Origin of the sequence: Paenibacillus sp. 4624 (assembly GCF_050435065.1) — a bacterium.
Classification (GTDB): domain Bacteria; phylum Bacillota; class Bacilli; order Paenibacillales; family Paenibacillaceae; genus Paenibacillus; species Paenibacillus amylolyticus_D.
The window spans coordinates 57672-173014 of record NZ_JBNDJR010000013.1 but is presented as its reverse complement, the minus strand read 5'-3'; the positions used below and the strand labels follow the sequence as shown (position 1 = coordinate 173014).

Genomic DNA, 115343 nt, shown 5'->3' with positions numbered 1-115343 from the left:
TCGTCCCGTGGTAACGATCATCAGCAAGTCGGTTGGGTAAGCGAAGGTCATGTATCATGAGGGTGAAAACAGGAGCGGATGTGCTGGCTGAGGGAACTGCACATCCCTGGTTAACTGGTGGTGCACGAATTGGTTTGGTGACGAATCCGACGGGCATCACAGCAGACTTTGTCTCCACGGTGGATGTATGTGCAAGCTTAGTGGATGCCCAGCTGACGGCTTTGTTTGCATGTGAGCATGGGTTGTCTGGAGAGCTGCAGGCGGGTATTCCTTTTTCAGACTCGGAACACCCCCGTTATGGCATTCCGGTATACAGCTTGTACGGTATACATAAGAAGCCGCAGCCTTACATGCTTGCTGATGTGGATACGGTTCTTTTTGATATTCAGGATGTGGGTGTGAGGTATTATACGTATGCTTCAACTTTATTTCAGATGATGGAGGCGTGTGGCGAAGCGGGAAAACGTCTACTGGTGCTGGATCGCCCCAATCCGCTTGGCGGTGTGGAGGTGGAAGGCGGTTTACTTAAGGACGGGTTTGAATCCTTTGTAGGAGCCTGGGCTACATCCATTCGAAACGGTATGACGATTGGGGAACTGGCTTTGCTTGTCAACGCCGAGCATCATGTGCCCTGTGAGTTAGAGGTCATAGCGATGGAGGGCTGGCGGCGAAGCATGACTTTTACTGAGACGGGGCTGCCCTGGATGATGCCTTCGCCTAATATGCCAACGGTAGATACCGTACGTGCTTATGCGGGAACGTGTCTGTTGGAAGGGACTAATGTATCGGAAGGTCGAGGCACGACGAGGCCATTTGAATGGCTGGGTGCCCCGTGGATCGATGGGCAACAGCTAGCAGATGCGATGCAGTCTCATAAATTGGGCGGGGTACATTTCCACCCGGTGTATATGACACCGGCCTTTTCCAAACATGCCAGAGAACGATGTGGGGGTGTAAGGCTGTTTGTCACAGAAGAAAGGCACTTCCGTTCTGTTGAAACAGGTTTGTTGCTTTTGCATGAGATAGCCATTCGATACCCCGAACAATTTGAGTGGCTTGAACCTCCACGTAAGGGCTCCCGATATTTTATTGATTTACTTACTGGAGGGGGAGAGGTTCGCGAGACCATTGGAGACGGTCGTGGTTTATTTCGTTTAATGGCAGCTTGGCGTGAGCAGGAGAAGATGTGGCAGGAACGCCGCAGACCCTATTTGCTATACGATGAATGACGCGCTTAATGGGCAGGTAGGAATGAAGAGTAGCATGGCAGACAGGGATGCTGCTCTTTGGCACGAGGGTTTAAGGTTCATGGGAGGAGGACACGTAATGCTAATGCGTAGCTTGAAGGACAGGGTGAAGCAAAGAATCGGGCAGATGAGCTTAAGAGATAAGGTCGGGCAGATGTTGTTATGCGGATTTCATGGAACAGAGCCGGAAGGTGAGATAGAGAAGCTGCTTGGGGATTATCCGATTGGCGGCATCGTTTATTTTGCAAGGAATGTGGTTTCGCCTGAGCAGGTAGAGCGGCTATCTGGTGGTTTGCAGAACATTGCGCAAGCAAGGGGCAATGTACCTCTCTGGATTGCTATTGACCAGGAAGGCGGCATGGTGGCTCGAATTACAGAGGGGATTGCACTTATGCCTGGACAGATGGCCATTGCTGCGGCCGGATCGGTGCAAGATGCTTATGAGGCAGCTCACATTAGTGGAATGGAACTGCGATCGATGGGCATTAATATGAACTTTGCTCCTGTACTCGATGTGAATAACAATGCGAACAACCCGGTTATCGGTGTGCGTTCTTTTGGGGAATCCGCGGAAAAGGTAGCCGACTTCGGTGCGGCATCCATTGCGGGCTTTCAGAATGCCGGTATCGCTGCGACAGCCAAACATTTCCCAGGTCATGGCGATACGGATACCGATTCCCATCTTGACCTTCCTGTAATCACCCATGACAGAGCAAGGGTCAATCAGGTGGAGCTTGCACCGTTTCGAGCAGCGATAGCGGAAGGCGTGGATGCCATGATGTCTGCTCATATTTATTTTCCGGCACTGGAGCCAGAGCGCCTACCTGTCACATTGTCCCATTCGGTATTAAGCGGATTGCTTCGAAAGGAGCTTGGATATGAGGGTATGATCTTGACCGACTGTATGGAGATGAAGGCGATCGCGACTCACTACGGCACGGTCGATGCGGCGGTGATGGCGGTTGAAGCTGGAGCAGATATGGTACTGATCAGTCATACAGCACAGTTACAAGTGGAAGCTTTCGAAGCATTGATGAATGCGGTGAAAAGTGGACGTATCAGTGAGCGGCGGATTGATGAGTCTGTTAGACGTTTGCTGACATATAAAATGAAGCGTGGGCTAATGAATGTGGAGATGGGGCTGGAGAGCGACACGGCAGTAGAGATATCTGTCAGTATGAGCGGCAAATTTGGTGTGGATGATGTCCATGCAACCCCGGCGGTGGTTCACGATTCCATGAATTCCATGAATGCAAATCAGCCATTTGCCGAGCCGTTTCAACGTAATAGTCCACTGCATCAGGAGGTAGCTCAGCGAATCAGTGAGAAGAGCATTACATTAATTCGGGATGCACAACATATGTTGCCGCTAAAACAAGAGCGAACACTTGTCATTACGGTTGCCGCAGAAGTAACAAGTATTGCTGATGAACAGTTGGATGGAGGGGTAACACTGGGAGCGGCTTTGTCTGCTCAAGGCTTGGAAGTGGTGGATATGAGGGTAGCGGCGGATGAAGTTGCGCTGTCCTCGGCTCGTCTGCTTCAAGCCGCAGAAGCGGTGGATATAGAGCAGATTGTGGTCGGCACCTACAATGCAGGCAGCCCTTCCGGCGACCCGCAATGCCGATTGATCGGCTGGCTTCTGCAACTTGGCAAACCGCTGGCTGTAATCGCACTTCGCAGTCCGTATGACCTACAGAAGCTGCCGGATGTGCACACTTATATCGCGGCATATGAGAGCAGGCCTCTCGCCATGAGCAGTGCAGCGAAAGCGATGATGGGACAGATCCTTTTCAAGGGCCAGCTTCCTGTCACGATTGAATAAATAGATGCAGATTTGGTAGATTTACAGGTAGAGAATCAAGATATATGAGTCTACTATGACGCAATATAAAGAGGTATAAAGCAAATAAAGAGGTATAAAGCAAATAAAGAGGTATGAATATATATGAAGCGATTGACGCGATCTGACGTGACTTGACGTAACGCAAGGTAGATGAAACCGGACTTTTATGTATATGAGGGATGAGCTGGTGTCTCCTCACACTGCCGGTATAGCAACGATGTATGAGAATAACAAAAGGGACGAGGCTTTTCATACTTCGTCCCTTTGCGTGTTGCATACTCTTATTATTGTACGTGCAGAAAGCGTTATTAATGGGATAACCCAAACCGTAACCGATTATAGTGATCACGGATGATGATATTTGGTTCATTTTGGTGGGTTCTAAAATCTAACGATCTCCAGAAACGTTATTTGGGTGATATTAGCCGGTTGTATATTCTAACGATCACAGGAAAGCTTATTTAGAGAAATCGATACGAAAATGGGAATTGAGCATGTGTTTTTAGAGAAATAAGGTTACTGGTGATCGTTACAATTTCTGAAGGCTGATTATAGCTCAAATAAGCTCATCTGAGATCGTTAGAATAAACAGGGGGTGGGTGAAGGGGGTTACCCAATCCCCAACCTCAACCCAACCTCAACCCGACCCAACTCGACCTAACTTTAACCTCAATTAACCCCCAACCCAAACTCGAACTAATCCCTGAGCTCAACGTAATCTGGTCCCCGAACCATCAACACCAATCAGAGCATCAACCACAAACCAAACCACAAACCAAACCACAAACCAAACCACAAACCAAACCACAAACCAAACCACAAACCAAACCACAAACCAAACCACAAACCACAAACTTTCAACCCCGCTGAATGGGCGGCTTCTTTATGATGCTTCAAGCGACCTCACAATTGCAAAGCTTTGGCCGTTCGTGCCTCTACATCACTTAGCAGTGTGGTCATATCCATGCCCGCATGATTACCGAGCAAGATAATGGTAATATCATCGGATAGATTACGTGAAAATGCTGTGGAAAACCCGCCGCCGCTTCCATTATGGAAGACGATGCGTTTTGTTGCGTTTTCCTTGAGAATCCAGGCATAGCCGTAATTTTTGTTGGAATAGGGCTCATACATCGTTTCAATCGTTTCCTGACTTAGAATCTGGTCAGTGTATAAGGCCCGATCCCATTTCAACAGATCATCCACGGTAGAGTAGAGCGTACCTGAACCGGATTGTGAAACATAGTAAGGTGCAGGTGTCCATCCTTTTCCTTGCTGGACAAAGCCGCTGTTCGTATGCACTTTGCGTGATGCTTCTCCCGAATCTTTCATGCCGAGCGGTTCCAAAATGGTTTGTTGTACATAGTCTGCATAACTCATGCCAGATACCTGTTCCACAACGTACGCAAGCAACACGTAACCGCTATTGCTGTACAGGTAGGCACTGCCGGGTTCGAACTTCAAGGTTTTGTGACGAATCTCTTCTACCGTTTGTTCAAGTGTATTGCCTTCCCCGCGACCGAAGGCCGACGGCAGACCCGACGTTTGGGACAGTAACATATGCAGAGTAATCTGATTTCCCTTCGGGATGCCGGAAATATAGGTGGAGATCGGATCTTGAACATCTAGCTTGCCTGCTTCTGCCAAACTCAAGATGGAAGCCGCAGTGAATGACTTGCTCAAGGAGGCGATACGGGTCTTCTGGTCCGGACGATTCATTGTCTGTTCATCCGCGAGACCATACCCCTGTTTCAGCAAGGCTTCGCCCCCCCGTGCAATCAGAGCCATCCCCGGATAGTTGATCTCACGCAGATAGGCATCCACGCTAGCGACTTCAGGATCGAGCAAGCTGACCTGGTCAGTCATTATACCAACATTCATCTGGCCTGAAGGCGTTCGCTGGACTTCGATATCGGCCTTCAAAGCATTGGCCAGAGTACGGACAGGAACCATTAATGTGCCGTTAATGGTGCGTGAATTCGCTGGAGAGGCCAGAGAAACCTGGTTTACTTTAATGGACTTACTTCCGGCTTGATGCACCAGCTTGTCCCTGCCAACGGTAATTGTAGCTGTATTGGTACGGGCATCCCACTTCAAATTCCCTTTAACAGATTGGACTACATCTCGTAAGGGAACGAACGTTGTACCTTTTAGAATAAGCGGAGCGTTGTTCCAGAATTGCGGCTCCCCGTTAACTTCAATATGCACGGCTTGTGTAGTCTGCGCTGCAGAAACCGTAGAGGTGTTAGACAGCCCGAATACCGTGCCTGCGCATAGAATGAACGTGAATAGAAAACGAAGCATGGATGGATAGCCACTGCTAGATACAGGTTGTTGCTTGTGAAACTTGCCTAAGATTTGGATCCTCTCCTTCCAAGTGTTTCTTAATAAACCATTATATAAATATTGTAAACGATCCCAACAAGGGGGTCAAAAAGAGAGTGTACCTAAAGTAATAGGATCAGACCATTAAAAATGGGATTATTTAATATGGATACATAATGTTTCGCGGTGAACTTTCCGATAAAAAGAGTTGAACTTAAAGATGGGAGATAGATAGATAATGAGAAAAGGGCTTCAAAAAAGGCTTCTAACAGGGCGAGAAATGAAGGTGAGGTTTCAATCACGGTTTACGTTGACGGTAAAAAAACGGCTGATTGCCGCATTCCTTTTATTCCTGATCGTACCTAGTCTTAGCGTAGGGTGGCTTGCTTATCTTAAGGCAGCAGATCAGGTTAGAATGGAGATTACTCGTTCTGCACAGGCCAAAACGGAAATGCTTAGTCTGCAGATTGATCAGATGCTCAATATGGAGAAGGACAACGCTGTACAGATGGCATCGGGGATTACCTCCGAAGACATTATTAATAAGAGTCCTGCGCTTCAAGCTCAGATGGATCGGATGTCGAAAAACCATAAAGAACTTGGTGTGCTTACGGCTGGAGCCGAGGATGGCAGCTGGATGAAATCTCCTGATGCCGGAGACCAGATTTATGATCCTCGTGAGCGTCCATGGTACAAAATGGCGATATCACAATCGGGGCCGGTGATCTCGGATACCTATCAGTCTTCAGCAATAGGGGAATGGGTGGTTACAGCAGCAGCCAAACTGGCAGATGGAAAGGGTGTTTTTGGAGCTAATGTAAGCTTGAATCATTTGAAAGAGACCGTAGACCAGATCCATATCGGCGAAGCGGGGAAACTGTATATGTTGGATAATGGCGGGAAATTTTTGTTCCATTACAAGATTGAATCCGGCACGCAGTCCGATCAAGGCTACATTAACGAGATGTACACGAAAGATCAGGGAACCGTGAAGTATATATATGATGGTCAACCGATGGAGGCGGTATTTTACACAAATACGGCCACGGGCTGGAAAATTGTCGGCGAGATGATTCCCTCCGAAGCGGCGGAGTCCGTGAAACCGATTATGATTCGTGCGATTACACTTGTAGGCGTAGCCATTATTGTGGGTATTGTGCTGTTGATCTTTATTATCCGCAGCATTCACCGTCCATTGCAGCAGCTAACACAAGCAGCATCTCAAGTAAGTGCAGGAGACCTGACGGTTCGCGTAGGCCTGCGGCGCAAGGATGAGTTCGGTCAGCTTGGTGATAGTTTTGATACGATGACCACTTCACTGCGTAATGTACTTGGCGAGGTACATGATACATCCAGTCAACTGGCAGCATCATCGGAAGAGCTGATGGCAAGCTCTGAGCAGACCTCCAAAGCAACGGAGCAAGTAGCGGAGTTGATGCAAGATGCAGCGGCAGGAACAACGATGCAGAATGAAAGTCTTGCAGCGACAGAGCAGCTTATCGGTGAGATGTCACTTGGCGTGAAGGAGATTTCTGCAAGAGTCGGAGATGCGGAGCGTATTGCGATCGAAGCCTCCTCCAAATCGGAAGCGGGAATGGTCACGATGCAGGAGGCCGTATCCCATATACAGCAGGTGAATGATGAGAGCAAGGCTATGGAGGCTGTTATCGAAGATCTGCGAGCGAAAAATGATGAAATTCTGGAGATTGTAGCAGAGATTACAGCCATTGCCAAGCAGACGAACATTCTGGCACTGAATGCTTCCATTGAGGCTTCGAGGGCAGGCGAGCATGGCCAGGGATTTGCTGTGGTTGCTAACGAAGTGAAAATGCTTGCGAACAGCTCAGGTGCTTCGGCAGAGCGGATTAATGAGCTTATGCGCGAGATGCATGAGAAGACTCATGCTGTTCAATCTACCTTTGCACGCACAGGTGAAGGTATGGAGAAAAGCTCACAGATGATCACAGAAGCTGGAGAAGCCTTCCAAACGATTCGTGATGCGGTTCGAACCGTTGCGGCTCAGGCTGAAGAGGCAGCTGCAGCTTCCCGTCAGATTGATCAAGGAATGGGACATGTGAACAAAGCTGTAAACGAAACGATGGTTCTCTCTAACCGGATTGCCGCGGGAACCGAGGATGGTTCGGCGGCCGCTCAGGAGCAACTTGCTACAATGGAAGAGGTTGCTGCATCTTCAGCCGCCTTGTCTCGCATGGCAGAGGATCTGCAGAGCATGATTGAACGATTCAAATTGTAAGTGAGTGAGTATGAAAGCAGGTATGAAGACTGTCGGGGTGATGAACCGGCGGTCTTTTTTCTTTACTGCTAGAGATTGAATTTTGATCAAGGTGCCAGTTTTTTGATTTTGTTTGACAATAAACAAACATAATAATATTATATCTATAAATAAACTAACAATACTAAATTTTTCTAGGTGGTTTTTAATTATAAATCAATAAAGATTAACTTAGAACTCAAAGTAACTCGTAATTCAAAATACATTGGATGAATGATAGAAAGGACGGCGACGAATGAAAGCCTCGGATTCAAGATTGCAGACAGCTTCTCTCGAAGAGATCAAACGCGGATACGTGGAGGAAGGAACGGCCTATTTCTGTGTCTGTTGTGGTTTTACAACGGAACCGGGAATTGTTTACCCCGACGAAGGTGTGCTCTATGATGCGGTTCGTTACATGCGTGTTCATATTGAGAAGGTCCATGGGTCTGTATTTGAATATTTGCTGGAGCTGGATAAAAGTGTGACAGGATTGTCCGATGTACAGCGAGGTCTGCTGGCCCAGTTCTATGAAGGGAAAAAGGATGCAGAAGTGCAGCAGGCTCTAGGCATCGGCAGTGCGTCTACCATTCGAAACCATCGATTCGTTTTGAAGGAAAAGGAGAGGCAGGCCAAGATATTTCTGGCGTTAATGGAACTGTTGAAAAATAAAGACCTGCATGCTCCGGCAACATGGGTATCGCCGATTATGAAACAAGGGCATACGATTCATCAGCATTCCTTTGACATATCGGAAGAGGAAAAGAAACAGGTGTTACATACTTATTTCCCGGAAGGTACAAGTGGTCCGATGACTACGTTCCATATGAAGCAAAAACATAAGTATATCGTGCTCACAGAGATTGCCAAACGTTTTGAACCCCGGCGTCAGTACACCGAAAAACAAGTGAACGCACTCTTGAAGAAGGTACATGCCGACTATGTTGAGATTCGGAGATATCTGGTGGATTATGGTCTGTTAGAGCGAAAGGAGGATGGCAGCCAGTACTGGCTGGGTAGTGCAGCAGAGGAACAAAGGAACGATAGAGGGGATGGTAAGCAAACGAAAGGAACATCAGTAAAATTATCAGATAATTCGTCTGCATCCTTAGCGGTGGAACAGCAAGTTCCAGAAGAAAGAACAGGTAAAGGAGAGAAGAGTATGAATCGACGCAAAGAGTTACAGGAGCAAGCCAAAGAAGTCAAAGTAGAAGCAGGGATTTATCAAATTCGGAATGAGCGAAACGGCAAAGTGTATATCGACAGCACGCCTAATCTGAAGACCATTAACGGACAGCAATTTATGCTGCAGATGGGGAGCCATCTGAATCGACGTTTACAGGCAGAGTGGAATGAATACGGTGAGAGTGCATTTACGATTGAGGTATTAGAAGTAATGAAAAAGGATGACAATCCCTACGCCGATCCGAAGGATGCGCTTGCCAAATGTTTGGAAAGCTGGTTTGAGAAGCTGGAGCCTTACGGAGATCGTGGATACCACGGGGAGCCCAAATCGTCAAATTAGTAGGTGAGTAGAGTTCAATTTCAGTATTGAACACTACGAATGTAACATTTTAATATTGGAAAATAGCTAATTTCGTTCTCAGCTTGAAGCATAGTATAACGGAACGGCAATTCTAACGATCTCAGATGAGCTTAATTTGGCGATACCCGGTTCTCTGGAATTGTAACGATCACCAGAAACCTTATTTCACTAAAAACACACGATTTATGCCCAATTTCACTTTGTTTTACTAAATTAGCTTCCCTGAGATCGTTAGAAAATAAAACGGTATGATATTACCCAAATAGCGATCCTGGGGATCGTTAGAAAATTATCCGTCTAGATCAGGGCTATGCAGGGCAGTCACTTATGGGCTGAATATTGTGATTTAGCCGTAGTAGTAAGTAAGTAAGTATTGAGTATGTATGACTATCCCAATAAAAAAGTCCCTTTGCTGTTGAGTCGGCAAAGGGACTTTTTCGTGGTGATGTGCTCTAGTGTGCTCGCCAGAAGGCGAAAGATTTGTGTTGATCCTTACAGTTTGAATTGCTCTACCAGCTTCTGCAACTTATTAGCCAGATGCGCAAGGGAATCGGCAGAGGAGGAGATTTCCTGCATCGAGGCCACTTGCTCTTCCGTCGCAGCGGAGATATTCTCTGTGCCATCGGCATTGGTTTCCGATATGGTATGAATGTGGTCAATAGACTGCACCACTTCTGCTGTGCTGGCAGACATCTGCTCGGATGCTGCTGCAATATTTTCAAGTTGCTGATTGACCACCCCAACAGCCTCGCTAATCTGCACAAATGCATCATCGGCAAATTGTACAGCTCGGATGCCGCTGTCTACATCTTTTTGTCCCAGACGAACATTCTCATTGGCTCTGGAGATTTCTTGCTGAATGGATGCGACCATCTCCACGATCTTCTGACCGGATTCGCTGGACTGCTCCGCCAGTTTGCGGACTTCGCTTGCTACAACGGAGAATCCGCGTCCATGCTCGCCTGCACGAGCTGCTTCAATGGAAGCATTCAGCGCAAGCAGGTTGGTTTGGGCTGCGATATCCGTAATGACAGAGACCATCTCACCGATGGAGCTGGAATGCTGATCGAGCCGTGTTGCAGTTTCTGCGATGCCTTGCACAAAGTGCTGGATGGAGCCCATCTCCGATACCGCCGTTTTGATCGTCGAGTTCCCTTGTTGCGCGAGTTCGCTCGCTTGCATAGCGGCTTCGGACACTTGCTGTGTACTGTTCGTTACTTGTCCAACCCCTCCGGCAAGTTCATTCATCTGCTGTGCGGTATGTTTCAGGCTGTTTGCCTGTTTTTCAATGCCAGCCGCAGACTGTTCTGTAATTAGGGCCACTTGCTCCGTAGCTTTGGTTGTCTCGGACGAATTGATGGCAAGCTGTGCAGAAGATGTTGTAAGTTCGTCAGCTGTATTACGCACATCCTGAATGACTGTTCGTAGAGATTGACTCATTTTGTTAAAGCTATTGCTGAGTTTGCCGAACTCATCCTGACCGTGCACAGCAACCTCGATCGTCAGGTTCCCATCGCTGATTTCGTTGGAGGCTTTGACAAGTCGGTTGAGCGGTCTCGTAATGGCTTGTACAATCCAGAAAATAATGATGGAGCTGATAACTACAGCAATCGCAATAACAATCAGGGTAGTATACAGGATTGGACGAACGGTTTCCGTAACTTCGTCATTATCGATAACACCGACGACTGTCCAGCCTGTCGTTTCATTGGTAACGAAGAAGGCATGCTCGTTTTTTCCGTTCAACGTATACTGCAGATCACCATTCTTTTGATCGAAAATTTGTTTATAGGGTTCCATCGTGCCTTCGGTACCTGGTTTTTCGGTTGGATGCACGATGATTTTATTCGCATTATCAATAATATAGATATATCCTCTTTTCCCGATTTTCGTGGAATTTACCGTCTGGGAAAGAGCTTCAAGGGACAGACTGACCGAAACAACACCATGACCGTCACCGGTCGTCTGAGCAACCGAAGCAACCACATTACCTGTATTGCTTGAGATGTAAGGTGTAATTACAGTAGGCACGTCTTTGTTCTCCGAAGCAGCCTTAAACCAAGGACGTTCACGGGGATCATATCCCGGCTTATTCACGGCGGTGACCGGGGAGTTGATATAGACACCTTTATCCGTTCCGACGGAGGCAAGTTCCACGTCATCGTGGGTATCCTTGTAAGCATCAAGTAAGGTACGAATCGTTTCCGTTTCGTCCCCTTGAACCGCACCTACATTACCAGCATCCAGCTGACTTGCCAGAAAATCGACATTTTTGCGTGTAGCCCCAATAATCTGGTCAATGGTCTGATTCAGTACACTCACGCTACTGTTGGCATTCTCAAACATTTTTTCTTCGACCTTGGTAGCCGCTGTCTGGAATGAAATGATGCCTAGACTGATAGTTGGGATCAGCAGCACGATAGCAAATGAAAGTATCAGTTTCTCTCTCATCTGTAACGTTCGTTTCCCCTTTGGCTGCTTCACTTTCTTCATAGTACATTCTCCCCCTGTCAACTCTCCCGAACTGACATAAAATATGGTATATTTCTAAGTTAATGCAAACCAATTCTGCATTCATTATTCCAAATCACTGATTCAGAATGGTATGTATCGATATATATCGGCTGACAGTGATTAAAATTAGAGAGGAGTTGTACGAGAGTTGAATGAAAGTGCACCAAGATTATCTGCACATGAAAACAGTGTGGAAATTCAGGATCAGGCAACTTTTATGCAGGGGGTTCGGGATTGTATACCGACACTGCTCGGATATCTAAGTATCGGCTTTGCAGCAGGAGTTATTGAAATGACTGCAGGTCTCAGTTTTGCCGAAACGGCATTGTTGAGTCTGATTTTATATGCAGGTTCAGCCCAGTTCATTGCGGCAGGGATGCTGGCTTCCAATGGATCGGCGTTAGCGATCATCTTCACTATATTTTTTGTGAATCTGCGTCATCTGTTGCTTAGCGCAGCCGTATCTCCGTATTTCAGACATCTGACCCCGCTTAAAAATATGTGGATCGGCTCATTGCTTACGGATGAGTCATTCGGTGTGGCGATGACACGTGCAATCGGCAGAAAAACACTCAGTGAGCGCTGGATGCATGGTTTGAACATTACCGCATATTTGAACTGGTTTATCGCGAACATGGCGGGAGCATACTTTGGACGCTGGATCACGAACCCGGATCGGTTCGGACTGGATTATGCGTTGCCAGCAATGTTTATCGGTCTGATCGTACTTCAGCTGGTACATCGCAAAAGCAAAAAAATACATATTAATGTAGCCATCATTGCGGTCGTGTGTGTCATCTTAGCAAGCATGGCTTCACTAGGTAGTCTGAGCATTATCATAGCAGCAGTGGTTGCAGCAACGATGGGAGTGTTTATGGAACGATGGAAGTAAGATGGGATGTATTCTGGATTATTATGGGCTCGGCATTGCTTACATTTATCCCCCGGGTGTTGCCGCTTATGCTCTTCAGTAAAATACAGATTCCGGTGTGGCTGATGCGCTGGCTCGAATATGTGCCTGTTGCCGTCATGGCCTCACTCATTGGTCAGGAATTGTTTATGTCAGGCAATCGCCTTGTCCCCATTACAGAAAATGCCGCTTTGTGGGCAGCACTGCCCACAGTGGCTGTAGCCATCTGGACACGCAGTCTGCTCGGTACTGTGCTGGTTGGTATTGTATCGATGATGATATTACGTTACTTCATGGGATAGGAAGATGGGATCGTGATGAAAACGCTATTTTCTAATGAACCTAAAAGGGATAAGATGGAGAAAGCGGCATGAAATCGTCTGTTGCAGCCATGGATAAATCATCAGCATTTCATCATCTATTTTGAGCGAAAGGAACGATGTCTAAGATGAAACCAAGTCCATCGACGATTTTGTTTCAAGGGGATTCCATTACCGACGGAGGAAGATCACGGAATGAGGATCTGAATCATGTTCTTGGTCACGGGTATGCGTATTTGATCTCAAGCAGACTGGGCATGGAATTGGCGAGTAAGCACAAAACGTTCTATAACCGAGGCATAAGCGGAAATCGGGCATCCGATCTGTACGCACGCTGGAATGAAGACACATATAGTCTGAAACCGGATCTGATCAGTATCCTGATTGGGGTTAATGATGCCTGGCGTTTCATGAATGATGAACCAAGAGGATATACAGATCGTTTTGCCCGGGCGTATCGTCACTTGCTGGAGGAAACACGGGAAGTTATACCGGATACCGGGCTTGTGCTGATGGAGCCTTTTATTTTGAAGACGGGGGCGACGCTGGACCAATGGGAGGGCTGGGAAAAGCTTATGGCTGAATACCAGCAACAGGTTCGGGAAATGGCCGAGCACTACGGAGCGGTATGGGTTCCGCTTCAGCAAACGTTCAATGCGGCATTGGAGCAAGCCGATGCTTCATACTGGTTGTGGGATGGCGTTCATCCTACTGCGGCAGGTCATGAGTTAATTGCTCGTCAGTGGTTGTCTGTGGTGCAGCAATCTCCACTTGCTATTGTGTAGCTTATTTTAAACTCCATTAGTGAAGCGTGGTGAATCCTTTGCAAGGCTCTGATCACGAAATTGGAAACGAACATCATGAAATGCGCTTAAGACACGCTGTAGATGAATCTGGGGTACTCGACTGGCTAGACGAACAACGGATCAGGCAGGTGTTTGGTAACATGAACAAACAAAATCATGGTCAAGATGGTGCAGGAATTAAGGCTGATGAGCTTCGGGAAAAGTTGTTCCGGCCCGAGTTCGCTGAGATGCTCACCGATTTACGAAGGTATGGAGAGCAGGCATTACGAGAACCGTTGCCTCTTCTGACATTTCACCTGTTTCGACAGTTCGGCAGGGCGGGAGACCGCAAAGCATACGAGCAGGTTTACTTCGAAAGGCGCGGTAGATTAGCAGCCGTTGCCATGCTTGCTCTCGATTCTGACGCCCCTCATATGGTTCATGCTCTCGAAGAGATGTTGTGGGCGGTATGTGATGAATATACGTGGTGTCTTCCGGCACATCTGGGAACGGGGGAGGCGGAGCATGTGGGAGGCAATATTGACCTCTTCGCCGCAGAGACGGTACATATGCTTGCGGAGATTGTAGTACTTCATCGTCATCATCTCGATTCTCTAATTGTTGAACGGATACTTCTAGAGGCGGAGCGACGTATCTTTACGCCGTTATACAGGGAGAAGAGGGCATATCACTGGCAGACAGCAGAGCACAACTGGTCTGCTGTCTGTGGGGGATGCTGCGGCATGGCTGCTATGTTATTGCTGGAGGATCAGGCGATGTTGCTGGAGTCCACCAGACAGACAATCGACTGTATGAAGGCATTCTTGAGCGGGTATGGCGAGGACGGCGGCTGTGCTGAAGGAATTGGGTACTGGGTGTATGGCTTCGGATATTACGTCTATTATGCCGAGATGTTACTGGACTACACAGAGGGAGCGTTGGACTTGCTGCAAGGTTCCAAAATAGCGGCGATAGCGGCATTTCCGCTGCGAATCCATCTGTCGGGCGGTACATTTATCAATTATTCGGATAGCTCGGAGTATGAGGAGATACCTTCGGGGTTGCTGTCTCTGTTAGCTGTACGTTTCGGAATGGAAGTGGATTTGCCTCTGCGGATTCCTCAGCTGACAGACGATCCTTGTCGTCGCTGGGCCCATCTGTTACGGAACGTGATGTGGAGCGATCCGGCGGTATATGAACGTATACATGGAGAAACGGCTAGGCGGGCGAATGGAGGGTTTATTTTTCAACAGCTGGAATGGATGGTTGCCAAACATGCCCTTCATATGCCTACGAATGTATGGGTAGAGACGAGCAGACGGTGTTCAGACCGGGAGTGGATTCAGGTGGCGTGTTCGTTTAAAGGCGGTCATAATGATGAACCCCATAACCATAATGATCTGGGACAAGTGATTATCCATTGCGGTGGCGAAAATATACTGTGTGACCCTGGAGCAGGGGTGTACACGCAGGCTTATTTTGCTCCAGGGCGTGAGCAGTTATTTCATATCTCATCTGCTGGGCATAACGTGCCCTTGATTGGAGGTTGCGAGCAGCGTTCGGGTAGAGAGGCTGAAGCCAAGTTGCTGGAATTCAGGCTTGAGCCAGATGGAAGTGAAATGCAGGCTTGTTTGGATCTGACGCATGCATATCCCGAAACAGCAGCATTGCACCGGTACACACGCCATCTGAGCTGGAAGGTCGGACAAGATCGTGATGGTATGAACAGGATCACAGGAATTAAGGAAAGAGGCGGTAGGGGTTGTAGTACGGAGAATCCCCCCGATCCAGTTGATTTGGTGGAACGGATCAGGAGTACGGATCGGCAAGTTGATGTCGATTACGCTATGGATGTGAACTTGGACGTGACGGTGGCTATGGATACGGGTGTGCATGTAGATATGGCAACCTTGCGGATTATAGACAAATTCCAATGGAAGATGGACACAGAAGCTGATGTTGCGAAGTCTTCGTTGAACGAGTCATATGTTGAATCACAAGTCGTTGAGCGCTGGATAAGCCGGATACGCCCGGTGATAGAAAAGGAAGGCAGGCTTCGGTGGCAGGCTTCGCAGGCTCATTTGTACATGATATATGATGCTGTCCAGTGGCGGGTGCAGACAGAAGCTGTGCATACCGTGGATCATGACCAAGTGCCTGTTACATTTTATCGTACATCACTTATTTGGAAAGGGAACGGAGTTACAGCGACAAAGGGCGAGGATGGAAGAGTTGAGAATGAAAGAGTTGAAGATGCGTTAGAGGCGTCGGAAAATTCGAAAATCCTAGAAAGCGCAGAAACGGTAGAAACCTCCAACGTTGCTCCGCTAGAGATTGTATGTCAGGTTGATTTTATTGTTGAACCCCATCAAGGAGAAGCCGAGGTGAGTCCACGTGAGTAGTTATACAGCCACAGCGACATATCCATGGAAAAATGAACTTGAAAAGTATCGTGCTTTGGCAGCAGAGGCTGGTTCCGCATCGGCAGATGGCTGGAGCAGGGAGCGCAAGCTGGCTCTCGTCAAACAAATTGTTTGCGCTTACACCAAATATCAGGATAGTCATGGTGCAATTATCGATCCGTACTCAGGCATGGAACGGTACTACTCCACACCAGCCTATGCTATGGCAGCTGCAGTACTGGTGGATGCAGGGCACATCGAGCTGCTGGATTCCGCATCGGCAGCTCTGTCATATAGCATTGATGCGGTGGCAAGCGGGAGTGCCCCAGACAATCATCCGGATTTTTTCCCTGTACTGATGATGCGGGCATACATGATGCTAAGGTCTTATCGACCCGATCAGGCAGCCATCTGGGCTGAGGCACTTCGGACGATTGATCCCGAGAATGATTATGTATTTACGATGAGTAAGATGAATAATGCCAATCGCATGATTAACTGGAATGCCATTATGATCTCGGGTGAGTATCTGCGATGGAGCGAACACCTTGCGAGTGAGGATACAACTTGGATGGATCGTTATCTGGAAGCATATCATCTGCCGCGGTTTACCCCGCTTGGTCTGTATCAGGACGGCCCGCTGGATCGACCGAATTGTCCATTTTCCTATGATATCGCTACCCGCTATCATCTTGAAGTGATGCTTGATGGAGGTTACGAAGGGGCGGTCGCGGATGCATTACGAGAGAGATTGAATCATGGTGCGTTCAGCTCATTGTTGATGTTGTCTCCGCTGGGAGAAATACCGCCGCGTGGTCGCAGCTCTCAGCACCAATGGAATGAAGCAGCGGCGGCATATGTTTGCTCGGTGCACGCCAAGCTGGCGATGCAGGCTGGGGATTCTGTAATGGCCGGGGCGTTTGCACGAGCGGCAAATCGTTGTTTTGAAGCCGTAGAGCGCTGGCTGATGCCGGATGGACGTTTGAAAATTGTACGCAACGAATATGCGCCTGAGAAACGTCACGGCTACGAAGTATACACCAATCACACCTGTTACAATCTATGGACGGCAGCTGCGCTGGCACATGCCTGTCTTCGTGATTCAGATGAGGGGATTGTGCAATTCTATCTTCCCTCCGAGATTGGAAACAGGGTACTGCAGGCGGACGGCTGGTTCGAAACCGTGCTGGCCTCTGTGCCAGGTCAGCAGCTGGTTCTGCACACTGCGCTGAATGACCCGTATACGATCCCAGGGCTGGTACGAGTGCAACAGGCAGGTCTGCCGGGATTAATAGGCCCGTCCGCAGCCGGTCATGTACAGGCAGGATTTACAGAATTTGCTGAAGGTGTTGTGCGGCCTTTGAGTTATTGCCCCGCTTGGAAGACAACGGATGGGGTGTGGCATAGTCTGGCTGAGGGTATACCATCAGGTAGTACGTATGACCGTGATGCGGGAATAGATCCGGCAAACGGTGGCGGTTCAATCCTGTTTAAAGTGGCGACCCGGACGGGTGAGAGTTCGGCAGAAAATGAGCTACAAGAAACCGTGACAGCAGTTAGTTCGAATATTGTGAAGAGCCCTACTGAGCTAGCTGCGAGAACAGCTGCCGAGCAAGCTACGGGGAGAACTGCTGAGGAAGCCACGTTGAACCATGAAGAGAATGATTTCGAGGTCATCTGGACGGGCCCTTTACCTGGGATGCGCTCTATAATTACCCGTTATGTGCAGCAAGCAGATGAACTGATGGTGACGTATACATTCGAGGGTGAGATTGAGGCGGTGGGGGCTGTGATCCCACTGATGTTTAGCGATGGTCGGGAGCAGGCTGTGATTACCTATACGGAGCATAGTGTGCGCACAGAATACCTTGGAGCGTACGTTGAATCGACAATTCAAGATGCAAAAGCGGTGATTCAGCTGAGTCCACAGGAAGTGGCTTCACGCAACGGGCTGTTAAAGCAGGCACGAATGGAAGTTTATGATGCACAGCAGCTGACATTCACTATTCGATTGGGACGCATCTAAGGAAGTCCGGAAGCAGTCTAGTTATTATCCATTTCATGATGTATACGCGGGCGATCTCATATAGGAACAGGAGGGACATGATCATGAATACCTCAACATCGGCAACGTGGCTGGAGGAAGCATGGCAGCAAGGGGTTCACAAGACGATTCGAAATGCGAAACGAATCCAGGATACCTTTCCTCATATTTCACCGCAGGGTGTGTACGACAAAAATGATCCGGAATGGTGGACAGCCGGTTTTTGGCCCGGACTGTTGTGGCTGGTGTACCGGGATGATCCACAGCATGAAGCGGCCGCCGATCTGCAGCGTATCGCGGCTAGCTGTGAGCGGCAGCTCGAAGATTGTCTGCGTGATCCAGACCTGGTGGATCACGATCTGGGTTTCGTCTGGCTGCTTAGCGGCGTAGCCAGGTATCGCCAGATGGGCAGCGAGGATGGGCGTCGCCGCGGCATGCTTGCCGCGAATCTGCTCGCTGCCCGCTTTCACGTGCGCGGTGAGTTCATCCGCGCATGGAACTTCCGCTCGTCGATGATGGACACGCGCGGCGTTGCCATCATTGACAGCATGATGAACCTGCCGCTGCTCTACTGGGCATCCGAGCAGAGCAGCGATCCTCGCTTCCGATGGCTGGCGGAAGCGCATGCGGACACCGTGGCGCGCGAATTCGCCCGCGCTGACGGGTCCATCTGCCACGTGGTGGAGTTTGATCCACACACGGGGCAGAAGTTGCGGGAGCATGGCGGCCAAGGCCATGCTCCCGGGTCCGCCTGGGCGCGGGGCACCGCCTGGGCGTTGCACGGGTTTGCGCTGTCTTTCCGGTATACGGGCGAAGCCCGATATCTGGAGACAGCGGAACGGGCGGCCGATTTCTTCCTCGCCATGCTTGGCGAAGACATCGTGCCGGTGTGGGATTTTCGCGCGCCTGCGGAGCATCGGGCGGCGTGGGACTCGTCCGCTGCGGCGATTGCCGCAAGCGGCCTGTTCGAGCTCGCGAAGCTGTCGCCACGCGGGCCAACCTACGCCGCCGCGGGAGAGAGGATCGTCCGCGGCTTGTATGAGCGCTACAGCCCTGCTGAATCTGTAGCGGAGGAAGGGCTGATTATGCAGGGAACGGTGCATTATCCGGAAGGCCGGGGAATCAATGTGCCGATTATTTACGGCGATTACTTCTATATGGAGGCGCTGGCGAAGCTGCGTGGATACGAGGGGTTATTTTAACGGAAGACGTTCAGAGCAGAAGAATTTAGATGCCGTTCTCATGGTTATGTCTTATCCGAAGATAAGAAATGACATAGGGAACGATGACAATCTAGGGCGTGTCTGAAAACGCTGAAGAAAGCAGATTTTGCCGAATTTTCGTTCCAAGCCAGGAAGTTTCCCGCAGGCGTGCCGGGGCACGTCAAGGGGAAGTGACGTAGCAGGGGGCGAAAAAGGGGTAAAAGATGCACTTCAGTAGCTTTCAAGACACCCCCTAGTCAACCGCCCTGCATAGGGCGGTTATTTATGTTGTTTTCTCTATATGTATTTACAGAAAGTGAACTCACTTCGCCGGCGAACGTCTCAGAATGACAAAGTCGGCAGAGGACTGCTCGGGATATCGCTGGCGAATGATCTCATGCACTTTGAATTCGGGATAATCAAATAGATAGTGGAACAGATTCCGATCTTGTATGGTCTGCACGCCATTATTTCCTTGCTCCTTCAGCCTTGTATAGAGCACTACCCATTGAGTTGAAGCATGGAGAACATCACTTAGCGTAGCCCGAAAGTCCGTTTCATCTGTAATATGATACAGTACATCCAGACACACGGTTAGATCCGCTTGGAGAAAACCGCGATTGACCCATAGGCCCGGTGTGTACACCATGAAACTTTTGGAAGGATCGCTGGCATATAGCGAAGCACATTGTTTTATAGACGAGGATGCCACATCCATGCCCAGGTATTCGCCATAGTTCATATAGTTCAACTGGTTTCCATCTCCGCAGCCGAATTCGATGACCCGATGAATCCCTTCGCGCTGGATTAACGCATTGACCACCTCAGCTTTGAATTCCGCCAGCACACCATATGAACCTCTGCCCGATGTATTACCCGAAGAATAAGTCTGCTCCCAATAATGGATGTAATCAAATGACTGATTCACACCGATTTCCCCCGATACTCAAAAATGACGTTGCGTAAGATCATAAGCCTTATATTCAGGTTATGCGCAGCGGGAATCGTTATGAATTAGACTTAGCAAATCGGCAACTTTTCCTCCACTACGTGTTCGCATGGCGTCTATCGTAGATGATAGATGAGACTATAGTATGAATTTCCATATAATTACCTGAAAATTTCCTGAAAGTCTAAACATCCGGAAAGTTCTTGCCGACATTAATTAGAGTAGGAAAAAATTGACGATTAATCGGAGGGAAATGATGTTAAAGCCAAGATTGACCAAGTACATGGTGATGATGCTGGTGTTGATGCTGAGTATTTCCAACGTAGGCTTGGCCACTGCGGCAGAGAAAGAACTGTCCAAAATTGTGGTTTCCAAAAATGAAATGTCGCTCGAAGTTGGCGATTCCGGGTCAGTTACCGTAACGGGGGTATATTCAGATAATACCTCGGCAAACGTTACGATCAGTTCATCCTGGACAAGCAGTGATGCTTCGGTAGCATCTGCATATAATGGTTCAATAACAGCCAAAAAAGAAGGTACAGCCACAGTTACGGTGGCATATCAGGGGCAAAGTCAGCCTATTCAAATCAAAGTGACAAAGAAAGTCAAAGCCCTTTCTAAAAATGTGCAAGATCTTGATCTCCGTACAGGGGATACCAAGGATATTGTGCTGACTGCAACGTATAGTGATAATTCAACGAATGCGCAGGCGGCCAGCAGTGCTGAATGGTCGACAAGTGATGAGAAAGTTGCTACCGTTGTCAACGGTAAAGTAACAGGTCAAAGCGCAGGAACAGCAGTGATCACAGCCAAGCTGGGCAGTCAGAGTGTAGCGGTTGACGTCAGTGTGGAAGTGGTCAAACGTGTGGATGTGGACAAAAATCAGATTAACCTGCTGCTGAAGCAACAGGAAAGCGTGAAATTAACAGCTACTTACCCAGATGGAACCACCAAGGATGTAACGAATCTTGCAGAATGGACATCGAGTAACGAAAAGGTTGCAGATGTACTGAAAGGCAATATTACAGGTTATTTAGCAGGTTCCGCCAAAATTACAGGTAAATACGGTACCAAGTCGGTATCCATAGATGTAGACGTTGATCAGACGAGCAAGTTGAGCGTAGCGAAACAGAGCATCTTCTTCCGTTTAAGCGATACCAATAAAACGGCTACGGTTGCGGTTACGGCTTCATATCCAAACAGTAGTGATGTGAATGTAACGGATCAGGCAACATGGACATCCAGCAATGAGCAAGTGGCTACGGTGTTCAAAGGCCAGATTACGGCAGCAGGCGCAGGATCAACAACGATTAAGGCCGCGTACAGTGGCAAAACGGTAGAAATCGCCGTTGATGTCGATACGGCAAGATATCTGGATATCAAAGATATTACCGACAAACTTGCCATGAGCGTTACCGGTGACAACAAAACGAAACAACTGACAGCGAATGCTGAATATATTGACGCCAGCAAGGAGGACGTTACGTCCAAAGCGACATGGACGTCCAGCAATGCTGATATTGTATATGTATCCTCTGGTGGTGAACTGATCGCCTACAAATCTGGTACAGCTACAATTACCGCAGCATATGGCGGAAAAACGGTGAAATTTACGGTAAACGTAGATGTGCCTGACAAGTATGAGATGGATAAAAAGAAAGCAACCGTTGCTGTTGGCGGAACCACCTCTGCCAAAGTGCTTGCCGTATACGGTGAAACTTCCAAGGACGTATCCGACAGTGCAACGTGGAGCAGCAGCAGTGAGAAAATCGCTGAGGTAGACAGCAAAGGGAGTATTACGGGTGTAGCGACAGGCAAAGCGACGATTACGGCTAAAATCGAAGGAAAAACGTTGACACTGCCTGTAGAAGTAGGCATGGCGAGCGGACTGGAAGCGGATGTGAACTTTGTCGTGCTGTCGGCAAAAGAAACTCAAGCCATTGTCCTTACAGGTACGGATGGGGACGGTAATACGAAAGACGTCACAGCCGATGCGACTTGGAAATCGAGCAATGCCCGTGTAGCCGATGTGAAAAAAGGTGTAATCACGGGTAATAGCAGTGGTAAAGCTAATATCACCGCTGAATACGGCTCACAGAAAATCACAATTCAGGTTGAAGTCGATGTCATTTCTCGGATTGAAGCATCCGAACCAGTTCTTTCCCTGAAATCAGGTGACACTGTAGATTTGAAGTTGATTGCTACTTTGAGTGATGGCAGTGAGCGGGATGTTACAGACAAAGCAGAGTGGAAAACAAACAGTTACAAAGTGGCTCAAGTGACCAAAGGCAAAGTGAAGGCACTGAGCTCAGGTAAAGCAAGAATCACTGCGAAGTACGGCAGCAAAACGGTTACAATTGCGCTGGATGTAGATACATTGAAGTATTTACAGACGGATAAAGTCACGTTGACGATGAAAGTTGGCGATAAGGCAACCGTAGTCGCCACCGCAACATATATGGATGGAAGTGAAGCCAATGTGTCCAAACCAGCACTGTGGACTTCTTCCCGCATTGCGACGGCTTCCGTAAAAGATGGTATCATTCAAGCGAATGGTAAAGGTAAAGCGACCATTACAATCTCCTATGCAGGGGTAAAAACAAAGGTCAACGTTGTGGTTGAGGACAAGTAAGGTTGGCATACGGATTAGAAATAGTAAATGTCAAAAAGGTGATATCAGCATTCAAGCTGATATCACCTTTTTGAGTAACATCCAGATTTGAAAACATACGTTTTCCCGAATTCACAAATAAGTTAAATTAGCGATCTAATTGGTCACATCGTATGTGACAGTACCAGAGCACCATAGGCAAAGGCAATAAGGATAAGAATTGCCGGGTGCAGCTTGGTTTTGGTCATGACCCAGAGGGAGATGCCTGCAATAATAAGCGTCTGCCAGATGCCGATGGAGTCCGTGGATACTTGACCGAATTCCCAAGTGAGTAGAATCATGAGCACAGCGATCACCGGCTGCACAAGCAGAGTCATACCTTTGACCTTAGGTGAAGTCCGGTGTTTGTTCAACAAACGAAGTAGTAGAATAAGTGCAACTGCCGACGGTACAACGGTAGCGAAGCTGGCGATTAACGCACCAAACCAGCCTGCGACGTGATATCCGACAAACGCAGCAATTTTCGTGGCAATCGGGCCTGGGAGCGCATTGCCGATCGCCAGTACATCACCGAACTGCTCGGTTGTCATCCAGTGGTAGTGATTCACAATCTCTTCCTGCATCAATGGAATGGAAGCGGGGCCGCCCCCATATCCGAGGATGTTCGCTACGAAAAATCCCCAAAATAATTCCCACCATGTCTGAAGCATCCTACGATACCTCCTTGTCGGAGTTACCTTTGGATTTTACACGCTGCACCAGCCCGAAATGGAAGAAACCATAGGCTAGGAACACTGTAATCACCAGTCCCGGATGAATATTGAGTAACTGTAATGCTGCAAAGGCAATCACACCGAATAAAATAGCAAACCACTTACCCAAGCCTTTCCAGGCTTTCATCGCAAATTCATAAGCCATCATACCAAGCATCACAAAAATGACAGGCCGCACGGCTGCTACCATACCTGCGACAATCTTGGATTCACGCAGGGCGTACATTGAACCGAGCAGAGCAATAATTGCGATGCTTGTCGGCAATATATGAGCGAGTACGGACACAATAGCGCCTAGAACACCCTTCGTTTTATAGCCAAGATAGGCAGCCATTTTGGTTGCAATAGGTCCGGGCAGGGCGTTGGCAATCGCCAGAATCTCGCCGAATTCATCGTCGCTGACCCACTTGTACCGGGTAACGGCTTCATAACGGATTAGCGGAATAACCGAGGGGCCGCCGCCATATCCCAAAATTCCGGTTCGTACCATGCCGACCACGAGACCGTTGTAATCTTTCCAACTCATGCTGATATCCTCCTAGAGTCTCATGCCCATGCGGCTTTTATATCGTTTTAAGAGCAGCTGTGATTCCACTTTGACGATGCCAGGCATCTTGTAGAGTTTCTCCAGTATAAACTGCTCCATCTCTTCCATATCAGCAAAAATACCGTGCATATGCAGGGTACTTGGGCCTGTCATATGATAGAGGCTGGTCACCGCTGGCTCATCATCCAGCATCTCCGCAACTTCATCCAGGAATCGCGGTTCCACATCGACATTAAAAAAGGCAGAGACCTGCAGCCCAACCTTGCCTGGATTAATGACAACGGTGAATCGTTCAATGATTCCTTTTTCCGATAATGCATTGATGCGAGCTTGAACGGCCACGCGGGATAGTCCGATCTGTGTACCCAGGTCTGTATAGGAAATCCGGCTGTTCTCATGGAGCGCGGCGATGATTTTGCGATCCATCTCGTCCAGATTGTACATTTGCGGAATTTCTCCGCCTTTGGAGGAACGTTTGTGAGACATGTTTAAACCATCCTTTACGTTTTCCTGTATGGAGTATCATTACAGCATTCATAGTTTAAAGACGAAACGTAACCTAAGTCAACAGGTTTTATGGATATTGTTAAAAATATATGAGAGAGTACCTTCATTTTGTCGCATGTATACTTGTTAAAGTGGCATGCCTATAAGTAATCATTAAATAAAAGAAGATTAGAAGTGTAACTTTTCCAAGTGTTACGTGTTTTTATTGATGAATAGGAGGAGGGTCAATGATATGAGAAAAAAGATTATGTTCTCAGTCTTAACTACGGTTGCAGTAATGTCAGGGGTGCTGGGTTCGGCATACGCAGCAGGAATGATTAAATTGAATGTGAATGGAACCCAACTACAAACGGATGTAGCTCCCAAGATGGTTAATAACCGTGTCATGGTTCCACTCAGTTCTGTGTCTAAAGCGCTGGGAGCATCGGTCGCGTGGAATGATAAAACCCAAACAGTTTCCATCGATACAACAGGTATCCCTTACGAAAATGTGTGGGATGAGAACATGAAGGATATTGGGCCCTTTGGATTAGCAGGTATTAATAATACAGTACAAGTTTTCATGGCTGGAATGGATACGGGAATTGAAGATCTTCTGGAGAAATCAACACTCAATATGGATGTGGATCGCTTGAAACAAGTTCACTTCTCTATGGGGCCAACGATGTTATCTACCAAGATTTTGGATATGAAAACTCTTAAAAAAAATGGTCAGACACCGGAGTATTCAGTTAGAGTGGGTATTCAAGCAGGAGGAGATGAATTAAGAGTTGAGTATTGGGATCTAACGGTCAGACTGGCTCCATACGTAGATAATGGAACAACCGTCTCGACTGGAGGAAAGATGGATTACGTAGTTACCAAACGGGAAGTCGTGAAAACTGTTCCGGTAAGTGTTCAACGTGTTTTTTCTGGATTTATGCTAGAAGAGTCTAAATGGACGGAACCAAGTAGCTAGATGCCAAAGAAACAGAGATGGTTAGCTACCACCTCTGTTTCTTTAATCTATAAGATGAAAATAAGTCGCAATCATGGTTTGGTTTATATGATCTCTTTAGAATGTAAAATGGTAGCCCTTATACAAGCACTGTCTTAGGCAGCAGTAGCGTAACCGTAGTTCCTTCGCCGGGTTCCGACGATACACGCAGCGTACCGCCTGCTCCCCTTGCACGTTCCTCCATGCTGAATAGTCCAACACCATTGCCCGCAGTAGCGTCGTTAAATCCGGCACCTTGATCTTCAATAACAACGAGCGTGAGCTCTTCCGTATCTTCTACGGTCACTTGTGCCTCGGCAACGTCAGCATATTTGGCTACATTGGTTAGGGCTTCCTGGATGATGCGATAGATGGCGATCTCCCGGTTCATCGCGAGCCGTTTGCGCAAATTGCATTCGAGAGTAACCTCGATACCGTAATGGCGGTTATAGTTCTCGATATAGGTTCGAATTGCAGGAACGACACCCAGATCATCCAGCACAGACGGCCGCAGTTCCCAAGCCATACCGCGAACATCTTCCATAATGCCGGTAACCTGTTTCCGTAGTGCTTCTACACCCGGGTTTGCTTGATCTGCCAGTAGGCGATCCATCTGAATCACGAGAGAGAACAGGCTTTGTCCAATCCCGTCATGAAGGTCACGAGAGATGCGCCGCCGCTCTTCTTCCTGAATGTTCATGACTTGCGACATCATCTGCTGCAGCTCAGCCTCCACTTGTTTCAGCTTGGTCACCTCACTGCGCACGGCTAAATACTGATATGGCTCACCATCGTTATCGAGGAAAGGCACAATCGTGGTATTCACCCAGTAATAACTGCCGTCTTTCGCACGATTCCGAATCTCGCCATTCCACACCTTGCCAGCAGAAATCGTGTCCCATAACGTCTTCATAAAGGTTTTACCATGGTAACCTGAGTTAATAATCCGGTGATCCTGACCAATGAGCTCTTCACGGTTGTATTGTGAAATTTCGCAGAATTTATCGTTCACGTACTGAATTTTACCTAAACGATTCGTCAGCGCTACAATAGAAGATTCGTCGAGTGCAAACTTCAAATCACTAAGTTGATGCAGCGAACCTTTCAGTTTGCTTCGGAATTCATCATCCGAGATGTGCCTGTCAATTTCGCTGAGTAGGAGCTGAACAGGTTGGTCAGCTAATCCGCTGAGTCTGTTTTTGCGTGGCTTACTCAAAGTTCAACAGCCCCTTTTTCATCGCAAACTTTACCAGTTCCGGTCTGGTGCGCAGGCCAAGCTTTTCCATCAGATTGCTTTTGTGGGATTCCACCGTTTTGACACTGATAACCAGATGCTCGGCAATTTCCTTATTGGCGTATCCTTTGGCAATCCAGGATAAAATCTCTTTTTCCCGATCAGAGAGTGTATCGTATGGCCCGGCATTTTCCTGCTTTGCTTTGTCCAGATACTCGCTCATTAATCGTTTGGTTGCACTTGGATAGAGGTAGGCGCTTCCATCGGCTACAGAACGAATGGCAGCCAGCAATTCCTCGTGTGGCGCGCTTTTGAGGATATACCCGGAGGCTCCCGCATGGATGGCACGGAACAGGTATTCCTCATCATCATGCATCGTAAGAATTAAAATCGATACATCCGGCATTAGCTTTTTTAACTCCGCCGTAGCGGTCAATCCATCCTTGCCCGGAGGCATACTGAAATCCATCAGAACGACATCGGGATTCACCTCCTGTGCTTTGGCAATAGCCTCGTCACCATCCGCTGCATCGCCAACGATATGTATATCGTTCTTACCTTCAAGCAGGGCGATTAGCCCAGAGCGTACAACCACATGGTCGTCCACAACTAACAGTCGAATCACATTCATTTCCCCCTGTCCGATTCCATCATCTGTCTCCATCATACCAAAAAAAGAGGCTTTTCAGAGGGGGAATCTCCGAAAAGTCTCTTATTGCGTGTTTTAAACATCAGGCATACATGGTTGATAGAAGAAAAAATAAGCAACAATCCCATGAATGCAATTAAATTCTGCTTCCTTAATCTGCTCATGCATATTGTTCCAATTGTCTGGCGGTTTGCTCGGTTTGTACAACCATCTCGGGGGAAAACGTGCAAGGGGTTCTGCTTCCCACCAGCAATACACCATTGGGCAGACCACCATCCTTGAACATGGGCACGGCTATAGCACATACGAGTCGTTCAGCAAGCATAAGCGGGCAGCGGTCCGGGATATATTCTCCACGGGACTGCTCATCCAGCATAACCGTGCGTCCGGTTCGTATCGCCGTGCCTACCAGATCTTGTCCAGGGCGCATAGCCATGCGTTTGACACGTTCATTGGTTGCCCCGAAGGTATATTTCCAGCGCAGCATTGATCCAGACACACAAGCCATTCCGCAAAAATCGCCGGCGGTGCTCTGACACAGGCCGCTCATCATCTCCTGAACGGCAGATGAGACTTCATCATGCATGAGGGACACTTCCTTTTTCAAATCATATGATGATCTGTTCTTCACTCGTTACGTTTCATTCATTATCGTGGTCGTTCATCGTTGTCACAACATATGGGTAGCCTTGAACTCAAGGTGCGTTGGATGAGAAAATCAGTTTACAATCAGGTTATTCCGATGTTAGTTCTATTGTAGACTGTTTCGTCAGCCTTGTAATTCAGGGAAAACCCCTATTTCCCTTCTGGAAACTGCTGAACGTGGGCACCGGATCACTCCGAGGAGCATAAGAATGAAAAAACAGCCGGCAATCAGCCAACTGTCTCGTTTGAATGTGTATTCTGGAATACGTTATATATCTAGGAAGACTCTCATGCAGATCAGAAAATGTACACGTATCTGTTTTCTACATTGTAAATGTGCTCAGTAATGCCGGCCATACTGCGATATTCTCATGGCAAGAGGGACATGTTGTTTTGCCTGCCAGATAGGGCAGATGTGCGGCTAGTGTCTGTTCTCCGATCCTTGCTGTCCGTTCTGCTAAAACTTGTGTCTCCTCATCTGTCCATGAAGAAGCTGGAATAATGGCTTGAGCCTCCTGATCAGGTTGAAAAACAGGATCTTCTGCATAAGCTTTCAGAGGCGCAGCATGATTTTCGTCAGGCCATATGTACACTTCATTTTCGCAAGCTGGGCACTCAGCTACATACTCATCCCCTTCCGAAAATGTCATCAGCATATTCGCGACAGGATAGGATTCGCGGAATGCAGCATCCGCAATGAGGATGTAACGTTTCTCCGTATCATCTGTGGATAGCTCAGCAGCTTCGGTCAGCACTTGTTCTGTCAGCGATCTGAGCTGGTCGATCGCTTTTAGATATTCAATATACATCTGCGTGCAGACAGTACTGCCCACCACATCGGCCAGCTCGGTCCAGGATGGTGGATATGGCGCTTGGTGCTGCTCATCGCGGCTTGCTTCAATAATACCGCAGTGGATAAACAGTTCTTTGCGCACCGCTACATCGGATGTCGTACAAGCGTAATGTGCCAGAAATGGCATGACGGCGTAGGTAGCCGTATAGATTGAATTTTGATGAAACAGATATTCCTGAAACAGATCGTTAAAAACCTCTTGGCTGAATTCCTGCTCCAGTTGTTGCAACAAGCCGGGTACATGTTTTGCTGAGCCATACGGGCCAGATAGTCTTTCCCAAACGTCATTATCACGGGATAACATAGGATTTCCTCCTGTTCTGGATATGGATAAGATGAAAGACTTGAAAATTTGAAGATTCACACGAATGAAGACTTATAAGGGTTTAAATGTATGCTAGCACTATCATGAAATATTGACAATTCAAGATTGGATTACTCGCAAACGAGGCCTTTAATGGGGATATGTGACTTTTCTCACAGCGAATTGGGGGAGTTTCCCCGCAAAGATCAGGTAATCCCCCGATAACCTTTCGAACTCTTTCACGGTATGATGTAAACATAAGGAATCACCGAGGGGGACGAAAGTTATGGGTACAGTATTTGTGGAAAGAATCACCCAAAAAGCAGAGCGTGCACAGACGGAGGCGGGCAAGATGACTCAGAGAACAGGTGGGATTCTGTCTTTTGTTACACCGGAGCAGTGGGATCTGATCGAAGAGAAAATGCAGCCTAAAAAAGTGAAGTCGGGATACAGCCTCTTTTTGGAAGGTGACGAAGCTGGATATCTGTACTACATTCGTTCGGGACGTGTGAAGTTGACCAAATCGACGGAAGATGGCAAAGAGATTATTCTGTCGATTCAGCAAAGTGGCGATCTGATCGGTGAATTTGGCGGTATTGGCGGATTGAACCACAGTTACAGTGCAGAGATGGCTGAAAAAGGGGAACTGGCTATCATCTCGCTGACGGATCTCGAAAGTGTGATTAGTAAAAATGGGGATCTTGCGCTGAAATTCTTGCAATGGATGGCACTTGCACAGCGAATTACACAGTCGAGATTCCGTGACCTGCTGCTCTACGGCAAAGCGGGTGCACTTGCTTCGACGCTGATTCGTGCCAGCAATACGTATGGCAAGATTGTTCCAGATGGCATCGTGCTGGAGATGAAGCTGAACCACACAGAACTCGCTGAGATGATCGGGGCGACTCGGGAGAGTGTTACACGTATGCTCGGAGCGTGGAAAGAGCAGGGCACCCTCGATATGATGGACGGCAAATTAATGATCCGGGATATGGCTGCGCTCCGCTGCATGTGTGGATGCCCTTCGTTCCCAAGTTGCCCGAAAGAACTGTGTCGTCTGTAGGGCAATTACAGTGGATTCAGATAGCAGAACAGATAATTAGAGAGAACGCACGGGTGGGGAGAACGCGATCGGAACAGAACGGAATGAATCGGACGAATCGGAATTGAACTGAACGGATACGGAACTGAAAGGCACTGAACAAAACGTAAACGGAACTAAATTGAACGTATAGGACAAAAGGGAACTAACGGAACGAAATAGAACAAAATGAACAAAACAAAATGAACAAAACAAAATGAACAAAACAAAATGAACAAAACAAAACAGAACAGAACGAACAAAACAAAATGGAACAAAGGAATAGGAAAAAACGGTAAGAAGGACAAAGCGGCGAGAGCTGTTTCGTCCTTTTTTCGTACTTTTCGGTATGAGGCTTTAGTAAACTATCGGGTCTCGATCCCCCGGCGGCTAACGATCACAGGTGACCTTATTTTATGTATTTTAGCCCGTTCGAAAATCTAACGATCAGGAGAAACGTTATTTCTCAAAATTTACAGGAAAATGCTACTTTCTTGCGGTTTTTTGGTGAAATAGCGTCACTGGTGATCGTTAGAATCCCAAACAGCTACAAAACAACCAAATAAGCTTCCTGGTGATCGTTAGAATCTTGGTTGCTACCTCCGTACCTCGCTTCACCCACAGGTAATCATACCTGTTATTTTATACTAACTCCCGATCCAGCATGGAGTAGAGTGCCGAGTCATGATATGACCCTTTATAGAACCAGTGCTCTCGCATTAAACCTTCACGCTGCATTCCGATCCGTTGCATGACGCGCTCAGAGGCCGGGTTTTCTGGACGGCATTTGGCATAAATCCGGTGAACGCCAAGTTCCTTGAAGCCAAAATGAAGTAATGCGCGGCAGGCTTCGGTCACATATCCATTCCCCTGATAGGCAGGGTGAAGGACATAGCCGATCTCAGCATTGGTCTGATCGACAAGGTGGAGCCCTGTGCCGCCGATGAGAAGTCCTTCCTTTTTCAAAACAATCGCAAGTTCATATCCTTCTCTCGGCTGGGCCAGCTGCATACGAAGTACATCCTGTACATAAGCCCGGGTATCCTGCTCCGTGTTCGGTCCCCATGCGGTGTGCTCTGTAACTTCGGGCATCGAAGTATACGTATGGATGTGAGGCCAGTCACTTTCTACAATCTCACGAAGAATTAATCTTTCTGTTTCAAGCTGCATCATGTACACTCCTTTGCTCCATTTCAGGTTCTTCTTCCCACTTGGAGTGGGTCATATAATCCTGCCTGAATGGATTCCGTATCGTATTTCATCCTATTGTAACGCACCATATGCACGCAAAAAAGCCCACGACCGAATTCATACATATGAATTCCTCGTAGGCTATTGGAAGATTACCAAATTCGTTCATGAGACGGTATGTTATTATGGTTGGTTGCAAGTCGTTGCAGGATAAGTGTAGGACAGCTTGCGGATGATCTCCTTTTGCCATCTTGTGTCACCCAGGTTAATCGCCAGGTTCAGAAGATCCAAATAATCGTCAAGCTGCAGGACAGCCTTTTGCAGAGTTGTGTTCATTCGATGTTCGTTCCCCTTTATCTATAAAGTCGTAAGCATGGTTGGCATCATCATCAGAATTGAAAATAAACAAGCTCAATAATGATAATCATTATCATATATAATGACATTATGCATCGAACGTAGGTAAATTGCAATGCCTAACCGCGCTATAACTCAACTTTTTTCGAAAATAGGCTTTTCCAGAGCACATATGGGATATAAACGCCCAAGTAGGAAGCAGGGACCAGAAACCAGCGGTTAAGCAAAAAGTGATGAATTTCCGTAGTGAACGTCGTCATATGAGCATTAGTGGCATAAACATCGCTGGCGATGACCGTTGCCACACTGTAGAAGCATAGAATAGCAAGGAGATGGAACAGCCGTATGGCCCATTTGGTTCGAAGAGCTATGAACGTCATGGCAAGTGGTACGATGATGAGGAGTAACAAAAAAACTATTTTCATAAGGGAAATCTCCTTAACTATTAGAGATAATTCTAGACTTAACCAACAGTATTCATTATCGACTTATTTAGTAGTCAGTATCCACGAAAGGGAGCTATCCCAAACTTTTTCAAAAAATTTACATAAATCGAGAGGAATTCATCATGTGAAGCTTTAAATTAAAAAAGAGACAAGTTTAATGAAAGCAATATGGAGGAGGAGAAAGGGTATATGAAAAAGGCGTTAAGGCAGCACTGGATCGGGGCATTCCTGGTCTTTATAATGATGGTAACAACGTTACTCGCTCCGGGGTATCAGGCTCCGGTTCAAGCCGCAGCACCACTTACCGTATCACAAGCGATTGCTGCCCAGAGCAGCGGAGGCACAGCAACCGTCGAAGGTTATGTTGTGGGACATGCGACCGGATCACTGACGGCCAAGTTTACCTCTCCGTATGCCAATGATTTCAATGTGCTGATTGCGGATTCTGCATCCGAGCGCTCGAACGCCAAACTGCTGGATGTGCAAGTATCTTCTTCTTTCCGTGCTCAATACGGACTGGCTTCAAACCCAGGTCTGGTAGGCAAAAAAATTATCGTGACGGGAACGCTTGGCGCCTATAACAGCTATGCCGGTGTCAAAAATCCTACGTCGATTACCCTCTCTTCAGGTACCACGAACCCTGACCCAGAGCCGAATCCGGGCACACCTCTTCCGGGCGGCAACGGCAAAAAAGTGCTGTTTGATAACACGCATGCTCAGACCGCAGGTGCGGCTGACTGGATTATCGATGGAGCTTTTTCAGACTTTGCGAGTGGCTTGCGAAACGCAGGCTTTACCGTGGATCAGCTGGAACGCAGCATCCCGTATACATTTGGTGAGCAAGCTTACACCTATAACAAATTGAAAGACTATGACGTGTTTGTCATTGGCGAAGCCAACGTGCCATTCAAGGCAACAGAGCAGGCTGCGCTCCTGCAATATGTACAAAATGGCGGAAGTGTCTTCTTCATCTCCGATCACTATAATGCAGACCGGAACAAAAACCGCTGGGATTCTTCCGAAGTGTTCAACGGCTACCGCCGCGGTGCTTTCCTGAATCCAGCCAAAGGCATGTCCTCCGCCGAAGCGGAATCCCCGGCGATGCAAGGCGTGACCAGTTCCGACTGGCTCGGAACCAACTTCGGCGTTCGTTTCCGCTATAACGCGCTGGGTGATGTGAATGCTACGGATATTGTTGCACCATCACAAGCGTTTGGCATCACGACAGGTGTACAAGCTGTAGCGATGCACGCGGGATCAACGATTGCCATTCTGGACCCAACCAAAGCTAAAGGTTTGGTGTATGTTCCGGCGGGCGTGTCCAAATGGAATAACGCTGTCGATCAGGGTGTATATAATGGCGGCGGAAGAGCAGAAGGAGCGTACGCTGCGATTGCCAAAGTAGGCGCAGGAAAAGCGGCGTTCATCGGTGATTCCTCTCCGGTTGAAGATGCAACACCCAAGTATTTGCGTGAAGAAAACGGAGCCACCAAGAAGACGTATGATGGTTTTAAAGAGGTGGACGATGCTACGTTCCTCGTGAATACGGTGAAATGGCTGGCGGTCAAAGAGAGTTATACCAGCCTGTCCCAAGTGCCAGGTCTGACACTGGATACAGCAACAAGCTTGTTGCCAATGGAGATACCGGCAAACTCCACCGAGCCACAGCTTGAGCCGTGGGCTGCGCCAGCTGCAGGGTACAAATGGTATGACCCAACGACATTTAAAGTTGGTTCGTACGGCAAGGCTCAATAATGGGGAGGTCAGGGCTAAATAAGAATTAGATAAGGATTTAGAATGACAATAATTCAAAATGCGAAGCAATGTTAACAAACGCAAAGAAGCTGGTGATGTCACTCAGCTTCTTTGCGTTTGTTCATTTTAAATAATCATGAATGATCTTCCCATCGAAGTTACTTGTAATTTTATACTTCATGGATGAGTTCTTCTTAGGAGATGCCTCGTAATCATAGACATCGATATACTTGTTATCATATAAAAACATCCCAATTCTTGCGCCTCGATCTACATAAACCAGCAACCTATAAACGTCATTAAAATCCTTGGAAATACTCGAATCTTTCTTCACTTCAAGGGCTGACAGAGTACTCGTTATTTTATAAATATCAGCTTTGGCTGTAAGCGTGACTTTTTGGTCATGCCCCTTTTCGATTTCAATGGAGGTTATCGTGTCGAAGTCAACATCGTTCCATGCAGCTTCCTGTAGAGACTTTGTTGAATTCATTGTAAAGAACCATAGTCCAACAGCTAAAAGGATGATCATACATGCCAGGATGTAGTAATTACGTTTTTGCATCATAACTCTCCTTCTTTTATCGTAATACATTCATTGTAACATTTATCCAAATGGTAATGCATAAAGCTTCTTTTCTCTGGGCAAGGTATGGGTACTCAAGCTTGTAATCCAAAGAGGGAGGCGGCACAAGATGAACCGGCATACAGGACAAGCGGACTGTGACAGTTCTTTGATGCGGCAAAAGTTAAAGGCTGACCTGCACCGCGTAGCAGAACGAATGAATCTGACATTATCGCGTTTCGATCATGACAGTGTCTGTTTGCTGGGGCAGTTTGCGGAGATTCGTGCCGAGATCAAACACATTGAAGTGCTTGCTTCTTCTTTTTATCTCGACTGTTATTTGTCCCCGTTTACCGAGAAGTTTGCAGAACTGACGTCCAGTGTTCAGCATCTATCTGACCGCAGGTATGGAGCGCTGATTGTCATTGAACGAGAGGTTCCGCTGGAAACGATGATTCATTCCGGTGTAGCGGTGGATGCCAGAGTAACTCATGCGTTGCTCGAATCAATCTTCATTCCCGGTGCGCCACTACATGATGGAGCTGTGCTGATTCGTGGCAACCAGATTGTATCTGCTGGCAATGTGTTGCCGTTATCCCAAGCCGAAGCCCACGAACGAAAGCTGGGCACACGCCACCGGGCAGCACTCGGATTAAGCGAGCTGACCGATGCGGTAGTGCTGGTGGTATCGGAAGAGACAGGACAGGCTTCTTTTGCGGTGGACGGGGCGTTGCATCCGATTAATGTGGTCGAAACGCTGACCTAGAGGATATAGCGGGATGGCGCGGGTACATAGGTACATAAACATGAGTACATGAGCACAAGCACATGGGCACGAGCACATGAATACATGAATGCATGGACATGTCTATGCATCCAGATCGAGTTATTGGAGAGGCTAACCAGTCACAGGGTGACAGGCAGAGCCTTTTTTTGCTGTGGAGAGATTTATTCCTGAAGGTATCCAATCTGATTGTTTGGCTTGGATACGAATTCAGAGAGAGTTTAAAAAGCGAACATAGTTATGTCCGTTTTGCACAAACTGGGTGGATATGGGTACAATAGAGGGTGGAGCGTAAATTAGAACACTGCGATTCGACGCTATGATTCGAAGCTGCGATTTTCGCAAAAATGGTTAGAGGAGACGGTTAGCACATGAGTTGGTTTGAAGCAATGGAGCAACATGATTATGAGGAACTTGTCCTGTGCCAGGATCGAAATTCAGGCTTGAAGGCCATTATTGCCATACACGATACAACACTTGGGCCTGCGCTAGGCGGTACACGGATGTGGACGTATGCTTCAGAGGAAGCAGCCATTGAAGATGCCCTGCGTCTTGCTCGGGGCATGACATATAAAAATGCAGTATCCGGTCTTAATCTGGGCGGAGGCAAAACGGTAATTATCGGAGATCCGCGTCGTGATAAAAATGAAGCGATGTTCCGCGCCTTCGGCCGCTACATTCAAGGGTTGAATGGCCGTTACATCACCGCCGAGGATGTCGGAACGACGGAAGAAGACATGAATCTGATCCATCAAGAGACCGATTATGTCACAGGGATCTCGGCTAGCTATGGCTCATCCGGCAACCCTTCCCCGGCAACTGCTTGGGGGGTATACCGCGGTATCAAGGCTGCTGCGAAGGAAGCATTCGGTACCGATTTGCTGGAAGGCAAAACGATTGCCGTTCAAGGCGTGGGCAACGTAGCGATGCATCTGTGCAAGTATTTGTACGAGGAAGGGGCGCATCTAATCGTAACCGATATCCATAAGGATTCCGTGAAGCTGGCGGTGGAACGTTTTGGTGCCAAGGCGGTTGATCCGGCGGACATTACCAGTGTGGCATGTGATATCTATGCGCCGTGTGCGCTCGGCGGTACGATTAACGACGATACACTCAAGACACTGAAAGCCAAAGTGATCGCGGGTTGTGCAAACAATCAGCTGCTGGAGCCACGCCATGGGGAGGAGCTGTATCAGCGGGGCATCGTGTACGCACCGGATTATGTCATTAACGCAGGCGGTGTGATCAACATTGCGGATGAGCTGAACGGATATCATGAAGATCGAGCATGGGCAAAGATCGGAGAAATCTACACGACGCTGGAGAAAATTTTCGAAAGTTCCCGCACCGAAGGCATCGCGTCTTATGTCGCGGCAGACCGTCTTGCCGAGCAACGGATCGAGATGATGAAGAACACGCGCAGCACCTTTTTGCAAAATAGCCATCACGCATTAAGCGCACGCAGACTGCGTAAATAAATCCTACCGGCCGAGCAACCGAAAGCTGGATTCATGTAAGACAATGTGTAAGACGATAGGTAAGACGAGCAGTGAACTAAAGGGACAATCCTGACGGTTTGGTCAAACGAACGTAGTAACATCCGAAAAATCTTTTTTGGATATCCTCCGTGCAGACCCAATTCAGTGTTGTCCCTTTTTGGTGTGACTGCTTTTTTTCGTATTAGCATAAGCTTAAGCGGAAGCTCTTATAAACCGAGGCTTGGACTTAAACACTTTTCGAGTAATCAGGTGATTCGATTCCACGTTTGTTCGAAGCGTTTTTTTCAATATACCAGAGAAGCACCATACAAATCGCATAGAACAGACTGATACCCAGAATAATGATCCATACACTCTTCATATCCACACTTCGAATGAACAGGCCCGTTAGATAGGGGCTAAGGGTATATCCCAGACAACCGACAAACAACAACAAGCCGTTAAATCTCCCCTGATGGCTGTCGGGTACGCGGGATGCAATATACAGATTGATATTGGTCTGCACCAGAATCTCTCCAATCGTCCAGAGCACCGTGGATACTACAACGATAGCAAATTGAGGCCAATCCCCGAGCAGGTATAGCGCACCAAATCCGATGCCATAAAAGAGAGCACCCGCCGCGATCGAGTTTAGAGCCGTGAAGTTGCGTGTCACGGACAGTACCAGCGTGGTCAGAAGGATGACGCTGATTGCATTAATGGTCATGACTGAGCCGTAGTAAGCTGCTCCATGTTCACCAAACGTATGATTCATCTGTAGTGGCAGGCTGAACGAGTATTGCATGTAGATAAAGTAGTTGAGGAAGGATACCACAATGAAAAAAACAACGAGCGGGTTCTTCAGCAGCAAAGGAAACAATGGCGAAGGCAAAGACTCTGATTCTTGTTGCTGCCTGGATGGATAGCTGCCTTGTTTATGTTTTTGCTGTTCCGGATGCTCGTGTTCTTGCTGTTGTTGCTTCCCATGTGGCTGTTGTTCTCCCTGCGGTTGCTGTGTGTGATGTCCCCGTTCCCCAGTCATAGTCTGCGTTATTTGGTCGCTCGCACCAACATGAACCTTTTTCCAAATGATGAAGGTAGAGATCAGAAATACGATACCGATACTCAGAAATACGATATGCACGTAATCCTTGATAAAAAAACCGGCAATCAATGGCCCAAGCGCGATACCGAGGTTGGCTCCGAGATACATCAGGGAAAAGGCTGATTTGCGCTCCTTCTCCTCCGGGCATAATTGAATAATTAAGGCGTTATACGCCGGGCGTGTAATACTGATGAAGAACATGACCGCAATCAGAAGATAACCGATGGTCATCGTGCCTGACCAGAAGGAGCAGCTCATGATCATAAGGGCAGACAAAATCTGCCCGGAGACAATGATCGTTTTTTTGCCAATCAGATCACTTAAATAACCGCCAAGCAGTACACCGGGGCCGCTAATCAGAGCCGCCATGGATACAAAAATCCCCGCACTGACCACACTCATGCCCATCTGTAGCGTAAGCACCAAGGTGATCAGGGAGAAAATAAAATCCCCCGTGCTGTTAATGGTTCTCGCCAAGCAGAGATAATAGATGTCGCGGCTGAGTCCCGCGTATGTTTTGAATAAAGACAATCGTTTCAAACCTCCCCAAGAAAAACACAATCCCAGTAAAAAAACTACTACGTTAAGTTCGTTCTCTACTGCGTATTCACGATCTTATACGTTTTCGGGAACCGCCACCTCAATGACAAATCGATCGTACATCTCCAGTAACGTCTGACGTAATTCCTCGAATGAATCACCTTCCACAATAGCGAACCCTGAGCGGGTCATCGTGTCGTTTACAGCCCCGGCGTGTTGCCCCACTTCATAGGAGACGTTAAATTCAATGATGCCTGGAACGTCCGTATAATCGTCTCTGCCGGAGATGTGCTGGATCACTCCTGCGCGGGAGGGGAAGCAGATCATACCCGTGAATTTGTTGCTGGTTTCCTGCTGCATAAAGGTATATGTACCGAGTTCCAGATCCGTCACTGCTTCGAAAAAGTCCACACCATGCGTGTTCTTGATGCAAGGCGGCATCACATGTGAACCCCCGATTCTGGCTCCAATCTCTCCGAAAACCACTTCGCCTTCCGGCGTGAGGAACAGCTCCGCATGGGTTACCGATTGATTGATGCCAAGCGCGGCGATGACTTGTCTATTGATGTCCTGGATACGCTGGATAAAATCCGCTTCTGTGTCTCTGGGGAAGGTAATGCTAGCCGGAGGTTTCTGCTGCGTTGCGATATCCAAACAGTTGTAGAGGTACTGGGAAACGGAAGCAAATACCACTTCTCCCTTGCACACAATGGAGTCACAGTGGAACTCTGTCCCGTAAATGAACTCTTCAAGCAGATCTCTTTGCTGTTCTTGTCTTGTATGTTGCAGATAATGGAGGAGTTCCTCCATGCTGGACAGCTTGAATGTGTTGATACTGCCGTAACCGCTGAGCGGCTTCACAATGATAGGGAACCCATATGTAGCGGAGAAACGAAGATAGTCCTGTTGCTGGAGCGCAATGGCCGTTCTGGACGTGCGGATTCCGCGCTGATGCAACATTTGTTTCATAATCCACTTGTTCCGAACCGCCTCGGCCTGATTGCGCTGCATGCCCGGAATGCCGAATTCGGAACGGAGTTGTCCGCCGATCTCAATGGCATTCTCACCTGGAGTTAACAAAGCAATGATGGAGTGAGATTGCAGAATATGCTGGATATGTGCCCGGATGGCGTCCACAGATTCGAGATAATCTACGTACCTAATCTCATCAAAATAAGCTTCAAGCCGTTCGGGATGATGTAATTGATGGCGTTCAATAATCAGAATCTTTCGGCAGTCTGTATATTTGGTCAAGGGTTTCACGAAGTTTAAACCAAAGGGTAGCCTGAAATCAGATATGAATACGATCGTTTTCATATATCCTCCTGGATAAAATTTGAAATAATGAATGGTTTTCACAATATTATAGCTCATTATTTTCAGTTTTCAATACATTTTTTGTAAAATTTTATGCACAATTGTACATATTTTTGTTGCGTTGAAGTGTTAATTGACAGCAGGAATTTTTTGGTATAGTATCGTACCGAATTGGAAAATAAATGGGAGGTAATGGAGATAAATGGATATAAATAAAGAGAAATATGCCATACTGGGCACATTGGGTGACGATGAAGGATTCTTGACTTGCAGCATGCATATTGCAAAAAAAATGGATAATTCTGATATGATTAAGCCATACCCCGAATTCGAAGCGGCCGCAGAAGACCTGAAATCCGGCGCGATTTCCTGTCTGCTGGTGCCTGGAGCGTATCCCAAGCTGAACAGCTTCATTATGGATTCAGATCTGGTCGTGTCCGAAAGTTTTGTAGAGAAGATCCCTGCACTGGTGCTGTCCGGCTTCCACGCCGCTTGCCCGGAGCAGATTGATACGATTTTTCATCATCCGGCAACGACATACTTGTTATCTGAACTGAATATTGCCTATAGAGAGAACAGCACAGTATCATCCAACCCGGAAGCTTGCAGGCAGGTTATGCTGAATACAGAGACCTCCATTGCGCTCACGAACCAGCTCTGTGCGGATCATTACGGACTGGTAACGTATAAAGTGCTGCGTGAAGGCATTCAAATGCCATGGGTATGTTTTACGAAAAAACCACAGAGGGTGAATGCACTCGTATGAAGAGAATCGCAATTATATTGGAAAAAAATCTGGAGCAGGGAGCCGCAGCCAACGTGGCGGCCCTGCTCATGGGACAAGCTGCCCTCAACGAACCGGGGTTATATGCGGATCAGCCTGTACGGGATCAGAGCGGCATTCAGCATGCTGGCATCCGCTACAGCACCGTTATTCTTAAGGCGGGGGAGAATCAACTGGTCAATCTGGCCAAGACCTGTGCTGAGAATCAGGACGGATTGAAACATCTTGTTTTTACACAGACAGGACAGTCCCTGAATAACGCTTTTGAACAATATGCAAGTGAAATTGCATCGATGACATTGGAGGCAACCAAAGTCGTAGGTGTCATTGTATGGGGAGAAGACGAGTCCGTTCGGACGGCGACCAAGAAGTTCAGTGTGATGAAATAGTGTAATGAAATAAGGCAGGTTTGGGGATACGCTTTAGAATGATTCCAGCTGGGGTACAGTTGCAACAAGCAGGCTGTCGCGCCTAGCTGGAACAGAACAGAACGGAGCAGAGTAGCGGAGACTAGCGGAGGACAGAACAGCTTGTCGATGCGGGGTATGAACATAAGGGCTACGAACATAAAAATAAGGGCAGAAGCGATCCTATGGATTGCCTCTGCCCTTATTTTATACAAGAGAAGTTTTTAGATGAATGCTCTGTATATGGTGATGAAGATGCAGGTGCAAGTACAGATAAGATACAGGTTATGTGCCGCTCACGGCTGTAGCCTTTTTCTCCGTAAAGTAGTATAGCAGCGCGAGCAGGGGCATGATCAGACCAATGAGTGTCGTGAGGCTCCAGCCGCCATGTGCATAAGACCAGCTTCCGAGTGAAGAGCCGATGGCACCTCCAATGAAGAAAATGGACATGAACAGACCATTCACCCGCCCCCTTGCTTCGTTAGCCAGGGAATAGATCACCCGCTGACCGAGCACCAGATTGCCCGAAACAGCCATATCCAGGGTGATGGCAACGACGACCAGCAGAATTAATGAAGCTGTGGAATGGCTTTGGAACAGATAGGCTAGACCAAAGGAAGCTATAGCAATAACCATAGCGGCTCCGGTGAGCACTCGGGTAAAACCGCGATCTGCCCATCTCCCCGCGATTGGAGCGGCGATTGCACCGCCTACCCCAGCCAGAGCGAACCAGGCAATGCCCTGCTGGGACAGGCCGAAGTCGTCTGCAAGCCGGAGCGGCACCGTTGTCCAGAACAGGCTGAATGCACCGAACAAGCTGGCCTGATAGAATGCCCGCCGCCGCAGCATAGGCAGGGTACGAAGCAGTGTGCCAAGGGAGATAATCAACTGTCCATAAGTCAGGTTTGGTTCAGGCTGACGGGCTGGAAGTGCACGTGACAAGAGCAGCATGAGCAAGGCGATCACCACGGCCGAGAAAGCAAACACCGCCTGCCAACCCATAGCACTGGTGATAAAGCTGGCGACAGGGCGTGCGAGCATAATGCCGAGCAGCAGTCCGCTCATGACATTGCCGACGACCTGCCCACGCTGTTCTTCGGAAGTCAGGTACGTGGCATAGGGTACGAGAATCTGTGCCACAACGGAACCGATACCGATAAGAAGCGAAGCAGTGAGGAAGAGAAATGCACTGGTGGAGAAGGTAGCGGTGATCAGCGCTAGTATAAGTACAATAAGAAACAGTACCATCAAACGGCGATTCTCGATAATGTCGCTGAGCGGTACGATGAACAGCAGACCAATGACATATCCGATCTGCGTCAGCGTGACGATTAATCCGGCTGCAGCAGAAGAGAGACCTGTAGTGCTGCTGATCGGCCCGAGAACCGTCTGAGCATAATACAGGTTAGCTACAATCAAACCACAGGAAGCGGCGAGCAGGAAAATAATCCAGGCAGGCACGGTAGCCTGAGTCTGGCGTGCACCTTGTTTCTGTTTCGTGTTCATAAGATCGACCTCCAATAAAAGTTTATGATGATTCAGTTGACATTTGTATCGCGAATTACGGATGGGATGAAATAATGAACGTTCCGTTTACTAATTACACCTAAATAATATACGATACGTTTAGTATTGTAAATAGGCAATTACAGAACAAAGTGATTTCACATATAGAAGACGGAAATATAATGACATTGCTGGGAGCTCAAAAATGTATATTGGCGCTGCATTTTAGTATAATGAACGTATCGTTTTGTTAATTTAATTCTGAAGTTATTCTGTCATTGAAGTGGTTGTGTAAATACTTTAGTTGAGCTTATATAGGTGATGACAATGGAGGGGTCTGCAATGACTGCAAAAAGAGGACGTCCCCGCAACATGGAAACCCAGAATGCTATTCTTACGGCGGCCTATGAACTGCTGCTTGAGGATGGGTTCGCTGCGGTGACAATCGAGAAGATTGCCGAACGTGCACAGGTAAGCAAAGCAACGATCTACAAATGGTGGCCAAGCAAAGGCGCTGTTATGCTGGACGGGTATATGTCTGCGTTAACGGCCAGGTTGCCTGTGCCGGATACGGGGTCAGTATATGAGGATTTGCGTGCTCATGCAGGGAACCTGGTTCAATTTTTGACAAGTGCCGAAGGGAAAGTCATTACACAGATTATCGGAGAGGGACAGTCTGATCCCACCCTTGCGGAAGAATACCGAAGCAGATATATTCAGCCGCGCCGCCGTGAAGCATGGGGCATTCTGGAGAAAGGTGTGGCACGTGGCGAGTTGAAGCAAGGACTGGATATTGGACTGTATATCGACATGATCTATGGGCCAGTGTTCTACCGGATGCTGGTCACGGGTGAGCCGATGGATGATACGTTTGTGGAGCTGCTGCTAGGCGCGGTATTCAAAGGCATTGGGTCTGAGATATAGCAAAAATTGCAGCAGCATGTGATAAGTGAAGGAAGAGAAGAAGAGGAAGAGGAAGAGGAAGAGGAAGAGGAAGAGGAAGAGGAAGAGGAAGAGGAAGAGGGCAATACGGAGGCATTCCGAATTACCCGGGAAGCGGTTATGTGTGGCAGGGCTAAGGTATTAAACCTGAAAGATCGGGGAGATGGCAGAGGGCCATATGTCCGTTGGTTTGGGGACGAAGGAACCTTCGTGCTCGGTCAACAGGGGAGGATCATTCCACACTGAACTTGGCAGTTCGCGTCGTAATACAGGGGCCACTTCTGTGGCAAAACGTTCTACTTGCTCCAGCTGCTCGCTATGCGTGAGTCCGTCAACGCTTATACTGAGCACCTGGTGCCCGTAAGCGGCATGATAATCCAGAATCTTCGAAATCACCTGCTCCGGGCTGCCGATCAAAACCGGGCCGCGGGCGATGTTGTCCTCCAGATCCGTAAAGGGAGACTGGTTATGCTGTGCCGCCGCGGTGGCATGGAATGCTTCATAATACGGTTTGTAGCGGCGAATCGCTTCTTCGCCCGTGCTCGCAAGATAGAGGCTGCCAGCACCAGAACCAATCACAGCTTGTTGTGCATCATGACCATAATAAGTGAGGCGCTCGCGGTAATGGTCGATCAAAGCTTTGTATTTGGCCTGAGGGTGGAAGGAATTCGAGGTAAAGAGCGGCTCACCATATTTGGCAGCCAGTTCTGTAGATAATCTGCTCGACGCACTGCCATGCCAGATCGGAATGGTCTTCTGAAGTGGTCTCGGCCACGTGGTCACCCCATCAAGCGGAGGGCGATACGTGCCTTCCCAGGTGACATTCTCTTCCGACCACAGCCGCTTCAGAAGATGATAGCGTTCATCCAGAGAGTCCCACTGCTGCTCCTCGCGAATGCCAAACAGCGGATAATGACGCGGATCATTGCCTTTGCCGATAATCAGCTCCAGCCGTCCACCCGATAACTGATCCAGCGTAGCGTAATCCTCGGCAACCCGAACCGGATCAAGGATGCTGAGAACCGTAACTGTGGTCAGCAGACGAATCCGTGAGGTGGCGGCAGCAATCGCTGTTAACACAACGGGCGGCGATGAAGACAGAAAAGGTGCGCCGTGTCGCTCACCGATGCCGTAGGCATCGAATCCCAGTCGCTCAGCGAGCTGAGCTTGCTGCAGGATGTTATGGAATTTCTGCTGAGTCGTCAAAACTTCCCCTGTGACGGCATTAGGTAGATTCATCATGAGGCTAAACAAGGCAAATTTCATTGAATGTACTTTCTTGCTTGTATAAAAGTGTCTGCCCGTGTTGTATAATCCTATTGAAATAGTAGGATATTGAAGTTGGAATAACTGTATCATGTTCCTGCTCATTCTTCTAATGGATTTTTTCTATAAGCAATTGGGGACTAAGCCAATCCGGAAATGGAGAAGGACCTTCTACTATATAAGTTGAACTAAAGATTTTACACAATCCACTCCGATGACAGAACAACCTTCCAACGCTGTTATCCCCAGATTTTTTGGATTCCCTTTTTTCAAAGGGGAAAATCCGGTGATAAAGGCGAAGCCTATGCTTCCGATGTAGCTTTCTTGCAGAAAGCTTTTAGCTCCGCTTTTTCAGGTTTTTTCTATCCTCTCCGTTCACGTGTAAATGAATAGTTCGACCTATATAGGATAAAATTGTAAAATAATTGCCACGATTTTTATTGACCACTGTAAAATTTAGGATTAAAATTGGTGTAATCATATAAATTCAAATTTCTGGATTTTAATTGTGGAGGTGGGATACATGGAACCTGCAACTACGATACGCTCAACGATTGAGGATTACATCAGGAAACAGGGATATACCCTTCAATATTTTGCAGATATATCAGGAGTGAATGCCGGGACGCTAAGTGCAATCATTAAGGGAACTCGTCCCATCGCCATGGCGCAGCTTGATCTGATTACCCAGGGCATGAATCTGGAGGAAGGCTATTTCTACGAGACGTACGGTGCGGAGTGCTTCGTGGAATCGGCTCCCCACTGGCGAAGGCTTGAGCCTTTCCTGCAGCGCTGTGCAGAATTGGACAAGCTGGACTGCATCCAGCGGGTCATTCAGCAGGTAACGGACGATCGTTCCTATATCTCGGAACTGTTCGAAATGGCCGAGGATATGCTGGAGCGCGGACAACAAAAAGCAGCCCGCATGTTATACGAATGCGTAGCCGAGTGCGAGAAATACCAGCATTCCGAGCGCCTGGCCCTCTGCCAGTATCGCATCTTCACCCTCTCGCTCGGTCAGAATCAACATGATAACCTCCGGGCCGCCGTGCACTTCGAGCCATATATTAATCGGCTGGATGAGGAGAGGCAGTTGGATGCGATTAAGGACTTGGCGAATACGTATGCTTCACTTCGATATCGGGACAAGGCGTTTGATCTGGCTGAAGAATTAGATCAGAAAACAAAAATTTTACAATCGTATACAAAGAAGAAAATAGATAAATGTGATAGACTCACTGCCTATCCTTTATTCGTATATAGAGCTTATTCCAATTTGCTTAAATCATCGGCATGTGAGAAGCAGGGACGTTATGAAGAAGCTTTGCTCTATACAGAAGTCTATGCCAAGCTTGCTAAAGTCCCTGAACCGGATGAAGAGGATCAGATCTACATTGATAAGTTTGCTGGTTGGGCGGAAGCCAATACTTATTTATATAAATTGATGATGGGTGACCAAAACGTTTTACCTGCATATGTGGAATTTATTGAAAGAAATGAGGAGGAAATTTTACCTGCGATCATTAATATTTTGGAGGCAGCTAATAAGTTTGATAGAAATATTGATGATATTTTGAATAGGTTCAGCGATCGGATTAACTCCGAAATTAATGGTTTAAAAGGGTACACTGAGCAGATGAAAAATGAAATTTATGCAGCATTCTTGTTGGAACGTTCTCTCTACCACTTAAATCGCCATGAATATTCAGAGGGTTTGAAGCAACTTATGTGTTGTCTGAGAGAGTCTGTACGATTTAACAATCAAACAGATATCATTCATTGTATTTCTCTATATGAGAAGTACAAAAACATGGGTACGACTGAAATCGAGTATCAGTATAAACTTATCATGATGGAGGTTCAGAAATCTTATGAAAAAAAAGAAGATCTTCTATGTAATTTTGCTTAGCATAATGATTATTAATATAAATCAATTAGCTAATTTGGATGGTGATGTTATTACACAAATAATGTCTATAACGCATGGCGAAGGAGGACTATAACAGCTAAAGTACATTAAATTTTCAAAAAGGTTTACTTTCAAGTAACGAGAGTAAGCTTTTTTGTATTTTCACTTTCATAGATTGACCAATGTAAAATACAGGATTAAAATAACATTTATTATATCTAATTGAATTATAAGTTATTCGAATGATGGAGGTGAAATCGTGGAATCGGTAACTACGATAACAATACATATTGAGAATTACATGAGAGAGAACGATCTCAAGTTGCAGCATTTTTCCGATATTACTGGGATTAATGTTGGGACATTAAGTGCCATTCTTAAAGGTAGCAGACCGATGTCTATGAACCAACTGAATCAGATCACTTCTGCAATGGGATTAGAAAAGGGCTATTTTTATGAAACTTACGGAGTAGAATCCTTCATTGAATCATCGCCTCACTGGAGACGTTTGGAACCGTACCTACACGAGTGTGCTGAACTAGGTAAATTGCAATGTATACAACAAGTGATCACTCATGTAACGGATGATCGATCCTATATAGAAGAGTTATTTGATGTAGCTGAGAGCTTTTTTGCTAAAGGATTAAAAGAAGCAGCTCTTATTCTGTATGAATGTGTGGCAGACAGTGAGAAATATCAACACTCGGAGCGGTTGGCCTTATGTCAGTACCGTATTTTTTTGCTTCAGAAAACATTGAATAAACTCACTAACCTGAATGCCGCAGTAAAGTTTGAACCCTATATTGATAAATTGAATGAGGAAATGCAACTGGATGCGCTTAAAGATTTAGCTAACTTATATAGCACAATGAATCTATGGGATAAAGTTTTTGAGTTGGCTGAGGAGTTGATTCGGAGAACTGACTTACAAATTCATCTTCAATCCTTGAGACGGAAAAGGAAAACTAGAGTTGCCTGTTATCCTCTTTTCACTTATAAAGCCTATGCCATTCTACACAAGGCGCATGTATCTGGAGAACGTAGGCAATATATAAAAGCTTTAGAGTATACAGGTATTTATGAGGATATAGTGAACAAAGTTAACGATCCAACTGGAGAAGAACAAGAACTAATAGAACTGTTCAAGGGTTGGGCGGAGGGGAATCGACATTTATACAAGGTACTATCAGGTGATTTTGAGGTCTTGAATGATTATCTGGATTACCTAGATGTTAATCATGAGGAAATTTCAACAGCATTCGTATATATTATACAAGCTGCCAATCAGTACTCTTACAATATTGACTATACACTGAATAGATTCAAAAATCAGATAAACGAGATTAGAACAAAGAAATATGTAAAAGTAAAAAGAGCATATAACGAACAGGCATCAAATTTTAGATATATACGCCTATTCTACGAACTAGCAAAATACAGATTAAATCAAAACCAGGTTGATCGAGGGATTAATGATCTAATCACTAGTCTCCAACGGTGTGTCTCAAGCAATGATGACATGATGTGTATCAAATGCATTGACTTATACGGAAAATATAGAGATCGCGCCAGTAAGACCCAGGAAGAGCAGTATACAAAACTAATAGATAAATTAGGTGTACCGACTTTTCGATCGTGAAATATCTAAGAAGGGACGGTGAAGAAAATGTCCAATATACGTTCCTATATTGAAAATCACTTGAAAGACAATGGGTATAAACTACAACAGTTTTCAGAAATTGTTGACATTAATGTGGGTACATTAAGTGCGATCATCAAAGGAACCAGACTGATGTCAATGAATCAACTAGACCAAATCACATCAGCAATGGGTTTGGAACAGGGTTACTTTTATGAAATGTATGGAGTTGAATGTTTTATTGAATCTTCACCCCATTGGAGGCGATTAGAACCGTTTATATATCGTTGTGCTGAGCTTGGTAAGCTGGATATTATTCAAGAAGTCATTACTCATGTGACAGATGATCAATCCTATATTGATGAGTTATTTAATGTAGCAGAGAGTCTCTATAATAAAAGCATGAATGAAGCGGCACTCATTTTATATGAATGTGTGGCCGATAGTGAGAAGTATCAACATTCGGAGCGGTTGGCCCTTTGCCAGTACCGCATTTTCTTGTTGCATAAAACACTGAGTAAGTTTGATAATCTCAATGCAGCGGTAAAGTTCGAACCGTATATTGATAAATTAAATGAAGAAGTGCAATTGGATGCAATTAAAGACTTGGCTAACGTGTATATGACGATACATTTGTGGGACAAGGTTGATGCATGGGCACGGGAACTGGAACGGAAAGCAGAATTCCAATTAAAAATTCAATCCCGTAGGCGAAAAAATAAAAGAAGGCTAACAGCCTATCCTCTTTTTACATATGTAGCCTATGCACACTTATTAATAGCAAGCGTTTATGATGCCCGTAAGGAATATGAAAATGTCCTAAAGTATACAGAAAAATACTTGGAAATAGTTGAAGTTGAGAATCCTACACAAGAAGATCAACAAATAATAGATTTGTTCCGAATATGGGGAGAAGGGAATCAATATGCCTCCCAATTAATGCTTGGTCAAGAAAATGTAATCGATTCTTATTTGAATTATATCGAAAACAACCCATCAGAAATATTAGCTGGATTCGTTAATATTTTGCAAGCAGCTAATCAGTATTCTTTTAACATTGACTTTGCTCTAGATAGATTTAAGAACCAGATCAAATTGTTTAATACAGACATGCACTTTAAAGGTGGTTATAACGATCAAATGTTAAACCACGGGTATCAAGATTTTTACTATGAATTGGGATATTATCAAATGAAACAACGTAATTACTTACTTGGGATTGATGCCTTACTCATGTGTTTAGATCTCTCTTCTTCAAGTAAAGATGACCTGATGTGTATTAAATGTTTGGATTTGTACGGGGAGTATAGGAGCGAAGCCAATGAAACACAGATCAGAAAGTACAAAAATGTAGTAGAAAAGTTAAGTTTGCCGACTTTTTGATAATGAAATATCTAAGAAGGGACGGTGAAGAAAATGTCCAATGTACGTTCCTATATTGAAAATCACTTAAAGGATAAAGGATATAAACTACAGCAGTTTTCAGAAATCGCTGACATTAATGTGGGTACATTAAGTGCGATCATCAAAGGAAGCAGACTTATTTCAATGAACCAACTAGACCAGATTACCTCTGCAATAGGTTTGGAACAGGGGTATTTTTATGAAATGTATGGAGTTGAATGTTTTATTGAATCTGCGCCCCATTGGAGGCGATTAGAACCGTTTATATATCGTTGCGCTGAACTTGGTAAGCTAGATATTATACAACAAGTCATTACTCATGTGACAGATGATCATTCATATATAGATGAGTTGTTTGAAGTAGCCGAAGATTTGTATAACAAAGGAATGAAGCAAGCAGCACTTATTTTGTATGAATGTGTGTCTGAATGCGAAAAATATCAGCACTCTGAACGATTGGCTATGTGTCAGTATCGTATATTTCTGATAAGTATGGGTTTTGACCAAAAAGAAAACAGAAGAATTATTTCAAAGTTTGAACCTTTTATAGAGCGATTAGATCAGGACTATCAATTGGATGCAATTAAGGATTTGGCGAATGCTTACTGGGGATTGCATGAGTGGAATAAAATGAAGGATTTATCGCAAGAACTTGAGAGACGAGCTAACCTGGCTATGAAACAAACTAAAAAGCGTGTATCTAAATCTCAATATCCCTTCTTCGTATACAAAGCCTACGCCAACTTACTTTTTTCTAACTATTGTGATTATGCTAAAAATTACAAAGAAGCCTTAAAGTACACTGATATATATGAGAAAATCATTGAGAATGAAGCGAAAGTTTATGCAGATATTGAAGTTCTTCATAAATTTAGAGAATGGGCGAAATTCAACAAATGTTTGTATAAAGTCATGATGGGAAGAAAAGAGGTCATCCCTGAATACATCACTTACATTGAACATAGTGAAGAGGAAATTCTCCCTGCAATGGTCAAAATTCTTCAATCAGCAAATAGATATCAATATGATATAGATGAGGTGTTGATTAGATTTAAAGCTCAAATTGACGCTAAATTCAGTGACGTACGTTCACAAGGAAGATATACTGTACAGAGTTGGTATTATCGAAGAGTGGTGCTATTCTACGAATTGGCCTTCTACTACTTTAACAAGAAGAGGTTTGAACTCGGAGCTGTTTCTCTGTTAATAAGTTTAGAGTTAAGTATTTTTGTCAAAGATGACGTTCTGATCTCAAAATGTGTAAACCTTTATGGGCAGTTTAAGGAGCATTTAACTAATCAAGATCATGATAAATATAAACTACTAATAGATAATATTTATATAGAAGCGAGTTTATAGTTTAGCCTACTGCAATCAGTAGGTTATTTTTTATTTTTATTTCCTTGGAAAGATAGAGCGCAAGGCCTTTTCTAAAGAATTCTTTTTACAATATTATGCAAAACATAATATGTTCTAAAAAGCACTTGTAGTCATGAGCGAAACTAATAGCTTACTCATATTGAATGTTTTTCTAGAATGTCCTAGAGAGGTACATGCCATGAGAGAACTAAGTATCTTGAAAGACCAAATCGAGCAAGGTCGGCAAGAGTTGAGTCGCTTGGTAGATCAATATGGAATCCCGAATGTGAAAGTACTTGAGCAGTCTATGGCGTTGGATGAGCTAATTAATGAGTATAATCGATTTACTTTAGGAATGAATATGAATATTAAAAAGTAAAATACAATACACATACTGATTTTAAGACAATTCCGAAAGATGTTAAGTCATAGGTAAAGGTAGAACTAAAGTTTCCTCGCTTACTCTATTTTTATTTTTGGGTATTTATTCATAAGAAGATTTTTTTAGTATTTTTTGCAAAATATTTTAAGATTCTTATGGGGGTCAATTATATTGTACTTCAGTTTTATAAAAAGATTGACGTTCTTTATTCTTTTTCTGGAAACGGAGGTGAACGATATATAGATGCGTAATTTTTGAAGTGTTGCTGGTTGATCTTTAACGTTTTTCAGTCCAAAAAAAAGGAGAATTTCAAAATGAAAAAAAATTCATTCTTAAAAATGTTGTCTGTCGCTGTTATGAGTACAGGATTAGCATTTGGTAGTATTGCTCCAACATTCGCAGCGGAGAACGTGGAAATTCCGGATACTTCAATTATTGGTTCTGAATCATATGTAGCCCCAGTGCCAGGGGCGAATAACGATGGATTTTCAACATTTGCGACAGTTTCAACTCATTCTTGGCTGAAAAGCTATAAAAATTTGTATGGAATTACAGTTGCAACCCAAGAAGCGTTCGCTCAATGGACTTGGGATGACGGTAAAATAACAAACTTCGGTAATTTGTGGCAAAATAATTCTACTGCTCCGCTCTACGGTTTCAAAGACGAAGAGAACAAATGGAATTATAAATATACTTCAACGGGTCAAACGAACCAAGGCGTATTGTCTGAGAGCGGAATTCCTACACCATGGGGTCACGCAGGAGGATCAGAATTTACAAGTCGTATTCTAATTAATGTTTCTTCGACTGGCAGCTCAACTGCTCAATAAGTTAGACAACATATGAAAAATACAAATACTTGGATGGGTATATAATGACCTTATCCAAGTATTTGTTGGTATAAAGGATGAGAGTCGAAAGGAGCTAATATGAACAGAATTCTGAAAGTAGATAACTTGAAGATCAAATTTAAAAATGATCTGATCCTAAATAATATTTCTCTTTCTCTCAATGCTGGTGATGTTTATGCATTGGTCGGAATCAATGGTTCTGGCAAAACGACTTTATTATCCAGCTTAGCTGGACTCCTCTCACCAACCTCAGGAAATATTTTTATTGAAGAGAAATTAAATCAATTTAACCAAACGAGTATGTCATTCCAACCCACTTCTTTCTACTCCCATTTAACGGGTAACGATAATGTACGATTATTATCTCCTGATCCCCAAAGAGCATTGAAAATATTAAAAAAACTGGATCTGACTACACCACAAATAATGAAAAAGAAAGTGAAGACGCTATCTTTTGGTCAGAAACAACGACTAGGGATAGCTATTGCTCTTTCGAAGAATGCGAAAGTTTATCTTTTGGATGAACCAACAAATGGACTCGATCATTACTCCTATAATAGGTTGGTTGAAGTAATTCAAGATATGTCACATCAAGAATGTTGTTTTGTTATAGCGAGTCATGAGTGGGATGTAATAGAACATTGCTGTAATAGACTTGGTATGATAATTAATGGACGAATTGAAAAAGAATTGGATATATCTGATTATAATGATGGTGTGCAACCCAAATTAATTCAAATCAAAGTAAATGCAGAGTTTAGCACGAATGAACTTTTGGAACTAGATGGAGTACTGAATGTAAACAGGTTAGATCGTTTTTCTTGGAAAATTACGCTTGATAAAAATTGTACATTTGAGGCTTTTCAAGATGCATTACGCCAAAAAAATGTTTCGATTAACGAATGGATTACTTTGAATCCTGTACAAGAATGGGAATATATTTACAATCAGCTTGTAGAGGGGGGAAATCATGATTAAATCCTATACGAATGAATGCATTAAGCTTATGAAACACCCGTTCAGTATATGGTCAACTATGATCTTCCTGGTATTTGTTATATACACATATTTAAGTGTCGGATCAAATTTTCAAAACTCCTTCCAAGCATTTATGGATAATAGCGGATATTCTCTGGAGCAAACATATCAATTTATCAGTGGTACAGATCCTTCCGGCAGTTCTTTATCCGCGATGTTATTTATCTTGAGTCCTAAAATGGCAATAGCCTATTCACTGGCTTCTATAAATGCCCTAGGACCGATCGTAATCTCGATCATTGGTGCGCTGATATTTGGAATAGAATACCGTAGCTTTACGCTCAGACAATTATGGGTTAAAGGCTTGACGCGTGTAGAAGTGCTGCTTGCAAAAGTGATGGCTATATTTACATTTATACTTTTGTTTATGCTGCTGACAATACTAGTGGGCATTGTGTTTAGCTATGTCACTCCAGCTGTTTTTGATCTTCCGATGGATTTAGTAAACACGAAAGTAATAACGATTAAAGATTATTCTCTACAAATGTTAGGTTCTATTATAAGTCTATTATTGTGGGGGATGTTTGCAGGTTGCATCACCGTTTTGAGCAAAAGTTTAATGGCGGGCATCATCGTTGGTTTTATCTACCCAACCCTTGAATCATCAGTGTTCCATAGCTGGTCTATAGGACAGTACTTACCTTTATTTATTCAAAAATCAATGCTCCCTATTTTATTTAGAGATACGGCTTATGGAGGAATTGTATCATTCTACGATATGCCTGACATTTATTCTGTAACGACAAGCATGCTGTTTACCTTAGCGTATACATTGTTTTTCCTGTTAGTAACATGGATTGCTTTAAAGAAACAAAGGACTCTCATGCCATAGAGGTCTTTTAGACGGCGATATTCTTAAATTAACATGAATTAGCCTTTTCTAAGATAGGCTCTTTTTTGAACAGATGGATTGTCACAGCATACAATTGGGCTGGAAGTTTAAAAATAAGAATAAGCCAGCTCTTATAATTACAAGCGGCTTATTTTTAATCAATCTTATATGTCATTCCAACTCATCCAGCCTGAAGCTTAGATTTAAAGATCAGCTTCTTGAATGAACTTAAAGTGAAAAACAATACAAGACACATACCTAATTTCACACCGATATCTGAGAGGCGTTGAATGTTGCCAGCGGCGAAAACGTTGTATCCATTGGTGACAGCTGAACTAAAATGATCCCCAAAGAACAGATAATATGATCCGAAAATGACCATATGAGAAACTGTATACAAGATAGAGAAGGCGAAGGGCATCAAAGAGATGTAGATATTTTTACTGATAACAAACAATATGAGTGTTTGAACAGCTAGGATCAGACCACCAATAAGCATGAAGCTATTGCGCCCTGAAAAATCATAAGCGCCGCTGAAAAATAAATTCTCAAAAAGCGTAAATGAATCGAGGCCACCAAAAATATTTTTAAAAAGGCCCAGATATGCCTGCAAATATCCTAATCCAAATAAAATAGGAACGGACAATAGACACCAACGATCAGTGTTTTTGCGAGTCAGCAACAGAGCACTGCTCAAGGCACATAGTGTAATGAAGGCTATAGGGAAAAGTTCGAACACACTGTTATGAACATCATAATAATGAAGAGCCACTCCTGTGAACAGGGAGCTAAAATACAGGATGAAGCTCATGATTATAAACTGTAGAATCAGTTTACTTGATAGACCGTAAGTCTCTTGAGTCAATTTAGTTCTGATGCTGATCGGATCGCCAAAAGACGCTATAGCTTTGGTGGTGGCTTGTTCTTCAGTGCATCCCTCATTGATATGATGCTCTTTGGAGGAGTGTATATGAGCAGCCATTTCTTCGGCTAAATCGCTACGCTCTCGTTTAGATAAGAATGATTTCTTAAAAACTTGGTCCAAATAGGATTGAATGTCCATTCGCCGTTCCTCCTAAAAAAATATTAATGATATGTGTATTTTGTTCCCATGAGGTTTTGATCGATTCAAGTCGAAGTTGGCCATCATCTGTTATCCTGTAATATTTTCGTCTAGGCCCACCTTCTTGTTCACCCCAGTAGCCTTCAATGTAAGTATTAGCTTCCAGCCTCTTTAATGCAGGATATAGCGTACCTTCCTTGAGCAGGAATGCCCCATCGGTTACTTGATTAATGTGTTGAGATATTTCGTAACCATAAGCATCTCTTTGACTCAAAATAGACAGCACAATACCGTCGATATATCCCTTAATCATTTCATTTTTCAACTGATACACCACCTACTATGTAATTCTATGTAGTTAAATTAACATATATTTGAAAATGGTTCAAGGAGATAGGGTTATATGTGGGATTAATGTTAAACAAAATCCAATTGTAAATAAAGTAGCCTATACTTAAGTCAAAATGGGTAATAAAAATAGCTGTTAAAATTATTAACAAAATATTGTATAATTGGAATATATTTTTGTGTGTTATTCTCAATACAGCATGTAACAATGGATCAATTGGAGGTTGTATTTTGAAAATAACTCGTGAATACTTCCGTCTGTTTACTAAAATGATGTTAAGCAACAAAGTAGCATTCGTATGGTATTTGTTATTTCCCCTCATTGCTTTTTTTATCTTTAATTATCAATGGCTTACTCAGGGGCCTGAGATCAATGAGTTCTACATCCAAACGAGTGTATTTGTTTCATATATTATCTTTGTCATGTCCATCGATGTGACGACCAATCTGATCTCTTTAAGGGAGAGCGGTTTTTTCAAGATGTTCAAATTTATCTCGGGTAGTAAGTACCCCATCATTTGGGGGAAGGCTCTGAATCAGATTGGTTTTCTGTTCGTGACCATTCTTCTGTTCTCGCTAGTAACGGGAGTGATATTCCTGGATAGCTTTGGGCAGGTTGCTTTGTTTCTCGCCGTGTCTTTAACAAGCTGTATATTGGGATCTGTCATGGTCATTTTATTAACGCTTATCCTCATGCTTCTTCCCGTAAGGCAGGATTCGCTGAATGCGGTGGTCAGTATGAGTTTACTGGTCATGTTTTTTCTATCAGCAAAGGGACTGGCGTATTCAACAGATTATGGTCTACTTCTGGTGTTCATCAACCCTATGGAATACGTAAGAAATCTAACTTTTCTATTAGCAGAATGGTTTATGGATAGCCCGTTCCCACATTTGAGTCTGATCAACATGAGCTTCATCACACTTTGTTATGTTACCTGCGGACTTATCGCACTCAAGTTTGTGAAAGTCGTATCCAGAACACATCGGACATAGCAGGAGGATCTATGATTAAAATTGAAGATTTGAGCTTTTCTTATCCTAAAGCCTCTCGCAAAAATCTGGATCATTTACATGTGGAGTTTCCCGAACAGACCGTTAATATGATCATTGGCAAAAATGGTTCTGGCAAAACGACTTTATTTGATCTGATCGCGAATGTGATTAAACGTCCGCCAGAAATACAAGGTATTCCTGATGAGAAGGAGATTATCTACCAGCTGCAGGGTCTGTTGTTTCCTCTAACTTTGAAGGCTAAAGACCTCTTTCGTTTTTTCCTGTACTCTGATCACTCCAACCGTATTGCAGTGAATAATGAACCTTATGTAGATGAAGATATGAGTCCAGTTGAGGTGGATTTGGTACAGCGTGTATGGAATATGGAGTTTGGACAGCTATCTGTTGGGGAGAGGCGCTATCTATGTATTCTGGCGATCACATTAATGAAGAGAAAACTGTACATCTTCGATGAACCATTGGCGGGTATCGATCCTGAAATGCGTTATCATATTTTAAAAAGGATCGAAAAGCTGGCACTCCATAATGAGTGCACTGTGCTGGTCTCGAACCATCACTTGCAGGATATTGCCAATATCCAGTGTGTTCTGCATTTTATTCATCAAGGCAAAATAACCTTTAGTGGGTTATATGAGACATTTATTGAAATGGGAGATGGAGTGAATCCTGACTTAGCGTTTTTGGAGCAGGTGAAGTAGGGAGAAGTGTTGCATTTTCAAAAAACGCAGTTACTCATTTTTAATTTGAACCGAGGGTGGGGAGGGGAAAAGCTATTTTTTATTTTCCATCCTAGAAAAGGAAGAATGTAATGCTTTTTCTAAAGAATTATTTTTACAATATTATGCAAAGCATAATATGTTATAAAAAGCACTGTAGTCATTAGCAAAATATATATCTTACTCATATTAGTGGTACTTATGAATGTAAAGAACCAACGGGGTTATACTTTTACTGGCAAGATACTATTGGTTGATGACTAGACTTGATTTCACAATTTTGGTAATTTAATAACGCATACAATAGCAATATTATATTACTAAAGGAGAATTTAAATTTGAAAAGTAAAATGAATTTCTTAGTTCCCCTTATCTGTTCTATTGTATTATTTGTTATTGGATTTCAGTTTATTGCTCAAAGTACTGATTGGGGTATGGACAAAGCTATGTTGGTTTTGGCAGAATACCAAAATGTAAAGTCTGATACCTCTGATATCTTTGGTAGTTTTATAAACTCAGAGATTTGGTCGTATAAAATTGAAGGAATATTATTGATATTTATAGGGATGTTAATGTTGTATTTAGCAAATTCATTACGAAATAAATAAGGCAGGGGCTGTCCCATAAGTCATAAAATTGGCTAGGGACAGCCCTGTTTTCTAAATTGTAGCAACAAAAAAATGGGTCTGGCAAAACGACTTGATCTGATCGCAAATGTTGATTAAACGTCCGCCAGAAATACAAGGTATTCCTGATGAGAAGGGGATTATCTAACAACTACAGGGTTTGTTATTTCCTCTAACTTTGAAGGCCAAAGACCTCTTTCGTTTCTTCCTGTATTCCGATTGTTCTGCATTTCATTCATCAAGGTAAAATCACCTTTAGCGGATCATATGAGACATTTATTAAAATGGGTGATGGGGTGAATCCTGACTTGGCGTTTCTGTGAAATGTGGATGGATCACGATATGTGGATAAAACATAAGACCGCGCATCCATATGTTGTATGTGTTTTTAATTAATGGACATTTTAAAAAATACTGAACTTATGAAACTAAACCTTTGCAAACAATCATTTGATTTTGCAAAGGAATAAAATATGAATTTTTTGGCAATGTATCCTAAAATGATGTAAAACGAGGGGGTGCATGCTATGGGTGAACCGAAGCAGATCAAAGATCGAATTGAACGGGATAGGCAGAAGTTACGTCGGTTGGCGGAGAATCATGGCATGCAGGATAACAAAGTCCTCGAACAGTCCATGGTGTTGGATGAGCTAATCAATGAATATTATCGTTTCCAATATAAAAAACATATGATGCAGAGACAACCGATTGCTTAATGCAGTCGGTTTTTTATTGTGACCAAAAAGAAGTCGACCGCAATGCTGAAGTCGGCTTTTTAATGTTTTCCGAAAGTTAAATCACGCTCCCGCCAATTCCCCTGATAACAGCGCTCAAGCCTCTTCCTCTTTAAATTCCGTACTAAATCCATAGCTTACAGGATCGTCACGACATCTCTAAACTGGATATGATGACCTCAATTCATCCGGAATGGATGCATCTGTTGGTTCCAACGGATTGAACCGTCTCATCGAACAACAGCGAGGTCTCATACAATGAAACGAAGGAGGGGGACAAGTGAATGGCAGAAAGGACGTTGAACTTTGTTCGTTCAATCCGAAAAAGCATAAACCTGCGCTCCAAGCTGCTAGTGCTTTTTCTGGCATTGACTCTCTTGCCGCTTAGCTTGCAGGGGGTGATGAGCTACGCCCATTTTTCGCAGACACTGGATCGCAAGACAGAGCAATTCACCATTGATATGGTGCGGCAGATCAACACCAATCTGAACCGAATGCTCAAGGATTTTGAGCGGTTGTCGCTCTTGCCGCTCTATGACCAGACCGTTCTTGGCATCCTGAGGAAGTACGATGGTTCGATGGGTTCAGGGACGTGGGCGAAGTCGGATGATTATCAGAGAATGAAGCTGTATACGTCAGCTCAAGCCTATGATCGGCCAGAGATTCGAGGCATTCATCTGATCAGCAACAGCGGTATCCTGTTCTCCAATCTGGACTCCCTTGCGGTCAAACCCGTCTGGGACGGCAGCCAAGAGAAATGGTTTTCCGAATTGAGGAGCACCGAAGGCATATGGCACTTGCTTCCCCCGCATATTCCCGGCTACTACGTAAGTGGTCAGGAAGCGGAATACATCACCGTGGGCAGAGAGCTACGTGATCCGGGGACGCTCCAGCGGCTGGGGTACATTTTGATCGATATCCGGCTGGAGGCCTTTGGACAGCTATTATCCAATCTGAATTTTGAGCAAAAGGCAAGTCTGATGATCGTGGATAGCCAGCATCGTCTTATTTTTGAAAAAACGTCTACAGACGGGTTATCCGCTTATGCTCCTTTGTTATCCCATGGAAAGCTTCAGGATTATGCAGACAATCAGAAGATAGAACTGGATGGACGTTCCTACCTCCATGTAAGGCATCATTCGGGATATTCGGGGTTGTCCGTGATCAGCCTGACGCCAATTACGGTCATTCAAAAGGAGTCGGGGGAGATGCTGACCTTTACGATGGGACTTGCTCTTCTCTGTATGGCGGCTGTAGCGACCCTTGCCGTACTCGTATCTTATAGAGTCACGCGTCCGCTTATTCGTCTGAAACATCATATGATTCGGGTGGAACAGGGTGATTTCAGCCAGCGGGTTACTCAATACAGCAGTGATGAACTGGGGCAGATCAGCAGAGGATTTAACCGCATGATGGAGGAGATTCACCGCCTGTTTCATGAGGTGTATATGCTCGAAATTCAGGAACGGGAAGCAGAGCTGTCGGCGCTACAGAGCCAGATGAACCCTCATTTTATATACAACACACTGGAGTCGATCAACATGATGGCTGTCCGCCAGAGGCATGCCGAAGTATCTGCAATGGTGACAGCGCTTGGCAGGCTACTGCGATATACCATTGATAAGGCAGATCGCATGGTGACGCTGCGGGAAGAGCTGGCGTTTGTCGATTCTTATGTGCGAATTCAGCAAGTGCGTTACAACGGTGAACTGGAGATCATCTATGACATGGAGGAAGAAGTTAACGACTGTCTTGTTCCCAAGCTGATCCTGCAGCCGCTGGTGGAAAATGCGATCTGCCATGGGATTGAAGGACGGCTAGCAGGCGGCGGCACGGGAGGTATGATCTGGGTATCTGCCGTTTTATTCGATCAGGAACTGCTCATCAGTGTTAGGGACAACGGCAAAGGAATGGAACAGGAGGAGCTGGATCGGTTAAATGCTTCTATCTCTGGACAGACCTTTTCTGGACAAAACGTGCACTCACCCGCTAATCCCATTCTGCATCGTCGTGCCGGGGAGAGCCTGGGCCTGCACAATATCGCTCAAAGGCTGCATCTGGTGTATGGAAAAGACAGCGGACTAAGTGTTGATGGCAGCCCCGGGCAAGGGCTGGTTGTTACCTTATCCATTCACCTTCAACGGAAAGGGGATTGATACGCATGTATAAAGTGCTGCTGGTGGAGGATGAAACGGTAATTCGTCAGGGATTACGAGAGTTGATTGTACAGGCGTCCCCTCAGTTTCAGGTGGTGGGGGAAGCGGCAAGCGGAGCCGAGGCACTGGAGGTACTGCGTTGTGAAGTGCCGGATGTATTAATCACGGATATCCGTATGCGCGAGATGGATGGATTGACGTTGGTTTCATTAGCAAGAGAGATGTACCCTGATCTGCTGATGCTTATCATTAGCGGGTACGGAGAGTTCGAATATGCACGCAGGGCGATGGAACACGGGGTATTAAGTTATCTTTTGAAGCCAATCGAACGTCATGAACTGGTGAAATGTTTGCAAAAAATGCAATTGCTGCTGGACCGCAGAACCGGTCTCTCTACACTTCCTATCCCCGAAACCTCTGGCGCAGCCAACCCGGAACACGGGGAACCACGCAAAATTATTCGCAGCGTGAAAGAGCATATCCATCAGCATCCCGATGGCGATCTGCGGCTCCAGACGGTTGCTTCACTGGTCAATCTGAACCCGACGTATCTGAGCCAGTTGTTCAAAACCGAGACAGGCATCAACTATTCCGAATATATCGCGGAGGCACGAATGGAGCGGGCCAAGTGGCTGCTGGCCAACACCGGACTCAAAATCTATGACGTTGCCCGGTTATCCGGATATCAGAGTCCGAAACATTTCATGTTGGTTTTTAAACAGCAGATGGGGTGTACGGCAGGGGAGTATCGTGATGGATACAGTTCGAAAAAACCTCTTTAAAAAACGTACCATTTCTGCAACTGACGTGATTTAGGAGCAAAGAGCGCTTTCGATATACTGAGGTGGCACAGGAATACCATAACGTCCATAAGGGGGGATTTCCATGAAAAAGGCAGGACTGATGCTGATTCTCGCGCTTATGATTACAGCTTTAATTGGATGCACAAGCAGCAATACGGGCGGGGCTTCTAACGCCTCTGGCGGAGAGAACGACAAGGTAGAACTGAAATTCATGATGTGGGGTAATCAGGCACACATTGATGTGTACAACAAGCTGATTGATGGCTTTACCAAAGAAAATCCGGGCATCAAGGTAACGATGGAATCGGTACCCTTTGCCGATTATCAGCAGAAAATATCGGTGCTTGCCGCTGGCGGCTCGCTCCCTGATCTGGCCTGGGTATCGGAACGCATGATACCGCAGTTCAAGTCCAATCACATCCTGGCCGACGTGTCGGCGTTCAAGGATGATGCACAATTTAAGCTGGACGATTACATTCCCAGCACGCTGGATCTCTTCCGTGAGGGAGATCAACTGTTAGGCTTGCCGTTTTCCACACCGCCTGTGGTGATGTTTTATAATCATACGCTCTTCGACAAGGCCGGGCTGACCGATCCGAATACGTTGGCTGCCAAAGGCGAGTGGACGTGGGAGCAGTTCGAGGCTTCTGCCAAAGCAATAACCAGCAAGGATGCGGCGAATCGCATCTATGGGGCTAACTTTTTTCGGGACTGGAAGACCTGGGCCGTGCTTTCTTCATATTCCTGGTCTAACGGAAGCGGGCCGTTCAACGAAGATATGACAGCGTTTACCTGGAATGATGAGTACGGAATACAGACCTTTGCCATGCTGGAGCGCATGATGTTTACCGATGAATCCCACCCGAAAGCGGGCGAGCAGGTGAGCTTTGATGCAGGCAATGTGGGCATGTTCTTCGATAACTACAGCTATGTGTCCAAAGCAAGGGAGATCAAGGATTTTGAATGGAGTATTGCACCTATGCCGTCCGGCTCACAGGGCAGCGTACCGATGTTGGGGCAGGCAGGTTATGCGATGTTTAAGGATAGCAAATACCCGGAGGAAACGAAGAAATTGCTGAAGTATTTTGCGAGTGAACAGGGAACGCAAGCAACCGCAACGTACTTTGTGCCTGCGCGTACTTCGGTGCTGAACTCCGACGCCTTTATCGAGCAGCCGAATAACCCGAGCAAAGAGCATATCGTGCAGGCGGTCATTGATGAAATGCCGAAAGCCCGTCTGATTCCGGGACATATCCGCTGGCAGGATATTGATAACGCGGTACTGCAGGGGTTTGACCGATTATTCGCCCGTACAGCCTCGCCAGAGGATAATTTGAAACAAATGCAGACGGAAGTGCAGCGCATATTGCAGCCCTGACGAGAGGGAGAGAGTGAAGGAGTGCGGGAGATGAAGAGTAAATGAGAATAGAGCGTAGGGAGGACAGGAAAATGACGTAAAGAAAAATGACGAAAAAAAGGAAAATGATAGGAAATGAGGCGTATGAAGAGTGAGAGAAGTGAGGGGATGAAACAGGTGGATGATATGAAGAAGGGTCAGCAGACGGAGCAGATGCAGCAGCGGTCACAGAGGACGGAACAGACACAGGAGTCACAACAGATACATCATCCGCAGGGGGTGCAGAAGCTGGAATGTTTATATGAAGCCGGTCAACTTTGGACTAAGCAAAATACGCCAAAGACAGGTCAACTGCAAGCTATGCTGGAGCAAAAACCGCTGTCGCTCATCGTCAGTCTGCCCGGGAATGATCTCGCACTGGCTCAGGCGGCACGGGAGGAAGGTGCGGATGCTCTGAAGGTGCACTTTAATGTGGGCCATCGCGCAAGCGGCAACCATTTTGGTTCGCTGGATGAATACACCGAGGTATTTCGGGCGATCCGCTCGGAGTTCGCTGGTCCATTCGGCGTTGTGCCATCCGGGAGTATCGAAGGGACACGGAGAGAAGATGTGGAGCGCCTGGCGGATCTAGGCTTTGATTTCTACTCGATCTATGCGCATCATCTGCCTTCTTTTATGTTGCAAGACCATGGGCTGGAATCTACGTTTGCGATTAACAACGAGTATGATGTGTCTCTGGTGGCATCTGCTGCACATTTCGGTTTTACTGCACTGGAGGCTTCGATTGTACCCGGCAAAGAATACGGCACCCCGCTCAGCTTTGCGGACGTGCTTCATTATCGGCAGCTGGTCTTGCAGGCCGGAGTACCGGTACTTGTTCCTTCCCAGCGTAAGTTGGTACCGGAGGATGTTCCCGTGCTTCATCACAGTGGCATTAAAGCTATTATGCTCGGGGCAATGGTTACAGGTAAAACGGAGGATCAACTGCGCAGAGCGGTGAATAGCTTTCGCAATGCGATTGACCGTCTGGGGCAAAAGGAGCCTTTGGGCTCGGAACGGGATGTTCCGGAATCATCTGCGACTGGACATTCTGACCCTCCCGATCCTACGGAACTTTTAGATGGTTTGGGTTCAGGGAGGGATGGCTCGTGAGCCGATCCAAAAAGCGGAGACGTGGAGGGCCGCTCGCCAGGGAAGCGCAGATTGCTGGCTGGTTGTTTATTTCACCGATGGTGCTGGGCTTTACTTTGCTGCTTCTGTTCCCAATGGGGCTTGCGTTTTATATGAGCCTGACGGATTGGCCGCTGCTTGGGGAGCACCATTTTATCGGACTAGACAATTACCGGGATATTATGACGGATGCCATGTTCTGGGAAGTGCTTGGCAATACGGTTTACTTTACGGCAGGTCTGGTGCCGCTGAATATCGTACTCGCTTTGCTGCTCGCCCTGCTCTTATCCAAAAGCATTCGAGGGATCGGCCTTTTCAGAACGGCCATTTTTGTCCCGGTTATGACATCATTAATTGTTTGGGCCATCGTGTGGAAGCTGATGTATGCAACGGAGTCGGGGTTAATCAATCAGCTACTATTGATGATGGGCATTAAAGGTCCTGCTTGGCTGTACGATCCGGATCTGGCGATGCCTGCCGTTATTGTGACGAGTGTGCTGAAAAATGTCGGTCTGAATATGGTGCTGTTCATTGCAGCACTTCAGCAGGTACCGCGTTCCCTGTACGAAGCGGCGACACTGGATGGCGCGGGCAGAAGGGCTTCTTTTTTCAACGTCACCCTGCCTATGATTACGCCGACCGTATTTCTGACCGTGGTGATGACCGTCATTGGGTCGCTCAAAGTATTTGGACAGATCTATGTCATGACCCAAGGCGGGCCGAGCAACAGCACGAAAGTTCTGGTCTATTACATCTGGGAAAAAGCATTTAAGCTGTTTCAGTTCGGCTATGCTTCATCCCTTGCATACGTGCTGTTCCTGATTGTGCTGATTCTGACGCTGCTGCAATGGCAGCTCCGAAAGAGGTGGGTATTTGGTGAAGGCGATGCCTAGATTGACAGGCCGGAGGTTCGGGACTGCTGTTGGCACCTATTTGATACTGACGGCAGTTTCGCTGATCATGATTGTTCCGTTGATCTGGATGGTCTCGACATCCCTCAAGGAACCGCAGAGCATATTTACCTATCCACCACAGTGGATACCGGACAGCTTGCAATTTCAGAATTATATCGATGTGTTTCGATTGATTCCGTTTCATCGTTTTTATGGGAACAGTGTGTATATCTCTGCGTTGGTGGTGCTTGGCACAGTGTTTTTTGCTTCGCTTGCGGGTTATGCCTTTGCCAAGATTCCGTTTACGGGAAGGAATGTGGTTTTTCTCATTTTGCTGAGCGCGATGATGATTCCACATGAAGTCACAGCGATTCCGATGTTTCTGTTTATGCGGCAGCTGGGGTGGATCGATACGCATCTTCCGCTGATTTTACTGCCGATCTTTGGCGCGGGCGGTGTGTTTGGCATCTTTGTGATGCGGCAGTTCTTCATTACGGTGCCGACTGAGCTGGAGGAAGCGGCGATGATTGACGGCTGCAGCCGGTTTCGGATTTATTGGCAGATTATGCTTCCCCTTGCCAAGCCGGGCATGGCGACTCTGACTATTTTTACATTTGTGACGAGCTGGAATGAATTCTTTGATCCGTTGATTTTTATCAATTCGAGAGAGCTGATGACGTTACCGCTGGGATTGTCCCTGTTCACGGATGAGGTGGGCACAGCCTGGCAGTATTTGATGAGTGCAACCGTGATGGCGACGGTGCCTCTATTGATCGTCTTTTTCCTGGCGCAGCGGCGTTTCATTGAGGGTGTGGCGATGACGGGATTGAAGGAGTAGTCGGGATGGAGAAGCGGGGGATGCAATGAATATGAGGGGGTGTGAACATTTGTAACGGTTTGGGAAAAGGGTTGTGGTGGAGTGAGGAGATTGTGTAGCTACTGGGAGGGAAGGGGAGAGTGAGAGAGAACTGAAAGGTAACAGAAGGATGGATTTAGTACGGTGAGAGCGGGATGAGCGCAAGAGGATCGGGCGAGAGTAGGTAGAGGGATTCAATCCATTATTCATATGGAAGAGCAGCGTATCGTATGGAAGGGAGAGGGCTCATTTGAATGAAGTGGCGAATGTCAAAAGGGAAACGGCGGATGTTGTCATCGTCGGAGGCGGTCCTGCAGGCATAGCGGCGGCGATTGCAGCAGGGAGGCAGGGTGCTCGCGTGGTGCTAGTGGAACGCTACGGATTCGTTGGCGGGATGTCAACGGCTGCTATGGTCTACCCGTGGATGACGTTTCATACCGAGCAGGGTGAGCAGGTCATTCGGGGGATTGCACAGGAGATTGTGGATCGCTTGCAGGCACGCGGCGGTTCACCTGGACATCTACGTGATACGGTTGGATTTGTGCATAGCGTGACACCGTACGATCCGGCCGTCTATCAGGTGGTTGCGGCAGCGATGTTGAAAGAGGCGGGTGTTCGGCTGTTGCTGCACAGCTTCGTAGATGGTGTTGCTACGATAGGTGACCGAGTAGAGGCAGTGCGAGTGACGAACAAATCCGGTCAGCTGGAGATTCAGGCGAACGTATTTGTCGATGCGAGCGGTGATGCGGATGTGGCTTATCTGGCTGGGGCTGCTATAGCGAAGGGACGGGAGGAAGACAGCCAGTCTCAGCCCATGACGATGAAGTTCCGTATGCGCGGCGTGGATCTCGGGCGTGTGAAGCAGTATATGCAGGAGCATCCGGAGGATTTTTATGAGAAAACACCGTTTGCCGAATTGGATACGATTCCGTTGACGGGCGTGAGCGGCTTCTATTCACACTGGAAGAAAGCGGCGGTGCCGATTCAACGCGATCAGGTGTTATTTTTTACCGGACCGGCGGCAGATGAAGTGCTGATTAACTGTACCCGGGTGCAGGGGCTTGATGCCACCAATGCTGTGGATTTAACCGAAGCTGAACAGGAAGGACGAAAGCAGGTGCTGATGATTGCCGAATTTCTGCGGAACGATGTGCCGGGTTTCGAACGAGCTTCGATCTCGGCTGTAGCCCCACAGATCGGTATTCGTGAATCCAGACGTGTCATTGGGCTTTATGCGTTGACTCAGGACGATGTAGTTGCAGGGCGGAAGTTCGAAGATGTGATCGCCAGAAGTGGCTATCCTGTTGACATTCATGATCCATCTGGACAAGGCGTGACGGCAGCTTTTATTCAGGGTGATGGTGCGTATGATATTCCCTATCGTTCTCTGCTCTCGCAAAATATCAGCAACTTGCTGGCTGCCGGACGCTGTATCTCCACGACACATGAGGCTCACGCTACAACCAGACTGACTCCAAGCTGTATGGCAACGGGAGAAGCTGCGGGAACAGCTGCGGCTATGGCAGTAAAGCTGAAACTTGCGCCTGCGAATCTTCCTGTATCACTGTTGCAAGCAGAGTTGCGCCAAAATGGTGTGGCAATTGGAGTGGAACAGGGAAGTGAGGGCAAATGATGCTACGGTCTGAGCAAAGAGTCGGGGGAGAATGAGCGTTGAAGTGAGGGTAAGGGAACAGGGGGAAAGCGAGGTATGACGACAACGAAGGAGAGTGATACTCGCCTAAAACATTAAGTATAAGATTAGCGTAACCGCACAGTGTTGAAATTCTAACGATCCCCAGAAGCCTTATTCGGGCAAAAAAGTAGTCATAAACATTCTAACGATCCCCAGTGACGCTATTTTGCCGAGATTGCTCCGAATGGGGCGGAAAATGATCGGAATCAGCAAAATAAGCTTCCTACGGATCGTTAGAATTGAAAATGCCTCAAAAATGGCTAAATAAGCTCATCTGAGATCGTTAGAATTCAAAAGCTCCGATTCCATGAAAAATGTGGAACTGGAGCTTTTAAACTTCGAACCGTTGCTTTGCTTAGCTCATATTTTGGGCGGTTCCACTTCGAGTATTGAAGCTGGAAAGTTGAATCGCGAGCAACCGTAGCGGTTGCCTCAAACTGTTCAACATGGAGCAATAGAGCAGCCTCCCTTCGAACCTTGCCACAAGCGACTGGAACAAAACAACGCTTCACCTCCCTAGTTCATGCGTGCCTCAAGTCTTCTGGCAACGATCGAGAGGGAGTAGTTGATGATGAAATACAGTGCAGCAGCGAGCAACAACGCCGGGATGATGTAATCGAAGCTTTGACCGCCGAGGATCTGCACATTGCGCATTAGCTCCGGCAAGGAGATGATGATTGCCAGTGACGTATCCTTCAGCAGTGAGATGAACTGGCTTACCATGGGCGGAGACATGCGGCGCAGAGCCTGTGGCATGATGATGCCGCTGAGCGTCTGCATGTAGCTTAGGCCAGAGGAGCGGGCTGCTTCCACTTGACCACGTTCTACAGACTTAAGGCCGCTTCGCACGATTTCAGCGATCATGGCGCCTTCAAACAAACTTAATCCCACCACCGTGGACCAAAAGGGTGGCATTTTAATGCCAAGCTGTGGCAGCACGATATGGATAAAAAAGATGATGAGCAGCAGCGGCAGGTTACGAATGGTGTCTACGATGACCGCCACAATCTGGGAGAGGACGGGGATTCGTGTAAATCGTATGGTACCGAGCAGCGTGCCCAGCACAAAGCTGAACACAATGGATAAGCCCGCGACCTGCAGGGTCACCCAAAATCCTTGCAACAGGAAACGAAGGTTAGGCCATTCATAGGCCCCGCTAAAGTCCATACATCCGATGCCTCCTTCGGTGAGCAATATATGTTCAATGCGTGATGCGCGTAGGCTGTGGTACATGTTCAAGACGAAACATATGCAACATGGAGACGGAGCATAGAATATAGAGCATTCCAAACGGCATGTGGAGCCTTGTTTAAGGCTGGTCTTGGGGAATCACCACATGTGACTGGATTAGATATGCCCTACATCGTAACCTGCCCGGCAGGTTTGTTTTTCTTCGGTTTCCCTTTGGGTTTGCGTGCTTCTGCATCACTCTGTCCAAATCTGCGTTCCATATAATGCACCAGGAAGCTGAGCGGTAAGGTCAGTGTCAGATAGAATAGGGCAACGATGGTGTAGACGCTTAGGGGCTGGAACGTATCGGAGTTCACAATGTCGGCAAAATACATCAAGTCCATGCCCGCCACAACGGCCAGGATGGATGAGTTTTTGACCAGATTAATAAATTGGTTGCCAATGGAAGGCAATACAATTTTGATCGCTTGCGGCAGGATGATCAGGTTCATGGCCTGTACATAAGACAGTCCCGATGAACGTGCCGCCTCCAGTTGACCGCGAGGTACAGTTTGAATGCCTGCCCGAATCGCTTCCGCGATGAAAACGGCCGTATAGATGGTTAGTCCCAGTGTGCCTGCGACAAATCCATCCAGCGAAATACCCAGCGAGGGCAGTCCAAGATAGAAAAAAAACACCACCAGCAGCAACGGAATGTTGCGGATAAACTCCACAAAGGCCGTACCAAACCAGTTCAACGGTTTGACCGGTGAGATTCGAAAGATCGCCAGAATGGCCCCCAGCACAAAGCTGCCAATCAGAGCCATCACGCTCACTTGAATCGTATTCAGAAATCCTTCCATAAAGCGATCGGAGTGTCTGAAAAGTACGCTGAAATCCAATGTGCCCATAACAAGAGCCCCCGTTCTCCAGGTGTGAAAATAAAACAACAGCGCATCTGCTGTATGCGAATCTCTCACATACAGTAGATGCTTGCAGTACATATGGAATGTTTAGCCGACGGTGGACTATTCCATCATCAGGTACATGGACTATTCCATCGTTAGTTGCATAAACTGCTTTGTCATCAGGGTCTATACTTCGCGTCATCAGACGCATAGAATAACTCACAACAAGCCCTCAATACACCGCGCCACTTTAAGTAGTCTGTTAAACGTTATTCAGGCTTGCTGCCCAGCCACTTTTCATGCAACGTGTCATACTCACCGCTATCCTTCAGGGATTTCAGCATCTTGTTCACTTCTTCTACAAAAGCCGTATCGCCCTTGCGAATCGCCATGCCATAAGGCTCGCTTGTGAAGTTGCCGCCAACCAGCTTGTAGTTGTTGTCCGTCTGTTGCATGCCAATGAGGATGATGTTATCGGTCGTCAGCGCTTCACCTTTGCCTGCTTTCAGCGCTGTAAACGCATCTTGATAATTATCAAACTCCAGCACTTCGGCTTTCGGTGCTTTCTCCCGAATGTTCTGTGCAGACGTAGAGCCTTTCACGGCAAGCACCTTCACACCATCCAGGCTCTCCAGACCAGCGATGGCACTATCATTTTTCACCAGAAGGGATTGGCCTGCTTCGAAGTACACATCACTGAAATCCACTTGCTCTTTCCGCTCATCCGTAATGGTCATCGTAGCAATGATGATGTCGATATCTCCGTTTTGCAGCATCGGTATCCGTGTTTTGGACGTCACTTCTTTCAGTTCAACCTTCGTTTCATCTCCCAGAATCTGCTTGGCGAGTGCCTTGGCAATATCGATATCGAAGCCTTCCACATCTCCGCTTGCCGGGTCTTTGAGTCCAAATAACTTCGTGTCATATTTCACGCCAGCAATCAGCTTGCCGCGTTCCTTAATCCGTTCAATCGTTCCTTGTGCTTCTGCGTCGCCCCCACCGCTCGCGGAAGGTGTATTTGTACCAGTGGAGTTACAGCCAGATAATACGAGTGATAGCATAAGCACCAACACTAAGGTTAAAGACGGGAACTTCATCATATTTTTCATCAATTTAAGACCCCTTTCAAAATGTGGAGTGAGCATAAATGATTGATTAACGTCTAAGTGAGAATAGCTTTTATCTGTAAAGCCAAGCTTTATTTTTCCTGAGTTTAAGGCTTACCTGTGTTTACTTCGTGGTGGTTGATCTGATGTGAGTTTAGGAGTGTTGATTGGAGTTAAGCCTAACCATTGCTCATTAGCCATGGTAGTTATGCATCTGGATGAAAGAAATATGGTGCTAATCTAATGATGGATCAGGCGGCTAAGAAACTGTTGTGCTCTTTCTTCTCGGGGGTTGTCAAAAAAATCTACTGCGGATGCCTCTTCTACGATACGGCCCTCGTCCATGAAAATGACCCGGTCTGCCACCTCGCGGGCAAAGCCCATCTCGTGGGTAACGACCACCATGGTCATGCCATTGTGGGCAAGGGAGCGCATCACATCCAGAACCTCTCCGATCATCTCGGGATCAAGGGCGGACGTCGGTTCGTCAAAAAGCATAATCTTCGGCTCCATGGCGAGTCCTCTCGCAATGGCTACACGCTGCTGTTGTCCACCGGACAACTGGGAAGGGTAACTGTCTGCTTTATCGGCAATGCCGACCCGCTCCAGGTATTTCATAGCGGTCGCTACGGCTTGGGCTTTAGGTTGTTTACGCACCTTGACGGGTGCAAGAGTGATGTTGTCGATGACTTTTTTGTGGGGATACAGATTGAAATGTTGAAAAACCATGCCGATGTCGCGGCGGAAGAGGTTGATGTCCACCTTTTTCTGATGCAGAGGAACGCCGCTGACAACGAGCTCACCTTCACTGATGGTCTCCAGGCGGTTAATACAGCGGAGCAGCGTACTTTTGCCAGAGCCCGAAGGTCCGACAATAACGACCACTTCTCCTTCTTCGATACGAAGATGAATATCCTTGAGGACATGGAAATGACCGAAATGCTTTTGCACACGTTTAAATTCAATCAAGAACACACACCCTTTCTGCAATGGAGAGTATAAATGGAATAAAAAGGTATTATTGCAAAGTGGTTATTTAATCATACATAGACATCCTGCTAATAGCAATTGGTCTGTAATAAAACGTGACATAAGTAATGGGTTTAATAGGGCTGAAGCCCAAATTTACGTTATATATATGTTATATAGTTAATTTTATTGTGACGAATGCTGACAGAAAAATGATTCGATACTCCTAGTTTATTTACAATGACTGGAATTGATGTATGTTGTAAACTGGAATTGGTGTCCTGTTTTTATAAACGGGCTAACAAAATATAAATAACAAATAACATCAAGTTCACTCCGTACATGGCAAAAAAGCTTAACCCGTCACTACAGTACCGTTGATATGATGAAACGAGAGAATCGAGTAGAGAGGATGACTGCGTACCATGAATATTTATCGCTCCCCATTATCTGCAGGGTCAGGCAGCGCAGCTGAACTTCAAGCATACGAAGTGGATCTGCCCGTTATTCCTGACAATGATTTTCATATTACTGAGTATGGTGCCGTTGGAGACGGTTTGACAGATAATACAGAGGCTTTCCGGCTGGTTATTGCCGCATGTGCAGACGCGGGTGGAGGCAGGATCATCATTCCTGCCGGAGTATGGCTCACTGGACCGATCGTGCTTCGCAGCCGAATTGAACTGCATGTACAAGCCGGTGCGCTGGTGACATTCAGTCAGGATTTCAACAAATATTCTCTTATTGCATCAAGCTTCGAGGGTTGGCAGGTTGTGCGTTGTCAGTCTCCGATTGATGCAGACGGGCTCGAAGATATTGCGATTACAGGTGAAGGCATCTGGGATGGCGGCGGTGAAGCCTGGCGTCCGGTGAAACGTTCCAAAATGACAGCGGCTCAGTGGAAGCGACTGCTTGCCTCTGGTGGTGTTGTAGAAGAGTCGAATACGACGGATGAACAGATCTGGTGGCCTTCCCAATCTGCGATGGACGGCAGTGCCATTGCCGAGAAGCTCTACCAGGAAAAAGTACGTGATCTCACTGCGCATGAAGAGATCCGGGATTTCTTGCGGCCGAACATGGTTAGCTTGCGCCGATGCAAACGGGTTCTGCTGGAAGGGCCTACATTCCAGAACTCGCCGGCCTGGAACCTGCATCCCTGGGCATGTGAGCATGTGACAATTCGTAAAGTGAATGTGCGAAACCCTTGGTTCTCCCAGAATGGAGACGGGCTGGATATTGAGTCATGTCGTCATGTTCTGGTTGAGCAGAGTATGTTTGATGTCGGTGACGATGCGATCTGTATGAAGTCAGGTAAAGATGCCGAGGGGCGTGAACTTGGGATGCCATCGGAGTACGTTACGATTCGGGATTGCACGGTGTATCATGGTCACGGCGGCTTTGTAATCGGCAGTGAGATGTCGGGCGGTGTACGGCATGTACGGGTAACGGATTGTACATTTATCGGCACGGATATTGGTTTGCGTTTCAAGAGCGCACGCGGACGTGGTGGTGTTGTAGAAGATATTCAGATTGAGCGCATTTATATGAAGGATATCATTATGGAAGCTATTTCGTTTTCCTTTTTCTATGCCAATATGGAGGGGTCTGCCCGCGGTGGGGATCTTGCAAAAGAGGTCAGCGAAGAAACGCCGGTGTTCCGCGATATTCGCATCTCGGATGTGGTCTGCGCGGGAGCCGATACGGCATTATTTGTTAGCGGTTTACCTGAGATGCCCCTGGACAGCGTGAGTATTGAACGTTTCGGCGTGGAAGCTCGTACAGGCATTCAGTGTGCTCAGGCGAAACATTTACAGATTACAGGCCTTCAGGCACAGATCACCGAAGGTCCGCTCATTCATCTTCACAACTGCAAAGGCGCTACACTGGAGGACATAAAAGGTGTGGGTGCGGATGGGAAGCTGCTGAAAGTCACTGGACTTGAATCTGCGGGGATCGTATGTCGGGAAACGGATGCAGACATAGAAGGGCGACAGATATCGGTAAGTCCAGAAGTCCGAAATGGAGTTATCATTCGTAGATAAACGGTGTGATTTTTTCGTGGTGAGTACTTTGCCAGCCTTTTAAAATAACACAAGAAGTAAGTAACCTAATAGAAGTGTAGTAGGGCAGCTATGTATGCAGTCCAGTTATCGCCTGAACTTTTCCTGAGATAGAGAAGGGCACATAACTGGAGCTGGAGCACGGCTGCCCAATTGGCTTTGTATAGGTAGAATAGGCCAGGACAACATGTTACATTCATCGATGCTCTTTGCGATAACGCAGCGGCGTTGTGCCTGTGATCTGTTTAAAGGTTTTGTTAAAATGAGCGGTATGTTCAAATCCGACCTTTTCTGCGATAAATTGAACTCGCTCTTGTGTCGAAAGTAATCTTCGCTGTGCCTCTCGAACTCGAACGATACGCAAGTATTCGCTGAAGCGAAATCCGGTAAGCCTGCTGAACATTCGGCTGAGATAAGACGGGCTGATATAAAAGCGGGCTGCTGCACCTTCCAAAGTGAGCGGTTCAGTATAGTGTTTATTGACATAGGTTACGATCTCACTGATCTTGTCCTGCATCGGGTGCAGCGAGCCTGGATTGGATTCCCGGATAACCTCCTGTGCCCGGTGAACATGAATCAGAAGCTGAGCCAGAAGACTACGTACAGCGATCTCATAGTGAGGGCGTCGTTCTTTGCATTCCTGGAGCATCTGCCACAGGATGCGCTCAATCTCAGGTTGGTCCGACTCGGGAAGGCGAAGAAGGCTGGAGCATTTGAATGGCAACAGGCCACAGATGCCTAGCTCCATACCAGTGGCAAAAGCAGGCGAAAAACCAATGAGAATGCGTTCGAAGCCGGGTTTGTTGCCTTTGGAAGTGGTGTGTACATCATGCGGGTTGATGAGAACCAGGTCACCTTTTCGAGCAGGCAAAATCTGTCCATTCATGGAGTATACCCGTTCACCTTCGAGCAGGTAATATAATTCGTAAAAGGGGTGAGCATGAGGCTGCGGCATCGCACTTCCGTCATGTCTTCGCATATATTCTATGGTAAAGGCATAATCACCAATTCGATACTTGGGTCCGATTCGATCCTCAATGAGACTCATTAGGCAACTCCTCTCAACTTCAGCTTGGCGTTGATACTCATATCATAACGGAAAGTAGATATTTTTGTAAACGCTATCATTTAGAGTGAGATTGTTTTTTGGCTAGATAGATATCAACTGTTAGGGATAGAGAGATACTGTGGAAAAGGTGGACAAAATGAAAGGTTATCCGTTGTAAAGGTGACAAAACGGACATGTTGTTTTAGAGTAAGGAGGGCGAGGTCATGCTCCAGTTTGGGAGTATCCCCGAAAATGAATTGGAAGGAAGGAAACAAGTTATGACAACACATGAATTATCACCTCTCGTAGCTGCGCTGGATATGCAGCCTCACGTTGAGGGTGGTTGGTATAAGGAAGTTTGGAAAGCATCTTATCAAATCCCGCAATCCGTATTGCCAGATGCTTACTCTGGTCCACGCTTCTCGGCAAGTTCAACGTATTTCTTGCTTCATGCTCATGAAATTTCCGAGTGGCACACGGTGCTTTCGGATGAGCTGTGGTTATGGCACAGCGGCAGTCCAATTGAATTGAAATTGGGTGGCAACGGAGAAAACCCGGAGAATGAGGAAGTGCTGATTCTCGGCATGGATATCGAGGCAGGACAATCTCCGCAGGTACTTGTGCCCGCAGGTGTATGGCAGACGGCACGGCCACTGGGCGATGAGCCGGTTCTGGTCACTTGCGTCGTAGCGCCAGGTTTTCACTTCGATGACTTCAAGCTGGTGTCCAAAGGATAAGAATGTTAATCAGGATTGCATAACAAAAGGGACGAGGCAGGGGAATAATCCTGCTTCGTCCTTTTTTGTTAATTATGTTGGTAGGATGTCCCAGACACTGTTTGAAGTTGCCGGATCTGATCTGGACGGGATAACGCTCTTAAAAGTTAAAATTGTCCGGATCGGAACCGAAACGCTTATTCTCGTTCAGACCGTTAATCTGTTCAATCTCCTCAGCTGTTAACTCGAAATCATATAGCTCGGTATTGGCATGAATGCGCTCAGGTGTTACGGATTTCGGGATGGTCACGATGCCGTTTTGCAGATCCCAGCGTAATATGACTTGTGCCGGTGACTTGCCGTATTTGGCAGCGATGTCCTGGAGCAAAGGATGCTCCATCAGATTACCCTGTCCAAGTGGAGACCAGGCTTCAATCTGAATCTCATGTGTACTGCAATAGTCGCGCAGTTCCTTCTGAGTCAGGAGCGGGTGCAGCTCAACCTGATTGACCGCAGGTTTGACGGTGGCATCCATCAAGAGATCTTCCAGGTGATGAGTCTGGAAGTTGCTCACGCCGATGGCCCGAACACGCCCTTCCTTATAGAGCTTTTCCAGCGCTCTCCATGTATCTTTATATTTGCCTTTAACAGGCCAGTGGATCAGATAGAGATCGAGATATTCAAGCTCCAGACGTTTCATGCTCTCTTCGAAGGCAGCAAGTGTGCTCTCGTAGCCCTGGTCACTGTTCCATACTTTTGTTGTGATAAACAAATCTTCACGAGCAATGCCAGATTCACGAATGCCTAGAGCGACACCGGATTCGTTATTATATACTTTGGCGGTATCGATGCTACGGTATCCAGCTTCTATCGCTGTTTTGACGGCACTTACAACCTCATCTCCGTCTTTCACTTTAAATACGCCAAAGCCAAGCCATGGCATCTTAACTCCATTATTTAGTGTGGTTGTGTCCTGAACGTGTTTCATGATCGGTCATTCCTCCTCTGATTCATCTGTGAATTTCCTATATATAGAGTACTACGATATAAGCAATTGGTCTAATTTTCGAAATAGGATTTGTTAAAAAGAGATAGTTAAATTTTAATAATTATTACTTTGAGACATATATAGTTATGTTGGACTAGTTATTTAAATAAAAGTAACTATTTACAACAAAATGGTTTATGGTTCCAAAAAACTATGATATAGTAAACTTGGTATATATAACCTATATTGTAATCTCCATATTCACAATCGCGCATTCATAATAGGGGGATTACCCCAAAATGGCTTGGGGAAGGGATGATGGTTAAAGTTGAATTGCCTCAGATCTCGTTTGTCGTAAAAAACATTTCATGATGCATGTTGATGAGTATGTCACGATTTAATATTTCTGTGTTCATATAACAATGGAGGTAAGTGATATGAGTGGTTTTGCTGAGCATAAGAATGAGCCTATTGCAATTATTGGTGTGGGGTGTCGTTATCCGGGTGGTGTGCATTCTACTGAGTCATATTGGAAGTTGCTTGTAGATGGAGTTGACACTATTTCTGAAGTGCCAGAGGATCGTTGGAACAAGAATACATACTACAATCCTAAGAAGGAAAATATGGGTAAGACACAATCTAAGTGGGGTGGATTTTTAGATAGAGTGGATCATTTCGATGCTGCTTTTTTTGGTATTTCTCCAAGAGAAGCGGCTTTGATGGATCCGCAACAAAGGTTGCTGCTGGAAATTTGTTGGGAAGCAATGGAGGATGGGCTTCAGGTTCAGGAGAAAATGGCAGGTACCGATGTAGGCGTGTTTATTGGTGCTTTTACATTGGACTACAAACTACTACAGTTTTCAGAATCAAACAGACACCTTGTTGATGCACATTCGGCTACCGGAGCAATGATGACTTTGTTAGCCAATAGAATCTCATATGTCTATGATTTTCGTGGGCCTAGTTTAACAGTAGATACTGCTTGCTCTTCTTCACTTGTTGCTGTACATCTGGCCTGTCAAAGTCTTTGGAATGGCGAAAGCTCCATGGCGTTTGCAGGGGGAGTAAATGTAATTGTAAAACCTGAATATTATATTGCGGAATCAAAAGCAGGGATGTTGTCACCAGATGGTCGCTCCAGAGCGTTTGATTCAAGAGCTAACGGTTACGTTCGTGGGGAGGGGGCAGGAGTAATTCTACTTAAACCCTTATCAAAAGCTTTGAAAGATGGAGATCCTATACATGCTGTAATTCGAGGAACTGGTAGCAATCAAGATGGAAATACACCGGGAATTACTGTGCCAAGGGGTGATTCGCAGAAGCAGTTGATTCAGGAAGTTTATAGCAGAAGCGGAGTTAATCCTCAGAACGTAAAATATGTAGAAGCTCATGGGACGGGTACTCCAGTGGGAGATCCAATTGAAGCTAATGCACTTGGCAGTATTTTTGGAAATCAGGCTGAAGGCCAACAATGTTATATAGGATCAGTCAAAACAAATATCGGACATACAGAAGCTGCTGCGGGTATAGCAGGGTTGATCAAAGCAATGCTATGTCTTAAAAATAAACAGATTCCTGCACATCTGCATTTTGAGAATCCGAATAAGGATATTGACTTAGAGGCATTAGGGATAAAGATACCGACAAAACTGACCGAATGGCCGACTAGGGAACATGAACCAGCTATGGCGAGTGTCAATTCCTTTGGCTTCGGGGGAACGAATGCTCATGTGATTTTGCAAGAGTACAATGATAAGCCACAAGATGCGAAGAATTCAATAATTAAAGATAAGGGAGATTCAACACCTGAAAATGTGATCTGTCCCATTGTAATTTCGGCACGTAGCCAGGATGCACTTAGAGATTTAGTACTTGCTTTTAAAGAAAAATTCGCCGGATCTACATATAGTCTTCAAGATATAGGATACAGTTTAGCTCGCAAAAGGAATCATCATGATCATAGATTGTCTATCTCTGCTGTATCCATTAATGACTTAAACGAGAAAATTGATCAATTTCTAAATGGAGATATTGGTGATGGAATCAGTTCTGCAATTTCTTATGGGAAGCATAAGCAACCGTTAGCTTTCGTATTTACAGGTATGGGTCCTCAATGGTGGGCTATGGGAAGAGAATTATTAAACGAAGATGTGGTATTTCAGAATTTTGCTAAAAAATGTGATGAATTATTTATGAAATTATCAGGTTGGTCTTTAATTGATGCTATGAATGCGGATGAAATGCATTCCCGTATGGAAGATACGGAAGTCTCTCAACCCGCCAACTTTCTCTTACAGGTTGGCCTTGTGGAGCGATGGAAGGCATGGGGCATTGAACCTGATGCGATCGTAGGACATAGTGCTGGTGAAGTAGCTGCTGCATATTGTGCAGGTGTACTGAGTTTAGAGGATGCCATCAAGGTTGTCTATTACCGAAGCCATCTTCAGCAGAGAACAACAGGATGTGGACGTATGGCAGCGGTTGGTTTATCCCACGAGGAAGCAAAGATTGCGATCCATGATATGGACCAGATATCCATAGCGGCCATTAATAGTCCAAACTCGGTCACACTAGCAGGAACACCAGAATCGTTGGAAAAAGTTATTCAGTCATTGGATAACAAAAAGATTTTTTATAAATATTTACATGTTAACGTGCCATATCACAGTCATTACATGGATCCATTGGAAGATGATTTGATTCGTGGGTTAAAAGATATCCATGTTATGGAGGGGCATACACCGCTATACTCCACTGTTACTGGGAAAATAATGAGTGAAGGAGATTTTTCAACCCAATATTGGTGGAAAAACGTAAGAGACTCTGTTCTTTTTGCAGAGGCTGCAGGAAATATGATCAAGTCTGGTATTTTGAATTTTATAGAAATTGGCCCTCATCCTGTGTTAGCAAGTTCTTTAAAAGAATGTTTGAGTCTGCATAACTCTAAGGGTGAGACATTCACATCCTTGCGCAGAAAGGCAAATGATAGAAAGACATTAATTGATTCATTGGGAGCAATATATAGTAAAGGTTATAACATAAACTGGCCTGCGATATATTCGGAATCAACAGAAATGATAGCTATGCCTATTTATCCTTGGCAAAGAGAACGTTACTGGCAGGAATCAAAAATCTCGGAAGAAGAACGGGTTATTAGCCCCTCGCATACTTTACTAGGAAGAAGATTGAATACACCTGATCCTACTTGGGAGAACGAATTGGACTTGTGGTGCTCTCCATTTCTGGAAGATCATCAGATTCAGGGTACGATTGTCTATCCGGGAGCAGCTTATGTCGAAATGATGCTAGCTGCTGCTAAGGAATTATTTGGGGATACAAGGTATATCTATGGTGAAGATGTCAAGTTTAGAAAAGCACTCTTCTTGTCTCCATCCGAAATAATTAAACTCAGATTGATTTATGTTGAGCAAACTTCAGAAGTTGAAATTTATAGCCAAAAACTAGGGGCATCCGAAGGGTGGACTTTGCATGCCACAGGTTCAATTCGAACAGACGCTGGAACAAATAAACCTGGTTACGAGCTTGCAAGTTTGAAAGAGCAGTGTGAGTTAGAGATATTCAAAGAAAAATGCTACTTACAGTTTAGAAAGTTTGGACTAGAGTACGGGGAAGGCTTCCAAGGGATCGAAAGGTTGTGGCAAGGAGAACATTGTGCACTTGCTCAGATTTTGGTGCCTGACTGTATACAGTCTGAATTGGACAAATTCCAGATTCATCCGGCTGTATTGGATCAATGTTTTCAGGTTCTTGCTGCTGCACTCCCTTTTCAGCAAGAAGACGAAAATTCTTCAGTGTACATGCCTGTTGGGGTTTCTAAAGGTGCGCTTCATGCACCGTTAAAATCCAATATGTGGATATATGCATCTATCACAGAAAAAAGTGAAACTCTACTTAAAGGTGATATCTTCCTCATGGATTCTGATGGTAAGACTATTATGGAAATTTTAGGGTGTGAAGCTATGTCATTGAAGGATGATACTGCTTCAAACTCTGTCAAAGTACCTCAAAGTATCTATGAAACCCAGTGGATTTTGGAGCCTAGGCATAATCCAATTGATTATGCACCTGTGAATCATAAAGAGCAAGGTGCATGGATCGTGTTTTCTGATATGCAATCTATTAGTTCTATGCTCATTGAAAAATTAGAGGGGAAAGGCGAATATTGTTATCGTGTAAGTCACGGTTCAACCTATGGGAGAAACGGTGAGAACTTCATCTTAAATTCTTCCAGGTCTGAAGATTTTGTTAGTTTACTTCAAAGTGTAACCTCTGAAGGCAAACGGTTAAAAGGGATAATATATAACTGGGCCTTAGATATTTCTGAGGGCAGTATGATAAATTCGGAATCTTTAAATGAAGCAGAACAATTGGGCAGCATCGGTATCCTCTATTTAATGCAGGCCATAACACATAATCGACTTCAAGATAAAATTCGTGTATGGGTGGTGACCAAAGGAGCACAACAGGTCGTGGATGCTGCTCCTCTAAGTCAGATTTCTCAATCTCCGATTTGGGGATTGGCTAAAGCGATCGGTCATCAGGAGTATATGGATCAATGGGGAGGAATTATTGATTTGGATGATAATTCTTCAGCTGAGGACAATTCATCCAATTTATTTGAGGAAGTATGGCATACGGATGGAGAAGATCACCTAGCTTATAGAATGGGACAGCGGTATATCCTCCGATTGGAAGAAGATATTACATTGAATAGTTCCATTCCTGCCAAATTCCGTGGCGATGTGAGTTACCTTATTACTGGTGGTTTCGGTGGATTGGGACTGCTGACTTCCAAATGGATGATTGAGCATGGGGCACGACGCTTGATCCTGATGGGGAGAGCGGAATTTCCAGAACGTAAGAGTTGGAGGGATATAGACCCTGACTCTGTACAGGGAAAGAGAATTGCTGCTGTAAAAGAATTGGAGAAACTGGGTGCGACGATTCATTTTGCCAAGGCTGATGTATGCAATAAGGAAGAAATTGAACGTGCTGTTCATGAATATAATGAAGCTGGCTGGCCGGAAATACGTGGTGTCATTCATGCTGCTGGAGTTGCAAGACCTCAATTACTGTATCAGATGAAGCAACACGACTTCATTAATGTCTTGCGCCCTAAGGTGCTAGGGGGCTGGAATTTGCATGAACAATTTAAAGATGATCCTCTCGATTTCTTTATTTTATTCTCTTCGGTCGCATCTATAGTGGTTATGAGCGGGCAAGCAAACTATAGTGCAGGCAATTCATTCCTGGATGCACTTGCGCATTATCGCAGAGCACGAGGGATGCATGGATTAAGTATCAACTGGGGGCCTTGGCTTGAATCAGGTATGGCAACACAGTTGGATTTACTTAACTTTTTTGACACGCGTGGATTGTTTGCAATGACCAATAGCCAAGGTCTCGAAGCCCTCAACCATATTCTATGTCAGACTCGAGCGCAGTTCACTGTGTTAGGAGCTGATTGGCCAAGAGTTGCGGATAAAAACTATCCTTTAGGTAATGTACCGCCATTGATTGCATCTCTTGTATCGAAACATAGAGCTCTGCAAGCTCAATCTGATTCTGAAGGTCAGCATACAGTAAATTTTGTCGAGGAGTTAATGTCCGTTACTGAGCCCGAAGAAAGGTTGGAAATGCTTGTATCTTATCTTTTGGATGTTTCAAGTACTGTACTTCGAATGAATAGATCCAGTATTGAGGCGTCTTCTCCGCTCAATTCTTTTGGGCTAGATTCAATGATGGCTATGGAGCTCAAAGGAGCTATCGAATCTGGGTTACAGGTTAGTGTCGCAGTAGTTGATCTTTTAAGAGGAGTAACCACTGAAGATTTGGCTATTAGTATCATGGAAATGCTGATTGAAAAACAAGCTGGTCAGTCTGACCAAACGGTAGAAGAACTATTATCTGAGATGGAAGAGTTGCCAGAAGATATGTTACATGAAATGCTTAGCCAAATTGCAGCCGGGAGTGAACAAGTTGGGAAATCTCAATGATCGCATTTCAGCCCTGTCTGAAGAACAAAAGGCTTTATTGAAGCTGAAGCTTCAGTCAAAATTACATCAGGAAGCTGAAGTGCAAGAGCTTAAATTGGATGTTGATCATGAAACATTGTCCTTTTCGCAAAAGCGCCTCTGGTTTCAGAGTCAATTGGATGTGGAGAGTGCAGCATATAATATTCCTTCTGCATTTTTGTTATTGGGGGATTTGAATCCACATATATTAGAGCGTTGCTTTTACGAATTAGTAGAGAGGCATGAAATATTACGTACAAATATCGTTGTTAATACAGAAGGTGAGCCTAGACGTAATCAGCTGTCTAATGTAGAGGTAACGATTCCGGTTGTAGATCTAACGGACATGTCAAGAGATGACCAACGGAAAGAAAGAACTCGAATTGTACAGGAGGAGATCGGGAAACCGATCTCTCCAACTTCTTCATCCGTTCTGTGGCGGTTGTTATTGATACGTCTGAATCAGGATGAGCATTATCTTGTCATTACGATGCATCATCTGATCTTTGATGGATGGTCAGTTACATTGATGCTTCAGGAGTTAAGTGCGCTTTATACTGCGTTTAATAAACAATTGTCCTCACCTCTGGAACCATTGACAGTTCAATATTCAGATTATGTTACTTGGCAGAAACATCATAAATCGGAACAGGTCTTGCAGAAACAATTAAAATATTGGTCAGATTACTTGGAAGGGGCGGCATCCGTTCTTGAATTGCCTACTACATATGTACGTCCTTCTCTACAAACCTTCAATGGAGCTTCATACGTTCTGGAATTGTCAAAGGAATTAAATGAGAAGCTTAAAAATTTGTGTGTTTCTGAGGAAGCAACACCATTCATGGTCACCCTTGCAATATTCAAAACCTTATTATATCGATATACGGAGCAGTCAGATATCACATTAGGTGTTCCTGTTTCTGGCCGAAATGAACGTCAGTTTCAGCAACTGATCGGAGTTTTTGTTAACACACTCCCGATTCGAACTGTTTTTTCGGAAGAAATGAGTTTTAGAACGCTACTTAGAACAATCAAGATGAACTCTTTAGAAGCATTTTCTAATCAGGATATACCTTTTGAGGATATTGTTCAGGCGGTGCAGCCTAATCGAAGTGCAAGTATGAATTCATTGTGTCAGGTGCTTTTTACATATCAAAAGGCAGTGCCCAATTTTCAGCTAGATCATGTTCTAATGAACTATCAGCCTATTGATGGAGGTACTTCAAAGTTTGACTTATCACTAGACATTTTGGATGGTGGGAATCAATATCCACCTAAATGTATCTTTGAATACAATACTGATCTGTTTGATTTCTCGTTTATGAAACGTATGGCTAGTCATTTTGAGATTTTGTTGGAGAGAATCTCAGCCGATCCTGATGCTCTTCTGGGGCAATTTACATATCTAACTCCTGAGGAGATAAATAAACTTAAGTTTTGGCAAGGTACTACGATTAATTATTCGGAGAATGATAATTTTTGTACATTGTTTGAGAAAAACGCTATGTATAAAGGGGATTCCATTGCTTTAAGTTTTAATGGTGAACAAGTTACTTATCGTGAATTACATGAACGTTCCAGCAAACTGTCCACATATCTAATCGATAAACCAGTGGAGGCTGGAAGTGTAATCGGTATATGTCTACCTAAGTCCATAGAATTCATTGTTGCTGTCATGGGGATTCTTAAAGCGGGAGCGGCTTTTCTACCCATGGATCCTTCGTATCCTACCAGTCGTTTAGAACACATGGTGGTGGATTCAAAGATGGAACTCGTGGTCACGAGAAATGATGTTAGTTGCCTAGATTTCGGCTCTTGCGATGTAGAGAAAGTCTTGATTGAAGAAGCGGTTTTACAAATATCAACTAACAGTTGTACTCGTATGGTTTCAGGCGATGATCTTGCTTATGTGATATACACATCTGGTTCTACTGGGCTGCCTAAAGGCACGATGGTGACTCATCGTAATCTAATTCATGCTTATCGGGGTTGGGAACACGAATATCGTTTATCTACTGAAACGACTTCTCATTTACAAATGGCCAGTTTATCCTTTGATGTATTTGTAGGTGATGTGGTCAGAGCCCTTGGGTCGGGTTCAAAATTAGTTTTATGCCCTTCTGATTTGTTGTTGGAACCCTCTAGATTGTATAAATTGCTCTATCAAGAAAAAGTAGATTGTGCAGAGTTTGTACCCGCAGTGATCAGAGGGCTTATGCAATACCTTGATGAGAGTAATCAAGATCTTGACTTTATGAAGTTAATCATTGTTGGTTCGGATACATGGACCATGGAGGAGTATTCTAAATTAAGGAGTTTCTGTGCGAATGATGCTCGATTGATTAGTTCCTATGGGCTAACAGAAGCTACAATAGACAGCTCTTATTATGAGTATCAGAACGATTCTGCTCATTTTAATGAGACTGTTCCGATAGGGAAGCCATTTCCCAATACACAATTACTTATTCTAGACAGACATAGACAAGAGGTCCCGATTGGTATTACTGGTGAATTATACATTGCTGGTGATGGGGTAGCAAAAGGCTATATCCATAAGTCTAACTTAAGCAAAGAACGTTTCTTGACAATTTCCACAGGAATCAGACAAACATTGTCTGTTTACAAAACTGGTGATTTAGCCAGATATCTAGCTGATGGGAATATTGAATTAGTAGGACGTTCTGATTTCCAGGTGAAAATACGTGGGTATAGAATCGAGATTAGCGAGATCGAAAAAAATATTCTACATGTACCAGGTGTCAGCCAATGTGTGGTCGTTGTCAAAGAGGATAAACATGAATTAAAATATCTGGTTGGATATATAATTTGTGGAAAAGAAGCGGTCGCCACGAGTAAAGATGTACGAGACTATTTGAAAAAACAATTGCCTGATTACATGGTACCCTCTTCTGTTGTTGTGTTAGAAGAATTCCCATTAACAAGTAATGGGAAGGTAAATAGATTACTTCTTCCAACGCCAACTGTTTTTGATATGAGTGTAGATACAATGTATGTGCAACCTCGAACAGAACTAGAAGAAATCATAAGTGGAATCTGGAAGGATGTTTTTGGGGTTTCGCGAGTTGGCATTCAAGATGACTTCTTCGAGCTTGGCGGATATTCCTTGTTGGCTATGAAGATTGTTGCCCAGATCCGTAAGGCTACTCAGGTTGAACTACCCTTGCAAGCTTTATTTCAAGCCCCTACTGTAGAAGGGCTTGCGGAGACGGTAGCATCACTTCTTAATAGTCATTCGACAAATATAAGTAAGACAAATACAGATTTAATGCTTATGATCCATGCTGATCCTATAAATAAATATAAGCCTTTCCCGCTTACTGACATTCAACATGCCTATTGGATCGGTCGCAACGAAAGTTACGAACTCGGAAATGTTTCCACACATAGCTATGATGAGTATGAAGCGCAATTTCTGGATATAGAGAAATTTGAGAATGCTTGGAATGTGTTAATCAAGCGCCATGACATGTTAAGAACTGTAGTTACATCCGAAGGGATGCAGAAGGTTCTTTCAGAAGTTCCGTTCTACCAAGTGAAAGTTACAGATCTTCGAGGTAAAAAACAAGAAGAAATTAAAAATTCAATTGATACAACGAGACAAGAAATGTCGCATCAAATGTTGAATCCACATCAATGGCCTGTTTTTGATATTCGGATCACTTTGTTGGAAGATCAAAAGTCACAGATTCATTTTAGTACAGATGCCATAATGTGGGATGTATGGAGTTTTGTTATATTAATGAGAGAACTTGTTTTGATATATACAGGGAAAGAATCGGAACTTAGTCCTTTAGAAATTTCATTCCGGGATTATGTGATGGCTCAACAAGAATTTAAGAAGTCAAAGCAATACAAGGAAGCTTTTGAGTACTGGAAAACTCGAGTACCTACAATGCCTCCGTCACCTGAACTACCCTTATCACGAAATCCGACAGAGATTATAAAACCTAAATTTGTTCGCTACCATGAAAAACTGGACATTGAATCATGGACTCGCTTGAAAACCAAAGCAATGAAAATTGGTATCACAACAACAGGGATCTTATTAACTGCTTTTGCAGAGGTCATTCGAAAATGGAGTAAGAATCCTGATTTCTCATTGAATCTAACCTTTTTAAATCGAAATTCATCTCATGCTCAAATTAATCAAATTGTTGGAGAATTTACTTCGGTTCTATTATTTGAGGTGAAAAACAATAGAACATCCACTTTCATTGAGCGTGCTAGACAAATTCAAAACCATTTATGGAATGATCTCGAGAACAATTACATTAGTGGCGTAGATTTAATCAGAGAGTTGAATGCTATTCATGGCGGAGGCAATCAAGCAAAGATGCCTGTAGTGTTTACCAGTGCCCTTGTCGTTCCAATCCCGGACGAGAAAGAGATGCCTTTCCCTATCAAACCTGTAGAAAGCTTGGGAGTAACCCAAACTTCACAAGTTTGGCTGGATTGTGGAGTATGGGATGATCGTAATGGTCTCTATTGCAACTGGGATGTCGTAGAAGAAATGTACCCCCCAGGCTTTATTAAGGAAATGTTTCATGTATTCTGGTCGTTAGTGAAGCGGCTTGCAGAAAATGACGAAGTCTGGAACCAGCGGTGTATTCCATTAGTTCCTATGAAGCAATTAGAAAGAAGGAACGAAACTGATCCCCAACAGCAGTTGCAATGCGCTGAGCTATTACACACATTATTTAATAAGAGTGCACTTATTTATCCTAATCATCCTGCCATTATTAGTTCTCATAACATACTGACCTATGATGAACTTTTTAGAATATCGAATCAGATTGGTAGACAGCTTCGTTCGTATGACATTCTGCCGAATCATCTGGTGGCAATATACATGAATAAGGGCTGGGAGCAAGTCGCAGGCGTTCTGGGGGTTATGCAAGCTGGTGCAGCTTATTTGCCGATTGATCCAGATCTCCCTGAAGAAAGATTGAGAGAATTATTTGAATTCACAGATATAAAATATGTCCTAACTACGAATGAACTATTGGAAAAACTACGGAACTTACCTAGTGTTTTTGCAGTGGCTATTAGTGAAGAATCGCTAAAAAGTTGGTCGGATGAACCTCTAGATTCGGTGCAGGCTTCAAGTGACCTTGCGTATACCATCTTTACATCAGGCACTTCTGGTAAACCAAAAGGTGTAATGATCGATCATGCAGGGGCTGTTAATACGATTATGGATGTTAACAGAAGATTTGCCGTAGATCATAACGATAAGGTGCTTGCTCTATCAGCATTTCACTTTGATCTCTCTGTGTATGATATTTTTGGAAGCTTGGCAGCAGGGGCTACAATCATCATTCCAGATCATCATAGGCTACTGGAGCCAGCACATTGGGAAGATACCATAAAACAAAACGGAGTGACCATCTGGAACTCTGTGCCTTCGCTAATGGCGATGTATGTGGAGCATTTAAGAAACCACAATAAAAGTTCAACGACACTGCGATTAACGTTGCTTAGTGGCGACTGGATTCCTCTATCTTTACCAAGTCAAATTAGATCTGTATCAAAAGTGGAGGATATTGTCAGTTTGGGGGGAGCAACAGAAGCTTCAATATGGTCAATCTTCTACAGAATTAATGAAGTGGAGCCAGATTGGAAAAGCATACCCTATGGGAAAGCGCTATCGGGACAGAAAATTTATGTGTTAAGTGATGCACTTGAACCCTGCCCTGACTGGGTCACAGGACAAATCTATATCGGAGGAGTCGGGTTGGCTAAAGGGTACTTCAAAAATGAGGAAGCAACCAAGTCGAGTTTTCTTTATCACGCCAATGAGCACATCTATCGAACGGGAGATTTAGGAAGATACTTACCGGATGGAAATGTTGAATTTCTGGGTAGAGCAGATATGCAACTGAAAATTCAAGGATATCGAATAAATCCCAATGAGATATGTTATCAACTGCTAAAACATCCTTTAGTAGATGATGCGGTTGTATTATCAGTGGGTGAGCCAAAAGCTTATCAGAAGTTAGTAGCCTACTATCGAGCAACTGAAAATCCCAACAATATTAGTGATGAATTAAGAAGCTTTTTGGCGTTGAAATTGCCGAAATATATGATCCCTGTAGCTTTTGTAAGGGTAGAATCGTATCCACTTAATGCAAATAACAAGATTGATTATGATTCTCTGAGGGACGGAGTAGACTGGAAGTTGCACATAATCAATAACTATCAGGCTCCTTCTACAGCGTTGGAAAAAAGTATTGCCGCAATGATATCCAATATACTCCAGCTCCCTCTTCCTGGGGTAAGAGATACTTTTTATGAGTTAGGAGGGGATTCGCTACAATTAGTCAAGCTTCTTACGAAGTTAAGAGAATACTATAGTATTGATTTGCTTGTGGGAGAACTATTACAGAACCCGACAATAGAGAAGCTTGCTATATGTTTGAACCAGAAATATGGCATTGAAAAATAAAATAGTTAAATTCTCCACAGAAGGGGCTGCTGATTTTTGAATAGAGTTTCTATGAAAAAGTATAATTCATGGATTGTAAGTTTCTATCCTGTAGCAACCCCCCGGCTTCGTATTTTTTGTTTCCCCTACGCCGGGGGGAATGCCATTGCTTACAAAGACTGGGGAGATTATTTCCCAGAAGATATTGAGGTTTGCTGTATCCAGCTTCCTGGAAGAGGTGACCGTTTGCTGGAGTCTCCAATCTCCTCGCTCCCTGTAATAATGGAGAAGTTAGGTGAATGTTTTCTTGATTTTGCAAAGGGGATACCATTCGTTTTTTTTGGTCACAGTATGGGTGCGTTATTGGCCTTCGAATTTACGCAATATCTAAAAAAACATCATCAGATCGAGCCGGAGGCGCTGTTCGTTTCTGCTCATCGTGCTCCCTATCTACCTAGAAAAGATAATTCTATATATTATAATTTGCCCGATGATGAATTATTGATGAGGTTAAAAGAATTAAACGGGACTCCTGACTGGTTTTTTAACGAGCCTGAACTGGTTAAACTTTCACTGCCAACGATCAAGGCAGATCTTGAATTATGCGAATGTTACAGTTATCAAGATTATCCCTTATTAAACATCCCAGTATATGCTTTTGGTGGAACAAGAGATCCTGAGATCAGTGAAGATAGTATTAAAGCATGGGAAAAGCATACGATGTCAGAATTTCATGCGAAGTTCCTGCCAGGTGATCATTTCTTTTTACATAGCTCAGAGGAGTTACTTGTTTCTGAGATTTATAAGGTAATGAGGAAAATTGTGTTGTCTAGTGTCAAACAATCGTAATAAGAGGAGTAGAGCCATGTCCTTTCTTTCAAGATTTAGTGTCAATAATCCGGTTGCCATATGTATTGTAATTATTTTGATTGTTGTTGCTGGGATTTATTCTGTCCCTCGATATAAACAGGAGTCTCTACCATATGTTGAGATACCATACTTACACGTGACTACAGTATATGGCGGGGCATCTTCACAAGAGGTACAAAATGAAATCACAGTACCTATCAATCGTGCGTTAAAAAACGTTGAGGGTATAAAGGTATCTCAATCCACCTCTGCAGCAAATTTTTCTGATATAACGATGGAATTTGGATTTAAAGAGGATATGAATGAAAAGCTGAAGCAGGTTGAGGAAGTGTTAAGGTCGGTTACTCTTCCGGCTGGCGCAGACAAACCACAGACCAGTAAATTTACGATTGATGATAAGCCGATTATGTATCTGTCTCTCAGTAAGCAAAATGATATTCAGGACAGTGAGTTTCAACAAGTCATAGCAGATGAGTTAATGCCTAAATTAGAGAATGTTAGTGGTATAAGTCAATTAAAAGTGTATGGGCTCGCATCTAAAAATGTTTACGTCAAGCTTGATCCCATTAAGTTAGAAGCTAATAAAATTGCTCCCCAACAAGTGATCCAGTTACTGAGGGCAACCAACACAACAATTCCATTTGGCACCATTATGTTAAATAACTCTTCGACAGAGATACAGATAAGCGGTAATTTTGATACTATCGAAGAATTGAAAAAATTTGCACTTGAACCCTCAGGGCAATTAAGACTTAGCGATGTAGCAGTGATAAGTGAAGGTTTTGCTCAACAAGACACAATCACTAGACAGGGTGGGGCAACGGGCAGCTTGATACACATTATGAAAGATGCCAATGCGAATGTTGTTGAAATATCTGATCAAATACAAAAAATTTCCGATGAATTTGACTCAGGTAAAGTTAAAATGGAAATTATCTATGACAGTGCAACGGATGTAAGAAAGTCGGTTGGTGGATTAACTCGTGAAGCCATACTTGCTGCTATATTTGCTTCATTATTTATATTTATTTTCCTAAGAAATGCAAGGGCTACGTTAATCGCGATTGTTTCTATTCCATTGTCGATATTGATCACATTAGCTTTTCTGAAGTACTTTACGGATATTACGATGAATGTGTTAACTCTTGGTGGTATAACCGTTGCTATTGGTAGAGTTGTTGATGATAGTATTGTTGTGATTGAAAATATAATAAGAAGATCTAGAAACGAGAAAATAACGAAAGATCTTGTCGTTGAAGCTACAAAGGAAGTTGGTAAGGCAGTTACAGCCTCGACGGTTACAACTGTTGCTGTTTTCTTACCGCTAAGTGTGGTCAGCGGATATATTGGCAAAATATTTGCTCCGTTCTCGTTAAGTGTCATTGTCGCTCTGGTTGCTTCTTTAATAGTTTCGCTAACAGTAGTACCTATGTTGAGCTTTGTACTTCTTCGAAACGCTAAAGTTGAGCAACACAAAGAAGAGGGGCTCCTTATTAGAAGTTATGTCAGATGTCTTAAGTGGTTCATTACGCACAAAAAAACTGTGCTTATTGGAGCTCTAGTATTCATTTTACTTAGTATTCCTTTGGTGAAATTAACAGAAATTACATTTTTTCCGCAAAAGAGTGGTAAATATATTAAGTTAATATATAACCTTCCCAAAGGTGTGAGCCTTCCTGAAGTAGACTCGAAAGCACAGGAAATTGATACTTTGATTAACCAGTCATCAGATGTGAAAAAAGCCGTTGTAACCTCTGGTTCACTTCCAGGTGAACTTGATCCTAATACGTATTTAGCCAGCACTGGTAATAAGGCCGAATGGTTTATTGCGCTCCAAAATGATACAGACATTCAGAGCTTTATTGCGAATACGAAAGATCAATTAAAAGAGTATGTCAGCGGAAATAATTTAGAGATTAGAGAGATTATCGATGGACCCCAAGGGCCTGATATTTCAATTGTAATTAACGGGTCAGATTTGAAGGATATCAAATCCTCGACTGAACAAGTCATTGCTGCGTTAGAAGGAATTGAAGGAACAGCAAATATCGCAGGTAGTATTTCTGATTACACCAAAGCGGTTGACATCAACATTCGCGCAGAGGATGCATTGAAATATGGGCTTACAACCGGACAGGCATGGGAATTGATTAATCCCATTTTCTCTCAAAATACTGTGGGCAAACTGGGGAATCAAGAGAATGCTTCTGATATTGTTGTACAGTATGACAAAAAGAATTACTCCATAAATGAGTTAAGAAATCTTCCTATTCTATCACCGACTGGTCAATGGATTACAGCAAAAGAAATTGCTGATATTAAGGAAGTTGAACATCTGGGATTAATTCAATACCAAAATGATGAGCAATTTTCTGTAATTACAGGGCAGATTATTGCTGAAAATAGCAGTGAGATTAATTCAAAGATTAAAGAAAAACTAAGCTTGATCCAGTTTCCGGATAATGTAGATCTTGTGCAAGGAGGAAGTAGTAAACAGGTTGAAGAAATGATTACAGATATGGTACTCGCTATCATTATTGCTGTAGGACTTGTGTATATGGCTATGGTAGTAACATTTGGAGGGGGGAAAATACCTTTTACGATTTTGTTCTCGTTTCCTTTAGCTTTTACCGGAGCGATACTTGGTACTGTACTGGCAGGCCAGCCGATCTCTATAGCTAGTTTAATTGGTTTGTTAATGCTTATTGGTATTGTTGTGACTAATGCTATCGTACTGGTAGATCGAGTTCAACAAGAACGCGCGTCAGGCTTAACCATTCGTGAAGCTTTAATTCATTCGAGTAAAGTGCGAGTTCGTCCAATAATCATTACTACAGTCACTACGATTGCAGCGTTATTGCCGCTTGTCATTGGTGTAGGCGAAGGTGGTTCTCTGGTTTCCAAAGGATTGGCTGTCGTGGTCATTGGTGGATTAATTACATCGACTATTCTTACGTTGTTTATTATCCCCACTCTTTATGAGGTGTTCCATTATCGAAAATTACGAAGTGAAACGAAGTAATCTCAGGCCTTCAGTGAAGTCTATTTTGCTTGTAAGCAACGTCCCTATAAATTTGAGAAGGTAGGTATAACTTTGGAAAAAAATAATGAAGAGTATGAACAGGCACTAAAACGGGTTAAAGCCCTTAAGGATTTTTATATTCATCTGGTGGTATATATTCTGGTGAATACTGGATTAATAATATATAACCTAGTATTTTATCCGGATAGCATATGGTTTATATATACGTTGTTGGGATGGGGAATTGGAGTGATCGCACATGGGTTTACCGTCTGGGGTGGTGGATCTATATTTGGTGCTGAATGGGAGAAGAAAAAAATAGAAAAGTACATGAATAAAAAGTAATTATGGGTAAACTGGGCTCACTAATGCATAAATGATAGTGGGTCTAGTTTTTTTATGAAGGACTGTCACAAAAAATAAGATTTAGATGTAACTATTTCTATATATTTACTTAGGTGTGAGTGATGTATATAATTTGTATAGAATACATAATTATGGATAAAGGGAGTTGTTGATAACGGAAACGAGCGAATTGCACGTTGTAGTAGGTACAGGACCATTAGGGATGGCAGTCATGGAACAGTTATTATTAAGAAACAAGAAAGTGCGAATGGTTAACCGAAGTGGCGAGATTGATTCATCGGCTAATGTAGAAGTAGTTAGAGGAGATGCGACCGATGAATTAGAGTTCAGCGAGGCTTGTTCGGGGGCTTCTGTGATCTATCATTGTGCCAAGGCTCCATATAAGGAATGGCCTGAGAAGTTTCCGCCAATTATGGATGGAGTGATACATGCAGCTCAAACTGAGAATGCGAGAGTTGTATATGCAGATAACTTGTACATGTATGGACAGACGCAATCCCAAATATCTGAGGACTTACCTAATCGAGCTACAGGACGTAAAGGCGTGACTCGTGCTAAAATGGCAGAGACATTAATGGATGCACATAACAAAGGAAAAGTGAAAGCTGTGATAGGTAGAGCATCGGACTTTTACGGTCCAGGAGTGTTGGATTCTGCTCTGGGGGAACGTGTCTTTGGAGCTGTCCTTAATGGTAAGCCTTCAGAGGTGCTAGGAAATATAGATTTGCCTCATACTTATATTTACATTAAGGATTTTGCAAAGGGACTTGTGGAGTTGGCAGAGGACAACGAGTCATATGGACAGATATGGCACATCCCGGGTGCAGAGACAACGACGACAAGGGATATAATCACGCGTATCTATAGATTGAAACATCAGGAGCCGAAGTTTCGTGTAGCCCCTAAATTTTTTGTGAACGTGATGTCCTTTTTCAATTCTGATATGAAGGAGCTCAAAGAAATGTTATATCTGTATGAAGCTCCTTTTGTTGTAGATACAGAAAAATACGAAAGAAAATTTAAGAAGAATGTAACTTCACATGACGAGGCCATATTAGAGACATTAGCATGGTTTGAACAAAGAGCCTCTGCAAGATAGTATGTTCAGTGTATTACACGACCCTTCTATATCTATAGAGGGGTTCTTCGATTTTATCGGGGATAAAAATGAAGGTTTGGTTTTGACGTTTGTGGGTGATAAGATGAGATATACGAAAACCGAACGAGGTGTAGCATGAATAGTGGATCTTGATCATGATTATTGGAAGGTTACTCTAGGAGGAATCTTATCCAAACCATGAAGTCGTATGCTTTTACATAATCTAACCCAATAAAGCACGGCTAAGCCGTATGACAAGCCCGGTCGTGCGATTAACAATAAAGGAGCAAGATAATCATGGCTAAACCTAAACAAACCAAAACGGCAGCAGCCTGGTCTCTCGTTATTATGGGAGCGGGTTTTGCAGCATCATTGCCCTTCCAGGGAGTGCCGGTAGGTAAACTGCTGGTAGGTTCGTTTGAAGCAGGACTTGTGGGTGGACTGGCGGACTGGTTCGCGGTAACTGCGCTATTCCGCCATCCACTAGGTATTCCGATTCCCCATACGGCGTTACTGCCGAAGAACCGGGATAAGATGACGGAAGGTCTGGTCTCCGCTGTGGAGAATAATCTGCTCAACAAGGATAGCATTACGGAAAAAATTGCTGGCTTCAAAGCAGCTGAGATTGTGCTGGATACATTGGGGCGGGAGCTGTATAGTGATGGCATCAAAACCATGATCGATACGCTGTGTAAACGTATTTTGGCCGGGCTTCCGCTGGAGCAGATCGCTCCGATGGTTGCCAAAGAGATCAAGTCACAGGCGGGAGCTTTTGACTTGGGGCCGATTCTCGAACGGGCCGCTGTACAGGTAACGGAGCGAGGGTATGATGCCCAGGCTTTGGATTATGCGTTGAAACAGGCGGAGGAGTGGCTGGTCAAACCGGAAACGATTCTGTTTCTGGGTGAAAGTGGCATGAAAGCCATTAGTGGTATCCAGATGAATGGACTCATGCAGTTTGCGATGAATGCGTTCATGGGGTATTTGAATGAAGACCGTCTGGGCGGCATTATTCAAGGATATCTTTTTGACCGGGTAGAGGATATGAAACGGGAAGGCAGTGCACTTCGTTACAAAGTACTGAGCACCCTGCGCACACAGGCCATGCGACTTGCGGTGAGCGAAGCTGTTCAGGATGGCCTGAACGGATGGAAAAATAACCTGCTGGATGGCTGGGACGCTGAGGAGACTGTACTCAACAAACTCACAGAGCTGCGGGATAAAGCACTGGTGGCGATGGAGGATGGTCGTTACGTAGATACGTATGCGCTGCCTGCGATAGAGAAGGTTCTAGCAGATCTGCGTGCAGATGATGCGTTAATGACAAGCATGAATGGCAAGATTGTAGAAGGTGTCACCACACTGCTGGAGAAAAATCACTCCAAAATCGGAAATCTCGTGCGTGAAAATGTAGATAAAATGGATAATGCTTCACTCATCTCGCTGATTGAAGATAAGGTGGGCCAGGATCTGCAATGGATTCGGATTAACGGTGCAGTGACCGGATTTATTATCGGGATTGTACTGACCGCACTGCGGATGGTGCTGGAATAACAGAGAAGGCCGGGCTGATCTTGCCGGAAAACAAGAAGAGCCGCTCGTTTGTAGAGCAGGCTCTTTTTTTAGTGTCATCGTAATGATGTGGTTTGTTATTTTGTCGTTGGCTTGGGATGAGAGGTGGATTATTTGGAAGTTAGCTGCTTTGCTTGTGCGGGCAGTTCATCTGCCGTAACTTCTTCCCAGTGCGTTACACCACGTATTGAGGCAACATAGAGCTTCAAATATGCACCACTTTTGAGTAATTTTCCGGTAGAAAAGTTCAATGTTTTGGATTTCCCCTCATCCGTATAACCGACTAGTTCGTAGCTGTATCGTCCATTTTCATCCTTGTTTACTTCAGTCTGATTCACAACCGTATAATAGGTTGTTTTGCCTGCCGGATTATCAGGTGTCAGTTTAGCCGGGTCCATGAAAATAAGCCACAGGCAGGTCAGAATCACAAGCACTAATGCGAGAATACTGAGTGATTTTTTCATCATAGTGCACTCCTTTGCAGATTGGAATTCAGGATGATGCAATATCTTTGTATTTCAGGCGGCGAATCGACCAGATGGCGAATAGAAGAATGAACAAGCTGTTCATCAATAGAAATACCATATTCTCTGAGGTAGTCAGCCCTTTCTGACTAAGCACACCCATACCGATCGTGAGCAGGGAAAACGGGAATAACATGCCAATCTTCAATACATACATGCCTAATCCAAAAAAGACTGCGCACAGGCTGATACCGATAGGTGTAGCAAAACTGCGTATCCGAATGGATAACCCAAGTTGAAGTGAGGCGATGGAAAGAGAAGCAAACCACCCTCGTAGGCTCCAGACCAGGATTTCTGTTGGAAACTCGCCCGGAATATTGAACATCTTGCCCGCTGCCCAATACATCAGCATGAAAAAGGCTTGTGCGAAAAAGATTAATAGACCAACAATGACCAATTTGGCAACAAACAGACTGGTGACACTTAACGGCGAAGCCAGAACCATGTTCCAGTTGCGGTTGCTATGCTCCAGACGGCATACAAAGGCACAACAGATGGCGATCAGAATAGGCAGAAAGAATTCCCCGTAAAATAAACTGACCTGTGTCCACAAGCTGAACCACCCATTTTGCAAAGCGGCCTGATTAAAATAAAAGTTAAAACATCCGATGAGCAGGCTGATAATAGGCAGGATTGCCAGTACCAGACCGATCCGGGAACGCCGAAGTTTAAGCCATTCGGCAGAAATACTCCTCAGCATATAGTTCCCTCCTTAGATTTCTTGTCTCGAGGCATGAAAATTGCCAGCAAGATAGAAGATGATCGTCATGCACAGGGCCGCTAACAATAGGCCGACGGGCAACATTCCAGATACATAGGTCCCTGAAGATGCGCTGTAAATGTAAGTGACCGGGTTCAAATCCAGATAATAAGACCAGATAAACAAGTGACGAATTGCGGCTGGGAACAAACCGGATGTGGTTCCAATGAATCCTCCCAGCATGCCCAGACACAAAGCAAACGCCTGATTACGGACGGTCAGCGACAACCATTGCTGGAGTGCTGTAATGGCAAGTGTAGTTAATAACGTCCCAACAACAAATTGCACAAGCAGGGAGAGTGGGATGGAACCAGAAATGTTTTTGAATAGACCAAAGCCCACGATAAAAACGGCCTGCGCTATGATGCCATACAGGATCAGACTGTTTGCACAAATATATTTGGCGGTGTACACATGATTTCGTCCCGTATTGGTTGCCATTAACATCTTCCATGTGTTTCCCTTATGCTCCATATCACAGATGCGGGACACCACGATCGCCGAAATGATTGGCAGAAACAGACCATTCATCGAAGCGATGCTGAAGATGAGTGCTTCCCAGCTGGCATTACTCGCGCTTCGAGAGATCGATATGCTCATGGACATGGCGGCCCAGATCATCTCTGCAGCAAGGAACAGGGTAATCATGATCCAAATCTTTTTGCGCCGGATTTTGTAATACTCCAGAGATAGAGCTTTCATTACAGGCTTCTCTCCTTTCCAGTCAGGTCAAGGAAAATGTCTTCCAGACTCTTTTTGTGCTCCTCAATGCGAGTGACCGGAATGCTCTGTTCCACAAGCGCTTTATTCAGCTTCGATACTTCTTCGTCGCGAAGATACTTAAATATGAGCTGATTTCCATGAACTTGTGGCATGTAGCCATGCGTTAATAGAAGCTTTTCTGCTTTTGCCGGCTCGGGGGTCTGAAAACGGATCGTGGCCTGATTATTAGCCTGAAGACTCTGCATGGTACCTTGAAACAACAATTTGCCATCACTGATAATGCCCACGGAGGTCGCGATCTGTTCGATCTCGGATAACAAATGGCTGGAGAGCAGAACGGTGATGCCATATTGACCAGGCAGGGACTTGATCAATTCTCTGATTTCACCGATACCGGCAGGGTCAAGCCCATTCGTAGGTTCATCCAGAACAAGCAAGTTGGGAAAAGCAAGTAAAGCCATGGCAATGCCCAGCCGTTGTTTCATACCGAGTGAATACTGATCGGCCTGTTTATGTTTCTGATTTTCCAGTCTTACAATTTTTAAGGCTTCATCGATATTTTTGCTTGGTACATTTCGCAGCCGCTGCATCACCTTCATATTTTCAAGACCGGTCAAGTGACCATAATACGAGGGGGATTCAATCAATGAACCGGTTTGGCTCAGAATGGCAGGTCGATGTGTGGTCAGGTCTTTCCCAAAGACCTTGACCGTACCTTCACTAGGTTTGATCAACCCTAGCAACATTTTTAACGTGGTCGTTTTTCCTGCTCCGTTCGGGCCTAGAAATCCAAAAATCTGCCCCTTCTCGACCGACAAATTCACTTGATGCACACGATTCATACCGCCGTATGATTTGGACAGATTATGCGTTTCGACAATGGGGGAAGTGTTTATCATTGATTTCATCTCCATTTCACGGTGATCTCTGTTAAGTTCAATATAGATCAGACGTCTTGCTCTTGGCTGAAGATAACCTTACATTTACCTTAAATAGAATTGGAAAATATAGGATTGTATTCGTGTCCTGATGTATAATGAAAAGGGTGATACGAATGGACATAATGAAAAACAAGAAAATACTGATTGTAGATGATGAACCGGAAATCCGCGAGATGATTGAACGCTTTTTGCGTAAGGAGGGCTTTTTCAGAGTCTATACCGCAGGTAATGTGGCCCATGCTCTGGCGATGTGCAGAATAGAGAAGCCGGATGCAGCCATCCTGGATATCATGTTGCCAGATGGAGACGGATTCTCTTTATTGTCTTCTATCCGTTCCTTCTCGGACATGCCTGTGCTATTTTTGTCAGCGCGAGGGGAGGATGAGGATCGTTTACTCGGTTTAGGTTTGGGAGCAGATGATTATATGGTCAAACCTTTTCTTCCAAGAGAGCTGATTCTTCGGCTCATGGGCATTTTGAAAAGGGTATACGCTTCCAATACGATAGAGAGATTGCCTGTATTTCGTCTAGGTGGATTAACCATTGATTTGGAGAGCGCTGTCGTTCATGGGAAGGAAACAGAACTTCCACTGACAGCCAAGGAGCACGCTATACTGGTCAAACTTTATGAGAATCAGAACCGGATTGTAACCAGTGATGCACTATGTCAGGCCGTTTGGGGAGATGAGAGTTACGGATATGAGAACACCCTAATGGTTCATGTTCGGCGGATTCGGGAGAAAATCGAAGAGGACCCGTCTAAACCAGCGTATCTGTTAACCGTCCGTGGGCTTGGTTATAAACTGATGACTCAGGAGACTCGATAATGGATGGTTTGGTTCGCATTCTAAGAAGATTTGTCGGTTCTACCATTCTTGTATCTGTTGTACTGCTTTTATTTAATCTCGTATTGCTGGGTTCATTGATCTTCAAGGAAATTCACGAAGGTCCTTCCCCCAGTGCTGTTGTCAAACAGGTCGCAGGCAGTTTGAGCAAGAGCGAGCAGGGGGACTACACGTTACAGAGTAAAGGGGTGGAGATTCTCGCTGAACATCAAGCCTGGGCGATGCTTTTGAATCAGGAGGGCAGGGTACAGTGGAGTGAGCGTCTTCCAGTAGAAATCCCCCGTACTTATAGTGTGACTGATGTTGCTAAATTTTCTCGATACTATCTTAAAGAGTACCCGGTATATGTGTGGGAACGGGAAGATGGACTTCTGGTGTTGGGGTATCCCAAAAATACGTATGGAAAATACCAGTTCGATTTTTTGGCGGATTGGCTCAAGTCTCTACCGCTAAGGATTGTACTGTTATTGATATGTAATGTGGCACTTGCGCTACTTATCTCTCTGCTAATCGGAACCCGTGTCATACGAAGCATTCGCCCGTTGATCGATGGCATTCATGCACTTGCTAAAGGAGAGCCGGTGCAGGTTGAAACCAAGGGCATATTCAATGATTTGTCTGAAAGCATCAACTCGACCTCCCATATGCTACAGGAGAAAAATGATGCGCTAAAGGCAAGGGATGAGGCACGATCCAACTGGATATCAGGGATATCGCATGATATACGGACGCCATTATCCATGATTTTGGGATATGCCAGTGAACTGGAGGAGCAAGCGGATCTAACAACCGAACAAAAGCAACAGGCATCCATTATTCGGCGTCAGGGGGAGCGTCTGCGATCACTCGTCAGTGATTTGAATCTGGTATCCATGCTGGAGTATGAAATGCAGCCCTTGCAGATGAGATCCATTCGATTGTCTGTTCTGGCAAGGCAAGTTGTATCTGATTTTTTAAATAATGGTCTGGACGAGCGTTATCCGATATCGCTGGATGTTCAAGACGAAAGTCTGTATGTGCAAGGGGATGAACGATTGTTATACCGAGCGGTAACCAATCTGGTGCAGAACAGCATCAGACATAATCCAGAGGGGTGTGCAATCGAATTGATGATCAAGCGTGAAGTACGAAGTGGTTACGCACAATTCATAGTTTCCGATGATGGGAAGGGAATTCCGGAGGAAGATCTGCATGATGTATTGGTTCTTCCTTATACGGCAGGTCGCATAAGACCTCCACGTCATGGGCATGGTCTCGGACTTCCGATGGTATCACGGATTGCTCAAGCCCATCGGGGGAAACTCCTGCTCCAGCGTAACAACCAAGGAGGGCTTCAAGCGGTATTACAATTGCCTGTAACGGTGTGAGAGTTGCCTGTCTCAGGACAGGTTCTTTACAAGCATATGCGTATAACAACGTAATATGAAGAGTTTGAAATTGAAGTATGATCTAGTCGATTTTTGGGATGATCCAGAGAAGGAAAAATAAGGATTTACAAAATCTAGCAAAGTATGATAGAGTGAAGACAGAAATGAATTACATATTTTATATTTAATGTAAATATATGTTTTGTTTGAATAAACTCCGGTGTTTAGCTTATTTAAGCTATACATATACAAAAAATTGAATGGAGGTTTTTTCAATGAAACAATTCAATCTCGAAGCATTGGCAGCAATCGAAGACATCAGTGATGATGAACTGATGGTGGTTACAGGGGCGTTAGCCGCAATCGAGGATAAGAAAAGCGGCGGTGTATTTTGCACAGTGAGCCATGAGTGCCATTATAATTCTGTTTCACCTTCTTCCTGGTTGACTTGTTGTTAATTCTGCTTCGATTTTCTTCAAGCACATAGCTGATCTCAGTTATGTGCTTGAAGTATTTATATGGCGTTTTCCTGTTTACAACCATTGATTAGAAAGGGAGAGAAAACGATGAGCATACAGGAGCAGTTGAATAACTCCCGCTGGGGTGATGCTTTATATTTGACAGAGAAATACAAGCAGTTTGAACCTGGAGTTGCTGCCGAGCCTTCCGCTCATGGAGCCGCACTATCCTCAAACGATGTAAGAATGAAGTTGTGGCTGGATCAGTTCTTTCAGGATCAAGAGCAATTAGCGGATCGATTTCAGGCTGAATCTATGGAAATGAATAAGGTGAATAGTCTATTTCAAACTCCAGGTTTCCAGTACGCGTTTACAGATATGGGCTGGCATCAGGAGCTTCGGAAAACGTTTCTTGAGAATGAGCATGAGGATATTACATATTTCATCGAGGGCAATACAGAGGAAATCCCTTTTTTTGAATTTTCACAACCTTTTCTGCAACGATCTATTCAGATCATGACAGAAGGTCTGTCAGAAGGATATGAGTGGCTGGATCGGCGCCGTGTCATCGGGCTTGTACTGAAGACTGTCTCGGATAAAGTGTTTCACTTGTCTGCGAAGACACTCATCTATGAACTAAATAAAGCTCGGCTCCAGGAGGAGTTGATAGGTGAAGATTCCCGGCAGAGGTATTTGCATTTTGTAAGCGAGAAAATTCAGTCCAGAGAACAAATTCTCAATCTGTTACTGGAATATCCGGTTCTTGCCCGAGGCATTGCCGAGCACACGTTGCGGATCAATCAGAATATGATTCGGGTTCTGGAGCGATTGACGGCCGACCGTCATGAACTGGAATCTTTGTTTGATTTTACACTGGACAGGCTGGAGGATATCGTATTTCTGGGAGATTCCCACAATGGCGGAGCCAGCGTGCTGCGGTTGAAATTTACCGGGGACGTTAATGTCATGTACAAGCCGAGAGACATGGCAATTGATACTGCATTTGCTGGTATACTACAGTGGTTTAATGAACAGGAGATTGGATTGCCTTTCCGGATTACCAAAACGCTGGACCGTTCCGAGTATGGCTGGCAGCAATATATTTCTTACGAGGAAGTAACCCTTCACGAAGAGGCAGAACGCTTTTTTGAGAGACAGGGACAATATTTAGCGATTCTATATGCATTAAACGCAACGGATATGCACATGGAAAATATCGTTGCCCAAGGAGAGCATCCGTTCTTCGTTGATCTGGAGTCTTTGCTGCACAATCAACCCTTCAAGTATATGGATGAGAAGGAGCAATATACGGCACTGGAGAAGACCATTTCGATATTGAATGATTCCGTATTAAAAACAAGCATGCTCCCTACGCTGGACTCCAACGCCTTGTATCATAGCGATCTGAGCGGGCTTGCCGGAGATGTGGAACAGATTCTCAATACCTACGAGGTTCACGATAAAAACACAGATATGATGAGGATCAAACGAAGCAAGATTGCTGTAAGTCGGTTCAGTCACCTGCCTTCTTACAATCAATCGCCGATACAACCCGAACGCCATATTCATCGTTTGAAAGAAGGGTTTTATCGCACTTATCGTTCCATCATGGAGCAAAAAGACCGTTTCATCATGGCGGTACGCCACCATTTTCATGGATGTGCTGTGCGGACGATCGTTCGGCCGACGGTGACCTATTTTACATTAATCGAAGCCAGCTCCCATCCTAAATATTTACGCAATGGGCTGGACAAAAGTCTGCTGTTTGACATGATGTGGGCCATCGTCCGGCAGGATCGTAACCGTGAGAAACTGGTCAGCTATGAATGCCATGATCTGTTGCACGGAGATGTACCTATGTTCAAAACGTTGATTGGTGAGAAGGTGCTGTTTCATCATTCGGATAATGAAGCCATTGAAGGTGTATATGACTCGGATATCTTGACCCAGACGGAGACGAAGGTTCGGGCCATGAATGAAGATGATATGGATATGCAGTGGGAATTTACGGAACGCACACTGCAAACGAAGTATGTACTGGAGCGCTCATTCGCTATGGAGAAGAGTACAGAGCGTGTAAGGCCAGAGGCGTTGAATGGGCATCCAATCTCCACGACCCGAGCCGATTATTTACGTGAAGCCGTAAGAATTGGTGATTATATTAAGGATATCGCTATTACGGGAGATGAGGGTAGCACCGTATCCTGGATCAGCATGGGCATGGACGCGGACGAGAAACTAATCTATAAATCCTCCGAACTTGGTTTATACAATGGGGTCACTGGCATCGCCTATTTCTATCTTTATCTGGGTCAAGAGACGGGTGACGGGAAGTATACGGAGATGGTCGATTTGTGTATCCAGACAGCTTGGGAGATGATTCGCAAAAACATGGACAGAAATATCTCGCTGTTTACAGGTTACGGATCACTTCTCTATTTGTTGGTGCATAAAGCGAAGGTATCCTCCGAACAGGATGTTCATCCGGAACTGCTTGAACTGTTGGATATACTGGATGAGATGATTGAGGAAGATGAGCGGCTGGATGTCATCTCAGGTTGTGCAGGCACATTGATGGCATGTGTGGATCTGTATACGATGTTCCACCTGCCTAAAGCACTGGATACAGCTACACGATGCGCAGATCGGCTACTTGAGCTGGCTCAGCCGATGGAACAAGGCATGGCGTGGGTGACATCGGCGATCAATAAAGTGCCCCTTAGCGGCATTTCACATGGAAACGCAGGCATATGTCTGAGTCTTGCCCGTCTGTACCGTGTTACAGGTCACCAACCTTATTTTGAAGCTTGTTTGGAAGGAATTAAATATGAGGAAGCGATCTACAGTTACGAGGTGAATAACTGGAAGGATCTCCGGTTTACGGATGGCAATATGTCGGAAGAACATTATGTCATGTATTGGTGTAACGGTGCACCTGGTTTGGGCATTGCCCGCGTAGGAACAGCACAGGAGTTAAGCTTCCGTGGGCCTATAGAGGCCCTGGAAAAAGACATTCGCCGAGCGGTGAGCAAGACCATGGAAGATGGTTTTACAGAAGTCAGTTATTCACTATGTCACGGAGATATGGGGAATTTGGAGCTGATCTTGCTCGCAGCCGACTATTGGCAGGATGAAACGTTGGAAGCATACGCTTATCAAATGGCTGATTATATCATGACCAAGGTTAGACAGGATAACGGTCACTGGAGATGCGGCATTCCGAGTCGCCAACAAATACCAGGACTTATGCTGGGTCTAGCCGGAATCGGATACCAATTACTGCGGCTGTATAATCGGACACTGCCTTCTGTGCTTATGATGGAAGGGCCAGTAAGCCATGAACCGAAGGATGTAAAGCAGGTCACGCAGCAGGATAGGGTAGAGATGGCTTTTACCAGACAGCAGGGGTATACGGCAGAGCCGTCATCTGAACCGGGACAGTCTTATGCCTAAACGTTCCGTATTTAGCCGTCTGCGTGGCAAGACACAGCGAAAAGTTCCTGTTAAATTGCAGATGAATCAATATGACTGCGGGCCCAGCTGCTTGCATATGTTGCTTTCGTACTACGGCTATGAAGCCGATTTTACCGATCTGAAGGAACGGTTTGCCATGCTGGGAAGCGGTCGTGACGGAAGCTCCATGTTGAAAATGAAGGAGGTAGCCGAAACCTATCATCTGAAAGGTGTAGCCAAAAAGGCACCTGTGCCTTCGCTCAGCAATGATTTCTTGCCGGTCATCTGTTTCTGGGAGCAGCGACATTTTATTGTGCTTGAGGAGATTAAGGCTGGCAAGTTATATACCATTGTTGATCCTGCCATGGGAAGAATCACCATCACTAAACAGGAGTTCGAAGAGAAATATTCAGGTATTTTTCTGCTGGTATACCCGGATGAGGCGTTTGTCCCTTTTTCAGATAAAAAGATGAGCAAAGTAGCGTATTTCAAAGATTTGATTCGCAGCAACAAAAAGTATTTTGTGTGGGCCGTATTGCTTGCTTTGGGATTACAGCTTGTATCGGTGCTTTTTCCGTTCCTGATGCAGGTTTCGATTGATGCGGTAACGGGCAATGAGGGATACTCCATTTTTCCCGTGCTGATCACCAGTGTGGCCTTGTTAACCTTGTTTCAGATCGGTTTTGGATACGTGAAGGATATGTGTATCGTGCGTCTTCAGGAAGTCCTGGATTCGCAGTTAACCACCAATTTTGTGTCCCACATGTTGAAGCTCCCGTATCAATATTTTGAGATTCGCTCTCGCGGAGATCTGATGATGCGAATCAACAGCAATGTTACCATCCGGGAAATTTTGTCGCAAAAAATGATTTCCACGTTCATCAATTTATTTTTAATCGTGGTGACGTTTACCTACATTGTCATTCAATCACGCATTATTGCGTTCACGTTGCTAGGTATAGGAATAACACAGGTTCTTATTTTTGTATACACGCGCAGCAGGTTCAAAAAACTGACGCAAACTCAGATTGTAGCTCAGAGCTTGGCAGGATCTTTTATGACCGAAGTGTTGGAAGGAATTTCAACGATTAAATCGCTGGGTATCGAGCAGCGCACGGAAGAAAAATGGCGGGAGTTATTCAAACGCCAGCTTGCCACGGTGAAGGAAAAGGCTATTTTTCAAACTCGAGTTAACACGATAACAAACACGTTGAATTTTATGACACCGATGCTCATTTTGCTCGTGGGTTTGTACCAGATTATGCAGGGCAATATGACGTTAGGTATGCTTGTTTCATTCCAGTCTCTGGCTGCACTGTTTCTGGGGCCGCTTAATTCACTTGCCTTGATGCTGAACGAGTTCGTGATGGCGGATGCGTTGCTGGATCGGATTTATGATGTGATTTTGGCAGAAAAGGGTCGGTCTTTTCAGAAGAAATCAACGGAGATGGTGCATGTTGCCGAGCTTCAGGGTGATATCACGATTGACCATGTGAGCTTCAAATATACGGAATACAGTAATCCTGTACTAAATGGCATCAGCATGACCATTAAAGCGGGACAGAAGGTTGCTCTCGTTGGCAGATCAGGCTCAGGTAAAAGTACTCTCGCTAAATTGCTAGTGGGGTTGTACACCCCTACACATGGAAATATTTATTTCGATGGCATCCATGCGGAGGAATTAGATCCTCAACATATTCGTGATCAAGTTAGCATTGTTCTTCAGGATAACTTCGTGTTTAATAATACCGTTTACGATAACATCAAGCTGCATGCGGAAGAAGCAACTGCAGAAGAGGTGATGTTTGCTGCAAAACTTGCCGATATTCATTCAGATATCGAGCGCATGCCGATGAAATATAACACGCTGATTTCGGAGGCAGGCTCTAATCTGTCCGGGGGACAGAAACAACGGGTAGCTCTTGCGCGGGCGCTCGTGAGCAGGCCCAAAATTCTGCTTTTGGATGAGGCAACCAGTGCACTGGATACGTTAACGGAATCTACGATTGCCGGGAACCTAAGCATGTTGAAATGTACTCAAATTATTATTGCTCACAGGCTGAGCACAATTCGAAATGCGGACACGATCTATGTGCTGGATCAAGGAGAACTTGTCGATGCCGGAACACATGAAGAACTGGTTGCAAGGTGTGATGCGTATCAGAGACTCGTAGGTGAGCAGCTGAATGAGGCCCAGCTCAGACAATATGGATAGAGCATGTTATTTATGAGGATGGCACTGCTTCGCTGGGCCTGGATAAGAGGTGTGTCACGTATAATCAAGCTTTCTTTTTGACACCAGCCGGTGTTCGGAAGAAAGTTTTTTTGCTTTTTATAAGGAAAAGTTAGGGCCTAATTGGTACAACAGTCTTAGGGTCGGGTAATATACACCCAAATATAGGCATGAATCAACTAGGAGAAAAGTTTCAGGAAAACGCTCCTGTGAGCGGATGTGTCTTATGTTGATTTTGTACTATGATGCATGTAACAGGTGAAGGGGGCGCTCTTTACTTACAAAGGTTTGAGCCAAAAGGGGGAATTGCTATTCCGCGCACGAAATGGATGAGAAGTTTATTTGCACTGATGATGGTGTTCACTATATTGCTGGGAGGGTGTCAGAAGATGACGGAGAGTGAGAAACAGGCGTTGTACCAGGAGGCTGAGAAGGTTGTGGTGCAGCACTTCAAAGAAAAGTTTGAACTGGATGTGGTCGTGACGAGCAAGGAACTGCTGCCAGAGATGGCGATGTCGCAGATCGGACTGAAAGGGCATGTGAAGGATCATGAGGATCAGAGCTTTGGCATATCGTACGATTACAAGAAAAAAATCACTAAAAATCTCGTGATTAGTCCCGAGCTCGAGGAAGTCATTAAGGCTAAAGGACATGATCCATACGCCAAATAAAAGGGGAGGTGCAGTGATTGAGTAACGGCAGGAACATCGATGATGAAACGTACAAAACCTTATCGGAGTTAGCCTATCAGGATCAAAAGGCAGGTGACCGTTTAACGGAGCTTCCCGGCTGGCAAGTGCTGGAGGGCACAGAGAGCAATAAATTTTCCGGCTTCGACGCCGTGACATTCTATAATCCCGAGACCAAGGAGGCGGTCATTGCCTACCGAGGAACCGAGGGAAGTGCATCTCTGGATCGCTCGGTGCCCGATTTCGTGATGGATGCACGCATCGGGGGCGGAGAGTTGATCCGCAAGGGGCAACAAGACACGGCACAATTTGTAGACAACCTGACACCGGATTGGCTGGACAGAGGCGTTCAGAATATCAAAGATTCCACAGGTATTTCCAAAGTGGAGAACTGGGCTGGCGACCGGGTAAGAGATGTACAAAACTGGACGGGCGATCGCGTAAAGGATATTGAAAAGACCTATTCGCCTACGGGCTGGGCTAACCAGATGTATCAGTCGGAAGATTATGCGAACCATATGAAAGAAAAGTATGGCGATCTGAATTTCTCTCTGACAGGACATTCTCTTGGAGGTGGGGATGCACAATATGCTTCCGCTTATACAGGTCTTCCTGCGGTTACATTCAGTGCACCTTCAGTGATGGGCAACTTGACTCCTGAGATGCGTCGGCGGGTTGAGGCCGGTGAGTTGGATGGGCAAGTGACGAACTATGCGAGTCCGGGTGATCTGGTCGCTAGCGGAACGTTAGGCGGATATGATCGTCATGTAGGTTCTACGTATTATATTGATTCGAATTACGCAGATGCCAATAATGGTGTAAGTCTGATTGATAAAATTAAGAATACATTTGGCGGAGAAAACTACCACAGCCTGGATCAGTATGACTTCAAGAATGGTTATATTTCCAACGAATTGTATGATCCGATCACGGGTGAGCGGGTTCGTTATTCGCCAAGACTTATGGAGAATCTGGGGCCACTTAGCAAAGCGGTAGGTCCGATGGGACTGAGAGGCGGTGCAGGCAGAGGCGCGGCCGCAGCACTGGGATCGGGTCTAATCCAGGTTACCCCGGAAGAGCTGAAAAGTGTGGCTTCTCGCTGGAAACAAAATGCCCAGCAATGCAATGCCGAGCTGAATCAGGTGCGGACACGTATGGCTCAATATTTACATTCAAGCCGCAGTCGCAGACTGGAGCCTATTGTGACCCACTTGGATGCATCCATCCAGGAGCTGAGCACGTGGCATATGAAGCATACGAGTCAGTTCCTGAACTTTATTGAGGAAAAGGCAGAGGCTTTCCGGCAAGCGGATGAGAGTCCGGTACATTTTAACTAGTTATAAATGGCAGGCTGGAGAGATAGCAATGAGCATTCAAGGTGAGAACGTGCACTGAGGGGGAGGGAACCACGGATGAGCGGACAATTGCTGGTGGAATTGAATGACCTGCGGATTGCGGAAAAAGAGCTGTCACAGCTACTGGTTCGCATGCAAGCGGATGAGCAGGAGGCAAGAGCGCTGTACAGCCGTCTGAACGATTGGAAAGGGCAATCTGCGGATCATACGAGGCAACAGATTGAAGAGTTTTTCGCAGGTCTCGCCAAGCGTATCCAATCCATCGAAATGCAGAAAAAAAGTCTGATCCAGTACATTGAATTTATGATTCAAACGGATCAGCAACGTTAAAAAGCAGCTGTGTGCCATATGCGGATGGCACATGTAGTATGTAAGGCAAGTCATCTGAATTCTGAATATGTGTTAACCAAAAAAAGGAGTTTGTAGCATGAACGGGGTTATCCCGTTTGCTGCAAACTCCTTTGTGCATCTTATTACAATATTCTCTTCGGGTGACCCCGGGTAAGAGAACTGCGAATTAACGCTTTTTGCGGCGAGTGGCTAGTGCGATGCCCAGGAAGGACATGATCAGAGCCAGGATCGATACGATTAACGTTGCTTGTTGCAGCTTCAACGTACCTGCATCGGAATCCGTGTTATTCGGTTGACCAGTTACTGTATCGGAGAGCGCATCGCCGAGAGTAGTGTCATCATTTCCTTTTTTGCCATCAGTCGCAGTGTCAGAAGCTTTGTCACCTGTCGCGGTGCCAGCAGTACCTGCACTGTCATGCCCATTACTTGTGCCACCTGCTGCGGCATTGCCAGTAGTTGCAGGATCTTCGCTGATGGTTGTAATGCTGTGAGGCGAGTTCGCCCCCGGCTGGCCTGTCCACTCGACAATGCTGCCATCACTGTAATATTGGAAGGCATCCCATGCCACTTCTGTTTCTGTCTTTGGGTTTTGTGCAACAAAGTTAAACTGTTGGAACTGTCCAGCCAGAATCCCTTGGTTATCTCCATCAATCTCCCAAGTGATCGAGGTTACTTCTTTAGAATCGTTTTTCTCGGTTGTGATCTTCCACCCAGCCAGCGGCTGATATTGCTTAAATGCAACACCCTCTGGAATTTTGAGTGTAATTTTAGTTGTTGGCAGCTCTTTCTCGGACGGTACTTTAATCGTATACGTCTGCCATGCACTAGTTTGTGCAACGGATGGATTTACTGTGACGTGAGCGCTGGCCAAACCGGAGAACAGCAGGAACGCTGCTGCCCCTGTTGCCATAGCGGATGTTAGTTTGGATACCCATGTTGTCTTCTTCAAAATGATAACCCCTCTCATTCTTATGCAAATCGTTTTTAGATACACTTCACTCTTTTAAAGATGTTTTGTTGTTTACTACGGCTTTACTGCCTCAATCTTGAACTCGGCATCTAGGGCGTCAAGTGACCGAGTTAGGGCATGGACTTTAATGTTCCATTTGCCCGGCATAGAGATGTAGTCCTCTGCCTTATATATACCCGTATCGTTCTTCGGAATGGTGATTTCATAGATGCCCATATCCATATCCAGATGGATCAGGGACAACGTCACCTGTTCGAGATCCTTGACGATATTGCCATCTGCTCGCTTTATGCTGACTTCGAACTGATTTTCTCCCACTGCGTTTGGACTTACCTGAAGTGTTATCACGGAGCCATCTTCTGTTGTCTGTGTGCCCTTATAAGGACCGACGGGTGCTGGCTGACCTGGGGACAGATGAGTCAATACAGCCGCGAGCGCAAGAATGATGGCACCTGTAGCAAGTTCAGCCTTTAAACTGCGAGACAGCTGCTTACCCGTAGCGGCTCTTGCCCGTTTGGCATGAATCAGCGCGAAACCAATCATCACAATAAGCAACAGGATTTTACCGATCAGAACCAGGCCGTATGCTGTCGTGAACAAGGAGTTCAGCAGCGGATCGGGCAGGATGACCAGACTGCTGTAGATCCCCGTAGCGACCAGAACGGCTACAGCACCAATCCCCCAAGCGGTAAATCTCCTTAACGCAGCCCAGTAGACCTCACCTCGCAGTTTTGCGGGTAATCGGTCGGTGAGCGGTGGCAGGCACACCGCCATAGCGGTGAGAGCCCCAATCCAGAATGCGGCAGCGACCAGGTGTACAAAGTCCATCGTGACAGCTAACACACGCTGCTCCGCAGCAGCAGGATGTCCTGTCATGGCATGGGTAAGCAGCCAGCCTAGCGCAAGCAGCAATGATCCGTAAGACGACCAGATGCGCACACGTATGGATCGATCCAGATCATAGCCGGATAGAAGAGTGACGGCGAGCAGCATGGCAATCAGCATCTGCAGCATCCAGATCTGACCGAAGGAGGTCAGTTTGAGCGCACTGCCTAATAAGGCCCAACTGAATTCGTCGAGAGAGACACCTGACTCATAGAGTGTGTTCAGCGGAAGGCTTATTAATGCGGCAAAAGAAGCAGCAGCATAGCTGATCCATAGCAATTTGTAGCTACCCGGTGCCTCCATCGGTTCCCGTAGCAGTGAAGCTGGCGCAATTCGCAGCAGCAGGAAGGCGAGCGTACCCAGAATGACGGACAGACCGAGATATTGAATCCAGTCCGTGAATGACACGATCCATTTCAATGGGCCGCCGGTGGCACCCGAACCGGATGCCAGATCCTTCAATCCAGCAGGTGCTCCGGTAGGCTCGCCGATATGGAACACATACGCTCCAGAGATTGGATGACCATCGGCAGATACGGCCTTCCAGTTGACGAGATATGTCCCGTCAGCAAGGCCTTGCTTCAGACCCGTTTCCAGAATGTGCGGGCGTTCTGAGTCAATCTGGACGTTACCATCGTCCGCTTGATTTCCGTCAGGTCCGGTAATTTTAATATCATAAAAGGCCGTCTGCAGTGTTTCATTGAACTCCAACGTCAGCCGCTGCGGTGCGGTAACGAGCAGTTCATTCTCTTCAGGAGAAGCCTTCACAATATAAGCATGGGCAGATGCCCATTGCGGCATCACAAGGAAGAACACCAGGAACAGGCTGGTGAGTAGCGCCCAGTGACGTTTGCTCCAACGCAGGGCTAAGCTTCTTACTCTCAAAAAAATCATCACCCTTGGGTTATAGATTTACAATTATCCATAATTCATCGTTCACACATAATCTATACCATTATAACTTTGTCCAAAATGAAGGCGTATGACTACATAGGGCTATAAAAAATCATGGATTACTGCATATTTGTGACAAATGCTTGAAATAGTGCACGTTCATATGCGGTGCTATGACATAGCGCATATCAGAAGTGGATCGTTTTGTGATAAAATTCCCTATTCTATTCCCTCTGAAACCTATTTTATTTGCGAGGCTTGCGGCCGGCGAGCCCACTCTCTAATGCATAGCGAGTGAGCTGCACCCGGTTCTCCAGCTGCAGCTTCTGCAGGATGTTCTTCAGATGGTTCTTAACGGTCTGATCCGAGATGCCCAGCTGCTCGGCAATTTCACGATTGGTATACCCGGCAGATACCCATTGCAGGATCTCCAGTTCGCGGGCTGTTAGCGGATTTTCCTGTACATCTTCACTGCGAGGAGCGGGGAATTCCTGCAATATTCGGTACGCTAGCTCTTTGCTGAGCGGTGCATCGTCACTAACAATGGCGCGAAGGTATTCCAGCCAAGTAGAAGGAGACAAATTTTTGCGCAGATAACCTTGAGCTCCTTGTTTCAATGCTTCAAAGAGGTAAGTGACATCATCCGATACGGTGACCATTACAATCATGACGTATGGGAAACGGAGTTTAATCTGCCTTGTTGCTTCGAGTCCATCCATATCGGGCATCTGTACATCCATCAGAATCAGGTCGGGCATCCAGTGTTCGGTTAGTTCAATCGCTTCCTGCCCATTTTTGGCTGTACCAATGACTTCAAACAGGCTATCCTCGGATAAAATGGTGCATATCGCCTCGCGCGCATGCGCATGATCGTCCACGACCAGTACACGTACCAGTTCCATCAAGTCTGCCCCTTTCCAATGATCATTTGTGTATCACCTGGTGCCGAATCAAGCTGGAATGTCCATCCCATCTGCTCGGCTCGTTCTTTTGTGATTCGTAAACCGTACCGATCCTTGAACTGCATCGGGTCACCCTGAATTCCAATACCATTGTCACGGATATGAACAGACCAGAGAGAGGGATTGCCTTCAGCGTATACTGCCACCTTGGTGGCTTGGGCATGTTTGCGCACGTTAAGCAGTGCTTCCCGAATACAAGCAAGCAGTTCTACCTGTTCTTTAGCTGAGAAGGAAACTTCGGTCAGATTCCATTCTACATCTGCTTCCGGAACGGTATCACTCACGATGGATTCGACCTGAGCCTGCAAAGCAACCGCTTCGGGATCAGCAGTGGGTGAAGGTACATAACGCAATTGGGCAATGGCTTGCCTTACATATGTATTGACCTCGTGCACCGTTTTTTGAATTTCGCGCAGGTCCTGCTCATGGCTGGTACCTGCAAGACTGCGCCCTGCTTTGTCTGTCTTTACCGATAGCAGGAATAGCGATTGTGAAATGCCGTCATGCAGTTCCCGAGCAAGCTGGTCACGCGCTTCAAGCGCGGTTTTGGATGCTCGCTCTTGTTCGAGGGCAGCTCGCGCCCCTTCTAACATGAGGAACAAACGGCTAAGCAGTGTCACACTGACAAGATAAACGATCACAGGTGTCAACCAGTTTCCGGCATCCATCGATAGATACGGCATCAGAAACTGGTGGCGAATATATTCCCAGAGCCCCACGGTGATGGTGGGAATCAGCAGGATCATCCATTTAATCTGTTTGTAGGACATATATACATAACTCCTTTGAGAATAGATGATCTTAATGAGTTGAACCATTTATTCACACAATTGTTCGTGTAGAATCCTTCCTTCAACTTATGAATGGAAAGAGGGTAATGGGATCATTATAACGCAACCTTGTCCAAGACCCTAGTCCGGGCTGTTTACAAGAAACGGGGGAGCATCATGGAGTATTTAGAAGGATATCTAAGAACACGAAGGGGTGAAATGCTGTCATGCTAGGTGAGGGTTGATGTACTCTGCTCAGGAGGGCTCTGCCCGTTTTCGCTATGGAGTAAGGTCATCTATACTTATATAGAACGCAAAATCATTACAAAACATGTTAAGGAGTGACGCAGCAACATGAGTCAAGAAGTATTGGAACGTCGCAGTGAATTGCTCAAGAAAAACATTCACCAGATGCTTATTCAAGACAATCAGCACGGGATCAGTCGCCAAGACAACATGTTTTTGCAGCAGATGATCAAAGAGTTACATCAGACTTCACATGAACTGAATACGATGAGTAACGAAGAGTCTTCACAAGACTGAACATGCCCCTGATGCATCCGATGCATCAAATCACGCTTCACATCACGATGAAAATGAAAATGGCGCTATCCCTCATGGGGTAGCGCTTTGGTGTTTATTCACATATCAGACTACTGCAATAGTTGATGAGCCGCTCGTTTTTCGATATACCGAATGAACAACTCCGCCAGTTCCGGATCAAATTGCGTACCTGAGCATGCCCGTAACTCCTCTATAGCCTCATCCACGTTTTTGGTTTTCTGATAGGGTCTCTCGGTGGTCATGGCATCAAAAGAATCGATCACGGTCAGCATCCGGCACAGCTTCGGAATTTCATGACCCTTTAAACCGTAGGGATAACCATGCCCGTCATAGCGCTCATGATGCAATTCAATATACGGAATCAGATCGGCGAAGCGATCGTTCGTCATCACCATTTTTT

At 45.3% G+C, this 115343-nt stretch carries 94 protein-coding genes (2 of these 94 cut by a window edge); 58 read left to right on the top strand and 36 right to left on the bottom strand.

All coding sequences use genetic code 11. The annotated features are described in order from the left end of the window. From ABIE27_RS25960 to nagZ, 3 genes are all read left to right on the top strand, one after another. Positions 1-60: the 3' portion of a hypothetical protein gene (locus ABIE27_RS25960; RefSeq protein ID WP_429351880.1), read on the top strand. The gene continues 654 nt to the left of window position 1, outside the view; the window shows 60 of its 714 coding nt (coding positions 655-714); its start codon lies off the left edge, out of view; the stop codon is at positions 58-60. Then, positions 57-1229: an exo-beta-N-acetylmuramidase NamZ family protein gene (locus ABIE27_RS25955; RefSeq protein ID WP_123065450.1), complete on the top strand. Its 1173-nt coding sequence runs from the start codon at positions 57-59 to the stop codon at positions 1227-1229. The genes ABIE27_RS25960 and ABIE27_RS25955 overlap by 4 nt, the downstream gene beginning before the upstream one ends. A 97-nt stretch (positions 1230-1326) precedes the next feature. Further along, positions 1327-3072 carry a beta-N-acetylhexosaminidase gene (nagZ, locus tag ABIE27_RS25950; RefSeq protein ID WP_429351879.1) on the top strand — a complete coding sequence of 582 codons (1746 nt, stop codon included), beginning with the start codon at positions 1327-1329 and terminating at the stop codon, positions 3070-3072. Positions 3073-3837: 765 nt separating this feature from the next. On the opposite strand, the gene ABIE27_RS25945 is transcribed toward nagZ, so the two are convergent. Together ABIE27_RS25945 and ABIE27_RS25940 are read right to left on the bottom strand one after the other, a co-directional pair. After that, entirely contained in the window at positions 3838-3990 is a 153-nt protein-coding gene (locus ABIE27_RS25945) for a hypothetical protein (RefSeq protein WP_429351878.1), read from the bottom strand. Positions 3991-3996: 6 nt separating this feature from the next. After that, complete coding sequence (locus tag ABIE27_RS25940; protein WP_123065451.1) at positions 3997-5397, bottom strand: serine hydrolase; 1401 nt, start codon at positions 5395-5397, stop codon at positions 3997-3999. Between the two features lie 331 nt (positions 5398-5728). Between ABIE27_RS25940 and ABIE27_RS25935 the strand changes: the two genes are divergently transcribed. Beyond that, positions 5729-7672, top strand: a complete 1944-nt coding sequence (locus tag ABIE27_RS25935) for a methyl-accepting chemotaxis protein (RefSeq protein ID WP_429351877.1) — start codon at positions 5729-5731, stop codon at positions 7670-7672. Between the two features lie 274 nt (positions 7673-7946). Then, positions 7947-9215 carry a DUF2087 domain-containing protein gene (locus ABIE27_RS25930; RefSeq protein WP_123065453.1) on the top strand — a complete coding sequence of 423 codons (1269 nt, stop codon included), beginning with the start codon at positions 7947-7949 and terminating at the stop codon, positions 9213-9215. Positions 9216-9728: 513 nt separating this feature from the next. Here ABIE27_RS25930 and ABIE27_RS25925 read toward each other — a convergent pair. Continuing rightward, entirely contained in the window at positions 9729-11729 is a 2001-nt protein-coding gene (locus ABIE27_RS25925; protein WP_429351876.1) for a methyl-accepting chemotaxis protein, read from the bottom strand. A gap of 238 nt (positions 11730-11967) precedes the next feature. Between ABIE27_RS25925 and ABIE27_RS25920 the strand changes: the two genes are divergently transcribed. The 6 genes from ABIE27_RS25920 to ABIE27_RS25895 all read left to right on the top strand — a co-directional run bounded on the left by ABIE27_RS25920 (position 11968) and on the right by ABIE27_RS25895 (position 19413). Next, the gene (locus ABIE27_RS25920) at positions 11968-12642 is read left to right on the top strand and encodes an AzlC family ABC transporter permease (protein WP_123065635.1); all 675 of its coding nucleotides are present in this window, start codon (positions 11968-11970) and stop codon (positions 12640-12642) included. Further along, the gene (locus ABIE27_RS25915) at positions 12633-12962 is read left to right on the top strand and encodes an AzlD domain-containing protein (protein WP_123065455.1); all 330 of its coding nucleotides are present in this window, start codon (positions 12633-12635) and stop codon (positions 12960-12962) included. The genes ABIE27_RS25920 and ABIE27_RS25915 overlap by 10 nt, the downstream gene beginning before the upstream one ends. 146 nt (positions 12963-13108) lie before the next feature. Further along, entirely contained in the window at positions 13109-13765 is a 657-nt protein-coding gene (locus tag ABIE27_RS25910; RefSeq protein ID WP_123065456.1) for an SGNH/GDSL hydrolase family protein, read from the top strand. A gap of 80 nt (positions 13766-13845) precedes the next feature. Further along, entirely contained in the window at positions 13846-16167 is a 2322-nt protein-coding gene (locus ABIE27_RS25905; protein ID WP_429351875.1) for a hypothetical protein, read from the top strand. Beyond that, entirely contained in the window at positions 16160-18193 is a 2034-nt protein-coding gene (locus tag ABIE27_RS25900; RefSeq protein ID WP_123065458.1) for a glycosyl hydrolase, read from the top strand. Before ABIE27_RS25905 ends, ABIE27_RS25900 begins: the two co-directional genes overlap by 8 nt. 83 nt (positions 18194-18276) lie before the next feature. Beyond that, positions 18277-19413 (top strand): glycoside hydrolase family 88 protein, encoded by a 1137-nt coding sequence (locus ABIE27_RS25895; protein WP_429351874.1) that lies wholly within the window; start codon positions 18277-18279, stop codon positions 19411-19413. A gap of 322 nt (positions 19414-19735) precedes the next feature. Here the strand turns inward: ABIE27_RS25895 and ABIE27_RS25890 are convergent, their stop codons facing one another. After that, the gene (locus tag ABIE27_RS25890; RefSeq protein WP_123065460.1) at positions 19736-20341 is read right to left on the bottom strand and encodes a class I SAM-dependent methyltransferase; all 606 of its coding nucleotides are present in this window, start codon (positions 20339-20341) and stop codon (positions 19736-19738) included. 277 nt (positions 20342-20618) lie between these two features. Here ABIE27_RS25890 and ABIE27_RS25885 point away from each other — a divergent pair, with 277 nt between their 5' ends. Then, on the top strand, positions 20619-22994 hold the full coding sequence (locus ABIE27_RS25885) for an Ig-like domain-containing protein (protein ID WP_123065461.1): 2376 nt from the start codon (positions 20619-20621) through the stop codon (positions 22992-22994). Between the two features lie 143 nt (positions 22995-23137). Here ABIE27_RS25885 and ABIE27_RS25880 read toward each other — a convergent pair whose 3' ends face one another. From ABIE27_RS25880 to ABIE27_RS25870, 3 genes are read right to left on the bottom strand one after another with little or no spacing between them, the layout of a single operon-like run. After that, entirely contained in the window at positions 23138-23683 is a 546-nt protein-coding gene (locus tag ABIE27_RS25880; RefSeq protein WP_123065462.1) for a chromate transporter, read from the bottom strand. A 1-nt stretch (position 23684) separates the two neighbouring features. Next, positions 23685-24272 carry a chromate transporter gene (locus ABIE27_RS25875; RefSeq protein WP_123065463.1) on the bottom strand — a complete coding sequence of 196 codons (588 nt, stop codon included), beginning with the start codon at positions 24270-24272 and terminating at the stop codon, positions 23685-23687. 12 nt (positions 24273-24284) lie between these two features. Next, positions 24285-24779 carry an Lrp/AsnC family transcriptional regulator gene (locus tag ABIE27_RS25870; protein WP_090918940.1) on the bottom strand — a complete coding sequence of 165 codons (495 nt, stop codon included), beginning with the start codon at positions 24777-24779 and terminating at the stop codon, positions 24285-24287. Between the two features lie 253 nt (positions 24780-25032). Here ABIE27_RS25870 and ABIE27_RS25865 point away from each other — a divergent pair, with 253 nt between their 5' ends. Next, positions 25033-25758, top strand: coding sequence for a copper amine oxidase N-terminal domain-containing protein (locus ABIE27_RS25865; protein ID WP_161556971.1), 726 nt, complete (start codon positions 25033-25035; stop codon positions 25756-25758). 118 nt (positions 25759-25876) lie between these two features. Here ABIE27_RS25865 and ABIE27_RS25860 read toward each other — a convergent pair whose 3' ends face one another. From ABIE27_RS25860 to ABIE27_RS25845, 4 genes are all read right to left on the bottom strand, one after another. Beyond that, positions 25877-26992: a PAS domain-containing protein gene (locus ABIE27_RS25860; protein WP_123065465.1), complete on the bottom strand. Its 1116-nt coding sequence runs from the start codon at positions 26990-26992 to the stop codon at positions 25877-25879. Further along, positions 26985-27635, bottom strand: a complete 651-nt coding sequence (locus ABIE27_RS25855; protein WP_123065636.1) for a response regulator — start codon at positions 27633-27635, stop codon at positions 26985-26987. The genes ABIE27_RS25860 and ABIE27_RS25855 overlap by 8 nt, the downstream gene beginning before the upstream one ends. Before the next feature lie 184 nt (positions 27636-27819). Continuing rightward, positions 27820-28245: a GAF domain-containing protein gene (locus ABIE27_RS25850; protein WP_123065466.1), complete on the bottom strand. Its 426-nt coding sequence runs from the start codon at positions 28243-28245 to the stop codon at positions 27820-27822. A 382-nt stretch (positions 28246-28627) separates the two neighbouring features. Then, on the bottom strand, positions 28628-29461 hold the full coding sequence (locus ABIE27_RS25845) for a hypothetical protein (RefSeq protein ID WP_429351873.1): 834 nt from the start codon (positions 29459-29461) through the stop codon (positions 28628-28630). A gap of 286 nt (positions 29462-29747) precedes the next feature. On the opposite strand from ABIE27_RS25845, the gene ABIE27_RS25840 reads away from it, so the two are divergent. Next, the gene (locus ABIE27_RS25840; RefSeq protein WP_123065468.1) at positions 29748-30524 is read left to right on the top strand and encodes a Crp/Fnr family transcriptional regulator; all 777 of its coding nucleotides are present in this window, start codon (positions 29748-29750) and stop codon (positions 30522-30524) included. A gap of 660 nt (positions 30525-31184) precedes the next feature. Here ABIE27_RS25840 and ABIE27_RS25835 read toward each other — a convergent pair. From ABIE27_RS25835 to ABIE27_RS25825, 3 genes are all read right to left on the bottom strand, one after another. After that, positions 31185-31712 carry a GNAT family N-acetyltransferase gene (locus ABIE27_RS25835; RefSeq protein WP_123065469.1) on the bottom strand — a complete coding sequence of 176 codons (528 nt, stop codon included), beginning with the start codon at positions 31710-31712 and terminating at the stop codon, positions 31185-31187. A gap of 204 nt (positions 31713-31916) precedes the next feature. Beyond that, complete coding sequence (locus ABIE27_RS25830) at positions 31917-32069, bottom strand: hypothetical protein (RefSeq protein WP_192895129.1); 153 nt, start codon at positions 32067-32069, stop codon at positions 31917-31919. Positions 32070-32218: 149 nt separating this feature from the next. Beyond that, complete coding sequence (locus ABIE27_RS25825; protein ID WP_123065470.1) at positions 32219-32515, bottom strand: hypothetical protein; 297 nt, start codon at positions 32513-32515, stop codon at positions 32219-32221. A gap of 261 nt (positions 32516-32776) precedes the next feature. On the opposite strand from ABIE27_RS25825, the gene ABIE27_RS25820 reads away from it, so the two are divergent. Next, entirely contained in the window at positions 32777-34291 is a 1515-nt protein-coding gene (locus ABIE27_RS25820; protein WP_429351890.1) for a DUF6359 domain-containing protein, read from the top strand. 121 nt (positions 34292-34412) lie between these two features. Here the strand turns inward: ABIE27_RS25820 and ABIE27_RS25815 are convergent, their stop codons facing one another. Further along, positions 34413-34853, bottom strand: a complete 441-nt coding sequence (locus ABIE27_RS25815) for a hypothetical protein (protein WP_123065472.1) — start codon at positions 34851-34853, stop codon at positions 34413-34415. A 130-nt stretch (positions 34854-34983) separates the two neighbouring features. Between ABIE27_RS25815 and cdaS the strand changes: the two genes are divergently transcribed. Next, a complete protein-coding gene (cdaS, locus tag ABIE27_RS25810; RefSeq protein WP_123065473.1) occupies positions 34984-35619 on the top strand; it encodes a sporulation-specific diadenylate cyclase CdaS in 636 nt (211 codons plus the stop codon). Positions 35620-36008: 389 nt separating this feature from the next. Beyond that, complete coding sequence (locus ABIE27_RS25805; RefSeq protein ID WP_123065474.1) at positions 36009-37115, top strand: Glu/Leu/Phe/Val family dehydrogenase; 1107 nt, start codon at positions 36009-36011, stop codon at positions 37113-37115. A gap of 247 nt (positions 37116-37362) precedes the next feature. Here the strand turns inward: ABIE27_RS25805 and ABIE27_RS25800 are convergent, their stop codons facing one another. After that, positions 37363-38751: an MFS transporter gene (locus ABIE27_RS25800; RefSeq protein ID WP_161556972.1), complete on the bottom strand. Its 1389-nt coding sequence runs from the start codon at positions 38749-38751 to the stop codon at positions 37363-37365. 84 nt (positions 38752-38835) lie between these two features. Next, a complete protein-coding gene (locus ABIE27_RS25795; protein WP_161556973.1) occupies positions 38836-40077 on the bottom strand; it encodes an ATP-grasp domain-containing protein in 1242 nt (413 codons plus the stop codon). Positions 40078-40279: 202 nt separating this feature from the next. Between ABIE27_RS25795 and ABIE27_RS25790 the strand changes: the two genes are divergently transcribed. Together ABIE27_RS25790 and ABIE27_RS25785 are read left to right on the top strand one after the other, a co-directional pair. Beyond that, complete coding sequence (locus tag ABIE27_RS25790) at positions 40280-40843, top strand: hypothetical protein (protein ID WP_090918912.1); 564 nt, start codon at positions 40280-40282, stop codon at positions 40841-40843. Beyond that, positions 40840-41250, top strand: a complete 411-nt coding sequence (locus tag ABIE27_RS25785; RefSeq protein ID WP_429351872.1) for a DUF2000 family protein — start codon at positions 40840-40842, stop codon at positions 41248-41250. Before ABIE27_RS25790 ends, ABIE27_RS25785 begins: the two co-directional genes overlap by 4 nt. Positions 41251-41553: 303 nt before the next feature. Here the strand turns inward: ABIE27_RS25785 and ABIE27_RS25780 are convergent, their stop codons facing one another. After that, positions 41554-42774, bottom strand: coding sequence for an MFS transporter (locus ABIE27_RS25780; RefSeq protein WP_429351871.1), 1221 nt, complete (start codon positions 42772-42774; stop codon positions 41554-41556). A 342-nt stretch (positions 42775-43116) separates the two neighbouring features. Between ABIE27_RS25780 and ABIE27_RS25775 the strand changes: the two genes are divergently transcribed. Together ABIE27_RS25775 and ABIE27_RS25770 are read left to right on the top strand one after the other, a co-directional pair. Beyond that, on the top strand, positions 43117-43698 hold the full coding sequence (locus ABIE27_RS25775) for a TetR/AcrR family transcriptional regulator (protein ID WP_429351870.1): 582 nt from the start codon (positions 43117-43119) through the stop codon (positions 43696-43698). Between the two features lie 25 nt (positions 43699-43723). Continuing rightward, entirely contained in the window at positions 43724-43861 is a 138-nt protein-coding gene (locus ABIE27_RS25770) for a hypothetical protein (protein WP_429351869.1), read from the top strand. Here ABIE27_RS25770 and ABIE27_RS25765 read toward each other — a convergent pair. Beyond that, entirely contained in the window at positions 43858-44982 is a 1125-nt protein-coding gene (locus tag ABIE27_RS25765; protein WP_429351868.1) for an LLM class flavin-dependent oxidoreductase, read from the bottom strand. The two genes, ABIE27_RS25770 and ABIE27_RS25765, sit on opposite strands and share 4 nt — an antisense overlap. Positions 44983-45505: 523 nt before the next feature. Here ABIE27_RS25765 and ABIE27_RS25760 point away from each other — a divergent pair. From ABIE27_RS25760 to ABIE27_RS25725, 8 genes are all read left to right on the top strand, one after another. Further along, positions 45506-46891 carry a helix-turn-helix domain-containing protein gene (locus ABIE27_RS25760; RefSeq protein WP_429351867.1) on the top strand — a complete coding sequence of 462 codons (1386 nt, stop codon included), beginning with the start codon at positions 45506-45508 and terminating at the stop codon, positions 46889-46891. Positions 46892-47150: 259 nt separating this feature from the next. After that, on the top strand, positions 47151-48530 hold the full coding sequence (locus ABIE27_RS25755) for a transcriptional regulator (protein WP_429351866.1): 1380 nt from the start codon (positions 47151-47153) through the stop codon (positions 48528-48530). Between the two features lie 60 nt (positions 48531-48590). Continuing rightward, positions 48591-49913 carry a helix-turn-helix domain-containing protein gene (locus ABIE27_RS25750; RefSeq protein WP_429351865.1) on the top strand — a complete coding sequence of 441 codons (1323 nt, stop codon included), beginning with the start codon at positions 48591-48593 and terminating at the stop codon, positions 49911-49913. Between the two features lie 33 nt (positions 49914-49946). Further along, entirely contained in the window at positions 49947-51293 is a 1347-nt protein-coding gene (locus tag ABIE27_RS25745; RefSeq protein ID WP_429351864.1) for a transcriptional regulator, read from the top strand. Positions 51294-51492: 199 nt separating this feature from the next. After that, entirely contained in the window at positions 51493-51672 is a 180-nt protein-coding gene (locus ABIE27_RS25740; protein WP_366291413.1) for an aspartyl-phosphate phosphatase Spo0E family protein, read from the top strand. A gap of 317 nt (positions 51673-51989) precedes the next feature. Further along, on the top strand, positions 51990-52505 hold the full coding sequence (locus ABIE27_RS25735; RefSeq protein ID WP_429351863.1) for a hypothetical protein: 516 nt from the start codon (positions 51990-51992) through the stop codon (positions 52503-52505). Positions 52506-52604: 99 nt separating this feature from the next. Then, positions 52605-53504, top strand: coding sequence for an ATP-binding cassette domain-containing protein (locus ABIE27_RS25730; protein WP_429351862.1), 900 nt, complete (start codon positions 52605-52607; stop codon positions 53502-53504). Beyond that, on the top strand, positions 53497-54396 hold the full coding sequence (locus tag ABIE27_RS25725; RefSeq protein WP_429351861.1) for an ABC transporter permease: 900 nt from the start codon (positions 53497-53499) through the stop codon (positions 54394-54396). Before ABIE27_RS25730 ends, ABIE27_RS25725 begins: the two co-directional genes overlap by 8 nt. A 181-nt stretch (positions 54397-54577) precedes the next feature. Here ABIE27_RS25725 and ABIE27_RS25720 read toward each other — a convergent pair whose 3' ends face one another. After that, the gene (locus tag ABIE27_RS25720) at positions 54578-55459 is read right to left on the bottom strand and encodes a permease prefix domain 1-containing protein (RefSeq protein WP_429351860.1); all 882 of its coding nucleotides are present in this window, start codon (positions 55457-55459) and stop codon (positions 54578-54580) included. Then, the gene (locus ABIE27_RS25715) at positions 55425-55793 is read right to left on the bottom strand and encodes a PadR family transcriptional regulator (RefSeq protein ID WP_429351859.1); all 369 of its coding nucleotides are present in this window, start codon (positions 55791-55793) and stop codon (positions 55425-55427) included. Before ABIE27_RS25715 ends, ABIE27_RS25720 begins: the two co-directional genes overlap by 35 nt. 245 nt (positions 55794-56038) lie before the next feature. Between ABIE27_RS25715 and ABIE27_RS25710 the strand changes: the two genes are divergently transcribed. The 11 genes from ABIE27_RS25710 to ABIE27_RS25660 all read left to right on the top strand — a co-directional run bounded on the left by ABIE27_RS25710 (position 56039) and on the right by ABIE27_RS25660 (position 67765). Further along, positions 56039-56800, top strand: coding sequence for a hypothetical protein (locus ABIE27_RS25710; protein WP_429351858.1), 762 nt, complete (start codon positions 56039-56041; stop codon positions 56798-56800). Positions 56801-56811: 11 nt separating this feature from the next. Then, positions 56812-57519, top strand: a complete 708-nt coding sequence (locus ABIE27_RS25705; RefSeq protein WP_429351857.1) for an ATP-binding cassette domain-containing protein — start codon at positions 56812-56814, stop codon at positions 57517-57519. Between the two features lie 356 nt (positions 57520-57875). After that, positions 57876-58145 carry a hypothetical protein gene (locus ABIE27_RS25700; RefSeq protein WP_429351856.1) on the top strand — a complete coding sequence of 90 codons (270 nt, stop codon included), beginning with the start codon at positions 57876-57878 and terminating at the stop codon, positions 58143-58145. 545 nt (positions 58146-58690) lie between these two features. After that, positions 58691-58879, top strand: a complete 189-nt coding sequence (locus ABIE27_RS25695) for an aspartyl-phosphate phosphatase Spo0E family protein (RefSeq protein WP_123065487.1) — start codon at positions 58691-58693, stop codon at positions 58877-58879. Between the two features lie 302 nt (positions 58880-59181). Continuing rightward, positions 59182-61053: a sensor histidine kinase gene (locus tag ABIE27_RS25690; protein WP_429351855.1), complete on the top strand. Its 1872-nt coding sequence runs from the start codon at positions 59182-59184 to the stop codon at positions 61051-61053. Positions 61054-61058: 5 nt separating this feature from the next. Next, a complete protein-coding gene (locus tag ABIE27_RS25685; protein WP_123065489.1) occupies positions 61059-61835 on the top strand; it encodes a response regulator in 777 nt (258 codons plus the stop codon). Positions 61836-61938: 103 nt separating this feature from the next. Next, entirely contained in the window at positions 61939-63234 is a 1296-nt protein-coding gene (locus tag ABIE27_RS25680) for an ABC transporter substrate-binding protein (protein ID WP_429351854.1), read from the top strand. Positions 63235-63381: 147 nt separating this feature from the next. Continuing rightward, positions 63382-64365 carry a hypothetical protein gene (locus ABIE27_RS25675; RefSeq protein ID WP_429351853.1) on the top strand — a complete coding sequence of 328 codons (984 nt, stop codon included), beginning with the start codon at positions 63382-63384 and terminating at the stop codon, positions 64363-64365. Positions 64366-64442: 77 nt separating this feature from the next. Beyond that, complete coding sequence (locus ABIE27_RS25670; RefSeq protein WP_429351889.1) at positions 64443-65276, top strand: carbohydrate ABC transporter permease; 834 nt, start codon at positions 64443-64445, stop codon at positions 65274-65276. Beyond that, the gene (locus ABIE27_RS25665; protein ID WP_429351852.1) at positions 65269-66114 is read left to right on the top strand and encodes a carbohydrate ABC transporter permease; all 846 of its coding nucleotides are present in this window, start codon (positions 65269-65271) and stop codon (positions 66112-66114) included. Before ABIE27_RS25670 ends, ABIE27_RS25665 begins: the two co-directional genes overlap by 8 nt. 268 nt (positions 66115-66382) lie before the next feature. Beyond that, complete coding sequence (locus ABIE27_RS25660; RefSeq protein WP_429351851.1) at positions 66383-67765, top strand: FAD-dependent oxidoreductase; 1383 nt, start codon at positions 66383-66385, stop codon at positions 67763-67765. A gap of 576 nt (positions 67766-68341) precedes the next feature. On the opposite strand, the gene ABIE27_RS25655 is transcribed toward ABIE27_RS25660, so the two are convergent. The 4 genes from ABIE27_RS25655 to ABIE27_RS25640 form a co-directional block, all read right to left on the bottom strand. Beyond that, the gene (locus ABIE27_RS25655) at positions 68342-68992 is read right to left on the bottom strand and encodes an amino acid ABC transporter permease (protein ID WP_123065494.1); all 651 of its coding nucleotides are present in this window, start codon (positions 68990-68992) and stop codon (positions 68342-68344) included. Positions 68993-69183: 191 nt separating this feature from the next. Further along, positions 69184-69906: an amino acid ABC transporter permease gene (locus ABIE27_RS25650; RefSeq protein WP_123065495.1), complete on the bottom strand. Its 723-nt coding sequence runs from the start codon at positions 69904-69906 to the stop codon at positions 69184-69186. 266 nt (positions 69907-70172) lie between these two features. Continuing rightward, the gene (locus tag ABIE27_RS25645) at positions 70173-71012 is read right to left on the bottom strand and encodes a transporter substrate-binding domain-containing protein (protein ID WP_123065496.1); all 840 of its coding nucleotides are present in this window, start codon (positions 71010-71012) and stop codon (positions 70173-70175) included. A 237-nt stretch (positions 71013-71249) separates the two neighbouring features. After that, entirely contained in the window at positions 71250-71999 is a 750-nt protein-coding gene (locus ABIE27_RS25640; RefSeq protein WP_429351850.1) for an amino acid ABC transporter ATP-binding protein, read from the bottom strand. A gap of 404 nt (positions 72000-72403) precedes the next feature. On the opposite strand from ABIE27_RS25640, the gene ABIE27_RS25635 reads away from it, so the two are divergent. Continuing rightward, positions 72404-74020, top strand: a complete 1617-nt coding sequence (locus ABIE27_RS25635; RefSeq protein ID WP_123065498.1) for a glycoside hydrolase family 28 protein — start codon at positions 72404-72406, stop codon at positions 74018-74020. Between the two features lie 214 nt (positions 74021-74234). Here the strand turns inward: ABIE27_RS25635 and ABIE27_RS25630 are convergent, their stop codons facing one another. After that, positions 74235-75086 carry a helix-turn-helix transcriptional regulator gene (locus tag ABIE27_RS25630; RefSeq protein WP_123065499.1) on the bottom strand — a complete coding sequence of 284 codons (852 nt, stop codon included), beginning with the start codon at positions 75084-75086 and terminating at the stop codon, positions 74235-74237. Positions 75087-75364: 278 nt separating this feature from the next. On the opposite strand from ABIE27_RS25630, the gene ABIE27_RS25625 reads away from it, so the two are divergent. After that, a complete protein-coding gene (locus ABIE27_RS25625; protein ID WP_123065638.1) occupies positions 75365-75823 on the top strand; it encodes a cupin domain-containing protein in 459 nt (152 codons plus the stop codon). 139 nt (positions 75824-75962) lie between these two features. Here the strand turns inward: ABIE27_RS25625 and ABIE27_RS25620 are convergent, their stop codons facing one another. Beyond that, positions 75963-76790, bottom strand: coding sequence for an aldo/keto reductase (locus ABIE27_RS25620; RefSeq protein WP_123065500.1), 828 nt, complete (start codon positions 76788-76790; stop codon positions 75963-75965). 437 nt (positions 76791-77227) lie between these two features. Between ABIE27_RS25620 and ABIE27_RS25615 the strand changes: the two genes are divergently transcribed. The 7 genes from ABIE27_RS25615 (at position 77228) to ABIE27_RS25585 (ending at position 96181) form a co-directional block, all read left to right on the top strand. Beyond that, entirely contained in the window at positions 77228-82807 is a 5580-nt protein-coding gene (locus tag ABIE27_RS25615) for a type I polyketide synthase (protein WP_123065501.1), read from the top strand. Then, positions 82791-89291, top strand: coding sequence for an amino acid adenylation domain-containing protein (locus tag ABIE27_RS25610; RefSeq protein WP_429351849.1), 6501 nt, complete (start codon positions 82791-82793; stop codon positions 89289-89291). Before ABIE27_RS25615 ends, ABIE27_RS25610 begins: the two co-directional genes overlap by 17 nt. A 51-nt stretch (positions 89292-89342) precedes the next feature. After that, a complete protein-coding gene (locus tag ABIE27_RS25605) occupies positions 89343-90119 on the top strand; it encodes a thioesterase II family protein (protein WP_151458093.1) in 777 nt (258 codons plus the stop codon). 16 nt (positions 90120-90135) lie between these two features. Then, complete coding sequence (locus tag ABIE27_RS25600) at positions 90136-93162, top strand: efflux RND transporter permease subunit (RefSeq protein WP_429351848.1); 3027 nt, start codon at positions 90136-90138, stop codon at positions 93160-93162. Positions 93163-93228: 66 nt separating this feature from the next. After that, complete coding sequence (locus ABIE27_RS25595) at positions 93229-93507, top strand: 2TM domain-containing protein (RefSeq protein ID WP_123065505.1); 279 nt, start codon at positions 93229-93231, stop codon at positions 93505-93507. Between the two features lie 166 nt (positions 93508-93673). After that, on the top strand, positions 93674-94627 hold the full coding sequence (locus tag ABIE27_RS25590; protein WP_123065506.1) for an NAD-dependent epimerase/dehydratase family protein: 954 nt from the start codon (positions 93674-93676) through the stop codon (positions 94625-94627). Positions 94628-94924: 297 nt separating this feature from the next. Next, positions 94925-96181 (top strand): DUF445 domain-containing protein, encoded by a 1257-nt coding sequence (locus ABIE27_RS25585; protein ID WP_429351847.1) that lies wholly within the window; start codon positions 94925-94927, stop codon positions 96179-96181. Between the two features lie 128 nt (positions 96182-96309). Here the strand turns inward: ABIE27_RS25585 and ABIE27_RS25580 are convergent, their stop codons facing one another. Genes ABIE27_RS25580 through ABIE27_RS25565 form a run of 4 tightly spaced genes read right to left on the bottom strand, consistent with a single transcriptional unit; the run spans position 96310 to position 99105 of the window. Beyond that, the gene (locus ABIE27_RS25580) at positions 96310-96663 is read right to left on the bottom strand and encodes a YxeA family protein (RefSeq protein ID WP_123065508.1); all 354 of its coding nucleotides are present in this window, start codon (positions 96661-96663) and stop codon (positions 96310-96312) included. Positions 96664-96691: 28 nt separating this feature from the next. Next, positions 96692-97423, bottom strand: a complete 732-nt coding sequence (locus ABIE27_RS25575; protein ID WP_123065509.1) for an ABC transporter permease — start codon at positions 97421-97423, stop codon at positions 96692-96694. A gap of 12 nt (positions 97424-97435) precedes the next feature. Next, positions 97436-98185, bottom strand: a complete 750-nt coding sequence (locus ABIE27_RS25570; protein ID WP_123065510.1) for an ABC transporter permease — start codon at positions 98183-98185, stop codon at positions 97436-97438. Continuing rightward, positions 98185-99105, bottom strand: a complete 921-nt coding sequence (locus ABIE27_RS25565) for an ATP-binding cassette domain-containing protein (RefSeq protein ID WP_429351846.1) — start codon at positions 99103-99105, stop codon at positions 98185-98187. The genes ABIE27_RS25570 and ABIE27_RS25565 overlap by 1 nt, the downstream gene beginning before the upstream one ends. Positions 99106-99260: 155 nt before the next feature. Between ABIE27_RS25565 and ABIE27_RS25560 the strand changes: the two genes are divergently transcribed. From ABIE27_RS25560 to ABIE27_RS25525, 8 genes are all read left to right on the top strand, one after another. After that, positions 99261-99974, top strand: a complete 714-nt coding sequence (locus ABIE27_RS25560; RefSeq protein WP_123065511.1) for a response regulator transcription factor — start codon at positions 99261-99263, stop codon at positions 99972-99974. Beyond that, positions 99974-101359, top strand: a complete 1386-nt coding sequence (locus ABIE27_RS25555) for a sensor histidine kinase (protein ID WP_429351845.1) — start codon at positions 99974-99976, stop codon at positions 101357-101359. The genes ABIE27_RS25560 and ABIE27_RS25555 overlap by 1 nt, the downstream gene beginning before the upstream one ends. A 275-nt stretch (positions 101360-101634) precedes the next feature. Then, on the top strand, positions 101635-101817 hold the full coding sequence (locus tag ABIE27_RS25550; RefSeq protein ID WP_161556976.1) for a type A2 lanthipeptide: 183 nt from the start codon (positions 101635-101637) through the stop codon (positions 101815-101817). A gap of 108 nt (positions 101818-101925) precedes the next feature. After that, a complete protein-coding gene (locus ABIE27_RS25545; RefSeq protein WP_429351844.1) occupies positions 101926-105270 on the top strand; it encodes a type 2 lanthipeptide synthetase LanM family protein in 3345 nt (1114 codons plus the stop codon). After that, complete coding sequence (locus tag ABIE27_RS25540) at positions 105263-107485, top strand: peptidase domain-containing ABC transporter (protein ID WP_429351843.1); 2223 nt, start codon at positions 105263-105265, stop codon at positions 107483-107485. Before ABIE27_RS25545 ends, ABIE27_RS25540 begins: the two co-directional genes overlap by 8 nt. A 347-nt stretch (positions 107486-107832) precedes the next feature. Further along, positions 107833-108174, top strand: coding sequence for a hypothetical protein (locus ABIE27_RS25535; RefSeq protein ID WP_151458095.1), 342 nt, complete (start codon positions 107833-107835; stop codon positions 108172-108174). 17 nt (positions 108175-108191) lie between these two features. Then, on the top strand, positions 108192-109529 hold the full coding sequence (locus ABIE27_RS25530) for a lipase family protein (RefSeq protein ID WP_429351842.1): 1338 nt from the start codon (positions 108192-108194) through the stop codon (positions 109527-109529). A 75-nt stretch (positions 109530-109604) separates the two neighbouring features. After that, positions 109605-109877, top strand: a complete 273-nt coding sequence (locus ABIE27_RS25525; protein ID WP_090918837.1) for a hypothetical protein — start codon at positions 109605-109607, stop codon at positions 109875-109877. 187 nt (positions 109878-110064) lie between these two features. Here ABIE27_RS25525 and ABIE27_RS25520 read toward each other — a convergent pair whose 3' ends face one another. From ABIE27_RS25520 to ABIE27_RS25505, 4 genes are all read right to left on the bottom strand, one after another. Further along, positions 110065-110847, bottom strand: a complete 783-nt coding sequence (locus ABIE27_RS25520) for a YcnI family protein (RefSeq protein WP_240037004.1) — start codon at positions 110845-110847, stop codon at positions 110065-110067. A 75-nt stretch (positions 110848-110922) separates the two neighbouring features. Further along, on the bottom strand, positions 110923-112638 hold the full coding sequence (locus tag ABIE27_RS25515; protein ID WP_429351841.1) for a copper resistance protein CopC: 1716 nt from the start codon (positions 112636-112638) through the stop codon (positions 110923-110925). Between the two features lie 254 nt (positions 112639-112892). Beyond that, a complete protein-coding gene (locus tag ABIE27_RS25510; RefSeq protein WP_090918831.1) occupies positions 112893-113549 on the bottom strand; it encodes a response regulator in 657 nt (218 codons plus the stop codon). Next, positions 113549-114379 carry a sensor histidine kinase gene (locus tag ABIE27_RS25505; protein WP_429351840.1) on the bottom strand — a complete coding sequence of 277 codons (831 nt, stop codon included), beginning with the start codon at positions 114377-114379 and terminating at the stop codon, positions 113549-113551. Before ABIE27_RS25505 ends, ABIE27_RS25510 begins: the two co-directional genes overlap by 1 nt. A 354-nt stretch (positions 114380-114733) precedes the next feature. Here ABIE27_RS25505 and ABIE27_RS25500 point away from each other — a divergent pair, with 354 nt between their 5' ends. Further along, on the top strand, positions 114734-114922 hold the full coding sequence (locus tag ABIE27_RS25500; protein ID WP_123065519.1) for a hypothetical protein: 189 nt from the start codon (positions 114734-114736) through the stop codon (positions 114920-114922). 110 nt (positions 114923-115032) lie between these two features. Here ABIE27_RS25500 and ABIE27_RS25495 read toward each other — a convergent pair whose 3' ends face one another. After that, positions 115033-115343, bottom strand: partial view of a bifunctional diguanylate cyclase/phosphohydrolase gene (locus ABIE27_RS25495; RefSeq protein WP_429351839.1) — the 3' portion only. 1522 nt of this gene lie beyond the right edge of the window; 311 of the gene's 1833 nt are visible here — the last part of the coding sequence; its start codon lies off the right edge, out of view — the gene reads right to left on this strand; it ends in the stop codon at positions 115033-115035.

Bases quoted from the DNA above. Each gene is read 5' to 3' on its own strand.
- ABIE27_RS25605 (WP_151458093.1), top strand. From the start codon at position 89,343: ATGAAAAAGTATAATTCATGGATTGTAAGTTTCTATCCTGTAGCAACC.
- ABIE27_RS25825 (WP_123065470.1), bottom strand. From the start codon at position 32,515: ATGAAAATAGTTTTTTTGTTACTCCTCATCATCGTACCACTTGCCATG.
- ABIE27_RS25650 (WP_123065495.1), bottom strand. From the start codon at position 69,906: ATGGGCACATTGGATTTCAGCGTACTTTTCAGACACTCCGATCGCTTT.
- ABIE27_RS25830 (WP_192895129.1), bottom strand. From the start codon at position 32,069: ATGAACACAACTCTGCAAAAGGCTGTCCTGCAGCTTGACGATTATTTG.
- ABIE27_RS25585 (WP_429351847.1), top strand. From the start codon at position 94,925: ATGGCTAAACCTAAACAAACCAAAACGGCAGCAGCCTGGTCTCTCGTT.
- ABIE27_RS25635 (WP_123065498.1), top strand. From the start codon at position 72,404: ATGAATATTTATCGCTCCCCATTATCTGCAGGGTCAGGCAGCGCAGCT.
- ABIE27_RS25505 (WP_429351840.1), bottom strand. From the start codon at position 114,379: ATGTCCTACAAACAGATTAAATGGATGATCCTGCTGATTCCCACCATC.
- ABIE27_RS25720 (WP_429351860.1), bottom strand. From the start codon at position 55,459: ATGGACATTCAATCCTATTTGGACCAAGTTTTTAAGAAATCATTCTTA.
- ABIE27_RS25805 (WP_123065474.1), top strand. From the start codon at position 36,009: ATGAGTTGGTTTGAAGCAATGGAGCAACATGATTATGAGGAACTTGTC.
- ABIE27_RS25920 (WP_123065635.1), top strand. From the start codon at position 11,968: ATGCAGGGGGTTCGGGATTGTATACCGACACTGCTCGGATATCTAAGT.
- ABIE27_RS25675 (WP_429351853.1), top strand. From the start codon at position 63,382: ATGAAACAGGTGGATGATATGAAGAAGGGTCAGCAGACGGAGCAGATG.
- ABIE27_RS25865 (WP_161556971.1), top strand. From the start codon at position 25,033: ATGAGAAAAAAGATTATGTTCTCAGTCTTAACTACGGTTGCAGTAATG.
- ABIE27_RS25685 (WP_123065489.1), top strand. From the start codon at position 61,059: ATGTATAAAGTGCTGCTGGTGGAGGATGAAACGGTAATTCGTCAGGGA.
- ABIE27_RS25680 (WP_429351854.1), top strand. From the start codon at position 61,939: ATGAAAAAGGCAGGACTGATGCTGATTCTCGCGCTTATGATTACAGCT.
- ABIE27_RS25735 (WP_429351863.1), top strand. From the start codon at position 51,990: ATGAAAAAAAATTCATTCTTAAAAATGTTGTCTGTCGCTGTTATGAGT.
- ABIE27_RS25555 (WP_429351845.1), top strand. From the start codon at position 99,974: ATGGATGGTTTGGTTCGCATTCTAAGAAGATTTGTCGGTTCTACCATT.
- ABIE27_RS25910 (WP_123065456.1), top strand. From the start codon at position 13,109: ATGAAACCAAGTCCATCGACGATTTTGTTTCAAGGGGATTCCATTACC.
- ABIE27_RS25620 (WP_123065500.1), bottom strand. From the start codon at position 76,790: ATGAAACACGTTCAGGACACAACCACACTAAATAATGGAGTTAAGATG.
- ABIE27_RS25765 (WP_429351868.1), bottom strand. From the start codon at position 44,982: ATGAAATTTGCCTTGTTTAGCCTCATGATGAATCTACCTAATGCCGTC.
- nagZ (WP_429351879.1), top strand. From the start codon at position 1,327: ATGCTAATGCGTAGCTTGAAGGACAGGGTGAAGCAAAGAATCGGGCAG.
- ABIE27_RS25730 (WP_429351862.1), top strand. From the start codon at position 52,605: ATGAACAGAATTCTGAAAGTAGATAACTTGAAGATCAAATTTAAAAAT.
- ABIE27_RS25535 (WP_151458095.1), top strand. From the start codon at position 107,833: ATGAGAAGTTTATTTGCACTGATGATGGTGTTCACTATATTGCTGGGA.
- ABIE27_RS25545 (WP_429351844.1), top strand. From the start codon at position 101,926: ATGAGCATACAGGAGCAGTTGAATAACTCCCGCTGGGGTGATGCTTTA.
- ABIE27_RS25540 (WP_429351843.1), top strand. From the start codon at position 105,263: ATGCCTAAACGTTCCGTATTTAGCCGTCTGCGTGGCAAGACACAGCGA.
- ABIE27_RS25575 (WP_123065509.1), bottom strand. From the start codon at position 97,423: ATGCTGAGGAGTATTTCTGCCGAATGGCTTAAACTTCGGCGTTCCCGG.
- ABIE27_RS25840 (WP_123065468.1), top strand. From the start codon at position 29,748: ATGGGTACAGTATTTGTGGAAAGAATCACCCAAAAAGCAGAGCGTGCA.
- ABIE27_RS25705 (WP_429351857.1), top strand. From the start codon at position 56,812: ATGATTAAAATTGAAGATTTGAGCTTTTCTTATCCTAAAGCCTCTCGC.
- ABIE27_RS25500 (WP_123065519.1), top strand. From the start codon at position 114,734: ATGAGTCAAGAAGTATTGGAACGTCGCAGTGAATTGCTCAAGAAAAAC.
- ABIE27_RS25905 (WP_429351875.1), top strand. From the start codon at position 13,846: ATGCGCTTAAGACACGCTGTAGATGAATCTGGGGTACTCGACTGGCTA.
- ABIE27_RS25940 (WP_123065451.1), bottom strand. From the start codon at position 5,397: ATGCTTCGTTTTCTATTCACGTTCATTCTATGCGCAGGCACGGTATTC.
- ABIE27_RS25645 (WP_123065496.1), bottom strand. From the start codon at position 71,012: ATGAAAAATATGATGAAGTTCCCGTCTTTAACCTTAGTGTTGGTGCTT.
- ABIE27_RS25815 (WP_123065472.1), bottom strand. From the start codon at position 34,853: ATGCAAAAACGTAATTACTACATCCTGGCATGTATGATCATCCTTTTA.
- ABIE27_RS25525 (WP_090918837.1), top strand. From the start codon at position 109,605: ATGAGCGGACAATTGCTGGTGGAATTGAATGACCTGCGGATTGCGGAA.
- ABIE27_RS25895 (WP_429351874.1), top strand. From the start codon at position 18,277: ATGAATACCTCAACATCGGCAACGTGGCTGGAGGAAGCATGGCAGCAA.
- ABIE27_RS25780 (WP_429351871.1), bottom strand. From the start codon at position 42,774: ATGAACACGAAACAGAAACAAGGTGCACGCCAGACTCAGGCTACCGTG.
- ABIE27_RS25845 (WP_429351873.1), bottom strand. From the start codon at position 29,461: ATGTTATCCCGTGATAATGACGTTTGGGAAAGACTATCTGGCCCGTAT.
- ABIE27_RS25560 (WP_123065511.1), top strand. From the start codon at position 99,261: ATGGACATAATGAAAAACAAGAAAATACTGATTGTAGATGATGAACCG.
- ABIE27_RS25760 (WP_429351867.1), top strand. From the start codon at position 45,506: ATGGAACCTGCAACTACGATACGCTCAACGATTGAGGATTACATCAGG.
- ABIE27_RS25870 (WP_090918940.1), bottom strand. From the start codon at position 24,779: ATGTCTCACAAACGTTCCTCCAAAGGCGGAGAAATTCCGCAAATGTAC.
- ABIE27_RS25725 (WP_429351861.1), top strand. From the start codon at position 53,497: ATGATTAAATCCTATACGAATGAATGCATTAAGCTTATGAAACACCCG.
- ABIE27_RS25955 (WP_123065450.1), top strand. From the start codon at position 57: ATGAGGGTGAAAACAGGAGCGGATGTGCTGGCTGAGGGAACTGCACAT.
- ABIE27_RS25570 (WP_123065510.1), bottom strand. From the start codon at position 98,185: ATGAAAGCTCTATCTCTGGAGTATTACAAAATCCGGCGCAAAAAGATT.
- ABIE27_RS25670 (WP_429351889.1), top strand. From the start codon at position 64,443: ATGGTGCTGGGCTTTACTTTGCTGCTTCTGTTCCCAATGGGGCTTGCG.
- cdaS (WP_123065473.1), top strand. From the start codon at position 34,984: ATGAACCGGCATACAGGACAAGCGGACTGTGACAGTTCTTTGATGCGG.
- ABIE27_RS25740 (WP_366291413.1), top strand. From the start codon at position 51,493: ATGAGAGAACTAAGTATCTTGAAAGACCAAATCGAGCAAGGTCGGCAA.
- ABIE27_RS25580 (WP_123065508.1), bottom strand. From the start codon at position 96,663: ATGAAAAAATCACTCAGTATTCTCGCATTAGTGCTTGTGATTCTGACC.
- ABIE27_RS25655 (WP_123065494.1), bottom strand. From the start codon at position 68,992: ATGGACTTTAGCGGGGCCTATGAATGGCCTAACCTTCGTTTCCTGTTG.
- ABIE27_RS25550 (WP_161556976.1), top strand. From the start codon at position 101,635: ATGAAACAATTCAATCTCGAAGCATTGGCAGCAATCGAAGACATCAGT.
- ABIE27_RS25850 (WP_123065466.1), bottom strand. From the start codon at position 28,245: ATGCATGATGAAGTCTCATCTGCCGTTCAGGAGATGATGAGCGGCCTG.
- ABIE27_RS25820 (WP_429351890.1), top strand. From the start codon at position 32,777: ATGATGGTAACAACGTTACTCGCTCCGGGGTATCAGGCTCCGGTTCAA.
- ABIE27_RS25875 (WP_123065463.1), bottom strand. From the start codon at position 24,272: ATGAGTTGGAAAGATTACAACGGTCTCGTGGTCGGCATGGTACGAACC.
- ABIE27_RS25600 (WP_429351848.1), top strand. From the start codon at position 90,136: ATGTCCTTTCTTTCAAGATTTAGTGTCAATAATCCGGTTGCCATATGT.
- ABIE27_RS25565 (WP_429351846.1), bottom strand. From the start codon at position 99,105: ATGATAAACACTTCCCCCATTGTCGAAACGCATAATCTGTCCAAATCA.
- ABIE27_RS25625 (WP_123065638.1), top strand. From the start codon at position 75,365: ATGACAACACATGAATTATCACCTCTCGTAGCTGCGCTGGATATGCAG.
- ABIE27_RS25880 (WP_123065462.1), bottom strand. From the start codon at position 23,683: ATGCTTCAGACATGGTGGGAATTATTTTGGGGATTTTTCGTAGCGAAC.
- ABIE27_RS25690 (WP_429351855.1), top strand. From the start codon at position 59,182: ATGGCAGAAAGGACGTTGAACTTTGTTCGTTCAATCCGAAAAAGCATA.
- ABIE27_RS25915 (WP_123065455.1), top strand. From the start codon at position 12,633: ATGGAAGTAAGATGGGATGTATTCTGGATTATTATGGGCTCGGCATTG.
- ABIE27_RS25835 (WP_123065469.1), bottom strand. From the start codon at position 31,712: ATGCAGCTTGAAACAGAAAGATTAATTCTTCGTGAGATTGTAGAAAGT.
- ABIE27_RS25615 (WP_123065501.1), top strand. From the start codon at position 77,228: ATGAGTGGTTTTGCTGAGCATAAGAATGAGCCTATTGCAATTATTGGT.
- ABIE27_RS25665 (WP_429351852.1), top strand. From the start codon at position 65,269: ATGCCTAGATTGACAGGCCGGAGGTTCGGGACTGCTGTTGGCACCTAT.
- ABIE27_RS25925 (WP_429351876.1), bottom strand. From the start codon at position 11,729: ATGAAGAAAGTGAAGCAGCCAAAGGGGAAACGAACGTTACAGATGAGA.
- ABIE27_RS25785 (WP_429351872.1), top strand. From the start codon at position 40,840: ATGAAGAGAATCGCAATTATATTGGAAAAAAATCTGGAGCAGGGAGCC.
- ABIE27_RS25930 (WP_123065453.1), top strand. From the start codon at position 7,947: ATGAAAGCCTCGGATTCAAGATTGCAGACAGCTTCTCTCGAAGAGATC.
- ABIE27_RS25795 (WP_161556973.1), bottom strand. From the start codon at position 40,077: ATGAAAACGATCGTATTCATATCTGATTTCAGGCTACCCTTTGGTTTA.
- ABIE27_RS25630 (WP_123065499.1), bottom strand. From the start codon at position 75,086: ATGAGTCTCATTGAGGATCGAATCGGACCCAAGTATCGAATTGGTGAT.
- ABIE27_RS25885 (WP_123065461.1), top strand. From the start codon at position 20,619: ATGTTAAAGCCAAGATTGACCAAGTACATGGTGATGATGCTGGTGTTG.
- ABIE27_RS25695 (WP_123065487.1), top strand. From the start codon at position 58,691: ATGGGTGAACCGAAGCAGATCAAAGATCGAATTGAACGGGATAGGCAG.
- ABIE27_RS25775 (WP_429351870.1), top strand. From the start codon at position 43,117: ATGACTGCAAAAAGAGGACGTCCCCGCAACATGGAAACCCAGAATGCT.
- ABIE27_RS25510 (WP_090918831.1), bottom strand. From the start codon at position 113,549: ATGGAACTGGTACGTGTACTGGTCGTGGACGATCATGCGCATGCGCGC.
- ABIE27_RS25790 (WP_090918912.1), top strand. From the start codon at position 40,280: ATGGATATAAATAAAGAGAAATATGCCATACTGGGCACATTGGGTGAC.
- ABIE27_RS25745 (WP_429351864.1), top strand. From the start codon at position 49,947: ATGTCCAATGTACGTTCCTATATTGAAAATCACTTAAAGGATAAAGGA.